This is a genomic window from Streptomyces sp. NPDC088554 (assembly GCF_044752945.1).
Lineage (GTDB): Bacteria > Actinomycetota > Actinomycetes > Streptomycetales > Streptomycetaceae > Streptomyces.
Genome location: NZ_JBIVMF010000009.1, coordinates 57,149 through 169,506 on the forward strand (window position 1 = coordinate 57,149; position 112,358 = coordinate 169,506).

96 protein-coding genes and 4 pseudogenes (2 of these 100 running past the window's edge) are annotated in these 112,358 nt (G+C 71.3%); 47 read left to right on the plus strand and 53 right to left on the minus strand.

The features are described 5' to 3' along the window. Window positions 1-372, minus strand: the 5' end (the start) of a protein-coding gene (locus ACIP8W_RS13005; RefSeq protein WP_402202946.1) for an N-6 DNA methylase. 1,749 nt of this gene lie to the left of the window's left edge; 372 of the gene's 2,121 nt are visible here — the first part of the coding sequence; its start codon is at window positions 370-372; its stop codon lies off the left edge, out of view. A gap of 194 nt (window positions 373-566) precedes the next feature. On the opposite strand from ACIP8W_RS13005, the gene ACIP8W_RS13010 reads away from it, so the two are divergent. The 4 genes from ACIP8W_RS13010 to ACIP8W_RS13025 all read left to right on the plus strand — a co-directional run bounded on the left by ACIP8W_RS13010 (window position 567) and on the right by ACIP8W_RS13025 (window position 5,943). Continuing rightward, on the plus strand, window positions 567-2,261 hold the full coding sequence (locus ACIP8W_RS13010; RefSeq protein ID WP_402202948.1) for a TIGR04141 family sporadically distributed protein: 1,695 nt from the start codon (window positions 567-569) through the stop codon (window positions 2,259-2,261). A gap of 352 nt (window positions 2,262-2,613) precedes the next feature. Continuing rightward, window positions 2,614-3,000 carry a hypothetical protein gene (locus ACIP8W_RS13015; RefSeq protein WP_401954449.1) on the plus strand — a complete coding sequence of 129 codons (387 nt, stop codon included), beginning with the start codon at window positions 2,614-2,616 and terminating at the stop codon, window positions 2,998-3,000. A gap of 554 nt (window positions 3,001-3,554) precedes the next feature. Next, the gene (locus ACIP8W_RS13020) at window positions 3,555-4,826 is read left to right on the plus strand and encodes a ricin-type beta-trefoil lectin domain protein (protein ID WP_402202950.1); all 1,272 of its coding nucleotides are present in this window, start codon (window positions 3,555-3,557) and stop codon (window positions 4,824-4,826) included. Between the two features lie 193 nt (window positions 4,827-5,019). Then, window positions 5,020-5,943 (plus strand): oxidoreductase, encoded by a 924-nt coding sequence (locus ACIP8W_RS13025; protein WP_402202951.1) that lies wholly within the window; start codon window positions 5,020-5,022, stop codon window positions 5,941-5,943. A gap of 93 nt (window positions 5,944-6,036) precedes the next feature. Here ACIP8W_RS13025 and ACIP8W_RS13030 read toward each other — a convergent pair whose 3' ends face one another. Together ACIP8W_RS13030 and ACIP8W_RS13035 are read right to left on the minus strand one after the other, a co-directional pair. Next, complete coding sequence (locus ACIP8W_RS13030) at window positions 6,037-7,968, minus strand: cellulase family glycosylhydrolase (protein ID WP_402202953.1); 1,932 nt, start codon at window positions 7,966-7,968, stop codon at window positions 6,037-6,039. Between the two features lie 149 nt (window positions 7,969-8,117). Beyond that, entirely contained in the window at window positions 8,118-9,149 is a 1,032-nt protein-coding gene (locus ACIP8W_RS13035) for a LacI family DNA-binding transcriptional regulator (RefSeq protein WP_401954437.1), read from the minus strand. Between the two features lie 410 nt (window positions 9,150-9,559). On the opposite strand from ACIP8W_RS13035, the gene ACIP8W_RS13040 reads away from it, so the two are divergent. The 4 genes from ACIP8W_RS13040 to ACIP8W_RS13055 all read left to right on the plus strand — a co-directional run bounded on the left by ACIP8W_RS13040 (window position 9,560) and on the right by ACIP8W_RS13055 (window position 13,497). Continuing rightward, window positions 9,560-10,888, plus strand: coding sequence for an ABC transporter substrate-binding protein (locus tag ACIP8W_RS13040; RefSeq protein WP_402202955.1), 1,329 nt, complete (start codon window positions 9,560-9,562; stop codon window positions 10,886-10,888). Continuing rightward, a complete protein-coding gene (locus tag ACIP8W_RS13045) occupies window positions 10,888-11,850 on the plus strand; it encodes a carbohydrate ABC transporter permease (protein WP_401954431.1) in 963 nt (320 codons plus the stop codon). Before ACIP8W_RS13040 ends, ACIP8W_RS13045 begins: the two co-directional genes overlap by 1 nt. Beyond that, window positions 11,802-12,743: a carbohydrate ABC transporter permease gene (locus tag ACIP8W_RS13050; protein WP_402202957.1), complete on the plus strand. Its 942-nt coding sequence runs from the start codon at window positions 11,802-11,804 to the stop codon at window positions 12,741-12,743. Before ACIP8W_RS13045 ends, ACIP8W_RS13050 begins: the two co-directional genes overlap by 49 nt. 61 nt (window positions 12,744-12,804) lie before the next feature. Beyond that, window positions 12,805-13,497 carry a class I SAM-dependent DNA methyltransferase gene (locus ACIP8W_RS13055; protein ID WP_402202959.1) on the plus strand — a complete coding sequence of 231 codons (693 nt, stop codon included), beginning with the start codon at window positions 12,805-12,807 and terminating at the stop codon, window positions 13,495-13,497. 46 nt (window positions 13,498-13,543) lie between these two features. Here ACIP8W_RS13055 and ACIP8W_RS13060 read toward each other — a convergent pair whose 3' ends face one another. Further along, window positions 13,544-14,323: an SDR family oxidoreductase gene (locus ACIP8W_RS13060; protein WP_402202961.1), complete on the minus strand. Its 780-nt coding sequence runs from the start codon at window positions 14,321-14,323 to the stop codon at window positions 13,544-13,546. Between the two features lie 169 nt (window positions 14,324-14,492). Here ACIP8W_RS13060 and ACIP8W_RS13065 point away from each other — a divergent pair, with 169 nt between their 5' ends. Continuing rightward, window positions 14,493-16,127, plus strand: coding sequence for an alkaline phosphatase D family protein (locus tag ACIP8W_RS13065; protein WP_401954419.1), 1,635 nt, complete (start codon window positions 14,493-14,495; stop codon window positions 16,125-16,127). A gap of 39 nt (window positions 16,128-16,166) precedes the next feature. Here the strand turns inward: ACIP8W_RS13065 and ACIP8W_RS13070 are convergent, their stop codons facing one another. Then, window positions 16,167-17,162 (minus strand): Gfo/Idh/MocA family protein, encoded by a 996-nt coding sequence (locus ACIP8W_RS13070; RefSeq protein WP_401954416.1) that lies wholly within the window; start codon window positions 17,160-17,162, stop codon window positions 16,167-16,169. Window positions 17,163-17,249: 87 nt separating this feature from the next. On the opposite strand from ACIP8W_RS13070, the gene ACIP8W_RS13075 reads away from it, so the two are divergent. Then, window positions 17,250-18,593 (plus strand): multidrug effflux MFS transporter, encoded by a 1,344-nt coding sequence (locus ACIP8W_RS13075; RefSeq protein WP_402202964.1) that lies wholly within the window; start codon window positions 17,250-17,252, stop codon window positions 18,591-18,593. Window positions 18,594-18,861: 268 nt separating this feature from the next. Further along, window positions 18,862-19,911 (plus strand): small ribosomal subunit Rsm22 family protein, encoded by a 1,050-nt coding sequence (locus ACIP8W_RS13080; RefSeq protein WP_401954587.1) that lies wholly within the window; start codon window positions 18,862-18,864, stop codon window positions 19,909-19,911. Here the strand turns inward: ACIP8W_RS13080 and ddaH are convergent. Then, on the minus strand, window positions 19,891-20,715 hold the full coding sequence (gene ddaH, locus ACIP8W_RS13085) for a dimethylargininase (protein WP_402202966.1): 825 nt from the start codon (window positions 20,713-20,715) through the stop codon (window positions 19,891-19,893). The two genes, ACIP8W_RS13080 and ddaH, sit on opposite strands and share 21 nt — an antisense overlap. 167 nt (window positions 20,716-20,882) lie before the next feature. Here ddaH and ACIP8W_RS13090 point away from each other — a divergent pair, with 167 nt between their 5' ends. Both ACIP8W_RS13090 and ACIP8W_RS13095 read left to right on the plus strand, forming a co-directional pair. Further along, the gene (locus tag ACIP8W_RS13090) at window positions 20,883-21,584 is read left to right on the plus strand and encodes a TetR/AcrR family transcriptional regulator (RefSeq protein WP_402202968.1); all 702 of its coding nucleotides are present in this window, start codon (window positions 20,883-20,885) and stop codon (window positions 21,582-21,584) included. 298 nt (window positions 21,585-21,882) lie between these two features. Further along, window positions 21,883-22,638 carry a bifunctional DNA primase/polymerase gene (locus tag ACIP8W_RS13095; RefSeq protein ID WP_401954404.1) on the plus strand — a complete coding sequence of 252 codons (756 nt, stop codon included), beginning with the start codon at window positions 21,883-21,885 and terminating at the stop codon, window positions 22,636-22,638. A gap of 160 nt (window positions 22,639-22,798) precedes the next feature. On the opposite strand, the gene ACIP8W_RS13100 is transcribed toward ACIP8W_RS13095, so the two are convergent. From ACIP8W_RS13100 to ACIP8W_RS13120, 5 genes and pseudogenes are all read right to left on the minus strand, one after another. After that, window positions 22,799-23,719 (minus strand): hypothetical protein, encoded by a 921-nt coding sequence (locus tag ACIP8W_RS13100; RefSeq protein ID WP_401954401.1) that lies wholly within the window; start codon window positions 23,717-23,719, stop codon window positions 22,799-22,801. Beyond that, entirely contained in the window at window positions 23,664-24,638 is a 975-nt protein-coding gene (gene efeU / locus ACIP8W_RS13105) for an iron uptake transporter permease EfeU (protein WP_401954398.1), read from the minus strand. Before efeU ends, ACIP8W_RS13100 begins: the two co-directional genes overlap by 56 nt. 70 nt (window positions 24,639-24,708) lie before the next feature. Further along, on the minus strand, window positions 24,709-25,971 hold the full coding sequence (gene efeB / locus ACIP8W_RS13110; protein ID WP_402202970.1) for an iron uptake transporter deferrochelatase/peroxidase subunit: 1,263 nt from the start codon (window positions 25,969-25,971) through the stop codon (window positions 24,709-24,711). Window positions 25,972-26,048: 77 nt separating this feature from the next. After that, window positions 26,049-27,188: an iron uptake system protein EfeO gene (gene efeO / locus ACIP8W_RS13115; RefSeq protein ID WP_401954392.1), complete on the minus strand. Its 1,140-nt coding sequence runs from the start codon at window positions 27,186-27,188 to the stop codon at window positions 26,049-26,051. A 288-nt stretch (window positions 27,189-27,476) separates the two neighbouring features. After that, window positions 27,477-27,650, minus strand: a pseudogene (locus ACIP8W_RS13120) (hemin ABC transporter ATP-binding protein); the annotation flags it as partial. A gap of 110 nt (window positions 27,651-27,760) precedes the next feature. On the opposite strand from ACIP8W_RS13120, the gene ACIP8W_RS13125 reads away from it, so the two are divergent. Further along, window positions 27,761-27,886 carry a hypothetical protein gene (locus ACIP8W_RS13125; protein WP_401954389.1) on the plus strand — a complete coding sequence of 42 codons (126 nt, stop codon included), beginning with the start codon at window positions 27,761-27,763 and terminating at the stop codon, window positions 27,884-27,886. 8 nt (window positions 27,887-27,894) lie between these two features. Then, window positions 27,895-28,554, plus strand: coding sequence for a PhzF family phenazine biosynthesis protein (locus ACIP8W_RS13130; protein WP_401954386.1), 660 nt, complete (start codon window positions 27,895-27,897; stop codon window positions 28,552-28,554). Between the two features lie 115 nt (window positions 28,555-28,669). Here the strand turns inward: ACIP8W_RS13130 and ACIP8W_RS13135 are convergent, their stop codons facing one another. Together ACIP8W_RS13135 and map are read right to left on the minus strand one after the other, a co-directional pair. Further along, window positions 28,670-29,341 carry a heme oxygenase (biliverdin-producing) gene (locus ACIP8W_RS13135; RefSeq protein WP_401954584.1) on the minus strand — a complete coding sequence of 224 codons (672 nt, stop codon included), beginning with the start codon at window positions 29,339-29,341 and terminating at the stop codon, window positions 28,670-28,672. A gap of 265 nt (window positions 29,342-29,606) precedes the next feature. Beyond that, window positions 29,607-30,464, minus strand: a complete 858-nt coding sequence (gene map, locus ACIP8W_RS13140; protein ID WP_401954383.1) for a type I methionyl aminopeptidase — start codon at window positions 30,462-30,464, stop codon at window positions 29,607-29,609. A 58-nt stretch (window positions 30,465-30,522) separates the two neighbouring features. Here map and ACIP8W_RS13145 point away from each other — a divergent pair, with 58 nt between their 5' ends. Next, window positions 30,523-30,759: a hypothetical protein gene (locus ACIP8W_RS13145; RefSeq protein ID WP_401954380.1), complete on the plus strand. Its 237-nt coding sequence runs from the start codon at window positions 30,523-30,525 to the stop codon at window positions 30,757-30,759. Window positions 30,760-30,820: 61 nt separating this feature from the next. Here ACIP8W_RS13145 and ACIP8W_RS13150 read toward each other — a convergent pair whose 3' ends face one another. Together ACIP8W_RS13150 and ACIP8W_RS13155 are read right to left on the minus strand one after the other, a co-directional pair. Beyond that, window positions 30,821-32,209 (minus strand): MFS transporter, encoded by a 1,389-nt coding sequence (locus ACIP8W_RS13150; protein ID WP_401954377.1) that lies wholly within the window; start codon window positions 32,207-32,209, stop codon window positions 30,821-30,823. Between the two features lie 199 nt (window positions 32,210-32,408). After that, window positions 32,409-33,020, minus strand: coding sequence for a hypothetical protein (locus tag ACIP8W_RS13155; RefSeq protein WP_401954375.1), 612 nt, complete (start codon window positions 33,018-33,020; stop codon window positions 32,409-32,411). A 93-nt stretch (window positions 33,021-33,113) separates the two neighbouring features. Between ACIP8W_RS13155 and npdG the strand changes: the two genes are divergently transcribed. Next, window positions 33,114-33,836, plus strand: a complete 723-nt coding sequence (npdG, locus tag ACIP8W_RS13160; protein ID WP_401954373.1) for an NADPH-dependent F420 reductase — start codon at window positions 33,114-33,116, stop codon at window positions 33,834-33,836. An 82-nt stretch (window positions 33,837-33,918) separates the two neighbouring features. Here npdG and ACIP8W_RS13165 read toward each other — a convergent pair whose 3' ends face one another. After that, window positions 33,919-35,355, minus strand: coding sequence for a hydrolase (locus tag ACIP8W_RS13165; RefSeq protein WP_402202974.1), 1,437 nt, complete (start codon window positions 35,353-35,355; stop codon window positions 33,919-33,921). A 173-nt stretch (window positions 35,356-35,528) separates the two neighbouring features. On the opposite strand from ACIP8W_RS13165, the gene ACIP8W_RS13170 reads away from it, so the two are divergent. Continuing rightward, window positions 35,529-35,705 (plus strand): hypothetical protein, encoded by a 177-nt coding sequence (locus ACIP8W_RS13170; RefSeq protein WP_401954368.1) that lies wholly within the window; start codon window positions 35,529-35,531, stop codon window positions 35,703-35,705. Window positions 35,706-35,724: 19 nt separating this feature from the next. On the opposite strand, the gene ACIP8W_RS13175 is transcribed toward ACIP8W_RS13170, so the two are convergent. After that, window positions 35,725-36,531: a site-2 protease family protein gene (locus tag ACIP8W_RS13175; protein ID WP_401954366.1), complete on the minus strand. Its 807-nt coding sequence runs from the start codon at window positions 36,529-36,531 to the stop codon at window positions 35,725-35,727. Between the two features lie 247 nt (window positions 36,532-36,778). Here ACIP8W_RS13175 and ACIP8W_RS13180 point away from each other — a divergent pair, with 247 nt between their 5' ends. Continuing rightward, a complete protein-coding gene (locus ACIP8W_RS13180; protein ID WP_402202977.1) occupies window positions 36,779-40,318 on the plus strand; it encodes an AfsR/SARP family transcriptional regulator in 3,540 nt (1,179 codons plus the stop codon). Here ACIP8W_RS13180 and ACIP8W_RS13185 read toward each other — a convergent pair. The 3 genes from ACIP8W_RS13185 to panB form a co-directional block, all read right to left on the minus strand. After that, complete coding sequence (locus ACIP8W_RS13185; RefSeq protein ID WP_401954361.1) at window positions 40,313-41,173, minus strand: ABC transporter permease; 861 nt, start codon at window positions 41,171-41,173, stop codon at window positions 40,313-40,315. The genes ACIP8W_RS13180 and ACIP8W_RS13185 overlap by 6 nt on opposite strands. Next, window positions 41,170-42,189: an ATP-binding cassette domain-containing protein gene (locus tag ACIP8W_RS13190; RefSeq protein WP_401954358.1), complete on the minus strand. Its 1,020-nt coding sequence runs from the start codon at window positions 42,187-42,189 to the stop codon at window positions 41,170-41,172. Before ACIP8W_RS13190 ends, ACIP8W_RS13185 begins: the two co-directional genes overlap by 4 nt. A gap of 222 nt (window positions 42,190-42,411) precedes the next feature. Further along, entirely contained in the window at window positions 42,412-43,302 is an 891-nt protein-coding gene (panB, locus tag ACIP8W_RS13195) for a 3-methyl-2-oxobutanoate hydroxymethyltransferase (protein WP_401954356.1), read from the minus strand. A 383-nt stretch (window positions 43,303-43,685) separates the two neighbouring features. On the opposite strand from panB, the pseudogene ACIP8W_RS13200 reads away from it, so the two are divergent. From ACIP8W_RS13200 to ACIP8W_RS13210, 3 genes and pseudogenes are all read left to right on the plus strand, one after another. Then, window positions 43,686-43,884 (plus strand): annotated as a pseudogene (locus ACIP8W_RS13200) (MFS transporter); the annotation flags it as partial. A 582-nt stretch (window positions 43,885-44,466) separates the two neighbouring features. After that, window positions 44,467-45,498 carry an endonuclease/exonuclease/phosphatase family protein gene (locus ACIP8W_RS13205; protein ID WP_402150072.1) on the plus strand — a complete coding sequence of 344 codons (1,032 nt, stop codon included), beginning with the start codon at window positions 44,467-44,469 and terminating at the stop codon, window positions 45,496-45,498. Window positions 45,499-45,636: 138 nt separating this feature from the next. Continuing rightward, window positions 45,637-46,848 carry an MFS transporter gene (locus ACIP8W_RS13210; RefSeq protein ID WP_401954351.1) on the plus strand — a complete coding sequence of 404 codons (1,212 nt, stop codon included), beginning with the start codon at window positions 45,637-45,639 and terminating at the stop codon, window positions 46,846-46,848. Here the strand turns inward: ACIP8W_RS13210 and ACIP8W_RS13215 are convergent. From ACIP8W_RS13215 to ACIP8W_RS13230, 4 genes are all read right to left on the minus strand, one after another. Then, window positions 46,845-48,593 carry an NAD+ synthase gene (locus ACIP8W_RS13215; protein WP_401954349.1) on the minus strand — a complete coding sequence of 583 codons (1,749 nt, stop codon included), beginning with the start codon at window positions 48,591-48,593 and terminating at the stop codon, window positions 46,845-46,847. The genes ACIP8W_RS13210 and ACIP8W_RS13215 overlap by 4 nt on opposite strands. 474 nt (window positions 48,594-49,067) lie before the next feature. Further along, a complete protein-coding gene (locus ACIP8W_RS13220) occupies window positions 49,068-49,733 on the minus strand; it encodes a DUF305 domain-containing protein (RefSeq protein ID WP_402202980.1) in 666 nt (221 codons plus the stop codon). Next, complete coding sequence (locus ACIP8W_RS13225) at window positions 49,730-50,380, minus strand: DUF3105 domain-containing protein (protein ID WP_401954345.1); 651 nt, start codon at window positions 50,378-50,380, stop codon at window positions 49,730-49,732. Before ACIP8W_RS13225 ends, ACIP8W_RS13220 begins: the two co-directional genes overlap by 4 nt. Before the next feature lie 64 nt (window positions 50,381-50,444). Next, entirely contained in the window at window positions 50,445-50,846 is a 402-nt protein-coding gene (locus tag ACIP8W_RS13230) for a hypothetical protein (RefSeq protein WP_401954343.1), read from the minus strand. A gap of 134 nt (window positions 50,847-50,980) precedes the next feature. Between ACIP8W_RS13230 and ACIP8W_RS13235 the strand changes: the two genes are divergently transcribed. The 3 genes from ACIP8W_RS13235 to ACIP8W_RS13245 all read left to right on the plus strand — a co-directional run bounded on the left by ACIP8W_RS13235 (window position 50,981) and on the right by ACIP8W_RS13245 (window position 56,514). Then, window positions 50,981-51,622, plus strand: a complete 642-nt coding sequence (locus tag ACIP8W_RS13235) for a MarR family winged helix-turn-helix transcriptional regulator (RefSeq protein ID WP_402202982.1) — start codon at window positions 50,981-50,983, stop codon at window positions 51,620-51,622. A gap of 211 nt (window positions 51,623-51,833) precedes the next feature. Then, window positions 51,834-53,195 carry a glutamine synthetase family protein gene (locus ACIP8W_RS13240; RefSeq protein ID WP_401954338.1) on the plus strand — a complete coding sequence of 454 codons (1,362 nt, stop codon included), beginning with the start codon at window positions 51,834-51,836 and terminating at the stop codon, window positions 53,193-53,195. Window positions 53,196-53,481: 286 nt separating this feature from the next. Beyond that, entirely contained in the window at window positions 53,482-56,514 is a 3,033-nt protein-coding gene (locus tag ACIP8W_RS13245) for a bifunctional [glutamine synthetase] adenylyltransferase/[glutamine synthetase]-adenylyl-L-tyrosine phosphorylase (protein ID WP_401954336.1), read from the plus strand. A gap of 4 nt (window positions 56,515-56,518) precedes the next feature. Here ACIP8W_RS13245 and ACIP8W_RS13250 read toward each other — a convergent pair whose 3' ends face one another. After that, entirely contained in the window at window positions 56,519-57,433 is a 915-nt protein-coding gene (locus ACIP8W_RS13250) for a phosphatase PAP2 family protein (RefSeq protein ID WP_401954334.1), read from the minus strand. Between the two features lie 85 nt (window positions 57,434-57,518). After that, on the minus strand, window positions 57,519-58,574 hold the full coding sequence (locus tag ACIP8W_RS13255; RefSeq protein ID WP_401954332.1) for a LacI family DNA-binding transcriptional regulator: 1,056 nt from the start codon (window positions 58,572-58,574) through the stop codon (window positions 57,519-57,521). Between the two features lie 325 nt (window positions 58,575-58,899). Between ACIP8W_RS13255 and ACIP8W_RS13260 the strand changes: the two genes are divergently transcribed. The 8 genes and pseudogenes from ACIP8W_RS13260 to ACIP8W_RS13295 all read left to right on the plus strand — a co-directional run bounded on the left by ACIP8W_RS13260 (window position 58,900) and on the right by ACIP8W_RS13295 (window position 69,444). Further along, window positions 58,900-60,180, plus strand: a complete 1,281-nt coding sequence (locus ACIP8W_RS13260) for an extracellular solute-binding protein (protein ID WP_402202985.1) — start codon at window positions 58,900-58,902, stop codon at window positions 60,178-60,180. A gap of 5 nt (window positions 60,181-60,185) precedes the next feature. After that, window positions 60,186-61,214: a carbohydrate ABC transporter permease gene (locus ACIP8W_RS13265; protein WP_401954327.1), complete on the plus strand. Its 1,029-nt coding sequence runs from the start codon at window positions 60,186-60,188 to the stop codon at window positions 61,212-61,214. Next, on the plus strand, window positions 61,208-62,065 hold the full coding sequence (locus ACIP8W_RS13270) for a sugar ABC transporter permease (protein WP_402203059.1): 858 nt from the start codon (window positions 61,208-61,210) through the stop codon (window positions 62,063-62,065). Before ACIP8W_RS13265 ends, ACIP8W_RS13270 begins: the two co-directional genes overlap by 7 nt. 104 nt (window positions 62,066-62,169) lie before the next feature. Continuing rightward, window positions 62,170-63,852, plus strand: coding sequence for a glycoside hydrolase family 13 protein (locus tag ACIP8W_RS13275; protein WP_402202987.1), 1,683 nt, complete (start codon window positions 62,170-62,172; stop codon window positions 63,850-63,852). After that, a pseudogene (locus tag ACIP8W_RS13280) lies at window positions 63,837-64,921 on the plus strand (LacI family DNA-binding transcriptional regulator). Before ACIP8W_RS13275 ends, ACIP8W_RS13280 begins: the two are co-directional and overlap by 16 nt. A gap of 49 nt (window positions 64,922-64,970) precedes the next feature. Next, entirely contained in the window at window positions 64,971-66,680 is a 1,710-nt protein-coding gene (locus tag ACIP8W_RS13285) for a carbohydrate-binding module family 20 domain-containing protein (protein ID WP_402202988.1), read from the plus strand. Between the two features lie 244 nt (window positions 66,681-66,924). Then, complete coding sequence (locus ACIP8W_RS13290) at window positions 66,925-69,063, plus strand: ATP-binding protein (RefSeq protein WP_401954578.1); 2,139 nt, start codon at window positions 66,925-66,927, stop codon at window positions 69,061-69,063. Between the two features lie 108 nt (window positions 69,064-69,171). Continuing rightward, the gene (locus tag ACIP8W_RS13295) at window positions 69,172-69,444 is read left to right on the plus strand and encodes a DUF4230 domain-containing protein (protein ID WP_401954320.1); all 273 of its coding nucleotides are present in this window, start codon (window positions 69,172-69,174) and stop codon (window positions 69,442-69,444) included. Here the strand turns inward: ACIP8W_RS13295 and ACIP8W_RS13300 are convergent. Continuing rightward, window positions 69,435-70,169, minus strand: coding sequence for a TetR/AcrR family transcriptional regulator (locus ACIP8W_RS13300; protein WP_401954317.1), 735 nt, complete (start codon window positions 70,167-70,169; stop codon window positions 69,435-69,437). The two genes, ACIP8W_RS13295 and ACIP8W_RS13300, sit on opposite strands and share 10 nt — an antisense overlap. Window positions 70,170-70,279: 110 nt before the next feature. Here ACIP8W_RS13300 and ACIP8W_RS13305 point away from each other — a divergent pair, with 110 nt between their 5' ends. Continuing rightward, entirely contained in the window at window positions 70,280-70,759 is a 480-nt protein-coding gene (locus ACIP8W_RS13305) for a hypothetical protein (protein WP_401954314.1), read from the plus strand. A 156-nt stretch (window positions 70,760-70,915) separates the two neighbouring features. Here ACIP8W_RS13305 and ACIP8W_RS13310 read toward each other — a convergent pair whose 3' ends face one another. Next, the gene (locus ACIP8W_RS13310) at window positions 70,916-72,511 is read right to left on the minus strand and encodes a DUF1996 domain-containing protein (RefSeq protein ID WP_402202989.1); all 1,596 of its coding nucleotides are present in this window, start codon (window positions 72,509-72,511) and stop codon (window positions 70,916-70,918) included. A 661-nt stretch (window positions 72,512-73,172) separates the two neighbouring features. On the opposite strand from ACIP8W_RS13310, the gene ACIP8W_RS13315 reads away from it, so the two are divergent. Both ACIP8W_RS13315 and ACIP8W_RS13320 read left to right on the plus strand, forming a co-directional pair. Next, window positions 73,173-73,838 (plus strand): hypothetical protein, encoded by a 666-nt coding sequence (locus ACIP8W_RS13315; protein ID WP_401954309.1) that lies wholly within the window; start codon window positions 73,173-73,175, stop codon window positions 73,836-73,838. Between the two features lie 57 nt (window positions 73,839-73,895). Beyond that, a complete protein-coding gene (locus ACIP8W_RS13320; protein ID WP_402202990.1) occupies window positions 73,896-75,407 on the plus strand; it encodes a PepSY-associated TM helix domain-containing protein in 1,512 nt (503 codons plus the stop codon). 90 nt (window positions 75,408-75,497) lie between these two features. Here the strand turns inward: ACIP8W_RS13320 and ACIP8W_RS13325 are convergent, their stop codons facing one another. Then, on the minus strand, window positions 75,498-76,133 hold the full coding sequence (locus ACIP8W_RS13325) for a winged helix-turn-helix domain-containing protein (protein WP_402202991.1): 636 nt from the start codon (window positions 76,131-76,133) through the stop codon (window positions 75,498-75,500). A 465-nt stretch (window positions 76,134-76,598) separates the two neighbouring features. Further along, window positions 76,599-77,618 (minus strand): glutamine synthetase, encoded by a 1,020-nt coding sequence (glnII, locus tag ACIP8W_RS13330; RefSeq protein WP_401954302.1) that lies wholly within the window; start codon window positions 77,616-77,618, stop codon window positions 76,599-76,601. Between the two features lie 172 nt (window positions 77,619-77,790). On the opposite strand from glnII, the gene ACIP8W_RS13335 reads away from it, so the two are divergent. Then, window positions 77,791-78,726, plus strand: coding sequence for a Gfo/Idh/MocA family protein (locus ACIP8W_RS13335; RefSeq protein WP_402202992.1), 936 nt, complete (start codon window positions 77,791-77,793; stop codon window positions 78,724-78,726). A 73-nt stretch (window positions 78,727-78,799) separates the two neighbouring features. Here ACIP8W_RS13335 and ACIP8W_RS13340 read toward each other — a convergent pair whose 3' ends face one another. Further along, window positions 78,800-79,186 carry a hypothetical protein gene (locus ACIP8W_RS13340; protein WP_402202993.1) on the minus strand — a complete coding sequence of 129 codons (387 nt, stop codon included), beginning with the start codon at window positions 79,184-79,186 and terminating at the stop codon, window positions 78,800-78,802. A gap of 124 nt (window positions 79,187-79,310) precedes the next feature. Between ACIP8W_RS13340 and ACIP8W_RS13345 the strand changes: the two are divergent. After that, window positions 79,311-79,661: pseudogene (locus tag ACIP8W_RS13345) on the plus strand (carboxymuconolactone decarboxylase family protein); the annotation flags it as partial. 150 nt (window positions 79,662-79,811) lie between these two features. On the opposite strand, the gene ACIP8W_RS13350 reads toward ACIP8W_RS13345, so the two are convergent. Continuing rightward, window positions 79,812-80,186, minus strand: a complete 375-nt coding sequence (locus ACIP8W_RS13350) for an arsenate reductase family protein (protein ID WP_401954294.1) — start codon at window positions 80,184-80,186, stop codon at window positions 79,812-79,814. A gap of 130 nt (window positions 80,187-80,316) precedes the next feature. Between ACIP8W_RS13350 and ACIP8W_RS13355 the strand changes: the two genes are divergently transcribed. Next, window positions 80,317-80,661, plus strand: coding sequence for a hypothetical protein (locus ACIP8W_RS13355; protein WP_401954291.1), 345 nt, complete (start codon window positions 80,317-80,319; stop codon window positions 80,659-80,661). 73 nt (window positions 80,662-80,734) lie between these two features. Here the strand turns inward: ACIP8W_RS13355 and ACIP8W_RS13360 are convergent, their stop codons facing one another. Then, a complete protein-coding gene (locus ACIP8W_RS13360) occupies window positions 80,735-81,280 on the minus strand; it encodes a GNAT family N-acetyltransferase (protein WP_402202994.1) in 546 nt (181 codons plus the stop codon). After that, a complete protein-coding gene (locus tag ACIP8W_RS13365) occupies window positions 81,277-81,501 on the minus strand; it encodes a hypothetical protein (protein WP_401954286.1) in 225 nt (74 codons plus the stop codon). Before ACIP8W_RS13365 ends, ACIP8W_RS13360 begins: the two co-directional genes overlap by 4 nt. A 232-nt stretch (window positions 81,502-81,733) precedes the next feature. On the opposite strand from ACIP8W_RS13365, the gene ACIP8W_RS13370 reads away from it, so the two are divergent. The 3 genes from ACIP8W_RS13370 to crcB are packed head-to-tail and all read left to right on the plus strand — an operon-like array spanning window position 81,734 to window position 82,895. Further along, window positions 81,734-82,162, plus strand: a complete 429-nt coding sequence (locus tag ACIP8W_RS13370; RefSeq protein WP_401954284.1) for a fluoride efflux transporter FluC — start codon at window positions 81,734-81,736, stop codon at window positions 82,160-82,162. Further along, a complete protein-coding gene (locus ACIP8W_RS13375) occupies window positions 82,159-82,524 on the plus strand; it encodes a DUF190 domain-containing protein (protein WP_401954281.1) in 366 nt (121 codons plus the stop codon). Before ACIP8W_RS13370 ends, ACIP8W_RS13375 begins: the two co-directional genes overlap by 4 nt. Beyond that, on the plus strand, window positions 82,521-82,895 hold the full coding sequence (gene crcB / locus ACIP8W_RS13380) for a fluoride efflux transporter CrcB (RefSeq protein WP_402151263.1): 375 nt from the start codon (window positions 82,521-82,523) through the stop codon (window positions 82,893-82,895). Before ACIP8W_RS13375 ends, crcB begins: the two co-directional genes overlap by 4 nt. A 7-nt stretch (window positions 82,896-82,902) precedes the next feature. Here the strand turns inward: crcB and ACIP8W_RS13385 are convergent, their stop codons facing one another. Then, window positions 82,903-84,183, minus strand: a complete 1,281-nt coding sequence (locus ACIP8W_RS13385; RefSeq protein WP_402202995.1) for a phosphopyruvate hydratase — start codon at window positions 84,181-84,183, stop codon at window positions 82,903-82,905. 417 nt (window positions 84,184-84,600) lie between these two features. On the opposite strand from ACIP8W_RS13385, the gene ACIP8W_RS13390 reads away from it, so the two are divergent. Further along, window positions 84,601-85,491: a nitroreductase/quinone reductase family protein gene (locus ACIP8W_RS13390; RefSeq protein ID WP_401954273.1), complete on the plus strand. Its 891-nt coding sequence runs from the start codon at window positions 84,601-84,603 to the stop codon at window positions 85,489-85,491. 126 nt (window positions 85,492-85,617) lie between these two features. Here the strand turns inward: ACIP8W_RS13390 and glnA are convergent, their stop codons facing one another. Next, on the minus strand, window positions 85,618-87,027 hold the full coding sequence (gene glnA, locus ACIP8W_RS13395) for a type I glutamate--ammonia ligase (RefSeq protein WP_401954270.1): 1,410 nt from the start codon (window positions 87,025-87,027) through the stop codon (window positions 85,618-85,620). A 221-nt stretch (window positions 87,028-87,248) separates the two neighbouring features. Here glnA and ACIP8W_RS13400 point away from each other — a divergent pair, with 221 nt between their 5' ends. Next, the gene (locus ACIP8W_RS13400; RefSeq protein ID WP_401954268.1) at window positions 87,249-87,716 is read left to right on the plus strand and encodes an RDD family protein; all 468 of its coding nucleotides are present in this window, start codon (window positions 87,249-87,251) and stop codon (window positions 87,714-87,716) included. A 116-nt stretch (window positions 87,717-87,832) separates the two neighbouring features. Here ACIP8W_RS13400 and ACIP8W_RS13405 read toward each other — a convergent pair whose 3' ends face one another. The 4 genes from ACIP8W_RS13405 to lipB form a co-directional block, all read right to left on the minus strand. After that, window positions 87,833-88,531 carry a DUF4191 domain-containing protein gene (locus ACIP8W_RS13405; protein ID WP_401954266.1) on the minus strand — a complete coding sequence of 233 codons (699 nt, stop codon included), beginning with the start codon at window positions 88,529-88,531 and terminating at the stop codon, window positions 87,833-87,835. A 10-nt stretch (window positions 88,532-88,541) separates the two neighbouring features. Continuing rightward, a complete protein-coding gene (locus ACIP8W_RS13410) occupies window positions 88,542-88,766 on the minus strand; it encodes a hypothetical protein (RefSeq protein ID WP_401954575.1) in 225 nt (74 codons plus the stop codon). Window positions 88,767-89,070: 304 nt separating this feature from the next. Then, on the minus strand, window positions 89,071-90,033 hold the full coding sequence (locus ACIP8W_RS13415; protein WP_401954263.1) for a lipoyl synthase: 963 nt from the start codon (window positions 90,031-90,033) through the stop codon (window positions 89,071-89,073). A 142-nt stretch (window positions 90,034-90,175) separates the two neighbouring features. After that, window positions 90,176-91,024: a lipoyl(octanoyl) transferase LipB gene (gene lipB, locus ACIP8W_RS13420; protein WP_401954261.1), complete on the minus strand. Its 849-nt coding sequence runs from the start codon at window positions 91,022-91,024 to the stop codon at window positions 90,176-90,178. A 250-nt stretch (window positions 91,025-91,274) separates the two neighbouring features. On the opposite strand from lipB, the gene ACIP8W_RS13425 reads away from it, so the two are divergent. After that, entirely contained in the window at window positions 91,275-92,771 is a 1,497-nt protein-coding gene (locus ACIP8W_RS13425) for a regulator (protein WP_401954258.1), read from the plus strand. A gap of 76 nt (window positions 92,772-92,847) precedes the next feature. On the opposite strand, the gene ACIP8W_RS13430 is transcribed toward ACIP8W_RS13425, so the two are convergent. The 4 genes from ACIP8W_RS13430 to ACIP8W_RS13445 all read right to left on the minus strand — a co-directional run bounded on the left by ACIP8W_RS13430 (window position 92,848) and on the right by ACIP8W_RS13445 (window position 97,150). Then, window positions 92,848-94,188: an NAD(P)/FAD-dependent oxidoreductase gene (locus tag ACIP8W_RS13430; RefSeq protein WP_401954572.1), complete on the minus strand. Its 1,341-nt coding sequence runs from the start codon at window positions 94,186-94,188 to the stop codon at window positions 92,848-92,850. 367 nt (window positions 94,189-94,555) lie between these two features. Further along, the gene (locus tag ACIP8W_RS13435) at window positions 94,556-95,935 is read right to left on the minus strand and encodes an alpha/beta hydrolase family protein (RefSeq protein WP_402152639.1); all 1,380 of its coding nucleotides are present in this window, start codon (window positions 95,933-95,935) and stop codon (window positions 94,556-94,558) included. After that, window positions 95,932-96,102 carry a hypothetical protein gene (locus ACIP8W_RS13440; protein WP_401954253.1) on the minus strand — a complete coding sequence of 57 codons (171 nt, stop codon included), beginning with the start codon at window positions 96,100-96,102 and terminating at the stop codon, window positions 95,932-95,934. The genes ACIP8W_RS13435 and ACIP8W_RS13440 overlap by 4 nt, the downstream gene beginning before the upstream one ends. A gap of 136 nt (window positions 96,103-96,238) precedes the next feature. After that, window positions 96,239-97,150: a TIGR01777 family oxidoreductase gene (locus ACIP8W_RS13445; protein ID WP_401954250.1), complete on the minus strand. Its 912-nt coding sequence runs from the start codon at window positions 97,148-97,150 to the stop codon at window positions 96,239-96,241. A 43-nt stretch (window positions 97,151-97,193) separates the two neighbouring features. Here ACIP8W_RS13445 and ACIP8W_RS13450 point away from each other — a divergent pair, with 43 nt between their 5' ends. Then, entirely contained in the window at window positions 97,194-97,718 is a 525-nt protein-coding gene (locus ACIP8W_RS13450) for a GNAT family N-acetyltransferase (RefSeq protein ID WP_402202999.1), read from the plus strand. Between the two features lie 164 nt (window positions 97,719-97,882). Here the strand turns inward: ACIP8W_RS13450 and ACIP8W_RS13455 are convergent, their stop codons facing one another. The 8 genes from ACIP8W_RS13455 to ACIP8W_RS13490 all read right to left on the minus strand — a co-directional run bounded on the left by ACIP8W_RS13455 (window position 97,883) and on the right by ACIP8W_RS13490 (window position 109,539). After that, window positions 97,883-98,404 (minus strand): DUF4240 domain-containing protein, encoded by a 522-nt coding sequence (locus ACIP8W_RS13455; RefSeq protein WP_401954569.1) that lies wholly within the window; start codon window positions 98,402-98,404, stop codon window positions 97,883-97,885. A 293-nt stretch (window positions 98,405-98,697) separates the two neighbouring features. Next, window positions 98,698-99,663 (minus strand): helix-turn-helix transcriptional regulator, encoded by a 966-nt coding sequence (locus ACIP8W_RS13460; RefSeq protein WP_401954245.1) that lies wholly within the window; start codon window positions 99,661-99,663, stop codon window positions 98,698-98,700. A gap of 250 nt (window positions 99,664-99,913) precedes the next feature. Beyond that, window positions 99,914-102,583 carry a pyruvate dehydrogenase (acetyl-transferring), homodimeric type gene (aceE, locus tag ACIP8W_RS13465; RefSeq protein ID WP_401954243.1) on the minus strand — a complete coding sequence of 890 codons (2,670 nt, stop codon included), beginning with the start codon at window positions 102,581-102,583 and terminating at the stop codon, window positions 99,914-99,916. Window positions 102,584-102,804: 221 nt separating this feature from the next. Then, window positions 102,805-103,428: a GntR family transcriptional regulator gene (locus tag ACIP8W_RS13470; protein WP_401954240.1), complete on the minus strand. Its 624-nt coding sequence runs from the start codon at window positions 103,426-103,428 to the stop codon at window positions 102,805-102,807. A gap of 107 nt (window positions 103,429-103,535) precedes the next feature. Continuing rightward, window positions 103,536-105,302 (minus strand): 2-oxoglutarate dehydrogenase, E2 component, dihydrolipoamide succinyltransferase, encoded by a 1,767-nt coding sequence (gene sucB / locus ACIP8W_RS13475; RefSeq protein WP_402203002.1) that lies wholly within the window; start codon window positions 105,300-105,302, stop codon window positions 103,536-103,538. A 96-nt stretch (window positions 105,303-105,398) separates the two neighbouring features. Beyond that, window positions 105,399-106,787, minus strand: a complete 1,389-nt coding sequence (gene lpdA, locus ACIP8W_RS13480; RefSeq protein ID WP_401954235.1) for a dihydrolipoyl dehydrogenase — start codon at window positions 106,785-106,787, stop codon at window positions 105,399-105,401. A 201-nt stretch (window positions 106,788-106,988) separates the two neighbouring features. After that, window positions 106,989-108,509, minus strand: coding sequence for a leucyl aminopeptidase (locus ACIP8W_RS13485; protein ID WP_401954233.1), 1,521 nt, complete (start codon window positions 108,507-108,509; stop codon window positions 106,989-106,991). A 193-nt stretch (window positions 108,510-108,702) separates the two neighbouring features. Then, window positions 108,703-109,539: an adenosylcobinamide-GDP ribazoletransferase gene (locus ACIP8W_RS13490; protein ID WP_401954230.1), complete on the minus strand. Its 837-nt coding sequence runs from the start codon at window positions 109,537-109,539 to the stop codon at window positions 108,703-108,705. A gap of 95 nt (window positions 109,540-109,634) precedes the next feature. Here ACIP8W_RS13490 and ACIP8W_RS13495 point away from each other — a divergent pair, with 95 nt between their 5' ends. Then, entirely contained in the window at window positions 109,635-110,372 is a 738-nt protein-coding gene (locus ACIP8W_RS13495; protein ID WP_401954228.1) for a hypothetical protein, read from the plus strand. Window positions 110,373-111,168: 796 nt separating this feature from the next. Here ACIP8W_RS13495 and ACIP8W_RS13500 read toward each other — a convergent pair. Next, window positions 111,169-112,358: the 3' portion of a phosphatidylglycerol lysyltransferase domain-containing protein gene (locus ACIP8W_RS13500; protein WP_401954225.1), read on the minus strand. The gene runs 595 nt beyond the window's last position; the window shows 1,190 of its 1,785 coding nt (coding positions 596-1,785); its start codon lies beyond the right edge, outside the window — the gene reads right to left on this strand; the stop codon is at window positions 111,169-111,171.

Sequence of the window (112,358 nt, forward strand, 5' to 3'; positions counted from 1 at the left end):
GTCCGCAGCCGACCGGACCCAGCGCAGCAGCGCGTCGTCACGCAGTCCGGGAAGGGCTTCGCGTTTTCTCCGGTCCAGCCGGGCAGCCGCGAGCACCACAGGGAGCAGGTGCAGGGCCGGTTCGCCGCCGCCGGGGTAGGTGCGCAGCGCGGTGCGAAGCCGGTCCGCCGCTGTGTCCTCGGGGAGTTGGCCACGGGCGGAGAGCCAGGCGCGTACGGCGTCGAGGTCGTAGGTGGGGCTGGTGTCCGTGCCTCCCGCAGGGGCCGGAAAGTCCGGATGCCGACGACGCCAGTTGCTCACCGTGGCGCGGGTGACCCCGGCCAGCCGGGAGACGTCGGCGGCGGTCACGAGGGCACTGGCCTGCTGCTTCATGGGCTCCTGCCGGGTGACGCGGGGGCGGGCGTACGGGACGGCTTCACTCTATACCGACACTCAATCGATGTGAACTGTTTGACAGTGCTTTCAGTTGCCGCTCTACTGGTTGTGCTTTCACTCGGCTCCCGGCTTCCCCAGGTCTCCCGGGTTCCCCCCTGCCCCCAACACATCGATTCGAATGGAGCGGCACCATGGCCACCAGCACTTCCGGCACGTCCAAGCGCACCCTGTACCGGCTCACCGGTGTCGCCCCCACGGTCGACGCGATGTTCGACGTCCTCGACCCGGCTCGGCTCGAAGTCGGCGACGCGGAACTGCACTTCCCGGAGGAGCGGTTGGGCGTTCCGGCGCTGTTGGTCACCGGCAGCTTCGAGCAGCCGGTCGCGAGCTGGTGCGACGAGATCCATCGCACGACCGGATGCGAGGTGTCGCGGCCGGTGAACCGCTCGGCCGGGCTGCTGATGCTCGTGGTCGACGGCGAGGTGTACGCCATCGGCTACGACCAGGGCTTCCGCTTGGTGCCCGACCGGGTCAAGGACCGGCGGTTCGGGCTGCGTTTCGTGATCCGCAGGGTGGACCCCGCCCAGATCCGGGACATGGTCTCCCATACGCCGGGCGGCGGCCGGACCGACATCACCCTCGTGCCCGGCGGCGCTCCGGTCTGGAGCCTGGGTGTCCAGGAGCACGCGCAGATCGTGCGGAGGCTGGGCGGCCGGCTGGACGGGATCCAGCTGACGATCGCTCAGGACGACCGTACGAAGATCTCCAGTGTCGAGGGCGGTACCGGGCTGCGGATGCGCCTCGGTATCGACGCCGCGGACCTGGTCGCGGACATCCGGGCCATCGCCCGTGTCCTTCGGGACGAGGCCCCGGCTCCGGAACTGGAGTTCGTCGAGCACATCGTCCCGGTCAAGGACGCCGACCTCGTCACGCGGCTGGAGGAGCGGCTCGATGACATGCTGGGCGAGGTACCGGACGGACGTATCGCGGTCGCCGTCCCGCCCGATCACTGGGACGACTACGGCGCAGCCCAGGCGTTCGCCACCAAGGTGCACAGTCTGGAGGCGCGCCTCACCGACGACTTCAGCCTGGAGTACGTCCTCGACCGGGCCCGCGTGCAGAGGGCGGGAACGCGCTTCGCCGCGCTCCGGGACGGCACCGTCACCCTCTACACGCGTACCCGTGCGGAGAAGGGCGACGTTGTCTGGACGTCGAGTGTGCTGCGGTGGATCGAGGCGGAGGTGGGGCTCGGTGCCCGCCGGTTCTTCCTGCTGGACGGGCAGTGGTACGAGATCGGCGAGGCGTACCTGGAGACGATCCGTTCGCAGGTGGAGCGGCTCATCACCGGCACGCCCTCGGTCGACCTTCCGGCCTGGGTGCTCGGGGACAAGGAGCGTGACTACAACGAGTCCGTGCCCGACCTGCGACCCGGGTACGTCTGCTTCGACCGTGACAACGTCCGGACCGTGCTGCACCGGGGCAACGGCGTGGAGATCTGCGACCTGCTGAGCCCGGACGACGTCCTGGTCATGGTGAAGCGGGCCAAGGGATCCGGCGCGCTGAGCCATCTGTTCGCTCAGGCCGTGGTCGCCGTGCAGACCCTGCTGCACTCGCCGGAGGCCATGGACGGATTCGCCCGGAAGGTGGCTACGGCCCGGCCTGGCAGGGAGTTGCCGGAAGGTTTCCGGCCTTCGAAGGTTGCTTTCGCGATCCTGCTGAAGAACGGAACCGGCCTCACCGCCGACACGCTCTTCCCGTTTTCGCAGGTCACCCTCGTGCAGACGGCCAAGATCCTTGAGGCATGGGGCGTCGCGGTCGAGGTCGCCGGGATCCAGGCCGCGACGGTGACTCCGGGCCGGGCGGGAATCCGCCACCTGGCCTCGTAGCGCGCCCGTCTACACGTCCATGGGCAACTACGGTAATCATCCGTACCAATTGCGGACCGACAGGTTCCCCTGCGCGAGGACATACCCCCACTCGCACGAGTCACTTGTCCCCCTGGGAACCACCTCGTGTTCATGCTCCTGCCGAGGCTCTGCTCCGTCCAGCCGTTTCGACTCCACCCGGTCCAGGGCTTCGGGCTGTCCTTGAACGGTCCTCGGATGCGGCCGAGTAGCGCATGGAAAGGGGCGGTCCGTGGCACTGCCCGAGGTGCGATCGGGATTTGATTAAATATGATCTTGCGATGGCCTGATCGGAATGGGCCTCGCTTCCTCCCCCCCACGCACAGGAGTTGTCATGGCAACACCGCAGATCACCACAAGCACCAACCGCCCCCGTCGACGCGCCACCCGACTCGCCGTCGCGGCAGGCACGGCGTTCGCCGCTGCGGCCACCGTCCTGGCCGCATCGCCCAACGCGTCGGCGGCTACCACCTGGACGACCACCGGGGTCGGGCAGGGGCAGGCGAGGGCGGTGTTCGTCACCTCCCCGAGCGCCAACGGCGTCTGTGCCACCGCCAACAACCGCTTCAGCGACCAGGCGGGCGCCACCATCCGTACGATCGTCTTCGCCGGCGACGTCAACTGCAGCGCGGGAGCCGGCCAGTCCTGCACCACGACCGTTCCCCCGGAGAGCCAGGCGGTGCGGGTCTTCGACGTCCGTACGTGCCGCTGGGTCGGCTGATCCGTTCGGCGAGATCTTCGGATCCGGCCTGTGCCGTGTTCGCGGCCGGCTCGGCAGGCCACGTGACCATCGGTCCGGGCCGTCGGCAGGAGGGCGTTGGCGGAGTTGCTGTCCCCGCCAACGCCCAGGCCCGCCGCGAGGCCGTCTGCGTCCCGGGTGTCGTAACCGCCTGTGTACGTCGTGCCGTTCAGGTGGGCGGCGCGCTTTTCCCGATGGGTGACACGGGGGCGGGGTGCGGCCCCGCACGCGGCGCGCGACAGGGGGCGCCGGGAGTGGTTCGAGCGGGTAGGCGCGTGTGAGGAAGGGCTGTGGGGGCGGTGTCGGTGTAAGCAGTGGATATGCGAGATATTCACTGCTTGCGCGCAGGTGGGACGGGGCAGCTTCGCCGGGTGCGGGCAATCGTTTCGGTGCTGGTCCTCTGTGCCGTACTCGGCTCTTCGTGTTCCCCCGCCGAGTCGCCTGTCGGCTCCTCTGCCGAGTTGCCTGACGTCGCCTCGCACCATACGGGGCGGGGGGCGGCGGGGAAAAGTGTGTGCCGGCGCACTCTGGTGGGGGTGGCGCATCCGGATGACGATCTCCTGTTCGTCAACCCGGAGATCTACGACACCATTCGGGCCGGGTGCTCCCTCAGCACGGTGTATTTCACCGCCGGGGACGCCGGTGAGAGAGATCTGCGTAAATCACGGAACTATGTGGAGAACAGAGAGAACGGGGTGCGCAGGGCGTATGCCGAGATGGCCGGGGTCGCGGACCGCTGGAATTCCGACGATGTGTATGCGGCGGAACGCAGGATCCGGTCCTTCACGCTCTCCGGGAAGCTCCCCGGGCGGAAGAAGGGGCAGGAGGTGCGTCTCGTCTTCCTGGGGCTCCGTGACGGTATGCCGCACGGTTCGCGGAAGGGCAGTCTGCTCAGGCTCTTCGACGGGAACGAGAAGGAGATCGCCCCGCTGCGGGGAGGCCGGGGATACGACGAGGAGCGGCTGCTGAAAACGCTGACCGTGCTGGTCGGTATCGCGGGCGCGGAAAGGATTCTCACCCTGGACCATGACAACGCGTCCTTCGCCTATGGGGAGCACGGGCGTGTGGACCACAGCGATCACGGTATGACGGCCCGGTACGTCAGGAAGGCCGCCTACCTGGCCGGAGTCCCGCTGGAGTCGTACCTCGGGTACACCATGACGCCGCTGGAGGAGAATCTGACCCCGGCCGGGAAAGGCCATAAGGAAAGAATCTTCAGGTGGTACGCCACCCAGCGGCTGTGCCCTCGCGTGAGAGTCTGCGAGGACACCCACCTCTACAAGGGGAAGCTCCCGGAGATCTATGCTCAATGGATTCTCCGACAGTACCCCCAGAAATATCGGATTCCCGGCCCCGGTGAGATCATGGGGGACATCGGGAGAACGACGTTCTTCGGCGACAGGAATCCGGAGCAGTGCCTCGGGGTGGAGGGCTCCGCTTCGGGGGCGGGCGCGGTCGGCATCTTCGGGTGCGACGGGTCGGACGCCCAGCGGTGGGATGCCGGGAAGGACGGGACGATCAGGAACCGGCTGGACGGAGAACACTGCCTCGCCGCAGCGGGCGACCGTGTCGAGATCCAGGAGTGTCGGGGTGCGCGGGCCGAGCAGAAGTGGCACCGGATGCCCTGGCGCAATGGCACCTGGAAGCGTGCGGCCTGGAAAATCGCGGGGCATCGGAGCAAGTGTCTGTATCAGCACGACCGGACGTTCCCTCGCTGGAAGAGAGACGAAAGAAAACACCCTCGGCTGGGTCTCGTGAGGTGTGACCGGCCGGACCAGCCCGAGCTGTACTGGCAGTGGAATTTCTGAGCGGTGGAATTTCCGAGCGGTGGAATTTCTGGGGCGGTGGAAACCTGGGAGGTGGAAACCTGGACGGTGGAAACCTGGACGGGAATTTCCCGCCACCCCTGTCTCGTTCCGGGTTGGTTGACAGAGTTGATCTACCACGTCAGGTTGGTCGCGTTGGGCGAGACGGCGTGACATGACAGCGGAGGAGTCAACCATGGGGAAATGGACGTTCGGCGATATACCCGATCAGAGCGGTCGCACCGCGATCGTCACCGGGGCCAATTCGGGCATCGGTTTCGACACGGCGCGGATGCTGGCGCTCAAGGGGGCGCGGACGGTGCTGGCGTGCCGGAACCCGGAGAAGGGGGAGGCCGCGGCGGAGCGGATCCGGGCGGCGGGGGCGCGGGGCGAGGTGGCGTTCGTACCGTTGGATCTGTCGGACCTGGAGTCGGTGGCCGCGTTCGCCGACCGGTTCGGGGAGGAGTACGGGCGGCTGGACCTCCTGGTGAACAACGCGGGGGTGATGGTGCCGCCGCTGACGCGTACCAGGCAGGGGTTCGAGCTGCAGATGGGGACGAACCACTTCGGCCACTTCGCCCTCACCGGACGGCTGCTCCCGCTGCTGGAGCGTACGGAGGGTGCGCGGGTCGTCTCGGTGGCGAGCCTGGCGCAGTACTACGGCTGGATCGGCATCGACGACCTCAACTGGGAGCGCCGTTCGTACCGGCCGTGGCTGGCGTACGGGCAGAGCAAGCTGGCGAACATGCTGTTCATTCTGGAGTTGCAGCGGCGGCTCACGGCGGCCGGTTCCGGGGTGCGGGCGACCATCGCCCATCCCGGGGTCACCACGACGGAACTGATCCGGACGGCGAAGGCGCTGGAGCCCTTCATCTCCCGGTTCGGGATGAAGGCCGCGGACGGCGCGCTGCCCACCCTGCGCGCCGCGACCGACCCCGCCGCCGCGGGCGGCACCTACTGGGGGCCCGGGGGACTCTTCGGGACGAGCGGCCCGCCCGTACCGGCCCGTACATCCGGCCGGGCGAAGGACGCCGGGGTCGCGCGGCGACTCTGGGAGGAGAGCGAGAAGCTCACCGGGGTGACCTTCGCCTTCGGCGGTGAAGCCACGGGGAAAGCGTGAACGCGTGAACAGGGGCCGGGCGGACGCGAATTGATGTCCGCGCGGTCCCGAGTGGTGCTCCTGCCGCGGGCGGTTCCGCTGCTCGACGCGGGCTCAGACCACCGTCAGACACAACACCTGAACCCCGTACGGTTCCAGTGCGACCGCGTCGGCGGGGGCGCCGTCCAGTGTGGTCAGCGCGAGCCCGGTCCCGACGGTGGGTTTGACCAGGAGTTCCTCGGCGCTCTGGCTGACCAGCCAGACATAGCGGCGGCCCGAGTCGTGCTCCAGCAGATCCACCGCGACCCGGCGGTCCTCGACCGTGACCGGGCGGCGCACACCCGCGTGGGCGGCCAGGGCGTCGTACAGCAGGACGGTGTCCTCGGGGTTGACCCGGGGGGTGACGGAGGCCATGTGCTCCAGCGGATAGGTGCACAGGACGACACCGCCCGCTCCGGTACGGCGCAGCAGCAGCGCGGGTCGGCCGTGGGCGTCGGTGGCGAGGACCTCGGCGCCGTCCGCCTCGACCGGGAGGAAGACCCGGCTGCTGTCCGTACCGGCCGTACGGAAACGGAGTGTGTCGCCCTCGTCCAGTGTGCCGAAGGCGCGGGTGAAGGTGAGTGTGACCTCCGCGTCCTCGATGGGGTTGACGAGCCCGTACTCCAGCTGGTGGCGCACCCCGAAGAGCCGGTCCAGATGCGCGTACCAGGGGCCGCGCTGCTCGTCGTGGGCGCCGGGGGAGTACGAGACGTAGACCGTGGCCCCGCCGCGCGCCAGCTCCTCCAGCCGGTACCAACTCGCCGACAGCAACTGCTTGGTGGAGGGCAGCAGATAGAGCCGGTGGCCCTCGGAGATGTCGTCGCTCTCCCGTACGACCGTCGCGGGCGCGTCCGCGAGACGGGCGGCGATCCAGGACTGGCGGCCGGTGCGCTCCACGTACGAACGGTCCTCGGCCCGGGTGAACGGGTAGATCGTGTCCAGATACGAGGAGACCACCAGCGCGGTGCCGGTGTCCGGCCGGACACAACGCGCGAAGTCGACCCGCTCCAGCACCTCGGCGAAGCGCCGGATCTCGCGCAGCTGGGGTTTGGGGACGCCCGCGCTGTCGGTGAGCCCGAAGTGCATCTCGAACGCGTGGTGCGAGTACGGGGGCTGGTCGATCAGTGTGTCGTAGTCGCTGTTGTTCCAGGCGATCCAGCCGGTCGCCCCGGCGAGCAGACTGTTGTGCAGCGCCTGGCGGTAGTAGCGGGCGGCGTGCGGGCCCGAGGCGAAGTCGGAGGTGAGGCCGAACTCCTCCAGCACCACCGGGCGTTGGAAGCTGCCCGTCAGCTCGCACACCCACGCGGCGGCGTAGTGCTGACGGACCGGGTCGTCCTCCATGCGGTAGACATGCGGGCCCAGCCAGTCGGTGAGGGCCGCGCAGTCCCGCAGCCGGAAGCCGTTGTCATGGCCGGAGTTCTCCAGCCCCCAGGCGCCGTCCCCCAGGGACACCGGCTGCGGCGCGCCGGAGGCCCGTACCGCGTCCACGACGAGCTGCGCCCAGGCGGCGACCTCCTCACGGGGGGCGTCGCGGCGGCCGTAGATCGGCATCTCGTTGGAGACCAGCCAGCCCGCGACCGCCGGATGGCCCTTGAAGCGGCCCGCCATCTCCTTGGCGAACCACGCCTGCCGGGACACCATCCACACATCGCTGTACAGATCGCGCCCGCCGCGCCAGGACGGGTCCCAGTTCTCGCCGGACATATGGCCGACCAGGAAGGTGGGGACGGTGGTCATGCCGAGGGTGTGGTGCCGGTCGAGGAAGTCGGCGAAGCGCGCGCACAGCTCCTCGTCGACCCGGTCGGGCGCGGGCATGAAGTCGGGCCAGTAGAAGAACGACCGGGTCATGTTGAGCCCGTGGTCGCGCAGGACCCGCAGCTCCTCCGCGACCACCTCGCCGTCGTACGAACGCCACATCAGGGGGCCTCCGGTACGGGACCAGAAATTGGCGCCGATCCAGGTGACGGAGTGATCGCCGACGGAAATCCGGGCAGCGGGACGCGGCATCTTCGTGCTCTCCCTCGGTACGGGCGGACGGGAATCGGATACAGGAAGTGGACGGGGGAAGCAGGCAAACGCACGGGCGGCGCGCGATTTATCCAGTGAAGCGCTGTACCGGTTTAGCGTCAACAGTGCGAACGCGCCCCTATACCGGTTTATGCGGCCCCCGGAGGCGCCGGTTCGGACGGCCCCGGAGGCGGGGGCGCCACGCTGCCGCGCAGGGTGAGGCGCGGCGCCGGATCCTCCAGGTCGCCCACCGCCAGCCCGCCCGCCGCCTCCCGCAGCCGCCGGGCCGCGTGTGCCCCGTACCCCGCGATGTCCCTGCTCAGCGCGGTCAGCGGCGGACGTACCAGCTCGCACAGCGCCGAGTCGTCCCAGGCGACGATGGAGACGTCGGCGGGCACCCGCAGCCCCAGCGACTGGGCGGTGGTCAGGCCGGAGAGCGCCATCACGTCGTTGTCGTACAGGATCGCGGTGGGCGGACCGGCCGCGCCCAGCAGTTCGCGGGTGGCGGCGGCGCCGCGCTCCCCGCTGTAGTCGCCCTCGACGGTGCACCCGGTCAGCCCCCGCTCCCGTACCGCCGCGTCGAAGGCGGCGGCGCGGATCGCCGTGTGGCGCAGCCGGGCGGGGCCGCCGACCCGGGCCAGCCTGCGGTGTCCCAGCCCGGCGAGGTGGCGTACGACGGTGGTGACGGCGGCGGCGTCGTCGCTCCAGACGGCGGGCAGCCCGCCGGTGCCGACCGGCGCCCCGATCACCACGGCCGGCATGCCCAGCTCTTCGAGTACGGGGATCCGGGCGTCCTCGGCCTGGAGGTCGACCAGGAAGACGCCGTCCACCAGCCGTCTGGCCCACCAGGAGCGGTAGAGAGCGATCTCGGCGGCCTGGTCCTCGGCCATGGTGAAGACCAGCGGGGTGGCGTCGGTGATCAGCTCCGACTGGATACCGGAGACCAGCTGCATGAAGAACGGCTCCAGCCCGAGCGTGTGCGCCGGACGGTCGATGACCAGGCCGAACGCCCCCGCCCTGCCGTCGGAGAGCGCGCGCGCCGCGCTGTTGGGCTGCCAGCCCAGCTCCTCGGCGATGGCGAGAACACGCCGTCGGGTGGGCTCGGAGACGCCGGGGCGGTTGTTGAGGGCGAAGGAGACGGCGCCCTTGGTGACGCCCGCGCGACGGGCGATATCGGCCATGGTCGGCCGCTTCGCGGGGGGCTGAGGGGGGTGTTCCGGGCGCTCCGGGGGGTGTTCCAAGGCGGTGCCTCGCATTCGACCGATCTTCGACCGATCTTCGGTTGATCTTCGGTTGATCCTTCGACTGGCGACGTCCGGTGACGTCTTCACTGAACCGGTTCAGCTGAAAATAACCGGATCATAGGCCATCGTTTTTACCAGAGGGTCGAGAAAAGCAATGCACCGCCATTGACACCCGGATTCCCCGGCCCTTAATTTCACGGCGTCGGACGTCGGCACACGCCCCCACGAAGCGCTCTCTCCGAGACCACGCGAGATCACCCGGATCGCCCGGATCGCCCGGGATCACGTGGGACCACCCGAGACCACCCGAGACCACCCGAGACTCACCATCCGAGCAAAGGGCTGTCATGACTTCACACAGACACCGGACGACAGGCGCGGCAGCGCTCCTCGCGGCCGCCGCGCTGCTGGTATCGGGCTGCACCGGAAGCGGGGCCAGCTCCGAGGGCGCGGACGCGAAGGCCGCCGACGACCCGGCGAAGGTCGCCGGATCGATCACGGTCCTCACCCACCGTACGGACTGGGTGCAGGACGGCACGATGAAGAAGTACGCCGAGGAGTTCCGGAAGGTCTACCCCAAGGTGACCGTCAAGTTCGACGGGATCACCGACTACGAGGGGGAGGTCAAGATCCGTATGAACACCAAGAACTACGGCGATGTCCTCATGATCCCCGGCGCGGTCAAGCGGAACGACTACCCGAAGTTCTTCGCCTCCCTGGGCAGTCGCGGCGAACGTGCCGAGAAGTACCGCTTCACCGACTTCACCACGGTCGGCGGCAAGGTCTACGGCCAGACCCCGCTCGGCGGGACCGCCGGCTTCCTCTACAACAAGAAGGTGTGGGCCCAGGCGGGGATCACCGACTGGGCCACCACCCCGGCCGAGTTCATCGAGGACCTCAAGGCCATCAGGTCGAAGACGAAGGCGGTGCCCTACTACACCAACTTCAAGGACATGTGGCCGCTCACCGCGTGGACGAACGCGCTGGGATCGGTCAGTTGTGACACCCAGGCCAACAACAGGCTAGCGAGCGGCGACCCCTGGGCCAAGGGCTCCGAATTACGCACCATCGACACGCTGTTGTACGACATGGTCCACGAGAAGCTGGTCGAGAAGGACCCGTCCACCACCAACTGGGAAGGTTCCAAGCCGCAGTTCGCCAAGGGTGAGATCGCCACCATGTGGCTGGGATCCTGGGCGATCTCCCAGTTCCGGGCGGCGGCCGAGAAGGTGGGCACCGACCCCGCCGACATCGGCTTCATGCCGTTCCCCGCGCAGGTGGACGGCAGGTTCTGCGCGGTGGCCGCGCCCGACTACGCGCAGGCGGTGAACGTCAACTCCCCGCACAAGGAGGCCGCCCGTGCCTGGATCGACTGGTTCACCGACACGTCCGGTTACGCGGCGGACAACCTCTCGCTCTCGCCGCTGAAGGGCGCCCCGCTGCCCGACGTGCTCAAGCCGTACACCGATCAGGGTGTGACGTTCATCGAGCTGAACCAGGACAACGCCGTACAGGTCAACGAGATCGACAACGCGGCCGAGGTCGGGCTCGCCAAGCCGGACTACCGTCAGGACCTCGTCGACGTGGCGCGCGGCGCCACCAAGGGCAGCCTGGACGGAGTCCTCGCGGGCCTCTCCGAGCGCTGGACCGGGGCGGCGCGGGCCGCGGGCTCCTGATGTCGCGGACGGACAGCGAAGCCGTACGGGACAGGGCGCCGCGGCGGCGCCCCGCCCCCGCCGTAGCCACGCCACCCCTCGCCCCCGAGCGGCGCGCGCGGCGGTGGCGGGAGGCGACGCCCTGGCTCTTCATGCTGGTCCCGCTGGCGCTGCTGGTGGTCTTCACGTACGCGCCGGTCATCAACATGGTCGCGTACAGCTTCACCGACTGGGACGGGGTCAGCCCCGAGCTGGAGTTCACCGGCGCGGGCAACTACGCGGAGATCTTCACCCGGCCCGAGCTGTTCCAGGTGTTCTTCGTCAGCGGCTACTACCTGGCGGCCTCGGTGGTGCAGATCGCGGCGGCGCTCTACTTCGCCACGGTGCTGAGCTTCCACACCCGCTTCCGCAACTTCTTCAAGGGGGTGCTGTTCTTCCCGTACCTGATCAACGGGGTCGCGATCGGTTTCGTCTTCCTCTACTTCTTCCAGGACGGCGGCACCCTCGACTCGGTCCTGAGGCTGTTCGGTGTCACCACCGACCATGCCTGGCTGGGGAGTTCGACCTCGGCGAACGTCTCGCTGGCCGGAGTGTCGGTGTGGCGCTACATGGGGCTGAACTTCGTGCTGTTCCTCGGCGCGATCCAGTCCATCCCGGGGGAGCTGTACGAGGCGTCCGAGCTGGACGGGGCGAACCGATGGCAGCAGTTCCGCCACATCATCGCGCCCGGCATCCGGCCGATCATCGGCCTCAGTGTGATCCTGGCGGTCTCGGGCTCGCTGTCGGTCTTCGAGATCCCGTACATCATGACGGGCGGCGCCACCGGTACCGAGACCTTCGTCATCCAGACCGTGAAGCTCGCGTTCCAGTTCAACAAGACGGGGCTGGCCTCGGCGGCGGCCGTGGTGCTGCTGCTGATCATCCTGGTGGTGACATGGGTGCAGCGCCGTCTCGTCCCGGACGACAAGGTGGACCTGGTGTGACCACGAGTTCTGTGACCACGCGTTCTGTGACCACGCGTTCCGGTGTGGGCGCCACACGGACACGGGTGCGGGGACGGATCGCCGATGGCCTCAAGTACCTCTCCCTGGTGGTGGGTTCGGTCGTGGTGCTGCTGCCGCTGGCGGTGGTGGCGCTGACCTCGCTGAAGACCGGGAAGGAGATGGCGGACGGCGGCGGCGCGCTCTCCCTGCCGGGAAACCCACTGAACTTCGACAACTATGTGACGGCCTTCAGCGACGGCCGGATGCTCAGCGCCTTCGGGAACACGGGGTTCATCCTGCTCTTCGCCATCACCGGTACGGTCGTCATCGGCTCGATGACGGCGTACGCCATCGACCGGTTCGACTTCCGCTTCCGCAAGCTGGTGGTGGCGCTGTTCCTGATCGCGACGCTGGTGCCCGGGGTGACCACGCAGGTGGCGACCTTCCAGATCGTCAACAGCTTCGGGCTCTTCGACAGCGTCTGGGCGCCGATCGTGCTCTACATGGGCACGGACATCGTCTCGGTCTACATCTTCCTCCAGTTCATCCGGGGGATCCCGGTCTCCCTGGACGAGTCGGCGCGGCTCGACGGCGCCAACGCGTTCACCATCTACCGGAAAATCATCTTCCCGCTGCTCAAACCGGCCATCGCCACGGTGGTCATCATCAAGGGCATCACCGTCTACAACGACTTCTACATCCCGTTCCTCTACCTGCCCTCCGAGGAGCTGGGCACCATCTCCACCTCGCTCTTCCGCTTCAAGGGGCCCTTCGGGGCACACTGGGAGAACATCTCGGCGGGCGCGGTGCTGGTGATCGTACCCACACTGATCGCCTTCCTCTTCCTCCAGCGCTACATCTACAACGGGTTCACCCGGGGGGCCATGAAGTAGCGTCCGGGCGGAGCGGAATCCCGGGCGGAGCGGGAGCCCCGGCGAAGTAGAGTCCGGGGCCATGACGGAACACGCCGCCGCGCATGAGTCCCCGGCCCACCTGCACACCACCCGCACCTTCTACGACACCATCGCCGCCGACTACGCCGAGCACTTCCGCGCCGAGCCCGCCCACCCGCTGGCCCGCGCGGTGCTCGGCGCCTTCGCGGAGCTGGTACGGGCGGACGGCGGCGCCCAGGTCGCGGAACTCGGCTGCGGTCCTGGCACGGTGACGGCACACCTGCACGGACTCGGGCTGGACATCTTCGGCGTCGACCTGTCGCCGAAGATGGTCGAGCTGGCCCGCGAGGCCCACCCGGAGCTGCGGTTCGAGGTGGGCACGATGACGGCTCTGGAGCTGCCCGACGCCACCCTGGGCGCAGTGGTCTCCTGGTACTCCCTGATCCACACCCCGCCCGAGCAACTGCCCTCTGTACTGGCCGAGTTCCATCGGGTGCTGGCCCCGGGCGGCCGGCTGCTGGCCGCCTTCCAGACCGGCGAAGAACCCCTGCGACTGGAACGCCCCTTCGGCCACGACGTATCCCTGGACTACCGCCGCCTCTCCCCGGACCGCACCGCCGCCCTGCTGACCGAAGCGGGCTTCACCGTGGACGCCCGGCTCCTGCGCGAACGCGAAGCGGCAGCGAACGAGACGGCGCCCCAGGCGTATCTGCTGGCCCGCAGGGCGGCGCCGGCCCGCGAGCCGGCGGGGTGAACACCGCCGCCCGCTCGCCGGCGCCGAGGCCACCGCTGACGCGTGCTCAGCCCCGGCCCACGTACGGCATCGTCGTCGCCAGGACCGTCGCGAACTGGATGTTCGCCTCCAGGGGCAGCTGGGCCATGTGGAGGACGGTCGCTGCCACGTCGGCGACGTCCATCACCGGTTCCACCGCCAGCTCGCCGTTGGCCTGGGGCACGCCTCGGGTCATGCGTTCGGTCATGTCGGTCGACGCGTTGCCGATGTCGATCTGACCGCAGGCGATGCGGTACGGACGGCCGTCCAGGGAGAGGGACTTGGTCAGGCCGGTGATGCCGTGTTTGGTGGTGGTGTACGCGACGGAGTCGGGGCGCGGAGTGTGTGCGGAGATGGAGCCGTTGTTGATGATCCGGCCGCCGCGCGGGTCCTGGGCCTTCATCCGGCGGAACGCGGCCTGCGCGCAGAGGAACGAGCCGGTGAGATTGGTGTGCAGGACCTTCTGCCAGGCGGAGTAGGGCAGTTCGTCCAGCGGCACCCCGCCGGGTCCGGTGGTGCCCGCGTTGTTGAAGAGCAGGTCCAGCCGGCCGTACCGCTCGTGTACGGCGTCGAACAGCGCGTCCACCTCCTGAGGGTCCGACACATCGGTCCGTACGACCAGGGTGTCGCCCGGCAGCGCCGCCGCCGTCTCCTCCAGGGCCCCGGTGCGCCGGCCCGCCAGGGCCACCGACCAGCCCGCGTCGCTCAGGGCCCGGGCGACCGCGCGGCCGATGCCCGAGCCGGCCCCGGTGACCACGGCGATGGCGGAACGGTCAGGGTCGGCGTCGGTCTTCCGCATGGCGTTCATGGTCACGCAGGGTACGTGAGGTAGAACTTGGCGCGGTGAACGGATCCCGGCGGCGGCACGCGGTTCTCATTCGTTCGCCATATCCATGTTGCGTACGCGACAACAGGGCGCCGCCGCCCCCCGCTGCACTGCAAAAGGACGCAGTCAACCGCCTTCAGGGGAAGGGCACATGACCCCAGCACACCGTCACGCACCCGAACTCAGAGCCGCCGCCCGGCGCCTCGGCCGCCGCCGGTTCCTGATGACCGGCACCGGGGCCGCCGCCGCGCTGGCCTTCAGCGTCGGCCTGCCCGTCGCGGGCGTCGCGGGCGCCGCCGAACTGGACGCCCGGCGGATCGCCACGGACCCGTTCACCCTGGGCGTCGCCTCCGGCGACCCGCGCCCGGACGGTGTGCTGCTCTGGACCCGGCTGGCGCCCAGCCCGTACCAGGCCGACAGCGGACTCCCGGCGAGCCGGGTCTCCGTACAGTGGGAGCTGGCCCACGACGCGGCCTTCACCCGGCTCGCCGCGAGCGGACAGACCGACGCGCACCCCGAGTTCCACCACAGTGTGCGCGTCGATGTCCCCGGCCTGGAACCCGGCCGCGTCTACCACTACCGCTTCCGCGCCGGTACGTGGATCAGCCCCGTCGGCCGCACCCGCACCGCCCCCGCGCCCGGCGCCGAGGTCGGCAGGATGAAGCTGGCCGCCGTGTCCTGCCAGGCGTACCACGACGGGTACTTCACCGCGTACGGCCATCTCGCGCGGGAGGACGTCGATGTCGTCCTCCACCTCGGCGACTACCTGTACGAGTACGCCGTGACCGCCACCGGCGGCGCCCGCGCCTACACCGACCGCACACTGCCCGCGCACTACAACCGCGAGACGGTCACACTGGAGGACTACCGGCTGCGGTACGGCCTCTACAAGACCGACCCCGACCTCGCCCGCGCCCACGCCGCCCACCCCTTCGTCGTCACCTGGGACGACCACGAGACCGAGAACAACTACGCCGGCGACATCCCCGAGAACGACGTACCGCCCGAGGAATTCCTGCTCCGCAGGGCCTCCGCCTACCGTGCCTACTGGGAGAACCAGCCACTGCGCACACCCCAGCGCCCCACCGGCCCCGACATGCGGCTCTACCGGCGCCTCGACTTCGGACGGCTCGCGCGGTTCGACATCCTCGACACCCGGCAGTACCGCTCCGACCAGGCGTACGGCGACGGCTGGCAGCTCCCGGGACCCGAGTCCGAGGACCCGGCGCGCACCATGACCGGCGCGACGCAGGAGCGCTGGCTGCTGGACGGCTGGCGCGCCTCCACCGCGACCTGGAACGTCGTACCGCAACAGGTGACCTTCGCCCGGCGCCGCGACCGTGCCACCGCCGGGTACCAGGTGTCGATGGACGCCTGGGACGGCTATCCGGCATCCCGGCGGCGGCTCCTGGACGGGGCGGGCGCGGCCGGGATCCGGAACCTCATGGTGCTGACCGGCGATGTGCACACCGCGTACGCCTACGACCTCAAGCAGGACTGGGACGACCCGGACTCGCGCACCCTCGGCACCGAGATCGTGGCCACGTCCATCTCCAGCGGCAAGGACGGCACACCCCGGCCCGCCAACTGGGCCACCCTCCTGGGCGCCAACCCGCACATGCGGTTCTACCAGGGACAGCGCGGTTACGTGACGGTGGAACTGTCCGCAGAGCAGGCGCGCGCCGACTTCCGGGCGGTCGCCGCCGTCACCACCCCGGGCGCCCCGGTCACGACGGTGGGTTCCTTCGTGACCGAGGCGGGCAACCCGGGGCTCAGGCCGGTCTAGGGGTTCGGGCCGGTCCAGCGCTCGGGCACCGCCCAGGGCTCAGCCGGCATCCACCGGGTAGCGGACGCCGATGCGCTCCCGTACCGCGTCGAGCGTCCGCATCACCGCCAGCGTGCCGTCCAGCGGGACGAGCGGGGACTCGCCCTCGCCCGCCCGCAGACAGCGCATCGCCTCGGCCGCCTCGTGCTGGAGGCCGTGCAGACCGCTCTCCGCCGTGAACTCCTCGGGCTCGGCGCCCGACCGGTGCAGCACGAAACGCTCCGTGGCGAAGAAACCGGCGGGCACCTCGATACGGCCCGCCGTGCCCGTCACCGCCGCCGTCGACGGCGTACCCGCCGTGACCGAACACGCCAGCAGCGCCGTCGCCCCCGCATCCCAGCCCAGCAGCATCCCGGTGTTCAGATCGACCCCCTCGGGCGAGATCAGCGCATCCGCCTGTACGCGGTCGGGCTCGCCCAGCAGCAGATGCGCGAACGACACCGGATACACCCCGAGGTCCAGCACCGCCCCGCCGCCCAGCGCCGGATCGCGCAGCCGGTGGTCCGGGGCGAACGGCCCCTGGAGGCCGAAGTCGGCCTGCACCGTACGGACTTCGCCGATCGCGCCGTCCCGTACCAGCTCGGCCAGCCGGCGGATCACCGGATTGCAGTACATCCACATGGCCTCCATCAGGAACAGGCCGCGCTCCCGGGCGAGCGAGACCAGCTCCCCGGCCTCCCGGGCATCGAGGGTGAACGCCTTCTCGCAGAGCACCGGCCTGCCCGCCGACAGCGCCCGCCCGGCGGCGGCCCGGTGCGCGGAGTGCGGAGACGCGACGTACACGATGTCCACCTCCTCGTCCGCGAACAGCGACGCCTGGTCGCCGTAGGCCCGGGGGATCCCGAACCGTCCCGCGAACTCCTGCGCCGCGTCCCCGCTCCGTGACGCCACCGCGACGATCTCGGCATCCGGCAGCTCCCCCACCTCGGTGACGAAACGTTCGGCGATCCCCCCGGTCGCCACCACTCCCCAGCGCACCACAGACTCCGTGGCCATTACGTGCCCCCCTACGCTTCGACGACTCCGGAAAACGTTTCGACGACTCCGGATGAGCTGAGAGCATAGGTGCGCAATCGACTACCCATGGAGACCCGGATGCCGGACGGCGGCCGCACCACCGAGGGACGAGACACCCGAGAAGCCCATATAACGCCAGGACAGAGCCGTCCGGCGCGCCTCACCACCCCCGACAACCACCCCGGCGCCGCGCGCCGTGCCGGGCTGCTGTTCACCCTGATACTCGGCGGGCTGACGGCCGTGCCGCCGCTCTCCATGGACATGTACCTCCCGGCGCTGCCGGAGGTCAGCGGCTCCCTCGGCGCGAGCGCCGCCACCGCGCAGGTCACCCTCACCGCCTGTCTGCTCGGCATGGCGCTCGGCCAGATCATCGTCGGCCCGATGAGCGACCGGTGGGGACGGCGCAGGCCGCTGCTGCTCGGCATGTTCGTCTATATCTTCGCCACCGCCTTCTGCGCCCTCGCCCCCACCGTCCCCCTCCTCATCGGCTTCCGGCTGCTCCAGGGGCTGGCGGGCGCGGCGGGCATCGTCATCGCCCGCGCGGTGGTGCGCGATCTGTACGACGGCCTTGAGATGGCCCGGTTCTTCTCCACCCTGATGCTGATCTCCGGCGTCGCTCCGATCATCGCGCCCGTGATCGGTGGCCAGGTGCTGCGCGTCACCGACTGGCGCGGCATCTTCGTCGTGCTCACCGTGATCGGCGTCCTGCTCACCTTCGTCGTCTGGAAGTGGCTGTACGAGACGCTGCCGCCGGAGAAGCGGCACAGCGGCGGGGTCGGCTCCGCGCTGCGCACCATGCGCGGCCTGCTCGCCGACCGGATCTTCACCGGCTACATGCTGGCGGGCGGGCTGGCCTTCGCCGCGCTGTTCGCGTACGTCGCGGCCTCCCCGTTCGTCGTCCAGGAGATCTACGGTGCCTCGCCGCAGACCTTCAGCCTGCTCTTCGGCATCAACTCCGTCGGCCTGATCGCCGCCGGCCAGATCAACGGCAAGATCCTCGTCGGCCGGGTCGCCCTGGACCGGGTGCTGGGCTTCGGACTGGTCGTCATCGCCCTCGCCTCGCTGGCGCTGCTGCTGATGACCAGCGGTGTGTTCGGCCAGGTGGGGCTGATCCCGATCGCGGTGGCGCTGTTCGTCCTGATGTCGGCGATGGGGCTCGCGCTGCCCAACACCAACGCCTCCGCGCTGATACGCACCCCGCACGCGGCGGGCTCGGCCTCGGCGCTCATCGGCACGGCGTCGTTCCTGATCGGTGCCGTCGCCTCACCGCTCGTCGGGATCGCGGGCGAGCGGACGGCAGTGCCCATGGCCGTCGTCCAGCTGGTGGCCTCGCTCGCCTCGCTCGGCTGCTTCGTGGGGCTCGTACGGCCGTGGCAGCACCGGACGCCGATGGAGCGCCCGGCCGCCTGACCGTTCGCGTACGTCGCCGCCCGACGGTCCGGTCCCCGCCGCAGGTGGCGAGCGTGAGCAGCAGCGCGAGTACGATCACCCAGGCCACCGGGGCCACCCGTACGACCCGCTGTCTCATTGGTTCCCCCGGGAAAGCCCGGCCCGACAAGGGCCGTAGCGTAGCAACTGCTCCCGATGGCGGAGCGGTTCGGTGCCGCATCGGTTCCGCGCCCGGACGGCGTACGCGCCGGCCCCGCCGCGCGTCTACGATTTGCCGGTGAACTCGCCGGTGAACGACACCCTCCCCACCTCGGAAGTCCTGCGGGCCGCGCTCGCCGGACTGCTCGAAGGACTGCCGCAGAAGCAGGCCGCGCAAGCCGTCGAACGGCTGATCGCCCACTACCGGGGCACCATCCCGACCGACGCGCCCGTCCTGCGCGACCGCTCGGACGTGGCCGCGTACGCCGCGTACCGGATGCCCGCGACCTTCGAGGCGGTACGGGCCGCGCTGGCGGGGCTGGCGGACGCGGCGCCCGGCTGGGCCCCCGGCAGCCATGTCGACGTGGGCGGCGGGACGGGGGCCGCGGTGTGGGCGGCGGACGCGGTGTGGGGCGGTGGTACGGGGTCCTCCCGTACCGGCGAGGGAGCCCCCCGTACCACCGCCGTCCTCGACTGGGCCGAGCCCGCGCTCGCGCTCGGCCGCGAGCTGGCGGCCTCCGGGGCGCCCGCGCTGCGCGCCGCCGCGTGGCGCCGGGAGCGGATCGGGGCCGCGCTGAAGCTGCCGGAGAGCGACCTCGTGACGGTCTCGTACGTACTGAACGAACTCACCGCCCCCGACAGGACCGCCCTCGTCGACGAGGCGGCGCGGGCCGCGCGGGCCGTGGTGATCGTGGAACCCGGCACCCCGGACGGCTATCTGCGGATCATCGAGGCCCGCGACCGGCTGATCGCGGCGGGCCTGCGGATCGCCGCGCCCTGCCCGCACAGCGGCGCCTGCCCGATCGAGGCGGGCACGGACTGGTGCCACTTCGCGGCGCGGGTCAGCAGGTCCTCGCTGCACCGCCAGATCAAGGGCGGCTCGCTGGCGTACGAGGACGAGAAGTTCGGCTACGTCGCGGCGGTACGGTTCGAGGCGCGTCCGGTACGGGCCCGGGTGACCCGTAAACCGCAGATCCGCAAGGGGCAGGTGCTGCTCGACCTGTGCACCGAGGGCGACGGGCTGACGCGCGGCACGGTCACCAAGCGGCACGGCCCGCTCTACCGGGCGGCCCGGGACACGGCGTGGGGCGACGCGTGGCCGCCCCACGACGACGGGGATTCAGCGGCTGCCGGGGCGTAGCTCCTGCGTACAGCACTTCACACTGCCGCCGCCCTTGAGCAGCTCGCCCAGGTCCATGCCGAGCGGTTCGTACCCCCGCGCGCGCAGGGGCGCGAAGAGCCCGGTGGCGGAGTGCGGCAGCAGGACATGACGGCCGTCGCCGACCGCGTTCAGCCCGAACGCCGCCGCGTCCGCCGCGTCGGCGATCAGGGCGTCGGGGAAGAGCCGGGCCAGGACGGCGCGGCTGCCGGGGGAGAAGGCGTCGGGGTAGTACATGATCTCGTCGGCCCTGTCGTCCAGGACGCACAGGGCCGTGTCCAGGTGGTAGTAGCGCGGGTCGACGAGGTCCAGGCCGATCACCGGACGCCCGAAGAACTCCTGCGCCTCCGCGTGCGCGTGCGGGCTCGCCCGGAAGCCGCGCCCGGCCAGCAGCCAGGAGGCGGTGACGGCGAAGTCGCCCTCGCCCTCGTTGATGTGCACGGGCTCCCGGATGTCCGCGTACCCGTGCGTACGGAACCACTCCAAATGCGCGGCCGCCTCGCCGTGGCGCTCCGGGTGGCGGAAGCGCGCGCCGAGGACCAGGCCGTCGATGACCGTGGCGCCGTTGGCGGCGAACACCATGTCGGGCAGGCCCGGCACGGGGTCCAGCAGCGAGACGGTGTGCCCGAGGGCGAGATGGCGGTCGCGCAGGTCCTCCCACTGGGCGAGGGCCAGCGCGGGGTCGACGGGCTTCTCCGGGTTCATCCAGGGGTTGATCGAGTACGTCACGTCGAAGTGGCGCGGCGGGCACATGAGATAGCTGCGGGGCGAGGCGTCACGGGGCAACGGGGGCTCCTCACGGAGGGGGTCGGCGCACTATGCGCCGATGTGGGAGCAATGGTCCGCCCGCCGGGGCTCGCGCGCTGTGCACCGTTCGGGTGGTTCGTCCGTACACCGGGCCGGGGGAGGGGCTTCGGGAGGGGGCTTTCGCCGCACGCCCTGGATTGAGCGCCATGGCTGAACGCGCTTCGAACAAGGCGCCGGACGAAGCGTCCGGCAGGGCTCCGGGCCCGGACGGGGCATCCACCGGTGGGTCCGGCCGGGCCCCCGGGTCCACCCGGCGGCGCAGCGAGCGCTCGCGCCGCGCGATCTACGACGCGGCGCTCGCGCTCGTCGGCGAGGTCGGTTACGCCAGGACCACCATCGAGGGCATCGCGGCCCGCGCCGGGGTCGGCAAGCAGACGATCTACCGCTGGTGGCCCTCCAGGGCGGCCGTACTGCTGGAGGCGTTCCTCGACCGCGCCGAACAGGCGGCCGGGGAGGCCGACGGCGGGGCGGGCATCGACGAGATCCCCGACACCGGTGACCTGGAGGCCGACCTCAAACTCGTCCTGCGCGCCACGGTCGACGAGATGAACAACCCCAAGTACGAGGTGCCCTCCCGCGCGCTCGCCGCCGAGGGCATCGTCGACGCCGAGCTGGGCGCCGAAATGGCCAGGAAGATGCTGGAACCACAGCTCCGGCTGTACATGGGGCGGCTGGCCGCGGCCCGGCCGGTGGAGGGCGTACTCCGGGGGCTCGATCTGCGGATCGCGCTGGAGCTGCTGGTCGGCCCCCTCGCCCACCGCTGGCTGCTGCGGACGGCGCCGTTGACACACGAGTACGCGGACACGGTCGTCGAATACGCGCTGTACGGCCTGGCCCCGCGCGGCTGATTCCCGGAGGGTGGCCCGGGGTGGCCGGGGGGCCGGCTGGAGGGCCGGGCGGGGGGCGCGCGGGGGCGCGTAGGTGCATGGGGGGCGGGCATGGGGGGCGGGCGCGGGGCGGATGTGTCGAACGACACCGGTTTTCGCGCCCCGATCCCGGGCTTGATATCGGCACATAAGCCGCAATAAGGCCCGTGGTGTGGCATGGCCCCCCGTACCCCGGTTGGGGCTCTCGGCCATGTGAGGAGCAGGATGGTGCGACCATGAGGAGAGTCCGCAGGGACGAGCACGAGGTGTGAGGGGATAGATGGGCGACGATTTCGGCCGCTACCGCGGCACGGAGAGCAGGATTCCCCAGTGGCTGCGCAGGCGCCCCAAGAAGAGCGCCGGTGACGCCGCGTTCGACCAGGGAGACGCGGCGGGTCGTGAGGCGCTGCTCCTCGCCGTCGCCGACGCCGGTATGCCCGTCTCACCCGCGGCCCACCCGGTCGGCTACCGATGTTCCTGCGACCGCATCGGCTGTCCCACCCCCGCCAGGCACCCTCTCTCCTTCGCCTGGCAGACCCAGTCGACGACCGACCGGCCGCAGATCGAGCGCTGGGCGCGCAATCAGCCCGAGGCCAACTTCATCACCGCGACCGGCATGATCCACGACGTGCTCGACGTCCCCCTCGAAGCGGGCGGACGCGCGCTGGAGCGCCTGCTGGAGCGGGGCATCGACGTCGGCCCGGTGGCCGACTCCGGCGGCGACCGGATGCTCTTCTTCACGGCGACCCGGGGCACCCCCGAGGACGAGGACGAGTGGTGGCCCTGCGAGCTGGACTGCCACCCCGAGACCATGGACGAGCACCCGGGCCTGCGCTGGCACTGCCGGGGCAGCTACGTACTCGTCCCCCCGGCCCGGCTCCCCGGTGAGCTGTCCGTACGGTGGCTGCGCGGCCCGGAACACCCGCTGCCGGACCCGCTGACCCTGCTGGAGACCCTCACGGACGCGTGCGCGCGCTACGCGGGCGAGAACGGCGAGCTGGACCCGCACGCGGTGGCCTGGCCGCTGGGCCGCTAAAGGGGTCACCTCCCGGCCTGACCTGCCCAGGCACAACCTTCTGCAGCACGCCCCAGCACCAATCTGCTGTACGACCCCGGGGCCGGACTCCCGCCGCCCCGGGGAGACGGGCTCTCCACGGGCTCTGCGGCCCGCGCGACCTCCACGGCCCGCGCGACCTCTACGAGCCCTTCGCCGACACCACGCCCTGGAGCCGGCCCAGCACCCGCACCGTGGGGGTGGCCGCCGTCGCGCGCGGGACCAGGACCGACTGGCTGGAGATCCACTCCTTCGTCAACGACGTGGTCACCTCGCCCGTCATCAGCGCCTTGACGTCCGCGCTCACCTTCGGACGTACGCCCTTCGCGCCCGTCTGGCGCTCGAAGTAGCGCGTCGCGAAGAAGACCAGCGCCCCGCCGTCCTGTGTCGCCAGCCCCAGCGGGGCGAAGTCGCCCTCGGTCAGTGGCTGGTCGACGTACTGCGTGGCTATCCCGGGCAGCCGCGCGTTCTTCCTGCGCAGCTCCCGCCACTTGTCCGTGTGCGCGCCGCTCGCGAAGAGCGGCGGGGTGCCGTCGGTCAGGTACGTCGCGTAGTCCGCGCTCAGCGCCGCCGGCGGGGCCGCCAGCACCGTGCTGTCCGGTGCCACCGCCTCGCCCCAGCCGTCCGCGTCCTTCTTGAACGCGGGCACACCATGGGCGGGGAGGATGGTCAGATACGGGACCTTCCACCGGTCGTCGGGCCCGTTCCGTACGAAGACCAGGACCCAGCGGGTGTCCTGCGCCCCGCGGTCGTCCTTGTCGCGGTTGCTGTCGGTGTCCGCGACGAACCAGCGCGGCCAGCCCGCCTTCTTCGGGATCGTGAATCTGGCGTCGGCCAGCGCCAGCGGCTGGTGCGCCGGGTTCCCGTTCGGGTTGGTGACCGAACGGGCCTTCAGCCCGGCCTGGTTGATCGCGCCCAGCGCGCCGGAGACCCGGTCCGCGTCGAGCTTCGGATCGTACGCACTGTCCGCCGCGTTGTACGCGTCGGTGAAGTCCTTCAGCGCCTGTTCAGCCTCGGTCGCGTTCGCCGCCGGAACGACCGCCAGCTCCCCGTGCACCGTCATGCATCCGCTCGCCGTCAGCGACAGAACCGTCACCGTCGCGATCCCCGCCGCTACCCGAATCGGCTTTCTCGGCCTGCTCATCGGTCGCCTTCTGCTCCGTGGCCCTCACTGACCGTCCGAACCCTACCGGGGCGAGGAACAGCGCGAGCGTCGGGACCAGATACAGACACCACACGATCGCCTGGAGGACCGTCGGGTCGGGCTGGAAGTTGAAGACGCCCTTGAGGAGCGTGCCGTACCAGCTGTCCGGCGGGATCGTCGAGCTGATGTCGAAGGCCCTGTCCGACAACCCGCCCAGGAAACGCGCCTCCTGGAGGTCGTGCACCCCGTACGCGAGCACCCCCGCCGCGACGACCACCAGCATCCCGCCGGTCCAGGTGAAGAACTTCGACAGGTTGATCCGCAGCGCGCCCCGGTAGAACAGCCAGCCCAGCACCACCGCCGTACCGATGCCCAACAGCACCCCGATCAGCGGCGCGTACGTACCGTCCGAGGAGGCACGCACCGACGCCCAGACGAACAGCGCCGTCTCCAGCCCCTCCCGGCCCACGGCGAGGAAAGCCGTCGCGACCAGCGCGCCCGTCCCCATCCGGAGTGCGCTGTCGAGCTTCCCGTGCAGCTCGCTCCGCAGATGCCGGGCCGTCCGCCGCATCCAGAAGACCATCCAGGTCACCAGCGCCACCGCGACGATCGACAGCGAACCGCCGAGCGCCTCCTGCGCCTCGAACGTCAGCTCCTGAGAGCCGAATTCGAGCCCGAAACCGAAGGCGAGCGCGAGGGTGACGGCGACCCCGATACCGATCCAGATCGGCCGCAGCGCGTCACGCCGCTCCGTCTTCACCAGATACGCGATCAGGATGCAGACGACAAGGCAGGCCTCCAGCCCCTCGCGCAGACCGATCAGATAGTTCCCGAACACGCGGTTCCCTCATTCCTGCTTCTGCGGACTGCTGGCGGACTGTTTCGCCGACCTGCTGCTGCGTGTCGCCTCACGAGAACAGCGCCCGGCCCCACCAGTCGCCCTTGTCCCGGACGCCCGGCGGGATCGCGAAGACCGCTGAACCCACATGCTGGATGTACTCGTTGAGCGCGTCGGAACGCGCCAGCGCCTGCTGTACGGGGATGAAGGCGTCCCGTACATCACGCTGGTACGCCAGGAAGAACAGCCCCGCGTCGAGGCGGCCCAGCCCGTCCGTACCGTCCGTGAAGGAGTAACCGCGCCGCAGCATCCGTACCCCGTGGTGGGAGTCCGGGTGGGCGAGCCGCACATGCGCGGTCGGCAGCATCGCCCTGAGATCGGGCTTGTCGTGCTCGCGCGCCTTGCCGACCGCCGCGCCCTCGCCCTTGTCCCGGCCGAAGATGTCCTCCTGCTCCTGGAGGGAGGTGCGGTCCCAGCTCTCGATACGCATCGAGATCCGGCGGGCCACCAGGTAGGAGCCCCCGGTCAGCCAGTCCGCGCCGTCCTTCCCGCCCACCCAGACGTACCTGTCGAGCGCGTCGGTCTCCGTGACCGCGATGTTGTCGGTGCCGTCCTTGAAACCGAAGAGGTTACGAGGGGTCTGGGCATCCGGCGTGGTCGACGACGTCTTCCCGAAGCCGAGCTGCGACCAGCGCACCGCGACCTTCCCGAAGCCGATCCTGGCCAGATTGCGGATCGCGTGCACCGCGACCTGCGGATCGTCCGCACACGCCTGCACACAGAGATCGCCGCCGCCGCGCGCCGGGTCCAGGTTGTCGCCGGGGAACCTCGGCAGGTCCACCAGCGCGGCCGGACGCCGCGCGGCCAGCCCGAACCGGTCCTCGCCGTTCTTCGTGAACAGCCCCGGGCCGAACCCGATCGTCAGGGTCAGCCGGGACGGCCGCAGCCCGAGCGCCTCGCCCGTGTCGTCGGGCGGCGCCTCCGGCAGTCCGCCGTACGCGCCCTCACCGACCGCATGCCCCGCCGTCATCCGCTCGGCGGCCCGCGTCCACTCCTTGAGCAGCTGGACCAGCTCCGCGCGGTCGTCCGTCGTCACATCGAACGCGGCGAAGTGCAGCCGGTCCTGTACGGGGGTGGCGATCCCCGCCTGATGGACCCCGTGGAACGCGACCCCCGCGCCCGTGTCGGAGGCGGGCGCCGTGGCCTCCTTGTCCCGCAGGACCACCGCCGCGCCCCCGGCCGCGGCGGCGCCGAGCGCGAGCCCGGCACCGCCCCAGCCGAGGAGCGCACGGCGGGAGGGCGGCGCGCCCTCCGCGCCCTCCGCGGGCTTCACCGGGGACGTACCCGCGGATGCCTCCGCAGACGTCTCTTCCGGTTCTGAGCTCTTCTCTGATTTCTCGTCGGACATGGCTACTTGACCACGGCCGCGGCGAGCTTGGAGAGCGGCTCGGCCAGCGCGTTCACACCGTCCGACAGCTCCTTGCGCTGCTCCTTGCCGACCTTCTCGTACGAGGTGAACTCGTAGGAGTCCGCGCCGTCGCGGTACTGGTCGAGCAGCTTGTTCAGCGCGGCGAACTGCTTGTCCAGCTCGGTCACCAGCGCCGGGTCGTTCTTCTTCGCGACGGGCTTGAGCAGCTCGTACGACTCCTGCGCGCCCTCGACGTTCGCCTTGAAGTCCACCAGATCGGTGTGGCTGTAGCGCTCCTCCTCGCCGGTCACCTTCCCGGAGGCGACCTCGTCGAGCAGCTCCTTGGCGCCGTTGGCCATCGAGGTCGGGGTGATCTCCGCCCTGCCGACGCGCTTCTGCCAGTCGAGGAGGTCCTTGTCGAGCGTGTCGGCGAGCACGGTGGCGTCCTTGCCGAGCTTCTTGTCCTGCCAGAGTTCCTTCTCCAGCCGGTGCCAGCCGGTCCACTTCTGGCCGGGCTCCAGACCGTCGGCGCGCACATCGACCTTCGGGTCGATGTCACCGAACGACTCGGCCACCGGCTCGGTCCGCTCCCAGCCGATCCGCGAGGGCGCGTACGCCTTCTTCGCGGCCTCGATGTTCCCCGCGCGCACGGCGTCGGTGAAGACCTTCACCTTCGGCAGCGTCTCGTCCGCCTGCTCCTGCACGTACTTGCGGTACGCGGCGACCGCGGCGTCCATCTCCGGGCTGCGCGTGGCCGTCCTGCCGCCGGTGACGGTGACCTTCTGGCGGATGCCGTCGCCCTTCATCCCGGGCTTGCAGGCGATCTCGTACGTACCGGCCTTGACCTCGGCGGTGACCTTGGCCTTGGTGCCGGGGCCGATGTTCTCGCGCTCGGTGACGATCCGGTCGTCGGGGAAGAGGAGGTAGACCTCGGTGACCTTGGAGCCCTTGTTCTCGATGGCCAGCTCGACATGGCCGGCCGGGAACTCCTTCTTGGAGACCTCGCAGGAGGTGTCCTTCGCGATGACCTGGACGGCGCCGTCGCCGGCCTTGGTGTCGCTCTTCTCGGCGCAGCCCGTGACGACGGTCAGGGCGGCCACCGCGGCGGTGGCGGTGACAACGGAGAGGCGGGCGGGTCGCATACGGGCTCCACGATGGAAGGAGATGGAAGGAATGGACGTGGCCGGAAGGTGGGGGTCGCATTGACCGGAAGCAACAGAACCAGCGCGGCTTAACTTAACCGAGGCTTACCTTAGTAATGTTGTTTCGTCCAGTGATTCAGCTCTCATTGGCGTCTGTGGGCTTATGTCGGATACGGACGGGTCACGGAGGTCCCCGGACTGCGCCATGGGGCGGTCAAAAATGGGTCAAGGGCGTTTCGGGTCGGCGTGCTTTGGATCGAGACCGTCTCGCGATGACCGCGTTTTGGATCAAGTGCGTTTGGGGACCACCACGGGCGCGCCCGTGCGCGGATGCGGGAAGACCTCGACGGGCTGCCGGTAGACCCGGCTGAGCAGCTCGTCGCCGAAGACCTCGGCGGGCGGGCCCTCGGCCGCGATCCGCCCGTCGTGCAGGACGGCGACCCGGTCCGCGTGGGAGCAGGCCGACGAACGAGATGATCCCGGCCACCGCGACCGCCGCCGCCCCGCCCCGAACGCCCCCACCACGTAACGAACCCCCGTCCCCCGGCTGTTTACCCCGAGGGCGCGCGCCGGTGAGGCGGCTCGAAGCGGTGGCGGTCGCCGTGGGGGCCGTGGTCGTGATCCTCGCCGTGGCCGTGGCGACGGCCGGCAGGGGTGAGGCCGTGCCGGGGTCGGGGGAGGCCGCCGGTGGTGTTTGAATGCTCCGGTGACTGACATCGACGTACTCAGTGTCTTCTGCGGGGCCGACGGCCGGCACGGCAATACGCTCGGCGTCGTCCGCGAGGGCCGGCGCCACCCCGACCGGGCGGCCCGGCAGGCCATCGCCGCCCGGCTCGGCTACAGCGAGACCGTGTTCGTCGACGACCCGGACCGGGGCGTGGTCGACATCTACAGCCCGGGGCTGCGGCTCCCCTTCGCCGGGCATCCGCTCGTCGGTACGGCCTGGCTGCTCGACCTGGAGTTCGTGAACCCGCCCGCCGGGGAGGTCTGGGCGCGCCAGGACGGCGAGTTCACCTGGATCACGGCCCGCCCCGAGTGGGCGCCGCCGCGCATCCTCCAGCAGTACGGGTCCGCCGCCGAGGTCGACGCGCTGCCCGCCCCGCCGCCCGGGGAGGGCTGGCTGTACGCCTGGGCCTGGGAGGACGAGGCGGCGGGCCGGGTCAGGGCCCGCGCCTTCCCGCGCCGGGACGACGGCATCGTCGAGGACGAGGCGACCGGCGCGGCGGCCCTGCTCCTCACGGAGCAGCTCGGCCGCGCGCTGAACATCATGCAGGGCCGGGGATCGCAGCTCATCACCGCACCCGGCCCCGACGGGTGGATCGAGATCGGCGGCCGGGTGCGGTTGCTCTCCGCGGATCCGCGATAAGCCGACCCGCGACAAGCCAGCCGCCGACAAGCCGGCCGTCGACAAGCCGATCCGCGACAAGCCGACCCGCGACAAACCGGCCGGACGGTCTACGCGCTCGCCGCGCTTACCGCGCTCACGCGCTCAGCGGGAAACTCGCCCCCAGCTCGCGGAAGACCGCCCCGTTGAAGGCGAACGCGCGCTTGCACTCGTCGATGATCCGCTGCTTCTCCAGGTCGTCCGCCGCGACAGCGTCCAGCAGCTCGCGGTAACCCCGCTTGAACGCGGCCGGGTTGGGGATCTCCTCGAAGACGTAGAACCGCACACCGTCGCCCTTGCGCTCGAAGCCCCAGGTCTTCTCCGCGGTGTCGCGGATGATCTGGCCGCCGGAAAGGTCTCCGAGGTAGCGGGTGTAGTGGTGCGCCACGAAGCCGCCGGGCCAGGTCCGCGCGCACTCCTCGACGCGCGCGGCGTACGCGGCGGTCGCGGGCAGCGGTTCGAGGTCCGCGCGCCAGCCGGCGCCGCGCAGATGGGTCAGGTCGCGTTCCAGCTGGGGGGTGCGCGCCAGCTCGGGCTGTATGAAGGGGCCGGCGACCGGGTCGTTCCGCAGGGCCTCGGAGGCGCCTTCCAGGGCGCGGTAGACGTACCACAGCTGCTCGGTGTAGCGGGTGTACGCCTCCACCCCGAGGCGGCCGCCGAGCATGTCGCTCATGAACGTCGAGGTCTCGGCCGCGGTGTGCTGTTCGTGCGAGGCGACCCGGATGAGCGTGGAGAACGGGGTGGGCGTGGCGGCGGCTGTTGCGTCCAGCGTTGCGTCCAAGGCGGGCCTCCGGAGACCTGAGGGGGAGACGGGAAGCGGGCGAGTGCCGGCCGGTGGTGCTGTACGTGGCGGCACGGGCGGCCCGCCATGACCGATACTCTTACTTAGGCTTACCTAAGTCAACTGCTTCCCGACGTCCTGTCGGTAAAAAACCTACTCCTCGTGTCGCGAGGGGCAACCCGTCGGGACATAAGGGGACGAAGGGATGAAGGGGCCAAGAGATGAAGGGACGGGCGGTGTGTGCGGATACAGGTCAGGGCAGCGTGAGGATTTCCGTGCCCGTCTCCGTCACCACCAGCGTGTGCTCGAACTGCGCGGTGCGCTTGCGGTCCTTCGTCACCACGGTCCAGCCGTCCGCCCACATGTCGTGCTCGTAGGTACCGAGGGTGAGCATCGGCTCGATCGTGAACGTCATCCCCGGCTTGATCACCGTGGTCGCGTGCGGGCTGTCGTAGTGCGGGACGATCAGCCCGGAGTGGAAGGACGTGTTGATCCCGTGCCCGGTGAAGTCCCTGACGACGCCGTACCCGAACCGCTTGGCGTACGACTCGATGACCCGCCCGATGATGTTGATCTGGCGGCCGGGCACCACGGCCTTGATGGCCCGGTTCAGTGACTCGCGGGTCCGCTCGACCAGCAGCTTCGACTCCTCGTCGACATCGCCGCACAGATACGTGGCGTTGTTGTCGCCGTGCACACCGTTGATGTACGCGGTGACGTCCAGGTTGACGATGTCACCGTCCCGGAGCACCGTGGTGTCCGGGATGCCGTGGCAGATGACCTCGTTGACCGAGGTGCACAGGGATTTGGGGAAGCCGCGGTAGCCGAGCGTCGAGGGGTAGGCCCCGTGGTCGCACATGTACTCGTGCGCGACCCGGTCCAGCTCGTCCGTGGTCACCCCCGGTGCGATGTGCTTCGCGGCCTCTTCCATCGCCCGCGCGGCGATACCCCCGGCGATCCGCATCAGCTCGATCGTTTCGGCGGTCTGTACTTCCGGCCCGGTGTACGGGGTGGGGCCGGGCTTCCCGACGTACTCGGGGCGCCGGATCTTTCCGGGGACGGAACGGACGGGAGAGATCTCCCCTGGTACGAGGAGCGACTGACCAGACATGCCGACGAGTCTATCGAGCGGAAGTGGGGCAGCATGGCGAGGGAGAAAGGTGGGGACGATGGCCCTGTTCAAGAAGCGCACGGTGGGTAAGCCCGGTGAGTGGTACTACTGCCTGAAGCACCAGAAGGTCGAGGAGGGCCCCGAGTGTCCCGCCAAGGACCGCTTCGGCCCGTACACCACCCCGCAGGAGGCGGAACGCGCGATGAGCACCGCGCGCGAACGCAACCTGGAGTGGGAGACCGACCCCAAGTGGCACGACCCGAAGCGGAGCGACGGGAGCGACGAGCCGGAGTGACCCCGGCCGGGGACGCCGCCGCCTGAGCGGTCGAGCCATGGCAGCCCGACCGCTCGGGCGCTCAGCCGGCCGCCGCCTCCGCTGCTTCCGCCTCCGCCGCCTCCGCCGCTTTCTGGGCGCGGCGGCGCTGCGCGTCCTCGTCCGTGTCGGCGTCGTACGTCAGCAGCTTCGGCAGTACGGCGGCGAGCAGCCCCACCGCCGCCACGCACGCCAGCCCGCCGCTCCAGATCGCCGGGCGGGTGCCGGTCCAGCCCGCCACCGCGCCCGCGCGGACCTGGCCGAGCTGGGGGCCGCAGCTGTACGACAGCACCTCGATGCCCGCGAGCCTGCCCCGGAACTCCTCCGGGATGGTCTGGTTCCAGAGCGTCATACGGGCCAGCCCGCTGATCTGGTCGCCGCCGCCCGCCACCACCAGACAGAGCAGGACCAGCCAGATATCGGCCGTCAGCCCGGTCGCCGCCATCGCCAGCCCCCACCCGGCCGCGCCCAGCACCACCATCAGCCCGTGCCTGCGGACCCGGGAGGCCCAGCCGCTGGTGAGGCTCACCAGAATCGAGCCGAGCGGGATCGCCCCGTACATCAGCCCCAGTGCCCAGTCCGCGTCGAGGTCCTGCGCCAGGAACGGGAAGATCGCCAGCGGGAAGGCGAAGAACATCGCGGCCAGGTCGATCACGTACGTCCCCAGCAGGACCGGCTTGCTCCACGCGTACCGCGCGCCCTCCACGATCGCGCGCAGCGACGGGCTCCGGGCCTCGTGCGAGGGCGGCGCGGGCGACAGCCGCAGACACAGCAGTACGGAGACGGCGAACCCGGCGACGGTGACGGCGTACGCCGGGGGCATGCCCGCGTACGCCACGACGACGCCCGCCAGCGCCGGGCCCGCGATGGCCCCGAACTGCCAGCGCAGCGCGTTGAGCGCGGCGGCGGCGGTCAGCTGGTCGTGCGGCACGATCCGCGCGATCAGCGAGTCCAGGGCCGGGCGCTGGATGCCCGCCAGCGCGGACACCCCGGCGGCGACCACGTACAGCGGCCAGAGCGCGGGGCCCGGGAGCAGCGCGTTCGCCAGGAGTACGACGGCCAGCACGCCGAGCCCGGCCTCGGACAGGAGGATCAGCCTGCGCCGGTCGACGGCGTCGGCCAGGGCGCCGCCGTACAGCCCGAAGACGATCAGTGGGAGCAGCTCGACGGCGCCCATCGCGCCCACCGCGAGCGGCGAGTCGGTGAGGTGCTTGATCTGGAGGGGCAGCGCGACCATGGCCATGGCGCTGGCGAAGTACGTCACCAGGCCCTGGACCCAGAGCAGCCGGAAGTCCCGGGAGGAGCGGAAGGGGGCGAAGTCCGGGAGGACCGCACGGAGTTTCCCGGGACCTGACGGCTCGATGGATTCTCCCGAAGGGGGTTCGGTACCGGGTGTTTCCGTGCCGGGTGTTTTCGTGCCGGGTGTTTTCATACGGGGTGGTTCGGGCCTGGACGATTCGGGCCCGGGCTTCTCGGGGCAGGGCGATTCCGTACCGGGCGGCTCGGTACCGGGCTCTCCTGCCGCGGGCTTTTCGGCCGGCTTCTCCGGGGCGGGGTTCTCGGTCACGAGACGCCATGCTCTGCGCTCACCGTCACCCGGGCAAGCCAATAAGAACGGTGGTCGACACCGGTCACCAGCGGGCGGGCGGTGGCGCCGTGAGCTGGTCGGCCAGTCGGGAGAGCCGGTCCCGCAGCCGTCGCCGGCCGCGTGGGGACGGCAGGCTGTTCTCCCCGGTCGCCGCGGCCACCAGGTGCTGCACGGTGTCCAGGTCCACCCCCTGCGCCGCGTCCGGTCCGGTGACCGTCAGCGCGTCGTGGGCCAGGGAGCGCATCTCCGCGTCGCCGCCGTCCAGGGACAGCACGGTCGCCCCGGCCCGCCGGGCGTCGTACACCCGCTCCAGCAGCCCGCCGTCCGGCCGTTCCGGGGCCACGACGAGCAGCGTCTCGCCCCGGCCCGCCGCCTCCAGCCTGCCCAGCCCGACGGCCAGATGGGCCGGGTCGCCGGGGCGCACCCGGTGCCGTACCAGCGTCGGATTCAGCTCGGGCTGCCCGGACCACGCGGCCTCGTCGACCAGATGGGCGGCCAGGTGCCAGGGCTCGTACTCCTCGGTCCCGACCAGCAGCAGCCCGCCACCCGCCGGTACGACGGAGGAGCGCAGCGCCCCCGCGAACCGGCGGGTCGCGGCGGGCCAGGCGGTCCCGGCGAGCACTTCACGGAGCAGGGCGACGCGTACGGCATCCATGGGCCCGCATCCTGCCGCAGCATCGGGTGCGGCGTGGCGGCTCGTGACCGCGGTCACCCGAACGGGCGCCCACCGGCACGTATCGTCGGCTCCATGACTTCAACGGACAGTGGCAGTACGCCTCCGACCCCCGCCAAGGCCCCGGCCAGGGACCCCTGGGACCTCCCCGATGTCTCGGGCCTCGTCGTCGGTGTCCTCGGCGGCACCGGCCCGCAGGGACGCGGCCTCGCCTACCGGCTGGCTCTCGCCGGACAGAAAGTGATCATCGGTTCCCGGGCCGCCGAGCGCGCCGAGGAGGCCGCCGCCGAGCTGGGCAACGGCATCGAGGGCGCCGACAACTCCGCCTGCGCGAGCCGCAGTGACGTGGTCATCGTGGCCGTACCGTGGGACGGGCACGCCAAGACCCTGGAGTCCCTCCGGGAGGAGCTGGCGGGCAAGCTCGTCATCGACTGCGTCAACCCGCTCGGCTTCGACAAGAAGGGCGCCTACGCGCTCAAGCCCGAGGAGGGCAGCGCCGCCGAGCAGGCCGCCGCCCTGCTGCCGGACTCGCGGGTGACCGCCGCGTTCCACCACCTGTCGGCGGTGACCCTCCAGGACCCGGCGGTCGAGCGCGTCGACACCGATGTGATGGTCCTCGGCGAGGTGCGCGCGGACACCGACCTCGTCCAGGCGCTGGCGGGCCGGATCCCGGGCATGCGCGGGGTCTTCGCCGGACGGCTGCGGAACGCCCACCAGGTGGAGTCGCTGGTGGCCAACCTGATCTCGGTGAACCGCCGTTACAAGGCGCACGCCGGGCTGCGCGTGACGGACATCTGACGTCCGGTACCTGTGTCTGATGTGGCGGTGGGGGGTACGGGCAAGCGCCCGTACCCCCCACCGCCAACCACCGCACGGCTTGTCACACAGTGAACTTGACCGCTTCGATCCACTTCTGACGGCTCACGTCCCCGCCGAAGATCCAGCGGATGTCACCCTCCGATGTGGAGCACGACATGTTGTACCACCCGTTGTCCTGGAGGCGCGGGGTGACGCAGACACTGCCCTCGCCGACCCCGACCCCGATCCCGGACAGATCCAGTTCCTTGTCGCCGACCGTCCCGATGTAGAGGTCGACGCCGTCGGCGGCGCTCTTCCAGTCCTTCTCCCAGTCCGTCTTGCGGATCAGGCCGTTGGCGCTGACGCCCTTGACCCCGGCCACCGCGATATTGACGCCCTCGACGACCTTGCCCTGGCCCTCCGTGCCGGACACAACGCCGTCGCAGACGGGGTCCTGCCAGCCGAGGTCGCGCAGATAGGTCCGGTAGCAGATGTGCCGGCCGGGCTCGGACGCCTGGAGCTTCTGGACGGCGATGGCCGCGGTGTTCTCGGGTGGCGCGGCCGGCTTCTCCTCCTCGGGCTCGGCGGGGGCCTTCGCGCCGCCGCCGTCACCGCCGCCGCTGTCGCTCTCCTTCTCCTCGACGGGAGGCGCGGGCTCCACTACCGGGGCCTGGGGCTCGGGCGGCGAGACGGTGGGCGGCTGCTCGGTCGGCAGCGGGGGCGCCGGGGCGGGCAGCGCGCTCGCGGCGACCGACTGGGACTGCGGCTGGGCGAGGGTGGCGACCTTCGGTTTGTACGCGAACCAGAGGCCGACGAAGGCGATCGCCAGCGTCAGGAGCACCCCCAGGAAGGTGGCGAGCCAGCGCGGCAGGACGCCCCGCTGCACGTACATGCCCTCCACGTCGAGCCGGGTGGTCCCGGACCGCTGCACGCCCAGCTGGTACGGCCGCTCCTCCTTCGGGCCGAACCAGGTGATCGCCTTCGGCTTGAGCAGCGCGTCCACGAAGACCGCGCGCCCCGGCTCGATCTGCACGTTGGCGGGGTGGATCTCGTACGAGAGCTGGTCGCCGTTGTCGGAGCCGCTGAGCGACACGGTCAGCTTGGTGTTGCCGAGGTTGTCGATGGCGAGCTTGGGCCGCCCCCGGAACCGTCCCTTCACGGTGGGCGGGACCAGCTCCGTCCGTATCTCCGTGAACGGGGTGATCGTCAGATTCCCCTCCGGCACGGTGACCGCCTCGGGATGCTCCGTCGGCACGATCCGCACGCCGTACGGGTTCGGCCCGGCGGTCGCGTCCGGGGTGCGCGGCGGCGCGAAGGTGAGCCGGACGGTCCCGGTCGTGCCGGGGAAGAGCCGGATCGAGGCGGGTTCGACGGTGATGTACGGGGCGATTTCCCCCACCGGGGTGAAGTGGTACTCGTCGACGACGTCACCGGTGTTGCGCAGCCGCAGTCGCACGGTGGTCGTGGAGCCGGGGTCCACGGAGGTCGACGCGGGCTCAAGAGAAGTCCATAGGCTCACGCGCCGACGTTAGTGGGGCATCAGGTCGTCGGTCAGGAAGCCGGGGGGCGCACTGTTCTGCCCGAAGGACCGAAGAATCTGCCCTTCCGCCCTTCCCCGTAAACTTGCGCGAGCCCCAGCCGTCCGGAGCCCGGCCCCGGACCCCCGGACACCCCCGACAGGAGCCGCCGCCCATGCCCCGCCTCGCTCTGTACGCCCTCCTCATGTGTGCCCTCACGGTCGCCGCGGCCGTGGTCTCCTTCGTCCAGGGCAGTCTGCTCGGGATCGTCTGGGTGCTGCTGGCCGGGCTCTCGTCGAACATGGCCTGGTACTACCTCCGCAGGGCGAAGATGGAGCGGGCGGCGCGTTGATCCGTACCACTTTCATCGGCTACTGGCTGATCGGGCCGCAGACGAATTCATTGCGGTCCGTCCAGAAGCTGAACAGATTCCTCCCGCAGTAGCTCTCCAGCTCCGAGACGCCGAGCCCGCGCAGAATCGCGTCGATCGCGTCGAAGAAGGCCCCGTTCACCTCGGGGATGAACAGGATGCCGAAGACGGCCAGCAGCCCGAACGGGGCGAACGGCTCGACCTGACGGCGGAACTTGTACGACAGCCAGGGCTCGACCATGCCGTAGCCGTCCAGCCCCGGGACCGGCAGGGAGTTCAGGATCGCCGCCGTGACCTGGAGCAGCGCGAGGAAGCCCAGCGCGTAACGGAAGGCGAGCGGCACACCGGCCAGGGCGTCGAGCCAGAACGGGGCGGTGCAGACGATCGCGAACAGGACGTTCGTCAGGGGGCCGGCGGCGGAGATCAGGCTGTGCTTCCAGCGACCCTGGATGCGGTGGCGCTCGATGAAGACGGCGCCGCCCGGCAGGCCGATACCGCCCATGATCACGAAGATCACCGGGAGCACGATGCTCAGCAGCGCGTGCGTGTACTTGAGCGGGTTGAGCGTCAGATAGCCCTTCGCCCCGATCGAGATATCGCCGCTGTGCAGGGCGGTGCGGGCGTGCGCGTACTCGTGCAGACAGAGCGAGGTGATCCAGGCCCCCGTCACGAACAGGAAGACCCCGATCCCGGCGTTCGCGGAGAAACCCGTCCACACCGCCCAGCCCGCGACCGCGGTGACGGCGACGATACCCAGGAAGACGGGGGAGATCCGCCGGTCGTGGTTCCGGACGCTGGTGATGGTCATGGCGGGTCTCCCGGGACGGTGCTGCCGGTGGTGGTCGGGCCTGCCCGACCGTACAGAAAGAAGGTGACGGGTCGAGAACGACCGACGAGCCGAAATCGTCTCGACCGTCGTTTCGGCCGTCGCCCCGGCCGTCACCCCGGCCGTCACCCCGGCCGTCACCCCGGCCGTCACCCCGGCCGTCGCCCCGGCTGTCGTTCGATGTCTCGTGGGGGCGAGAGGGCCGAGCGCCATCACGGACAATGGGCACATGCGTTACCGCGTCCTCGGCACCACCCGGGCACTGACCGCGGACGGCACCCCCGTCCCTCTCGGCGGAACGCGGCTGCGCGCGCTGCTGACCGTGCTCGCGCTGCGCCCCGGCCGTACCGTCCCGGTCGGGGCGCTCATCGACGAGGTCTGGGGCGGGGAGCCGCCCGCCGACCCGGTCGGGGCGCTCCAGGCGCTGATCGGGCGGCTGCGCCGGGCGCTCGGGCCCGCCGCCGTGGCGTCGGAGAACGGCGGGTACCGGCTGTGCGCCACCGAGGAGGACATCGACCTGCACCGCTTCGGCGGGCTCGCGGGCGAGGGCGCGCGGGCCCTCGCGGGCGGCGATCCGGACCGGGCGGCGAGCCTGCTCGACGAGGCGCTCGCGCTCTGGACCGGACCCGCGCTGGCCGACCTGCCCGACCGTACGGCCGAGGCGGCCCGCTGGGAGACCCGGCGGCTCGACGCCCGCAGGGCCAGGCTGACCGCCCTGCTCGCGCTCGGCCGGGCCGAGGAGGCCCTGCCCGAACTGGCCGCGCTCTGCGGTGAGTTCCCGTTCGACGAACCGCTCCAGGCGCTCCGTATCCGCGCGCTGCGCGACGCCGCCCGCCCGGCGGAGGCTCTGGCGGCGTACGGAGAGGTACGGCACGCCCTGGCGACGCGGCTCGGCACGGCACCGGGCTCCGAGCTGCGGTCGCTGCACAAGGAACTGCTGCACGCGGACGAGCCCGGCAGCGGGTACGGCGGACCGCCCCGCGTCCCGTCCGCGCCCGCGTCCGCAGGCCGGGCGCGGACGTCCCCCGCGCGGCCCGGGAACCTCCGTGCCCGGCTGACCAGCTTCGTCGGCCGCGAGAGCGATATCGAGGCCATCGGGTACGACCTCGGGAGGGCCGGACTCGTCACCCTGCTGGGGCCCGGCGGGGCCGGGAAGACCCGGCTCTCGCAGGAGGCGGCCGAGCGGATGGACGGGGTGTGGCCGGACGGGGTGTGGCTCGCGGAGCTGGCGCCCGTCAACGACCCGGCGACCGTGGCCGAGGCCGTACTGACCGCGCTCGGCGCGCGCGAGACCGTCCTGCGCGGCGCCGGGGCCGAGGAGCTGCGCGCCACCGACCGGCACGGCGGCGATCCGCTCGCCCGGCTGGCCGAGCACTGCGGCCGTCGCCGCATGCTGCTGCTCCTCGACAACTGCGAGCACGTGATCGGGGCAGCCGCCGCCCTGGCCGACGAACTGCTCTCCCAATGCCCCGAGTTGACGATTCTGGCCACCAGCCGGGAGCCGCTCGGGGTGCCCGGCGAGGTCGTACGCCCCGTGGGGCCGTTGCCGCGCGATCCGGCGGTGCGGCTGTTCGGGGAGCGGGCGCGGGCGGTGCGGCCGGGGTTCGGGCCCGAGGAGGATCCGGAGGCGGTGGCGGAGATCTGCCGGCGGCTGGACGGGCTGCCGCTGGCGATCGAGCTGGCGGCGGCGCGGTTGCGGATGCTGACGCCGCGGCAGATCGCGGACCGGCTGGACGACCGGTTCCGGCTGCTGACGAGCGGGAGCCGGACCGTACTGCCGCGTCAGCAGACCCTGCGGGCGGTCGTCGACTGGTCCTGGGACCTGCTGGACGAGCCGGAACGCGCCGTGCTGCGGCGGCTGTCCGTCTTCGCGGGCGGCTGCGGGCTGACAGCGGCGGAAGTGGTCTGCGCGGACGACCCGGACTCGGCCCGCCCCGTCCCGGACACGGGCACCGGCCCCCGCCCCGTCCCCGTCCCCGTCCCCGGAGAAAGCGCGACCCCCGTCGTCGGGTCCCGCGATGTCGCCGTGCTGCTCGGCTCCCTCATCGACAAGTCCCTGGTCGTCGCCGCCCCCGTACCGGACGGCGGGGACATGCGCTACCGGCTGCTGGAGACCGTCGCCGAGTACACCGCGGAGCGGCTCGACGAGGCGGGGGAGCGGGGCGCGGCCGAGCGGCGCCATCTGGTCCACCACCGGGAGCTGGCCCGCACCACCGATCCGCTGCTGCGCGGGCCGGGCCAGCGCGCCGCGATCGGCCTGCTCCAGCTGGAGTACGAGAACCTGCGCACCGCGCTGCGCCGGGCCGTCGCGGCGGGGGAGGAACAGGAGGCCCTGTGTCTCGTACTCTCCCTGGCCTGGTTCTGGCAGATGCTCGATCTGCGGGCCGACGCACGGCAGTGGGCGGGGGCCGCCTCGGGGCTCGGCCCCGATCCGTTCGCCGGGGCCGCCCGCCAGGCGCCGCCGATCACGGAGCGCTGCACGGACGCGCCGCCGCCGATGGCACCCGGCCTCCTCCAGGAGGCCCGTCGTCAGGTGCGGCTGATCGAGGTGGCCGGCATGGACCACGACATGCAGGGCTGGACGACGCCCGAGCGGCAGACCTGGCTGGCCACGGTGGTCCGGGTCTACCGGCCGGGGTTGCCGCAGACCTGCCGCTTCCCCGGCACCATGTGGGTCATCGCGGTCATGATCACCGGGGAACAGGAGCTGCTGCGGGAGATCGTGGACGGGACCGTCCGGGCCTGCGAGGAGCTCGGCTACGAATGGGAGCTGGCCGGGGCGCTCCAGACCCGGGCCAATGTGCTGGCCAACCGGGGCGAGTCGGTCGACGCGGCGACCCGGGACGCCGATCGCAGTCTGGAGATCTACACCCGGCTCGGTGACGCCTGGGGCGCGGCGGAGGCACTCTCGGCCCGGGGCGAGGCCCGGGAGAAGGCGGGGCATTACGCGCTCGCCGCCGAGGACTACACGGCGGCCATCGGCTACGCGGAGGGGCTCGGCGCCCGCGCCCAGGTCGCTGTGTTGCGGTGCCGGCTGGCGGCGACCATGTGCGAGACGGGGCAGGGCGAGGAGGGTGAGCGGATCCTCCGCGAACTGCTGGAGGAGAGCGGGGAGACGTCCCTCGAAGCGCGGCCCGCCGCCCGGCTCGTCCTCGCGCTGTGGCTGGGCCGCACCGGCCGCCGGGACGAGGCCCGACTCCAGCTGGACCTGCTGCTGGAGGTGTTCCGCTCCGAGACGCTGGCCATCTTCGACGGCTTCGTCCAGGGCGTCCGCGCCTGGCTCGACTGCGAGGACGGCCGGTACGCGGAGGCGCTCGGCGCGGCCCGCCGGGCCCAGGAGCTGTCCCTGTCGGCGCTGTCGCAGATGGTCGCCCCGGAGATGACCGCCTTCCATCTGCTGAACACCGCCTGGGCGCTGGCCGGTCTGGCCGCCGAGAACGCGAAGTCCGAGAACGCGAAGTCCGAGAACGCGAAGTCCGAGAACGCGAAGTCCGAGAACGCGAAGTCCGAGAACAAGGAATCCGAGAAGAAGGAATCCGAGAACGCGAAGTCCGAGCGGATCCGGGACGCCGCCCGGCTCGTCGGCGCGTACGAGGCGCGGCTGCCCACCGCCCACTTCCGCACCGCCGTGGAGCAGACCATCCGGACGAGGACCTGGGAGCTGATCGGGTCCCTCCTCGGCGACGACGCGTTCGCGGCGGGGCGCGCCGAGGGCGCCGGCCTCTCGCTGGAGGAGGCCGCCGCTCTCAGCGCCCCTCGGGCCTCATGACTTCTTGCGGAACTTGGCCACCGCCAGCGGGGCCGTCACCAGGGTGATCCCCGCCGACCAGGCCAGGGTCATCCACACCGAGTGCGCGAGCGGGCCGCCGTTTATCAGCGACCGCGCCGCGTCCGCGAGGTGGGAGAGCGGGTTGTAGTCGGTGAACGCCTGGAGCCAGCCGGGCATCGTCGCCGGCGGGGCGAAGATCGACGAACCGAACTGGAGAGGCATCAGGACGAGCATGGCCACCCCCTGGACGGCCTGTGCCGTCTTCATGGTGAGTCCCAGCAGGATGAAGATCCACATCAGTGACGCGCCGAACAGCGTGGAGAGACCGACCGCGGCGAGCAGGTCGACCACCGAGGTCTTGATCTCCATGCCCAGCAGGAAGCCCATGCCGAGCAGGATGACGGTGGCGACGAGCATCCGGCCGATCTCGACGACGATCTTGGCGATCAGTACGGAGGAACGGGCGATCGGCATCGTACGGAACCGGTCCATGACCCCTTTGCGGAAGTCGTCGTTGATCCCCGTGCCCACGGCCATCGCGACGTTCAGGCCCATCATGGCCATCAGCCCGGGGACCACGTAGTTCACATAGTCGCCGCGGCTCCCGCCGAGGCTCGCGCCCACCGAGCCGCCGAAGACGTACACGAACAGCAGCGTGAAGACGATCGGCGTCAGCAGGACGTCGAACATCGACTCCGGATCGGCCTTGATCTGGAGGGCGTTGCGGCGGACCAGCGCGCCGATGTGGCGGAGGTTGGCGCGCACTCCGATACGGGTGTCGATGTCCGTGCGGACCGGGAGGGCGCGGGCCGTCGTGGGCTCGGCCGGGGGCAGTGCCGTCGTGCTCGTACTCATGCGGCGATGTCCTCACGTGCGGTCGCGGACCCGACGCCGGTCTTCTGGCCGGTGATGGCCAGGAACACCTCGTCCAGGCTGGGCAGATGGGTGCCGATGTGGGCGAGGGAGAAGCCGCGCTCACCGAGCAGGGAGACGACGGCGGTCAGCTGCTGGTCGCTCAGGATCGGGACGTACAACAGGCCCTCGTCGGGGACGGCCTGGGCGCCGGACAGTCCGTCGAGGCCGGTCTCGGCGATGGCCCGTGCCATCGCGGGCAGCTGGGCTGGGTCCGTGGGCCTGATCCGGAGGGTGCGGCCGCCGACCTTCGCCTTCAGCTCGTCCACCCCGCCACCGGCGATGATCCGGCCCCGGTCGATGACCGTCAGCTCGGTCGCCAGCTGTTCGGCCTCTTCCATGTACTGGGTGGTGAGCAGGACGGTGGCCCCCTCGGCGACCATCCGCCGCACCTCGTCCCAGACCTCGTTACGGGTACGGGGATCGAGCCCGGTCGTCGGCTCGTCCAGATACAGCACGGCCGGGCGGCCGATCATCGAGGCGGCCAGATCGAGCCGGCGCCGCATGCCGCCGGAGTACTGCGCGGCGGGCTTGCGCGCGGCCTCGGTGAGCGAGAAGCGCTCCAGCAGCTCGTCGGAGCGGGCGCGGGCGTCCTTGCGGGGCAGGTCGAGCAGCCGCCCGATCATGTACAGGTTCTCCCAGCCGGAGAGCTTCTCGTCGACCGAGGCGTACTGCCCGGTGAGGCCGATGGCGCGGCGCAGCCGCCGGGGCTGGCGCAGCACATCGAACCCGGCGACCACGGCGGTGCCCGCGTCGGGCTGGACGAGGGTGGAGAGGATACGGACGAGGGTGGTCTTGCCCGCGCCGTTGGGCCCGAGGACACCGAGCACGGTGCCCTCGCGGACATCGAGGTCCACGCCGTCCAGGGCCTGGGTGTCGCCGTACCGCTTGACCAGCCCCCGTACCTCGATGGCGTTGCCGGTGCGACCGCCCGTCGGGTTCTTGTCGATTCGCGTCATGCCCACAGTGGACCAGCCACCACCGACAACGCACCGACAATCCACCGACAGACACCGACAGCCTGTGGACAACTCTGTCGGCGCGACTCCGCGCATCTGTCGGCGGCCGCGCGACAGCCCGCCGACGGGGGAAGATCGGCGGGCTGTCGTTCATGCGGCAGTGGTGTGCGGTTCCCGGCGCGCGCCGGGAAGGAGTCGCAGGTCAGAGCTGGTGGGGACCCGTCAGTGGAAGGTGTGCTCCTCCTGCGGGAACGTTCCTCCCACGACCTCGTCGGCGAACGCCTTCGCCGCGTCGCCCAGGGCCGCGCGGAGGTTCGCGTACTGCTTGGTGAAGCGCGGCACCCGGCCCGCGGTCAGCCCGGCCATGTCGGTGTACACGAGCACCTGCGCGTCCGTTTCGACGCCCGCGCCGATGCCGATGGTCGGGATGTGGAGCACCCGGGTGACCTCGGCGGCCAGCTCCGCCGGGACGAGTTCGAGCACGACCGCGAAGGCGCCCGCGTCCTGCACCGCCTTCGCGTCCCTCAGAAGCTGCTGCGCGGCCTCCTCGCCGCGGCCCTGAACCCGGTAGCCGAGGGTGTTGACGGACTGCGGGGTGAGGCCGATGTGCCCCATCACCGGGATGCCGGCGCTCACCAGCAGCTCGATCTGGCCGTGCGAGCGCTCGCCGCCCTCCAGCTTCACCGCGCCGACCCCGGCGTCCTTCACCAGCCGGGTGGCGCTGCGCAGGGCCTGGACGGGCCCTTCCTGGTACGAGCCGAACGGGAGGTCGCCGACGACCAGGGCGCGCTTCGTACCGCGTACGACAGCGGCGGAGAGCATGGTCATCTCGTCCAGCGTGACGGGCACGGTGGTCTCGTACCCCAGATGACAGTTGCCCATCGAGTCACCGACGAGCAGCACCGGGATACCGGCGTCGTCGAAGACGGAGGCGGTCAGCGCGTCGTACGCGGTGAGCATGGGCCACCTCTCGCCGCGCTCCTTGGAGGCGACGAGGTCGTGGACGGAGATACGGCGGGTGCGCGCGCCGCCGTACAGCGCCTTCGGGTTGCCGGTGGCGCCGGCTGGGGAGTGTCCTGCGGGCTGCTGCGCAGCCGCTGCTTGAACAGTCATGGCCATAGGCCCTTTCGTCATCTCGAGGCACCCTGACGGCGTCCCCGGACCTCTTCCATGGTGGCATCCCAAGACGGCCCACGGAAGTAGGGTCGCCCCGGAGCTGCTGGGGAGACACCCCTGAAAGTTGGAAGCACCCCTACGAAGCTCCCGTACGAAGCGCCCGCGAGGCCATGCCGACCCCGCGCGCCGACCCCGCGCGCCGACCCCGCGCGCCGACCCCGCGCGCCGACCCCGCGCGCCGACCCCGCGCGCCGACCCCGCGCGCCGACCCTGCGCGCCGACGCCGCGCGGCCCCCGCGTGAAGACTTTCCCATATAAAAGGTTTTGTATGGGAATAGGTATGCGTCGGTTGGAATAGGTCTACGTCGACGGTCAGGACGATCGCCGCCCCCGCGCCCACCGGGCTCGGAGCCACCCGGAGCCGGCGGACTCCTCGGCGACCGGATGGGACGCAAGAAGGTGTTGCCCTTCGGCGTCACCGTCTTCGCGATCGGCTCGGGGCTCGCCGCGATGTCGGATTCACCCGCCGAACTGATCGGCTACCGCGTCCTGATGGGGTTCGGCGCCGTCTTCGTCCTGCGCGAGAAGCGCGGCAGCCATCCCTGTTGTCCTGCGCGAAGCGCGGCAGCCATCCCTGTTCGTCCTGCGCGAGAAGCGCGGCAGTCATCCTGTTCGTCCTGCGCGAAGCGCGGCAGCCATCCGGCGCTCGACCTCTCGTACTTCAGCGCGCCCGGCTCCGATCCGCTGATCCTGCCGTCGGCCGCCGCCCAGCCGGTGTTCGCGGTCATGCAGGGGCTGCCCCGCGAGGTCGCGCTCCTCCTGCCGGGCCGCGCGCGAACCGCTGGAGGGCGATCTCGCCGGGGGGATCATCGACGCGGTGCTCCGGGGAGTCGGTCCCGCGACCGGCGCGGCATCCGAAACGCCCGGCCCGTGAATCCGATCACACCGGCGCCGTCATACGTGTTCGCCGTCCCGCTGGAAGCGGTTTCCGTCCCGCTCGTTCTGTCACAGCTGCCGGTCATTCGTCCTTGATCGGAACCCGCCGCTACGCGCTCTTCGTCTCCGAGTCGGTACGGCCGTCCCCGGACGGCGGAGAAAGCGGCCGCGTATCCCCTAGGGTCATGGGCGGGCGTGCACGGCAAGGCAGTGAGGGCAGCGGACATGACGCAGGAGTACACGGCGCAGTCGGTGACGGCGGGCGAGGAGCGGCACCGCCCGGAATCACGTGTCAGAGTCCTGTTCGACCGCTGGCGCAGAGACCCCGGAATCTGGCGGCGCGGCATCATCACCGCGGTATTCGCCGTCGCCACAGCGTTTCTGATGATGTTTCACGCACAGATCCCCAACACGATCGGCAACTTGGGCAGTCTCACCGAGACGTTCCTCGCCTGGGTGGGGCTGATGGTGCCGCTGCTGCTGCTCGTGGCTCTCGTACGGAGGTCCGCCACCGCGCTGATCGCCGTGCTGCTGCCCGCGATCGTGTGGCTCAACCAGTTCGGTGGGCTGCTCACCGACAAGTCGACCGGCGGCGGCGACTTCATGGTCGCCACCCACAACGTCAACGCGGACAACCCCGATCCGGAGGGCACGGCGGCCAAGCTGACCGAGTCCGGGGCGGATGTCATCGCGCTGGAGGAGCTGAAGGAGGACGACGTACCGGTGTACGAGAAGGCCCTCGCCGGTACGTACAAGTACCACTCCGTGCAGGGCACGGTCGGGCTGTGGAGCAAGTATCCGCTCAGCGCCACCAGGCCCGTCGACATCAAGCTCGGCTGGGTCCGTGCGATGCGCTCCACCGTGACCACCCCGGAGGGGCCGGTCGCCTTCTACGTGGCCCATCTGCCCTCCGTACGCGTCAAACTGCACGCGGGCTTCACCGCCAACCAGCGCGACAAGAGCGCGGACGCGCTGGGCGAGGCCATCTTCGACGAGAAGCTCGACCGGGTGATACTGCTCGGCGACCTCAACGGCACGGTCAACGACCGGTCCCTGAAGGCCGTCACCTCCCAGATGCGCTCGACCCAGGGCGCGGCCGGGTACGGGTACGGGTTCAGCTGGCCGGCGTCGTTCCCGATGGCCCGGATCGACCAGATCATGGTCAGGGGCGTCGAGCCGACCTCGTCATGGAGCCTGCCGAGGACGGACAGCGACCATCTGCCGATCGCGGCGCGGGTGGACCTTACCCAGTCGTAACATCGCACCCCGTCGCTCCGCCGAGTGATGTGTTCCACGCAATCCGGAGTTCATCTGTTGGAACAAATGATCTGAGACACTTTGTTCCGTGGGGGTACTAACCCCCGAATCCCCTCTTCCGGAACGGAGCACTCCCTCATGCCCCTGGCTCTGCTCGCCCTGGCGGTGAGCGCCTTCGGCATCGGCACCACCGAGTTCGTGATGATGGGTCTGCTGCCCAACGTCGCGGACGACCTGGGCACCTCCGTGCCCACCGCCGGTCATCTCGTCTCGGCCTACGCGATCGGCGTCGTCATCGGCGCCCCGCTGCTGACCGCCTTCGGCTCACGGATCCCGCGCAAGCGGATGCTCCTGCTGCTGATGGGGGTCTTCGTCATCGGCAACCTCGCCTCCGCGCTCGCCCCCGGCTTCGGCTGGCTGCTCGCGGGCCGCTTCCTCGCCGGGCTGCCGCACGGCGCGTTCTTCGGCGTCGGCGCGGTCGTCGCCACCCGGCTGGTACGCGAGGGGCGGCAGGCGCGGGCCGTGGCGACCATGTTCCTCGGCCTGACCGTCGCCAACATCGTCGGCGTCCCCGCCGCCACCCTGCTCGGCCAGCACCTGGGCTGGCGCGCCACCTTCCTCGTCGTCACCGCGATCGGCCTGGTCGCGCTCGCCGCGCTGGGCAGGCTCGTCCCGGAGATGCCCGTCGACGCGCACCAGAGCGTCATGCGCGAGCTGCGGGCGTTGCGCGACCGGCAGGTGGTGCTCGGGCTCGCCACCGCGGTCTTCGGCTTCGCCGGGGTCTTCGCGGTCTACGCGTACCTCGCCTCGATGACCACCGAGGTCATGGGGTTCGGCGAGTCCTCCGTCACCCTCGTCCTCGCCCTCTTCGGCATCGGCATGACCCTCGGCGCGCTCGCCGCGGGACCGCTGACCGACCGGGCGCTGCGGCCCACCCTCTACATCTCGCTCGCCACGCTCGCCGTGGTGCTGTTCGCCTTCCGCTTCACCGCGCACGTCCAGTGGGCGGCGCTGGTGACCGTCGTGATCCTGGGCGCGGTCGGCTTCCTCACGACCACCCCGCTCCAGATGCTCGTCATGCAGAAGGCCAAGCACGCCCCGACCATCGCCTCCGCCTCCAACCACTCGGCCTTCAACCTGGCCAACGCGGGCGGCGCCTGGCTCGGCGGCTGGGCCATCGCGTCCGGCTGGGGCTGGATGTCCCCGACCCTCGTCGGTGCCGTCCTGGCCGTCGTGGGCCTGGCCATCGCGGTCACCGCGGGAGTGCTCGACCGGGGTACGGGGACGTCCCGCCTCGTCGCCTCGGGCAGTGCGAGCACCGAGGCGACGAGGAGCGGGGTCAGCGCCTAACCGGGCCAGCGGTTCGTGATCGGCAGCCGCCGGTCCTTGCCGAAGCCCTTCGCCGAGATCTTGGTGCCCGGCGGGTACTGGCGCCGCTTGTACTCCGCCGTGTCCACCATCCGCAGCGTCCTCGTCACCAGCTCGGCGTCGAAGCCCGCCGCGACGATCGCGTCCTTGCCCTGGTCGCGGTCGACGTACAGCTCCAGGATCCGGTCCAGGACGTCGTAGTCCGGCAGCGAGTCCGCGTCCACCTGGCCGGGGCGCAGCTCGGCGCTGGGCGGCTTGGTGATGGACGCCTCCGGGATCGGCGGGGTCTGGCCGCGCTCCTCGGCGGCGCGGTTGCGCCACTGGGCGAGCCGGAACACCGAGGTCTTGTAGACGTCCTTGATGGGCCCGTACGCGCCGACGGAGTCGCCGTACAGCGTCGAATACCCCACCGCCAGCTCGGACTTGTTGCCCGGCGCGAGCACGATGTGCCCCTCCTGGTTGGAGATCGCCATCAGCATCGTGCCGCGCAGCCGAGCCTGGAGGTTCTCCTCCGCGAGCCCGGACAGCCCGAGCGACTCCATGTACGCGTCGAACATCGGCTCGATCGGGTGCGTACGGAAGTTGAGCCCCGTACGCCGCGCCAGCTCGGCCGCGTCGCCCTTGGAGTGGTCCGAGGAGTACTTCGACGGCATCGACACGCCGTACACGTTCCGCGCGCCCACCGCGTCGCACGCGATGGCCGCGACCAGCGCCGAGTCGATCCCGCCCGACAGTCCTATCAGCACCGACCGGAAGCCGTTCTTGGCGGCGTACGCGCGCAGCCCCACGACCAGCGCCGAGTACACCTCCTCGTCGTCGTCCAGCCGCTCGGCGTAGCCGCCGGTCAGCTCGGCCCCGTACGCCGGGAGCGGTTCCTCGGACAGGACGACCCGGTCGATCCGCAGCCCGTCGTCCACCACACCGGTGGGCGGCTCGGCGGAGGCCGCCGGCAGCTCCAGGTCCAGTACGACACACCCCTCGGCGAACTGCGGGGCGCGCGCGATGACCTCGCCGTCCTTGTCCACGACGATCGAGTCACCGTCGAAGACCAACTCGTCCTGGCCGCCGATCATCGCGAGATACGCCGTCGTGCACCCGGCCTCCTGTGCGCGCTTGCGCACCAGGTCGAGCCGGGTGTCGTCCTTCTCCCGCTCGTACGGCGACGCGTTGACCGAGATCAGCAGCCCGGCCCCGGCCGACCGCGCGGCGGGCACCCGCCCGCCGTCCTGCCACAGGTCCTCACAGATCGCGAGCGCCACATCGACGCCGTGCACCCGCACGACGGGCATGGTGTCGCCCGGCACGAAGTACCGGAACTCGTCGAAGACGCCGTAGTTCGGCAGATGGTGCTTGGCGAAGTTCAGCACGACCGCACCGCGGTGCAGTACCGCAGCCGCGTTGCGCGGGGCGCCGACGGGCTGACCGAACTTCGGCTGCGCCGACTCGGAACGGTCGAGATACCCGACGATCACCGGCAGCTCCCCGAACCCCTCCTCGTCGAGCCGCACCGCGAGCGCGCGCACCGCGGCCCGGGACGCCTCCACGAAGGACGAGCGCAGGGCGAGGTCCTCGACGGGATAGCCGGTCAGCACCATCTCGGGGAACGCGACGAGATGCGCCCCCTGCTCGGCGGAGTGACGGGTCCAGTGCACGATCGCCTCGGCGTTCGCGGCGAGATCGCCGACGGTCGAGTCGATCTGATTCAGAGCGAGACGTAGTTGAGGCACGGGCCCAGTGTAATCGTCTCCCTGACGCGATGGCTCCTCCCGGAGGGGCCCTGGTCCTGAGGCGCGGGTATGGGCGGAGGCGCTCCCGGGGCGTTCGGTCGGGGCCGGTCTCCGTGTGCGGGTTGTCGCCGGGGCCCCTCCGGTGGCACATTCGGGACGGCACGATGTACGGCGCGTGGCGGGTCGCCGGAAGGCGTACCCCGCCTATGCGCCACACATCGCGCTTTGTTGTCCCGAACGCACCCCCTGCGGCGCCCCTCCGCCCCGGTGTTCCGTGACCCACCACCGGAGCGAGGGGGCGGGGGCGCGGGAGGCGATGCGTCCGGACGCCGAAGCGCGATGTGGGGCGCCGTACCCGGGGCCGCCCCACGTCTGACGGGGCACGCGCCGTACATCGTGCCGTCCGGACACACGCCTCCTCCAGGGCCCGGCGCCCGTACCGGCGAATGGCGCCCGCACGGGCACCGAACACCGCTACCGGGCCGCCGCGCCCCTCTCCTTCAGGAGGTCCGCCATCAGCTTCATCTCGGACTCCTGGGCCGCGACCATCCCCTCGGCGAGGGACTTCTCCGCACCGACCGTGCACAGCCGCACGCAGCCCTGTGCCATCGAGACGCCACCCTTGTGGTGGTCGGTCATCAGCTGGAGGTACAGGATCTCCGCCTTCTCGCCGCGGGCCTCGCGGAGCTGCTTCAGCTCGGTCTTGGTGGCCATGCCGGGCATGAGGGAGCCGTCGTGCGCCTCGTAGCCGTGGTCCATGCCCTCCATGGGCACCGACATCATCCAGGCCATCGGCTCCTTCGCGGCCTCGGCCTTCGGCAGCCCCCACAGGTCCAGCCAGCCCAGCAGCATCCCGCGCTGGTTGGCCTGGGTGTTGGCGATGTCGTACGCCAGCCGGCGCACGTCCTCGTCGTCCGTGCTGTCCCGGACGATGAACGACATCTCGACGGCCTGCTGGTGGTGGACGGCCATGTCACGGGCGAAGCCCGCGTCCGGGGAGTCGGCCGAGGGGGTACGGGACTGCCCGGAGCCCCCGTCGCGGGAGACGGAGGAGGCCACCGCCGCCGTACCGGCGAAGAGCAGGGCGAGGACGACGGCGGCGATCGAGACCCACTGGGTGCGGGTCATGGCGCGGGTCACGCCGAGCCGTCCAGTCCGCCCGTGCAGGCCGCGCCGGGCTCGGGGGTCTGCGAGCCCTGTACGTACTTCGTGAAGAACTGGTCGACCCGCGCGTCCGACGCGCTGTCCACCGTGACCTGCTTGCCCCACGCGCTCAGCATGATCGCGCCGGCCTGGTTCTTCACCGGGCTCATGAGCGTGTAGGTGGTCTTCCCGACCTTCTTGGCGAGTGCCTCGATGTCGGCCTCGTCGGCCTTGTCGTTGTACGTGACCCAGACCGCGCCGTGCTCCAGGGAGTGGACCGCGTTGGTCTCCGGGATCGGGTCCTTGTAGACGTCCCCGTCGCAGTTCATCCAGACCTGCGAGTGGTCGCCGCCGACCGGCGGTGTCATCGGGTACGTGACGGCCTCGGCGACATGGTTGCGGCCGAGCTTCTTCGCGTCCCAGGACTTCTCGGCCTTGACGGGCGCCGCCGCGAGCGCCTCTTCCTTCTCCTTCTTCTCGGATTCCTTGTTGAGCAGGAAGGCGCCGCCCGCGACCAGGGCGGCGACCACGACGGCGCTGGTCGAGATGGTGAGGACGCGGTTGCGCCGCTCACGGGCCCGCTCGGCGCGGCGCATCTCTTCTATTCGGGCCTTGCGCTCGGCGGACTGGGACTTGGAAGCCATGATGTGTGTCCTTCTGCGATGGCGATGGCAATGACTGCGGAACGTGGTGCGGGTGCGGGCCCGGTTACGTCCGCAGTACTTGAAGGACGTGAAGGTCCGGCGCGCGGGCGGGCGCGGCGGAGCGGGACACCTGGCCGGTGGGGGGCGGCGGGGCGAGGTATGTGGGCTGGACGGCGTCGGCGAGCGGGGCGACCGGCGGCGGTGCGGTGAGCACGGCCGGGTTCAGGTGCGGGAAGAACCCGCAGGCGCCCTTGTCGTACGGGCAGGAGTACCGCGCCTCGGCCGGTTCGGGTTCTGGGGCCGCCACGCTCATGACGGTGGCGGTGGCGGGCTCCTCGTGGTGCGTGCCGTCCGCGCCGGGACCGCCGCCCAGGCAGACGAGGAGCGCGACGAACAGCGTCGCCACGGCGCTCACCAGTGCCGTGGGACGCGTACCGCGTATGTGGCCGCGCCGCGATCCCCCCATGGGCGCAGATCGTAGTGCGTACGGCGGGGGTCGCAGCAGTGAGGAGTCGGTTCCGCGGTCGAATTCGGCCCTCGTATCGCCTGGATCGGCGCCGATAGAGGTACGAAACGGTCATCCGCGCGGTACAAAGAGTCATGCCCGAGCACGCAGCGCCGCCCCCGGGGGACCCGCCCGACGCGAACGCGCCTGATGCCGACCCGCCCGGTATCGACGCGCCCGACGCGAACGCGCCTGATGCCGACCCGCCCGGTACGAACGCGCCCGACGTCGACGCGGTGACCCACGCGGTGCTGGCCGCGTCACGGCTGCTGGTGGCCGTCTCCGTACGTTCCCTCGCCTCCGTGGGGCAGCCGGTCACCCTGCCGCAGCTGCGGCTGCTGGTGGTCCTCGCGACGCACGGCGACGCCAAGCTGGTCGCGGTCGCCGAGCGGCTCGGGGTGAACCCCTCGACCGCCATGCGCATGCTGGACCGGCTGATCGGCGCGGGTCTGGCGACCCGGCGGAGCAACCCGGACAGCCGCCGCGAGACCGCGCTGCGGCTCACCCCGGCCGGTCGCGCCCTGGTCGAACAGGTCACGGCGGCGCGCCACCGGGAGATCTCCGCGATCGTGGAGCGGATGGCCCCCGAGCGGCGATCGGCGCTGGTGAGCGCGTTGACGGCGTTCACGGAGGCAGGTGGGGAGCCCTCCGTCCCGGGGGACGAGGCGGAGCCGTACCCACTCGGCTGGTCGGATACGCACGCGAACCATAACGTGGCTGACAGTCGCCAAAATTGATCTTGAGCGGTACGGATCGCTCTCGCCGGTTCCATGGGCGCCGCACGGACAGGCACTATGGGGTCGGAGTCCGACACGTGCACGATGCGAAGCGTTGGACAGGGGTTCGCAACGCGACTGAAATCGTGTGGTGGGATGCTCGTGTGCCTCAACGTGCCCCTAGGCATGGGAGCAGGTGGCCTGACCAGCAAAGATGGGTAGGACAGCTAATATGGACAAGCAGCAGGAATTCGTGCTCCGTACGCTGGAGGAGCGCGATGTGCGCTTCGTGCGCCTCTGGTTCACCGACGTGCTCGGCTTCCTGAAGTCGGTCGCCGTCGCCCCCGCGGAGCTGGAGCAGGCCTTCGACGAGGGCATCGGCTTCGACGGCTCGGCGATCGAGGGCTTCGCCCGGGTGTACGAGTCCGACATGATCGCCAAGCCCGACCCGGGCACCTTCCAGATCCTGCCCTGGCGCGCGGAGGCCCCCGGCACCGCCCGCATGTTCTGCGACATCCTGATGCCGGACGGCTCGCCGTCCTTCGCGGACCCGCGCTATGTCCTCAAGCGGATGCTCGCCAAGACCTCGGATCTGGGCTTCACCTTCTACACCCACCCCGAGATCGAGTTCTTCCTGCTGAAGAACAAGCCCGTCGACGGCACCCCGCCCACCCCCGCCGACAGCTCGGGCTACTTCGACCACACCCCGCAGAACGTGGGGATGGACTTCCGCCGCCAGGCGATCACGATGCTCGAATCCATGGGCATCTCGGTCGAGTTCAGCCACCACGAGGGCGCCCCCGGCCAGCAGGAGATCGATCTGCGGTACGCGGACGCGCTGTCCACCGCCGACAACATCATGACGTTCCGGCTGATCATGAAGCAGGTCGCGCTGGAGCAGGGCGTACAGGCGACGTTCATGCCGAAGCCGTTCTCGGAGTACCCCGGCTCGGGCATGCACACCCACCTCTCCCTCTTCGAGGGGGACCGCAACGCGTTCTACGAGTCCGGTGCCGAGTACCAGCTGTCGAAGGTGGGGCGCTCCTTCATCGCGGGGCTGCTCAAGCACGCGGCGGAGATCTCGGCCATCACCAACCAGTGGGTCAACTCGTACAAGCGCATCTGGGGCGGCTCCACCCGCATCGCGGGCTCGGGCGGCGAGGCCCCCTCGTACATCTGCTGGGGCCACAACAACCGCTCCGCGCTGATCCGCGTTCCGATGTACAAGCCCGGCAAGACCGGCTCCGCGCGCGTCGAGGTCCGCTCCATCGACTCGGGCGCCAACCCCTACCTGGCCTACGCGGTGCTGCTCGCCGCGGGCCTCAAGGGCATCGAGGAGGGGTACGAACTCCCGCCCGGCGCCGACGACGACGTCTGGGCGCTCTCCGACGCGGAACGCCGCGCGATGGGCATCGAGCCGCTCCCGCAGAACCTCGGCGAGGCGATCGCGCTGATGGAGCGCAGCGAGCTGGTCGCGGAGACGCTCGGCGAGCACGTCTTCGACTTCTTCCTGCGCAACAAGAAGCAGGAGTGGGAGGAGTACCGCTCCGAGGTCACGGCCTTCGAGCTGAAGAAGAACCTGCCGGTGCTGTAGCCGGTACGACGCCGTTGCCGGTACGCCGGTACGCCGGACGGTGGCCGGTGGCCGGGCCGACGGGGGTGAACCCGTCGGCCCGGTCGTGCGTGCGGGTGGCCCGCGGCGTCGGCGATACCCCCGTAACCCCCGTAGCCGCCGCTGCCGCCGGCACCGGGGGCCATCCTGGGGCAGCGCAGGACCTCTCCGCCAGACCTTTTCCGCCGGTACGCGGCGGTGCGTTGTCAGTGGGTGCGGATAAGGTCGGATCCGTGGCTTGACGGTCCGTGGACGGGAGACGGCGAATATGGCACTGCCGGGGCGCAGAAGCAGTACGTTCACCCGCCTGCTGCGGCACGGCTTCACGGATCCCTCCGCCGCCGAGCGGCTGCTCGATCTTCCCGAGATGGGTCCCGTGCGGTCCGATCCGATGCTGCTGGACGCGCTCGGGGGGACCGCCGACCCCGATCTCGCGCTGCGCGGGCTCGTCCGGCTGGCGGAGGCGCAGCTGCCCGACGAGCGGCGGATCATGCTGGACACCGTCGTCACGGCCAAGCCCCTGCGGGACCGGCTGCTGGGGGTGCTCGGCGCGTCCGAGGCGCTCGGCGACCATCTGGCCAGGCATCCGGAGGACTGGCAGGTCCTGGTCACTTATGAGCTGGCGGACCTGCACCCCGGGGTGGCGGAGTTCGAGCGGGGCCTCACGGAGGCGAAGGACCCGGTGTCGCTGCGGATCGCCTACCGCCGCTGTCTGCTCGCCATAGCGGCCAGGGACGTCTGCGGTACGACGGATGTCGCCGAGGCCGCCGCCGAGCTGGCCGACCTCGCCACCGCGACCCTGCGCGCCGCCCTCGCCATCGCCAGGGCCGCCGCGCCCGAGGACGCCGCCGCGTGCCGGCTCGCGGTCATCGCGATGGGCAAGTGCGGCGGCCACGAGCTGAACTATGTCTCCGATGTGGATGTGATCTTCGTCGGGGAGCCGCCCGAGGCAGCGGGGGAGGGCGCAGACGAGGGCCGGGCGATCCAGGCGGCGACCCGGCTGGCCTCGCATCTGATGCGGATCTGCTCCGAGTCGACCATCGAGGGCACCATCTGGCCGGTCGACGCCAATCTGCGCCCCGAGGGGCGCAACGGGCCGCTGGTGCGGACCCTGAGCAGCCATCTCGCGTACTACCAGCGCTGGGCCAAGACCTGGGAGTTCCAGGCGCTGCTCAAGGCCCGCGCGGTGGCCGGGGACCCGGCGCTCGGCGCGCAGTACATCGAGGCGGTGTCGCCGCTGGTGTGGCAGGCCGCCGAGCGCGAGCACTTCGTGCCGGACGTGCAGAAGATGCGCCGCCGGGTCGTCGACAACATCCCGCCCGGACAGGTGGACCGCGAGCTGAAGCTGGGCCCCGGCGGGCTGCGGGACGTCGAATTCGCCGTACAGCTGCTCCAGTTGGTGCACGGACGCAGCGACGCCTCGTTGCGCGGCGGGTCGACGCTCGGGGCGCTGGCCGCGCTGGCGGCGGGCGGTTACGTGGGGCGGGCGGACGCGGCGCAGCTCGACGAGGCGTACCGCTTCCTGCGCGCCATGGAGCACCGCATCCAGCTCTACCGGCTGCGCCGGACCCATCTGGTTCCGGAGGGCGAGGCGGATCTGCGTAGGCTCGGCCGCTCGCTCGGGCTGCGCGGCGAGCCGGTCGTCGAGCTGAACCGGGCGTGGAAGCGGCACGCGGCGGTGGTGCGCAGACTGCACGAGAAGATCTTCTACCGGCCGCTGCTCGACGCGGTCGCGCAGCTCGCGCCCGGCGAGATCCGGCTCTCCCCGAAGGCGGCGCGCCAGCGGCTGGAGGCGCTCGGCTACGGGGACCCGGCGGCGGCCCTGCGCCATCTGGAGGCGCTGTCGTCCGGGGTGTCCCGCAAGGCGGCGATCCAGCGGACGCTGCTGCCGGTGCTGCTGGGCTGGTTCGCCGACTCGGCCGATCCGGACGCCGGGCTGCTGGGCTTCCGCAAGGTCTCGGACGCGCTCGGCAAGACGCCCTGGTATCTGCGGCTGCTGCGGGACGAGGGCGCCGCCGCGGAGAATCTCGCGCGCGTGCTGTCGGCCGGGCGGCTCGCCCCCGATCTGCTGCTGCGGGCCCCCGAGGCAGTGGCGATCCTCGGCGATCCGAACGGGCTGACCCCGCGCGGCCGGGACCATCTGGAGCAGGAGGTCCTCGCGGCGGTCGGGCGCGCCGACACGGCGGAGGTGGCGGTCGCGGCGGCGCGCGGGGTGCGCAGACGGGAGCTGTTCCGTACGACGGCCGCGGACATCATCGGTTCGTACGGTACGGAGGAGAGCCCCGCCGAGAAGGACCCCGGCGCCCTGGTCGACCGGGTGGGCGACGCGCTCACGGACCTCAACGCGGCGACGCTCGCGGGCGCCCTGCGGGCCGTGGTGCGCACCCAGTGGGGCGACACGCTGCCGACCCGGTTCGCGGTCATCGGCATGGGCCGCTTCGGCGGGCACGAGATGGGGTACGGCTCGGACGCGGATGTGCTGTTCGTGCACGAGCCGCGCGAGGGCGTCGACGAGCAGGAGGCGGCGCGCGCCGCGACCACCGTGGTCACCGAGATGCGGCGGCTGCTCCAAGTGCCCTCGTCCGAGCCGCCGTTGATGATCGACGCGGATCTGCGCCCGGAGGGCAAGAGCGGCCCGATGGTGCGTACGCTCGCCTCCTACGCGGCGTACTACCGGCGCTGGTCGCTCGGCTGGGAGAGCCAGGCGCTGCTGCGGGCGGAGCCGATGGCGGGCGACGCGGAGCTGGGCCGGCGCTTCATCGAGCTGATCGATCCGCTGCGGTATCCGGTGGACGGTCTCGGCGAGGACGGCGCCCGGGAGATCCGCCGGCTCAAGGCGCGGATGGAGACGGAGCGGCTGCCGCGCGGCGCCGATCCGACGCTCCACACCAAGCTGGGCCGGGGCGGGCTCTCGGACGTCGAGTGGACGGTCCAGCTCCTCCAGATGCGGCACGGCAGGTCGGTGCCCGGCCTGCGGACCACCCGCACCCGCGTGGCCCTCGCCGCCGCCCGTGAGGCGGGCCTCCTCAGCGAGGAGGACGCGACGGTCCTGGACGACGCCTGGGTCCTGGCCACCCGGGTCCGTAACGGCGCGATGCTGGTACGGGGCCGCCCCGGCGACACCTTCCCGTCGGACCGCCGCGAGCTGGGCGCGATGGGCCGCTACCTGGGGTACGCGCCGGGTCCCGTGCGTGGCCGGCCGGCCACGGCGGCGTACAGCGGCGACATGCTCGACGACTACCGCCGGACGACCCGCCGGGCCCGGGTGGTGGTGGACCGGCTGTTCTACGGGGCCGAGTGAGCGGTCAGGCCGCTTCCCGGGTCTCTTTCCGGGAGGAGGCGGGCTCGGTGGGTTCCGAGGGCTCGCGCGGCTTCTCCCGGTCCGTGGCCACGCGGCGCGGCAGGCGGTACGGCAGCGTGCCGTACCAGAGGCAGGAGACCGCGTAGCCGAACGCCAGGCAGATCATGCCGCCCACCGCGTCCAGCCAGAAGTGGTTGGCGGTGGCGACGATCACGACCAGGGTGGCCGTCGGATAGAGCAGGCCGAGGATCTTCGCCCAGGGGGCTCCGGCGAGCGCGAAGATGGTCAGTCCGCACCACAGCGACCAGCCGATATGCATCGAGGGCATGGCCGCGTACTGGTTCGACATGTGTTTGAGGTTGCCCGAGGCCATCGATCCCCAGGTCCCGTGGTGCGCGACCGTGTCGATGAAGTGCTGCCCGTTCATCAGCCGTGGCGGTGCCAGTGGATACAGGTAGTAACCGAGCAGGGCGACCAGCGTGGTGGCGAAGAGCACCAGCCGGGTCGCGGCGTAACGGCCGGGATGGCGGCGGAAGAGCCAGATCAGCACCCCGATGGTGACGATGAAATGCAGTGTCGCGTAGTAGTAGTTCATGGCCACGATCAGCCACGTCACCGAATTCACCGCGTGGTTGACGGACTGCTCCACCGCGATGCCGAGGGTCTGTTCCGTGCGCCAGATCCAGTCCGCGTTGCGCAGGGCCTGGGCGCGCTGCTCGGGGACCGCGTTGCGGATGAGTGAGTATGTCCAGTAACTCACCGCGATCAGCAGGATTTCGAACCGGATGCGCGGGCGACGGGGCGACCGGAGGCGTTGGAGCCTCGTACGGCCGTCGGTCGCCCTCCATGCCGACACGTCGGCGAGGCGTGACGGGGTGGCCGTCCGGACTTCCTGTGCGTTCACGGTGGATTCACCCATGTCGGGAAAGTCTGCCAGATTCACGCCCCTGACCGATCATCCCCCGGACTGGTTCCGATCGCACGCGCTACTACTTGGGAACGAGTCAGGAAAGAGTACGGGATCCGGGTATTCCCCGAGGACCGGGGGCGGGTACGGAGGCGGTCGATCCGCGCACCACCAGCTCGGGCATGAAGACGAACTCGCTGTGCGGCGCGGGCGTACCGCCGATCTCCTCCAGGAGGGTACGGACCGCGGCCTGGCCCATCGACGGCACCGGCTTGCGGACCGTCGTCAGCGGGGGATCGGTGAACGCTATGAGCGGAGAGTCGTCGAAGCCGACCACCGACAGCTCGCGCGGTACGTCGAGACCGAGCCGGCGCGCGGCCCTGACGGCGCCCAGCGCCATCATGTCGCTGGCGCACACCACCGCCGTACAGCCGCGCTCGATCAGCGCGGAGGCCGCGGCCTGGCCGCCCTCCAGGGTGAACAGCGACTGCTGGATCAGCCCGTCCGTCTCCTCGTCGGAGAGGCCCAGCAGCTCCTGGACCGTGGCGCGGAAGCCCTCGATCTTGCGGAGTACGGGGACGAACCGCTTGGGGCCGACCGCCAGCCCGATCCGCTGGTGGCCGAGCGAGACGAGATGGGTCACCGCGAGCCGCATCGCCGCGCGGTCGTCGGGGGAGATGAACGGCGCCTGCACCTTCGGCGAGAAGCCGTCGACGAGGACGAACGGGACGCCCTGGGTGCGGAGTTTCTCGTACCGCCGCATGTCGGCGGAGGTGTCGGCGTGCAGTCCTGAGACGAAGATGATCCCGGAGACATCGCGCTCGACGAGCATCTCCGTCAGCTCGTCCTCGGTCGATCCGCCGGGGGTCTGGGTCGCCAGTACGGGCGTGTAGCCCTGCCGGGTCAGGGCCTGGCCGATGACCTGGGCCAGGGCGGGGAAGATCGGATTCTCCAGCTCCGGGGTGATCAGGCCGACCAGTCCGGCGCTGCGGCGGCGCAGGCGTACGGGGCGTTCGTATCCGAGGACATCGAGCGCGGCGAGTACGGACTCACGGGTGGTCGCCGCAACCCCGGGTTTGCCGTTCAGAACGCGGCTGACCGTCGCTTCGCTGACCCCCGCCTGAGTTGCGATATCGGCAAGCCGTGCGGTCATGTCAGTGGACTGTACCGGGCCTCTGTCGGATTGCCCACCGCACAACCGGGCGGCCTCTGATCGCAAGCTTCTGCAAGTTCTTGCGAAACCTTCCTGCTGGTTGCTTGCTCGGGCTGTCGCCGCGCCGGGCCCGGCTGTCCCGTGGTGACCGCTCGAACAGGCTGGCGTCGAGGCTCCGGCCCGCAACCGCCAGGACACATGCTGGTAACGATCGCCGCTTCTTGCAGAAATCTTCCGCAAAGTCTTTCGGCGTTCTTGCATCGCTGTTACTTTCCAGTCCAACCCGGCGCCGCGACGGAGCGGTACGGCAGTTGAAGGAGTTCGGATGCGACGTGGCATAACGGCCACCGCCCTGGCCGCGACCCTGGCCCTCGCGGCGACCGCCTGCGGCAGCGACGGCGGCGCGGGCGGCGACAGTTCGGGCGGCTCGGGAGGCGAGCTGTCGGGGACCGTCACCTGGTGGGACACCTCGACCGTCGGCAGCGAGGACAAGGTCTTCGAGAAGCTGGCGGAGGGCTTTACGAAGAAGCACCCCAAGGTCAAGGTCGAGTACGTCAACGTGCCCTTCGGCGACGCCCAGAACAAGTTCAAGAACGCCGCCCAGGCAGGCTCCGGCGCCCCCGACGTGATCCGCTCCGAGGTCGCCTGGACACCCGAGTTCGCCGATCTCGGCTATCTCGCGCCCCTGGACGGCACCCCGGCGCTCAAGGACGGCGGCGACTTCCTCCCGCAGGCCGCCGCCTCCACGAAGTACCACGACAAGACCTACGCGGTACCGCAGGTCATCGACTCCATGGGCATCTTCTACAACAAGAAGATCCTCAAGGAGGCGGGCGTCGAGGTACCCGGGACCGTCGACGAGCTGAAGGCCGTATCGAAGAAGATCAAGGAGAAGACCGGCAGGACCGGTCTGTATCTGCGCGGCGACGACGCCTACTGGTTCCTGCCGTTCCTGTACGGCGAGGGCGGCAATCTGGTCGACGCCACGTCGAAGAAGGTCACCGTCGACGACGCGGCCGGGGTGAGGGCCATGACCGTCGTCAAGGACCTCGTGGACTCCGGAGCCGCCAAGACGGACGCCACCGACGGCTGGGAGAACATGCAGGCGGCGTTCAAGGACGGCAGGGTCGCGATGATGATCAACGGCCCGTGGGCGGTCGCCGACACCTACGGCGGCGCGCAGTTCAAGGACCGGGCCAACCTCGGCGTCGCCCCCGTGCCCGCCGGATCCGCCGGGCAGGGCGCCCCGCAGGGCGGCCACAACCTCGCCGTCTACGCCGGGTCGAAGAACCTCGCCGCGTCCTACGCGTTCACCGCGTACATGACGTCCGCCGAGAGCCAGGCCCGGGTCACCGAGGAACTCGGCCTGCTCCCCACCCGTACCTCCGTCTACGCCCGACCGGACGTCGCGAAGAACGAGATCGTCGACTTCTTCAAGCCGGTCGTCGACAAGGCCGTCGAGCGCCCCTGGATCCCCGAGACCGGCAGCCTGTTCGCGCCGCTGGTCGTCGAGTACACCAAGGTCCTCACCGGCCAGACCACCCCGGAGAAGGGCGCCAGGGCCACCGGGGACTCGTACCGCAAGCTGCTCAAGGGCTGGAAGTAACACTGATGGCTGTCCACACCAGCCCGTCGGCGGCGCCGGCCGCGGACGGCGCGTCCGACCGCGACCGGGCCCCCGGCTCCGGCAGGAAGACCGGCACCCGCCGGACCCCCGGCGCGCTCCGACGGGGCGTCTCGACCCACTGGTACGCCTGGACCATGGTCGCCCCGGTGGTCCTCGTCCTCGGCGTGATCATCGGATACCCGCTGCTGCGCGGCGTCTATCTGTCACTCACCGACGCCAACGAACGCAACGTCGAACGCAACATCGGCGTCAACCATCTGCCCGCCACCTACGAGTTCGTCGGCCTCGACAACTACGCCGACGTGCTGACGGGCGGCCAGTTCCTCACCACCCTCGGCTGGACACTGGTGTGGACGGTCTCCTGCGTCGGCATCACCTTCGGGCTCGGCCTGGCGCTCGCGAACATCCTCAACCGGCGCATCGCGGGCCGCTCCGTCTACCGGATGCTGCTGATCCTGCCCTGGGCCGTACCGGGCTTCGTCTCCGTCTTCGCCTGGCGCTTCCTCTACAACGAGGACCGGGGCTTCCTCAACAAGGTGCTGACGGGCGGCGGCATCGACGCGGTGCCCTGGCTCAACGACCCCACCTGGGCGAAGTTCTCGGTCATCGCCGTCAACGTCTGGCTCGGCGTGCCCTTCATGATGGTCGCGCTGCTCGGCGGACTCCAGTCCATCCCCGGCGAGATGTACGAGGCCGCCGAGATGGACGGCGCGAGCGCCTGGCAGCGGTTCCGCCACATCACCATGCCGGGGCTGCGCCCGGTCAGCACCACGGTGATCCTGCTCTCCACCATCTGGACCTTCAACATGTTCCCGGTGATCTTCCTGCTGACCCGGGGCGGACCCGGCGAGGCGACCCAGATCCTGGTCACCCAGGCGTACAAGTTCTCCTTCGAGATCAGCCCGCGCGACTACGCGCAGTCCTCCACCTGGGGCGTGCTGATCCTCGTCCTCCTGATGCTCTTCGCCGTGGTCTACCGGCGCGTCCTCCGCAAGCAGGGAGATACCTGGTGACCTCCACCGTGACCAACTCGCCGCGCCGAGGGCGCCGTTCACCGCTCGCCTCCGCCGCTCTGCACACCACCCTGGTCGTGACGTCCGTGATCGCCGTGTTCCCGGTGCTGTGGGTCTTCCTGACCTCGCTCAAGCCCGCGAGCCAGGCCACCACCACGGACTTCTTCGAGGACACCACCTTCGAGAACTACGCCGGCCTGCTGCGCGACACCCCGTTCCTCACCTGGTTCGGCAACTCACTGCTCATCGCGGGCCTCACCACGGTCCTCGGTGTGTTCGTGGCCGCCACCACCGGCTACGCGGTCAGCCGCTTCCGCTTCCCCGGCAAGCGCGGACTGATGTGGACCCTGCTGATCACCCAGATGTTCCCGGTCGCCGTCCTCATCGTGCCGATCTACAACATCATGGTGAGCGTCGGACTGCTCAACAACCCGGCCGGACTGGTGATCACCTACCTCACCATCGCCGTGCCGTTCTGCGCCTGGATGATGAAGGGCTTCTTCGACAGCGTCCCCTGGGAGATCGACGAGTCCGGCATGGTCGACGGACTGACCCCCTTCGGCACCTTCTTCCGGCTGGTCCTGCCGCTCGCCAGGCCGGGGCTCGCGGTCACCGCGTTCTACTCCTTCATCACCGCCTGGGGCGAAGTGGCCTACGCCTCGGCCTTCATGGTCGGCGACGAGAACCTCACACTCGCCGGCGGCCTCCAGAAGTTCGTCAACCAGTACGGCGCCCAGTGGGGCCCGATGACCGCCGCGTCCGTACTGATCGTGATCCCCGCCGCGCTCGTCTTCCTCTTCGCGCAGCGGCACCTCGTCACCGGCATGTCGGCCGGTGCCGTCAAGGGCTGACCAGCCCTGTCCGTACCCGTACACCCGATTCCGTACGACGACGGCGGCGACCGGAGCCCACCGGATCCGGCGCCGCTCCCCACCCCCAGACACTCAGGGACGACATGACCCAGCACCTCGCTGCCCCTCCCACCGGCACGTCCGACGATGCCCCGGGCCACCGCCGCGGCTGGTGGCAGGACGCGGTGATCTACCAGGTCTATCCACGCAGCTTCGCCGACGGCGACGGCGACGGAATGGGCGATCTCGAGGGGGTACGCCGCCGGCTTCCGCACCTCCGGGCGCTGGGTGTCGACGCCGTGTGGCTCAGCCCCTTCTACGCCTCGCCGCAGGCCGACGCGGGCTACGACGTGGCCGACTACCGTGCCATCGACCCGATGTTCGGCACCCTGCACGACGCCGACGCGCTGATCCGCGACGCCCACGGGCTGGGCCTGCGGATCATCGTCGACCTCGTGCCCAACCACTCGTCCAGCGAACACGACTGGTTCAAGCGCGCCCTGCGCGAGGGCCCCGGATCCGCGCTGCGCGAGCGCTACCACTTCCGGCCCGGAAAGGGCGTGGACGGCGAACTCCCGCCCAACGACTGGGAGTCCATCTTCGGCGGCCCCGCCTGGACCAGGACCACCGACCCCGACGGCACCCCCGGCGACTGGTATCTGCACCTCTTCGCGCCCGAACAGCCCGACTTCAACTGGGAACACCCCGCCGTCGCAGACGAGTTCCGCTCCATCCTGCGCTTCTGGCTGGACATGGGCGTCGACGGCTTCCGCGTCGATGTCGCCCACGGCCTCGTCAAGGCCGAGGGACTGCCCGACATCGGCGGCGCCGGACAGCTCCGGCTGCTCGACAGCAGCGATGGCGGCACCCCCTTCTTCGACCAGGACGGTGTGCACGAGATCTACCGGCAGTGGCGCGTCATCCTCGACGAGTACCCCGGCGACCGGATCGCCGTCGCCGAGGCATGGACCCCCACCGTCGAGCGCACCGCCAACTACGTACGCCCCGACGAACTGCACCAGGCATTCAACTTCCAGTACCTGACCACCTCGTGGGAGGCCGAGGCGCTGCGCGAGGTCATCGACGTGTCGCTCGCCGCGATGCGCCCCGTCGGAGCCCCCGCCACCTGGGTGCTCTCCAACCACGATGTGACCCGGCACGCCACCCGCTTCGCCGGCCCGCCCGGCGGCCCCACCCAGACCAGGGAGCCCGGCGACCGTACGCTCGGGCTGCGCCGGGCCCGCGCGGCGACCCTGCTGATGCTGGCCCTGCCCGGCTCCGCCTATCTCTACCAGGGCGAGGAACTGGGCCTGCCCGATGTCACCGACCTCCCCGACGAGGTCAGGCAGGACCCGTCGTTCTTCCGCGCGGACGGCCAGGACGGCTTCCGCGACGGCTGCCGGGTGCCCATCCCCTGGACGCGCGAGGGGAGTTCGTACGGCTTCGGCGACGGCGGCAGCTGGCTGCCGCAGCCCGACTGCTGGGGCGCCCTCTCCGTCGAGGCGCAGACCGGCGACCCCGGCTCCACACTGGAGCTGTACCGGTCGGCGCTGACCGTACGCCGGGAACACCCCGGCCTGGGCGCGGGCACCGCCGTCCAGTGGCGGGACGCGCCGCGCGGTGTGCTGGTCTTCGCCCGCCCCGGCTTCGTCTGCACGGTCAACACCACGGACACGGCGGTACGGTTCGAGGTGCCCGGCACACTGCTGCTGGCCAGCGCCCCCGTACCCACCGAGGACGGCCACACCGAGCTGGGCCCCGACACCACGGCGTGGTGGACGGTGTGACCGGTCCCCTGCCACAGGGCACACCCCGGCTCGCGGACCGAGCGGGCCGGGCGGCGGTCGGCGAAGCGGCCGTCGGCCGTGTCCTGAACGGCAGGCCGGGTGTCGCGGACCCCACCCGCGGACGGGTACTCGCGGCGCTCGACATCCTGGGCGGGGAGCGCCCGGGACGGCTGCGGCAGCGCGGCGCGGGACTGATCGGGCTGGTGACCCCCGAACTCACCAACCCGGTCTTCCCCGCCTTCGCCCAGGCCGTCGAGCAGGTCCTGGCCGGGCACGGCCGCACCCCCGTTCCCCGCACCCAGCTGCCGGGCGGCGCGACCGAGGACGAGCTGGTCGAGCAGCTCGTGGAGCGCGACGTCAGCGGCATCGTGTGCCTGTCCGGGCTGCACGCCGACACCTCCGCCGGCCCGAGGCACTACGCCCAACTCACCGCGCGCGGCGTGCCGTTCGTCCGCATCAACGGCTACAACGAGCGCGTCGGCGCGCCCTTCGTCTCCGCCGGCGACCACGCGGCGGTACGGATGGCGGTGGCCCACCTCGCCGAGCCGGGCCACCGCCGGGCAGGGCCGGCGACCGGACCGCGGCGCTATGTCCCTCCCGGCGCAAGCGCGAGGGCTTCCTCGACGCGGCCGTCGGTGTGCTGGGGCTGTCGTGGCGGGAGGCCGAGGAGCTGGTGTGTTCCACGCTGTACGGGGTCGAGGGCGGCCAGGTCGCGGCGGGCGTGCTGCTGGGGCGCGGCCGCACCGGCGTCGCCCGCGGCAGCGACCTGATGGCGCTCGGTGTGGTGCGGGCGGCCCGGGAACGCGGCCTCGGGGTGCCGCGTGACCTCTCCGTCGTCGGGTTCGACGACTCGCGGCTGATCGCCTTCACCGACCCGCCGCTCACCACGGTCCGCCAGCCGGTCCGGGCGATGGCGGTGGCGGCGGTGGCCGCGCTGCTGGAGGAGATCGGCGGCAGCCCCGTACAGCGCACCGAGTACGTCTTCCAGCCCGAGCTGGTGGTACGCGGCTCCACCGCCGGAGCGCGCGAACACCGGCCCCGCACACCAGAGCCCACACCGCACCACTGATCACCGATCGATGTATCGCCCCTTCCCCACCAGCGCTGTTGGAGGAAAAATGGTTCGCAGATCCCTGGCCGCCGCACTCGCGCTCACGGCGGGTGCCGCACTCGCCCTGACGGTGCCCGCCGGGACCGCGCAGGCGGCGCCGCCCGGCGGCAAGGAGGTCACCGCGGTACTGTTCGAGTGGAAGTTCGACTCCATAGCCAAGGCGTGTACGGACACCCTCGGGCCGGCCGGTTACGGCTATGTGCAGGTCTCACCGCCCCAGGAGCACATCCAGGGCGGCCAGTGGTGGACCTCGTACCAGCCCGTCAGCTACCGGATCGCCGGGCGCCTCGGGGACCGTGCCGCCTTCTCGGACATGATCCGTACGTGTCACGGAGCAGGCGTCAAGGTCATCGCCGACGCCGTCATCAACCACATGGCGGCCGGGGACGGCACCGGCACCGGCGGCTCCTCGTACACCAAGTACGACTACCCCGGGATCTACTCCGGTTCGGACCTGGACGACTGCCGGTCCACGATCAGCGACTACACCGACCGCGCCGACGTCCAGAACTGTGAACTGGTCGGTCTCGCCGACCTGGACACCGGTGAGGAGTACGTACGCGGCCGGATCGCCGCGTATCTGAACGACCTGGCCTCGCTCGGTGTCGACGGCTTCCGGATCGACGCGGCCAAGCACATGCCCGCCGCCGACCTCGCCGACATCAAGAGCAGGCTGAGCGATCCGGGCGTCTACTGGAAGCAGGAGGCCATCCACGGCGCGGGCGAGGCCGTCTCGCCGTCCGAGTACCTCGGCAGCGGAGACGTCCAGGAGTTCCGGTACGCCCGTGACCTCGAGCGGGTCTTCAACAACGAGAACCTCGCCAACCTGAAGAACTTCGGCGAGAGCTGGGGCTACATGGAGTCGGGCAGGTCCGCCGTCTTCGTCGACAACCACGACACCGAGCGCGGCGGTGACACCCTCAGCTACAAGGACGGCGCCACCTACACCCTCGCCAATGTCTTCATGCTGGCCTGGCCGTACGGCTCGCCCGATGTGCACTCCGGGTACGAGTTCACCGACCGGGACGCGGGCCCGCCCAACGGCGGTACGATCAGCGCCTGTTACAGCGACGGCTGGAAGTGTCAGCACGCCTGGCGCGAGGTCGCGTCCATGGTCGGCTTCCGCAACGCGACCCGTGGCCAGCCGGTCACCAACTGGTGGGACAACGGTGGCGACCGGATCGCCTTCGGCCGGGGTACGGCGGGCTACACGGCCATCAACCACGAGGGCTCCCCGCTCACCCGCACCTTCCAGACCTCGCTGGCGAGCGGCGCCTACTGCGATGTGCAGAGCGGTACCACGGTGACGGTCAACGGATCCGGCCGGTTCACCGCCACCCTCGGCGCCCACACCGCCCTCGCCCTGCACACGGGCGCCCGCACCTGCGCGGGCGGCGGTGGCGGCACCGATCCGCAGCCGGGCACCTCCGGTGCGTCCTTCGGTGTCAACGCGACCACCGCGACCGGCCAGAACATCTATGTCACCGGTAACCAGTCCGCGCTGAGCAACTGGAACACCGGCAGCGCGCTGAAGCTGGACCCGGCCGCCTACCCGGTGTGGAAGCTCGACGTGGAGCTGCCCGCCGGAACGTCCTTCGCGTACAAGTACCTCCGCAAGGACGCGGCGGGCACCGTGACATGGGAGAGCGGTGCCAACCGTACGGCCACGGTGCCGGCCTCCGGCAAGGTCGTCCTGAACGACAGCTGGCGCGACTGACCCTCCCGCATGCGGGCCGCCCGGCGATCACACCGTCTCCCCCGACAGGGGCCGGTGCCGCCGGGCGGCTGTCTTTCCCCCGCTCTCCGTGAGCCCCGTACATCTCGGCACGCCCTGCCGACACCCCGTCCGGTGATTGATTGACAGGTTTAACTGACAAAATAGAGGCAACTCTTGGTCGTTTATGACCGTTCTTACTCGGGGTGTCGGTCCTGGGCCATGACTGGTCCACACTGTCCCCGTGGTGGGGAACATTCCCGAAGAGACGACCAGCTTCGTGGGGCGCAGGGCCGAACTGGCCCTCCTGGAACGCGCGCTCGAAGATCACCGGCTGATCACGCTGACCGGCAGCGGAGGAGTGGGCAAGAGCCGGCTCGCGCTGCGCGCGGCCGAGCACGCGGGCGGCCGCACCGGGGACCGCGCGCCCGAATGGGTGGGCGGACCGGGCGGCGCGCCCGGCCACGCCGCCGAGCAGACGGGCGTCAGGAGCGGCAGCGGCGCGTACCCCGACGGGGTCTGGTGGGCGGACCTGGCGCCGCTCTACGACGACCGCACCCTGCTCATCACCGTCTCGGACGCCGTCGGACTCTCCGACCACTCCCTGCGTACGCCCATCGAGGCGCTCTGCGAATGGCTGGCGGACCGCAGGATGCTGCTCGTCCTCGACTCGTGCGAGCGCGTGGTGGACGCCTGCCGCCATCTGGTCGGCGAACTGCTCACCGCGGCCCCGGGGCTCACCGTCCTCACCACCAGCAGACAGCCCCTCGACGCCAGGGGCGAGCACCGCATCGACGTACCGCCGCTGCCGCTGGAGGGCGACGAGGAGATCCTCCAGCTCTTCCGCGACCGGGCGGCCACCGCCGCGCCCCGGCTCCGCCTGGACGACCCGGGCACGGCCGCCGCCGCCGTACAGATCTGCCGCGACCTCGAAGGCATCCCGCTCGCCGTCGAACTCGCCTGCGCCCGGCTCGACGAGAACTCCGTCGAGTACGTCGCCGAACTGCTGACCTCCCGGATCACCTCCCGGCTCGACACACTGACCCAGCACACCGGCTGGCCCCAGCGCCACCGCGCCCTGCGCACCGCCATCGGCTGGAGCCACGAGCTGTGCGCCCCGCTGGAACGGCTGCTGTGGGCCAGACTCGCCGTCTTCCGGGGCGACATCGACGCCGAGGACGCGCGGGAGGTCTGCGCGGGCGGCCCCCTCACCGCCGACGGCGTCACCCTGGCGCTGGCCGGACTCGTCTGCAAATCCGTGCTGCGCAAGACCGGCGACCGCTACCGGATGCTCGACACCATCCGGGAGTACGGCGCCATGTGGCTCGGCGAACTCGGCGAGGAGAAGCTGGTCGCCGACCGGCACGCCGCCCACTTCACCGAGGTGTGCCGACAGGCGCACGCGGGCTGGACGGGACCCCGGCAGGTCGCCTGGTACCGCAGGATCACCGACACCCACCCCGACCTGTGCGCCGCGCTCAACCACCTGCTCGCCCACGACCCGGAGACCGCCGTCGAGATGGTGGGCCGCGTCGCGTTCTTCTGGAGCTGCTGTGGCCATCTCCACGAGGCCAGGCTCTATCTGGAACGCGCCCTCGCCGGACACCGGACCCGAAGCCCGCACCGCACCCGCGCCCTCTGGGCCCTCGGCATCACCACCATGCTCCAGGGCGACCACGAGGGCGCCTACCGGCTCGGGGAGCGCTGCACCACGGCCGCCTGGCGGGACAAGGACCCCGAATCCATGCTCTCCGCGGCCTATCTCCTCAGCCTCACCTGTCTGATGATGGGCCGCGCCCAGGCCGGCTTCACCGTCTCCGACCGAGCCCTGCGCTCCCGGCCCGCCGACTTCTTCGACTCCCCGTCCCAGCTGCGCTGCCGACTGGTACGGATCTTCTCCCTCACCGCCCTCGGCCGGCTCGACGAATCCCGCGAGGAGGCCATGGAGCTGCGCCGGGCCTGTCTGGACCGGGGCGAGTGCTGGACCCGCGCCTACGCCGACTACCAGCTCGCGCTGATCCACCTACTCCAGGGCAAGCCGTACGAGGCGGAGGCACACGCCCGCTCGATGGTCAGCGGCAAGGAGGAGCTGGGCGACAGCTTCGGCATCGCGCTCGGCCTCGACCTGCTGGCGGCGGCGGTCGCCGCGCAGGGCGACGGCGAACGGGCCGCGCACGCGTACGGCACCAGCCAGGCATTCTGGCGCATGGTGGGCCACCCCCAGCGCGGCACCCCGGAGCTGGCCGCCGTCCGTGAGGAGTGTGAACGCCGGGCCCGCGAGGCGGCGGGGAACCCGGAGTACGAGGAGGCGTTCCACCGGGGGCTGGTCGACGACGGCGGGAGCGGCCTGGCCCGCGCCCTGCGCGGACACTTCCCCGAGCGGTGAACGCGTCGACGGGCCGGGCGGGTTGGGACAGAACCGGTTCCCTGTGACCGTGTGAACGCCGCCCTGCGGGACATCCGGTAGGTATGACGTCCACCGACGCGACATCGGATGACACCACACCGGACACGTCACCGGCCGGCACACCGGCCCGACCCTTCGGCCCGCCACCGCGCGCCCACCGGCCCGGCCGGTGGACCAGGATCCCCCTCGTCCTCCAACCCGGCCGACGAACGCGCCGTCCAGCGGCTCGCCGCCCGGCACATCGGCGAGGCCGCCGAGGAGAGCGAACTGATCACACGCGCCGAGAAGAACACCACCGCCATGCTCCGGGGCCTGCTCGGCTCCCTGGGCTTCACCCGGGTCGAGGTGGTCTACGCCTGACGCGGCGGGTGATCGCGCTGGACCGGAACGCCCGCGCCCAGCAGGGCGAGCCGGCCGAGCAGATCCCCGAACGCGCCGTCGGCCGGCTCGTCCGCGATGATCCGCAGCAGGATCGCGGCCATCTCCTCGTCGTACGCCGCGCTCACCGCCGCCAGCGCGGCGAAGTCGTGCACCAGCTGCAACTCCAGCTCACCGCGCGGGATTTCGCGCCCGTCCAGCCAGAGCAGCGCCGTAGTCTCGGCCAGCGACACCCAGGAGCGCACGACCAGCGCGAGGCGCGCGGGAGCGGCCTCGTCCCGGATCCCGAGGTGGGCGAGTATCTGCTCGTACGCGGCCTGCCGTACGTCGTCGATCATCGCGTCGGCCGTCGAGGAACCGGCGGCCGGGCCCCCGCGCATCAGCGCGAAGAACCCCGTCCCGTGCTCGTCCACGAAGTCGAAGAACCGCTCCATGACCCGCAGCAGCCGCGCCCCGAGCGGCCCCTCGTGGGGCTCCTGGAAGCGGGCGGCCAGCTCGTCGGCGGCCCGCCGCAGCGCCGCCTCGTACAGGCTCTGCTTGCCGGGGAAGTAGTGGTAGACGAGCGGGCGGGAGATGCCGGCGGCGGCCGCGATGTCGTCGATCGAGACATCGTCGGGGGAACGGTGGCCGAACAGCTCCAGGGCCACCCCGATCAGCTGCTGTCTCCGCTCCTCGACGCCCATCCTGCGGCGTACCCCGGTCGTCATGCGAACAGCCTAACGGGGCCGTTCCGCTTCCCGGCGGGGCCGTTCCGCTTCTTCCTTTTCTTGACCTTGTTCAGGCACACGACGGCGTGTGGAGGGGGGACGATGGTGTCATGCGTACGGAACGATCCCTAGTGGTAATTGCAGCCCTGAGCATGGCCCTCATCACGGGCTGTGGCGCGAACGAGGAAAAGGCCCCCGAGGTGCCGAAGACGGCGACCGGGAGCCTTGAGAAGATCGCGAAGCAGGCGAAGTGCGATGCGCATGTCAGCATCGAAGCGGAAGACCTCCGGCAGGGCAACTGCACGACGGACGAAGGCAAATGGGTCCTGGCGACCTTCGCCACCGACCGCGGTCTGCGCGAGTGGATCAACGAGGCCAAGGACTACGGCGGTTCGTATCTCGTCGGCCGGAAGTGGGTCGCGGTCGGCGACGAGAAGCTCATACAGACGCTGCGCGGCCGCCTCGGCGGGACCGTGGAGACCGGTACGTCCCACCACTCCTCGGGGGAGGGCTCCTCGGAGGGAAGCTCCTCGGGAGGCAGTGGCGATATGGGGAAGGACGGGGGTCACTCGGGTCACGACATGGGCTGACCGCGCAGCGTGGGTGGGGGAGAGGGGCTCCCACCCACGCGAGGCGGGTGGGAGTTGGGGGCCCCTCTGTTGTGCTGTGTCGCTGTTGTGCTGTGCTGTTACGCGATTCCGCTACGGGACCCGGTTACGAGTGTGTTCCCGTGACGGGGCGGAGCGTCAGGCGTTGTTGTTGCACTTACGGCCCTCGTTGATGCAGCTGACCAGGCCGTTCATCAGGTTCTCGTCGAAGACGTTGATGAAGTCACCGTGGTCGGTGACCGGCTTGTGCAGCTGCTCCGGGAAGGAGTCCACCGCGAAGCCCGGGCCCGGGGGCACGTTGTAGACGACGCGCTGCTGGAGCTGCGGAATGGCCTGGAAGCCGTTGGCGCAGTTGCCCTGAGCGTCGGCGAACGCCACGTGCGTACGGTGGTTGGCGCTGTCGATGTTCTGACCGTCCCAGCAGCTCTGGAACTTGAAGGTACGGACGACCTGGCTGCCCTGCGGGCAGATCGGGTACTTGTCCTTCAGCTGACGGTTCTCGAACCCGGTGCAGCTCCACGACGCGTTGGCGTTGGCGTTGCCGTTGACGAACGCCTTGGCGTCACCCGTGATGATGCGCAGCAGTCGCGGCATGGCCGTGACCTTCGACTTCGGGTTGCCCACGAAGGTGTTGGTCACCTGGGTCGGCGTCTGGATCTTGCCGACGTTGCCCTCGATGCCACCGCCGGGCTTGTTGGCGTCGGCCTCGGCCCCAGCGTTCTGGAGGCGGAGGACCGGCCAGAAGTACGAGGACTTGTCGCCCTGGTTCTGGCAGCTGGTCTGACCGGCGGCGAGGCTCTCGTCAGTGGCGAAGGCGTCGTTGTTCTGGTTGCCGATGTAGTCGTGGAAGTGGTGCGCGCCATTGCTCACACCGGCGGCCACGATCACATTGTCCGGGTTGAAGATCCCGTTTTCATTGACACCGCAGTCGCTGCTGAAGCTGCCCCTCGAGCCGTTACGGCCGTTGCGGACCTTCTGGACGTTGGGCTGGACGGTCGTGATGTCGACGAAGTCGGAGGCATCGGGGCCGTTACCGCCCTGAACGCCGCCCTGACCGCCACCCTGGCCACCATTCTGACCCTGGTTCTGGCCGCCGTTCTGACCGTTGCCGTTGTTGTTGCCGTTGCCCTGGCCGCCGTTGTTGCCCTGGTTCTGGCCGCCATTGTTGTTCTGACCGTTGCCCTGGCCATTGCCCTGGCCCTGGCCCTGGCCCTGACCGTTGCCCTGGCCCTGGCCGCCGTTGTTGCCCTGGCCCGCGGTGGGGCTGTTGTCGGCCTTCAGGGTGCAGGCGGCCAAGGACTCCAGGCCCTGCGGACGGGCGCCGGTCCGGCCGACCGCGATGGCGATCCGGTCGATCGTGGCGACCCGCTTGTCCTTCAGCGGGTTGATGATCGCGTTGTTGGCGAACCCGGCGTCACGCTCGATCGCGGACTTCGAGTCGGCGAACCGCTTGTACGCCTCCGTGATCTGGTTGTCCAGCAGGGCGAGGTTACGGTCGACCTCGGGGCGCGCCGCCTCCGGGACGTTGGCCAACTGCGCAGCGTTGGCCACATCCGGGCAGCTGATCGTCGACAGTGACTGCACGACGGCCTTGGTCTGCGGCGAGTTCTTCGCCTCACCCGCAGACGCGTAGACGTTCGCAGCCACCAACCCGCCCCCGCCCAGGAGCAAGGCAGCCCCGGCGGCGATCGCCCGGTTTGCCGTTGTGGAGCGTTTTCTCGATGTACGTGCCATGGAACTAACTCCTCAAGCTTCGTTGCCGGTTACAGGAAAATCGCGGCAGGGGGAGAAGCGAAGCGCTCCGTCCCATACGGGGTTGGCCCATGGGGTGTTCAGTGCCTTCGAGAATTCATAGAAATCTACATCCGCAAACCGGTCGTATACGCCCCAAGCGGCCTGTGTCGACGCGCTGTTCGCGGTCGGGCCGTCGGGTCGTCGGGCGGTCCGGGAGTCGCTCGGGCGGTCCGGGAGTCGCTCGGGGTCTCTCGGGGTGGTCGGGGATCGCTCGGGGGCCGATGGAGAGGCGCCGCCTCCGCGGCCGGCCGCCCCGCCGACTCCGTACCGTTCGGAATGCCGGATGCCGGATGCCGGATGCCGGATGCCGGATGCCGGATGCGGGATGCGGGATGCCGGATGCCGAATGCCGGATGCCGAATGCCGTCGGAGCGTCGGAAGCCTCATGGCGGGGAACGCGCCCCGCCCGCTCCGTACCGCCCGGAAGGTCGGCGGGGGCCGGAATCCGCTGCCGGGGGAGTGTCGGAGGGAGGCCCGGGAGAACTCCCGGGTGCCGGGGAGCTGCCGTACACCCGTCCGGGATGGCAGCATGTGCAGAACCATGACAGACGCCCGGTCACCCATACGCGCCCTGCGCGCTGCCGTCTTTGCGGCGATATGTGTGACTTTGGCCGCGCTCGGGCACGCGTTCACGACCCGGGGGACCACCGGGCCTCTCGCCTTCGTCCCCACCGGGCACGAGATCCCGCCCGGGGCGCTGTGGACGGCGTTCGCGGTCACCGCGGGCGCCGCCTGGCTGGTGTGCGGACGCCGCAGGGGCGCCCGCTCCATCGGCGCGGGAGTGCTCGCCGCCCAGGGCGGGCTGCATCTGCTCTTCTCCGGTGCGCTGCCCCTGCCGTACGGACTGTCGTCGCCCATGGCCCCGCACGCGGGCATGGACATGGACCCGGCGCCCATGGACGCCGCAGAGGCGATGGGTGGCACGGCGGACCCCGCCGCGCTGGCCGCCGCCCTCGACCTCTCGGCCGGGATGGTCGCCGCCCACCTCGTCGTCGCCGCCGTCTGCGCGCTCTGGCTGGCCCGGGGCGAAGCGGCGCTCTTCCGGCTCGCGCACGCGGCGCTGGCCCTGGCCTTCGCCCCGCTCCGGTTGCTCCTGGCCACAGCCCGGCCGCCCGCCGCGCCCCGGCTGATCCGGGCCGCCCCCGGCGCCCGCGCGGCCCACCGCTGCCACGGCGTCGTCCTCGCGCACGCCCTGCTCCGCCGCGGGCCGCCCGCGCTCCGTGTCCCTCGCGCCACAGCCCCGGGAGCCGCCGCCACGACCGTCTGAACCGGCCGCAGGCCCTGGGGCCCTCTCCCCATGCCGAACGCCGAACCGAGGACAGCCATGGCCATTGACGACCCCCTGCAGGGGACCGGCGGAGATTCCACAGCGGACGCCGCCGAAACCACGGGCAGCGAATCCGGCAGCGCGCCGGCGGGCAGCGAATCCGGCGGCGCGCCCGCGCCCGCCCCCTCCCTCGGGAGCGCCCTGCGCCCCCTCCTCCTGCGGCTCCACTTCTACGCCGGGCTGCTGATAGCCCCGCTCCTGCTGGTGGCCGCCGCCAGCGGGTTTCTCTACGCCCTCTCGTACCAGGCGGAGAACGTCCTCTACCGCCACGAGCTGCGCGCCCCCGTCGGCGACCGGGTGCTCCCGCTCTCCGACCAGCTCGGGGCGGCCCGCGAGGCCCACCCCGAGTCCACCATCACCTCCGTACGCCTCCCCGACGAGGAAGGCGCCACCACCCGCGTCCTGATGAGCGCCCCCGGCCTGGGCGAGTCCAAGTCCCTGGCCGTCTTCGTCGACCCGTACACGGCGGAGGTACGGGGCGACCTGGTCAGCTACGGAAGCTCGGGCGCGCTGCCGCTGCGCACCTGGCTCTCCGAGTTCCACCGCAATCTCCAGCTGGGCGAGCCCGGCCGTATCTACAGCGAGCTCGCCGCCAGCTGGCTCTGGGTGGTCGCCCTCGGCGGGCTGCTGCTCTGGACCGGGCGCAGGCGCGCTTCCCGGCGCGCGCTGTTCGTGCCCGAGCGGGGTGCCACCGGCCGCCGCCGGACGCTCTCCCTGCACGGCTCCCTGGGGCTGTGGGCGGTCACCGGGCTCGTCCTGCTCTCCGCGACCGGTCTGACCTGGTCGAAGTACGCGGGCGAGAACATCACCTCCATCAAGGACCAGCTCGGCAGCGCGACCCCCACGGTGTCCGCCGCACTGGAACCCGGCACCGACACCGGTGGATCCGGCGGCCACGAGGAGCACACCGGCGGTTCCGGCGGGCATGACATGAACCACATGGAGGGCATGAAGGGCATGGACGTCGGCGTCGACCTGGCCGTGGTCGCCGCCCGGCAGGCCGGTCTCGACGGGCCGATCGCGGTGACCCTCCCGACCGAGGGCAGCGGCTATGTCATCGCGCAGACCGACAAGCAGTTCCCGGTACGTCTCGACGCGGTCGCCGTCGACCCCGCCACCGGCAAGGTCATCGACGAACTGCGCTTCGCCGACCACCCCGTGCTCGCCCAGCTCACCCGGATCGGCATCGACGCCCACTCCGGGCTCTTCCTCGGGCTCTTCAACCAGCTCGCGCTCGCGCTGCTCGCCCTCTCCCTGATCCTGCTCATCGTCTGGGGCTACCGGATGTGGTGGCTGCGCCGTCCCACCAAGGAGCGGCGGATGAGCGCGGGCCGGCCGATGCCGCGCGGCGCCTGGCGGAAGGTGCCGCTGCCCTGGCTGCTGCCGCTGGCGGCGGTCACGGCGCTGGTCGGCTGGTTCCTGCCGCTGCTGGGCATCAGCCTGCTGGCGTTCCTGCTCCTGGACGGGGCGCTGGGGCTGCTGGCGCGGGTGAAGGCCGCGCGCGCCTGACCCCCGCATCCATGCGCATATCCGCACAACACGGTCCCGCGCCGCGGCTGTTGACAGCCGGGGCGCGGGACCGTGGGTCAACCGGGCTGCTCAGGGGGTGTACTTGTACCCGACCCGCCGCACGGTCTGGATCGTCTGGCGGTGCTGCTTCCCCAACTTCCGGCGCAGTCGCGCCACATGGACGTCGACGGTCCGGCCGTCGCCCACATGTCCGTAGCCCCAGACCGTGGTCACCAGCTGGTCGCGGGTGTGCACCCGGTGTGGATGGGCCACCAGATGGGCGAGCAGCTCGAATTCGAGGTACGTGAGATCCAGCTGCCGCCCGTCCACGACGGCGGTCCGCTGGACATTGTCGACCAACACCGCGCCACCGCCCGTCTCCTGACGGTCCGTCGGATCGGGGTGGGGATTCTGGTGCGGATTCGAGTTCGGGTCCGGACTCTGATACGGCGTGGACGCGGCCAGCACAGCGGCGTGCTGGTCGGCCGGTACGAGCACCAAGTAGCCGACCATCGGCGGCTGTCCCGGCAGAGAGGGCAGGGTGTGCTGGGGCGCGGGCAGCCACGTCGCGCCCGGCCAGGGGAAGTCGACGACCTGTCCGATGGCGAAACCGGCCGGGCCGGCGGCCGGAGCCGTCTCGTCACGGTCGACGGCACGGAGCCGGTGACGGCCGGGGGAGGGGGAGGCGCCGGCGGTGGGTGCGGAGAGGGAAAGGGAGTTCGCCATGGGGGGTCAGCTCTTTCGCGCGAAGGAGTCGTCGAGAGTCGTCGAGTCGGCAGAACGGGACGGACGTACTTCTGCGCGGCGGCCGAAGGCCTGAAGAAGGCTTTAGAGGGCCGACGCGTTCCTCGCGCGGCAACACACCCGGTCGAAGTCGTGATGCTGCCGGGACGGCCAGAACGGCTCCAGGTCGCTGGGACCTGTCGCGGTGTGCTGGAAGCTGGCCATGGACTCATTGAAGCAGATGGGGCGGTGATGTAGTACGGCTCTTTCACCAGTCGATACGAATGGCCGGTACGGACCCCCGTACGCGGAGGGGGCCGACCGTACGCGAAGGGTTCTGTACGCGGAGCCGTACGCGGAAGGCCGTACGCGAAAGAGGGCGACCGCTGTGACGCGGGCGCCCTCTGCGCGTACCCCTGCCGGCCGGACCGGTGTCCGGCCAGGCTCTGCCCTGTGGATCCGAGCGGATCAGACCTGTCCGGCCTTCTCCAGCGCCGTGCAGCAGGTGTCGACGATGAGCCGTGTCACCACGTACGGGTCGACGTTGGCGTTCGGGCGGCGGTCCTCGATGTAGCCCTTGCCGTCCTGCTCGACCTGCCACGGGATACGGACCGAGGCGCCGCGGTTCGAGACGCCGTAGCTGTACTCGTTCCAGGGGGCGGTCTCGTGCAGCCCGGTCAGCCGGTCGTCGATGCCCGCGCCGTAGTTCTTGACGTGGTCGAGCGGCTTCGAGCCCTCGCCCAGCGACTCGCAGGCGGTGATGATCGCGTCGTACCCCTCGCGCATCGCCTTGGTCGAGAAGTTGGTGTGCGCGCCCGCGCCGTTCCAGTCGCCCTTCACCGGCTTCGGGTCCAGCGTCGCGGAGACGCCGAAGTCCTCGGCGGTGCGGTAGAGCAGCCAGCGGGCGATCCACAGCTGGTCGGCGACGACCAGCGGGGAGAGCGGGCCGACCTGGAACTCCCACTGGCCCGGCATGACCTCGGCGTTGATGCCGGAGATGCCGAGACCGGCCTTGAGGCAGTTGTCGAGGTGCGCCTCGACGACATCACGGCCGAAGATCTCGTCCGCGCCGACACCGCAGTAGTAGCCGCCCTGCGCGGCCGGGAAGCCGCCCTCGGGGAAGCCGAGCGGACGGGCGCCCTTGAAGAAGGTGTACTCCTGCTCGATGCCGAAGATCGGCTCCTGCGCCGTGAACCTCTCCGCCACCTCGGTCAGCAGCGCACGGGTGTTGGACTCGTGCGGCGTCAGGTCGATGTTCAGGACCTCGCACAGGACGAGGATGTCGTCCCCGCCACGGATCGGGTCGGGACAGGAGAAGACCGGCTTCAGCACCCGGTCGGAGGCGTGACCCTCGGCCTGGTTGGTGCTCGACCCGTCGAAGCCCCAGATCGGCAGCGCGGCGCCGTCTTCAAGGATCTTGGTCTTCGAGCGCAGCTTCGCGGTCGGCTCGGTACCGTCGATCCAGATGTACTCAGCCTTGAAGGTCACGGGGCCTCATCCTTTGCGGGTGCAGCAGGTTTGGCCCGTAGCCTCGCAATATGTGATTTCCCGGCCGTTGCCCCTCTGTGAACCACGTGTTACCCGGGTTGGCCGGAAAACTACTTTTTCCCGTGCTCCCGAGCTATCCCGCACACGGCCCCGACCCGGCACACTGGCCGTCATGAGCAAGACACGTATCGCACTCCTCGGCACCGGTCCCTGGGCGGAACACACCCACGCCCCGGCCATCGCCGCCCATTCCGGCATCGAGTTCAGCGGTATCTGGGGACGGCGGCCCGAGCCGGCCGCCGCGCTCGCCGCCGCTCACGGCACCACCGCGTACGCGGGCGAGGCGGATCTCGACGCGCTCTTCGCCGTGAGCGACGCCGTCGCGTTCGCGCTGCCGCCCGATATCCAGGCTCCGTTGGCGGTCCGCGCGGCGGCTGCGGGCTGCCATCTGATCATGGACAAACCGGTCGCGACGACCGTGGCCGACGCCCGCGCGGTGGCGGACGCGGCGGCTGCGGCCGGGGTCGCGTCGGTGGTCTTCTGCACGCTCAGGTTCGCGGCGGACACCGCGGTCTGGATCGACGAACAGGCCGCGAAGGGTGGCTGGTTCACGGCGCACGCGTACTGGCTGGGTGGCCTGTTCGCCCCCGGGCGGACCAGCCCGTTCGCGGATTCCCCCTGGCGCCGGGAGAAGGGTGGACTGTGGGACGTCGGCCCCCACGCCCTGTCCGCGCTCATCCCGCTGCTCGGCGATGTGACGGAGGTGACGGCCGTACGGAGCGAGCCCGACCTCACCCATCTCGTGCTGCGACACGTGTCCGGGGCGGCCAGCACCGCGGCCCTGAGTCTGAGCGCGCCGCACGCGAGCGCGGGCACCGGCCTCGAACTGCGCGGCGAACACGGCACGGCCCAGCTCCCGGAGGGCTGGGGCGACCCGGTCGCGTCGTTCGGCACGGCGATCGACGCGCTGCTGGAATCCGTACGTACGGGAGAGCCGCACCCCTGCGACGTACGGTTCGGGCTGCGGCTGACGGAGATCCTCGCGGAGGCGGAGGCGGAGGCGGAGGCGGAGGCCCGGACGGCGCCGCGGCCGAAGCCGGCGGGGTAGGGCAGGGCGAGGCCGGGGTGGCGCGGGGAGATCCGGGGGCCCGGTTGGCGCCCGGGGGAGGTCCCGGCGGACGTCAGCGGACGCGCTGGACCAGTCCGTTCCGCTCCACCGCCCCGGCCCGATCGGGCTGCTCGATCCGGCTGGTCCGGCCCGCCCGGTCGGCCCGCTCGATGACGTCGCCGCGGTCGGCCGCGGCGGTGGCCGTCACCGTGGTCACCGTGCCGGCACCGGCCACCACGAGCGTGGTCCCGTGGACACTCCCGGTGCCGGTGCCGGTGCCGGTGCCGGTGCCGGAGATCGTGGCGGGGGCGGTGGATCCGGCGGCCGGTCCCGGCCCGTCGTGGACCGTGACCGCCTGTCCGGTGCCGGCCGTCGCCATCGCCGTACCACCGGTCAGCGCGGCGGCGCCGATGAGCAGGGCGAGTTTCTTCAGACTGCCGAGGGATGTGCCGCGGGACATGGGGGGCTCCTGTTCCCGGCCGTGAAGGGGGGCGGCCGGTGGGGGCATGCGCCGTTACATACGTGTGACCAAGCCGTCCGACTCAACCGCCCCGGTGCCAGCCGGGCGGCAGCGCCCGGCACCGCTGGTGGAGCTGGTCCAGATCCCGGTCCTCGCAGCTCAACCACTGCGCCTACTGCCTGCACCCGCACACCTCCGGCGCGCGGCGGCGGCCGAGAGCGAGGAACGCCTCCGCATGACGGCCACCCGGCGGGAGGCGCGGCGCTTCTTCACGGAGAAGGAACAGACGGCCCTCGCGCGGACGGAAGCCGTCACGCTCATCGCCGACGGCGGAGTCCCCGACGAGGTGTTCGGCCGGGCCGCTGCCCACTTCGGCGAGGAGGAACTGGCCCGGCTGCTGGGGCTGATCCTCGCGATCGACACCTGGAACGCATCGCCGCCGGCCACCGGCAAGATCGCGGGCGCGGACGAACGCCGCTGGCGGCCGGGGCGCGGGCGCGGACGAACGCCGCTGGCGGCCGGGGCGCGGGCGCGGACGAACGCCGCTGGCGGCCGGGGCGCGGGCGCGGACGAACGCTGCTGACGGTCGGGGCGGGGGCGCGGACGAACGCCGCTGGGACCGGGCTCAGGTGGCGGAGGGTGACCGGCCGAGGGCGTCGCGTACCGCCTCGTCGGTGCGCGCCACCACGGCCGTGCCGTCGTCCGCCGTGATGATCGGCCGCTGGATCAGCCTCGGATGCGCCGCGAGCACGGCGATCCAGCGGTCCCGCGCCCCGGCGTCCCGGGCCCACGCCCCGACCCCCAGTTCCTTCGCGGCGGGCTCCTGGGTCCGGGTGATGTCCCAGGGCTCAAGTCCGAGCCTGCCCAGCACGGCCCGGATCTCGTCCTCGGAGGGCACATCCTCCAGATAGCGGCGAACGGTGTACGAGGCCCCCTCCTCGTCGAGCAGCGTCAACGCGCCACGGCACTTGGAACACGCGGGATTGATCCAGATCTCCATCCCCCGACCGTACCTCCGGACACTCGCCGAACCCCCGGTAAATGGGCTCTGGCCAGGGGCGATTGTCAGTGGTGGGCAGTAAAATAGAGGGAGTTAGTGAGGGTCCAACCACCGTGCCGGGAGGTCGCCGATGGCCGTTGCCACCATCACAACGAAGTCCGTGAAATCCGCGTCCGTGAAATCCACGAAAACCATCAAGACAGTCAGAACAGCCAAGACAGTCCACCCCGCCGAGCGGGTGCGGGCAGTGTCGCCGCTCAAGCGCCGGCCGCTCCCGCCGGGCCTGCCCCGCGAGTGGTACGAGACGCACAACCGCCGCCTGAAGGCGATGCGTCTGGCCATCGCCCTGCTGGACGCGGGTGTGTATCTGCCGGAGAAGGCGAGCAACCGGAGGATACGGAGCACGGCGGCCCGGATCGGGATCCACCCGCCGTCCAACACCACCTGCCGCATGGTGCGCGCCCTGATCGGCTAGCCCGGACAGGACAGGACAGGCAGGACGGTCGGCCCCGGTCCCCGTGGAGGGACCGGGGCCGACCGGCATGGCATCAGGTCTGCCGGTGCCACCGCACCTCGCCGTCGTGCCACTCCTCCGTGGGCTCCAGCCCGAGGGACCTGGCGACGGCGGCCGAGGCCCGATGGTCCGGGTGGATATGGGCGCGCAGGGCCCGTATCCCCCGGCCCTCCAGCCACCCCACCAGCCCCCACGCGGCCTCCTTGGCGATCCCGCGCCCCTGCCACTCGGTCCCCACCACCCAGGCGACCTCGGCGACGAGCCGGCCGTCGCCCCTCCTCGGGGCGATCGTCGCCTGGACATAACCGACGAGGCGCGGTCTCCGCTCCGGTCTCCGCCCCGGATTCCGCCGCGGATCCTCCTCCCGGAGGGCGATCACCCAGTTGCACCAGGAGATGGCCGGGACGGTCGAGCCCGCGACCATCCGGGCGTACCGGGACCGCAGCTCCTCCACCGTCGAGGGCTTCCCGCCGATGAAGGTGTGCGGCCCGGGATCGGCCAGGACGGCCGCCATCTCCTCGGCGTGGTCGACCCGGAGCGGCACCAGCGTCAGCCGTTCGGTGACCAGCGGCTCGGTCACCGGGGCTCTCCGCCGGGGCCGGTCGCGACGGCGTGCAGCCGCCCCCGCTCGACCGCGAAGCGCGGCAGCGGTATCCCGAGCCGCTCCTCCACCAGCGCACGGACCCGCTCCTCCCCGGCGGCGGGGGAGCCGAGCCACTCCCGCGGCCCCCGCGCGTCGGGGGAGCAGGACCGGTCCGCGCTCCATGGCTCAAGGAACGGACGCCAGTCGCAGGTCTTCATGCGGTCATGGTGCCAGCGACCACTGACAACGGGTCTCCGCCGACCGCCCCACCAGCGGCTCCACCGGTTGGCCGACCCGGCGGACCCGGGGCTAACCTGTTCGTACGGCGGCCCGCGCGGGCGGCCGTACGGCGGTGGGGCCCGCCGTACCCGAACCGCGGCATCCGCCGCCAACGGTCCCTACTTGCGAGGAAGCGCGCCCCGAGCCGGGCGCCCTGCGAGTAGGAGAGAGATGCCCGAGCAAGCGAGGCGAACCGGCCGGACCGACCAGTGGCGTGTTCTCGCCGTGGTCGCCCTCGGCGGCGCGATCGGCGCGAGCGCCCGTTACGGCGCCGCCCTCCTGTGGCCCACCGCGGACGGCGGCTTCCCCTGGACGACGCTGGGCGTGAACGCGGTCGGATGCGCGGTGATCGGCGTGTTCATGGTGGTCCTCACCGACCTGTGGCGGGCGCATCCCCTGGTGCGGCCGTTCTTCGGCACGGGGGTCCTCGGCGGGTTCACCACGTTCTCGTCGTACGCGCTGGACATCCAGCGACTGGTGACCGGCGGCCGGGTCCGTACGGGACTGGCCTATCTGGGACTGACCCTGATCGCGGCCCTCGCCGCGGTAGGGAGTGCGGTGTGGCTGACACGCCGCGTACTGGCGTGGAGGCAGGCATGACCAGGCTGACGGGTACCGCGTTGCGCGTGACGATCTTCGTCGGGGAGACCGATCTGTGGCACCACAGACCCGTCTACACGGAGATCGTGCACCGCGCCCACCGGGCCGGCCTCGCGGGCGCGAGCGTCTTCCGGGGGATCGAGGGCTTCGGCGCGTCGTCACTGATCCACACCCAGCGGCTGCTGTCGCTGAGCGAGGACCTGCCGGTGGCGGTCGTGATCGTGGACACCGAGGAGCAGGTACGGGCGTTCCTGCCGCAGCTCGACGAACTGGTCACCGAGGGGCTGGTGATCCTGGACGGCTGCGAGGTGATCCGGTACGTGGGACGTGGTGCCGAGGGCGGCCGGGGGGAGGCGGGATGAACTGGCTGCTGGTGATCCTCGGCGCGTCGGTCGGCGCCCCGCTGCGCTATCTCACCGACCGGTCGGTCCAGCGCAGGCACGACTCCGTCTTCCCCTGGGGGACGTTCACCGTCAACGTGGTGGGCTGTCTGATCCTGGGGCTGCTCACCGGCGCGATCTCGGCGGGCGCGGCGGGCTCGGGGGCGCGGCTGCTGCTGGGGACGGGGCTGTGCGGCGCGTTGACGACGTACTCCACCTTCAGTTACGAGACGCTGCGGCTGGCCGAGGACGGCGCGAAGCTCTACGCGGTGGTCAACGTGGTCGCGAGCGTGGCGGCGGGGTTGGGGGCGGTCTTCCTGGGGGTGACGCTGGCGGGCGTCCTGTGGACGTGACCGCTCGTCAAGAGGTGGGTACCGCCAGGCCGAAGGGCAGTTCGGGGCGGCCGTCGGCGATTTCGAGGAGCCGGTTGTACTTGGCGACATGCTCACCGCGGGCCGGTGCGCCCGACTTGAGCCGGCCGCAGCCCGCGCCGACGACGAGGTCGGCGATGAACGTGTCGTCGGTCTCGCCCGCGTGGCAGGAGACCATCTGGGTGTAACCGGCGCCCCGGCAGACCCCGATGGCGGCCAGGGTCTCCGTGACGGTGCCGATCCGGTTCACCTTGATCAGCGCGGAGTTCCCGACGCCCCGCCCGATCGCCTCCGCGATGGTCGCCGGACGGGTGGCGAACAGGTCGTCGCCCACGAGCTGGACGCGGTCGCCCAGCCGTGCGGTCAGCCGCTCCCAGCCCGCCCAGTCGTCCTCGCCGAGAGCGTCCTCGATGGACCGCACGGGGAAGCGGCCGATGATCTCCTCGTACCGGTCGATGAGCTGGTCGGTGGTCAGTTCCTCGCCCGCGACGCGATACCGGTCGTCCGGCGTACGGAAGCCGTTCGCGGCGGGGGCCAGCGCGAGCGCCACACCGTCGAGGCCGGGGGTGTATCCGGTGTCCGTGATGGCGGCCATCAGCTCCCGCAGCACCTCCTCGGGGCGGTCGGCGGCGGGCGCGAAACCGCCCTCGTCGCCCAGCCCGGTGCTGCGCCCGGCCGCGGCGAGCCGGGCCGCCAGCCGCTCGTGGATCTCGGCGCCCGCGCGCACGGCGTCCGACAGACCGGGGGCGCCGACGGGGGCGACCATGAACTCCCGGAAACCGGGACCGGGTCCCCCGGGTTCCGTACCGCCTCCCAGAACGGTGAAGTGCGGCACCGGCAGCAGCGGGTCCGCGCCGACCATGGCGGCGATGTGCTGCCACGGCTCCCGGTCGTACTGCGCGGCCTCCGTACGGGCCGCGGCGAGCGAGACCCCGATGATCGCGTTCGCGCCCAGCCGGGACTTGTCGGGCGTGCCGTCCATATCGATCAGGGCGCCGTCCAGCTCTTCGAGCGAGGAGAAGCGCTGCCCGGTCAGGGTCTGCGCGATCCGGCCGTTGACATGGGCGACGGCCCGCCGCACCCCCTGCCCGCCGTAACGCTCCTCGTCCCCGTCGCGCAGCTCGACGGCCTCGCCCGCCCCACCGGCCGTTCCGGACGGTACGTCGACCCGTACCCGCAGCCCGCTGTCGGCCTCCAGGGTGACGGCGAGGGTCGGCCGGGCCCGGGAATCGAGGATCTCGAAGGCGTGCAGGCGCGCGATGGACAGCATGGCGGCCTCCTTCACACGATGGACCGATCCGACCATGTACGCGGCCCGGCCGCAGCCCGTGAGGCCATTCGGGCGTACCGGGGCCGGTCGGCCGCTCTCGTTGACAGAGCGGAGTGGGGTCGGCTGTAATGGGCCCGTGTACGTGGTACCGGCCACAGAGCAGTGGGCAGGCCGGTGACCGGGCGGCACCTTTTATCCGAGGGACGATGCCATGAGTTCATACTCCGCACCTCGCGTCTGACGCACCCGACGTAAGCGCCGCAGCCCGCGCACGTCGCCCCTCGCGCACCTCTCGTACGTCCCCGACGGCGCCCCGCGCCACAGCTCTGCGGACGGCTGGGTGTCCCCTCCCCGACGAGTCCCGACGAGGGCTCGTGCGCGCTCGGCACCACCCTTTATCCGGAGATTTCACACCGTATGCCCATGTCTTTCAACCAGTCCGTCATCGAGGAGTTCCGGGCCAACGGCGGAAAGGTCGGCGGCCCCTTCGAGGGTGGCGACCTCCTGCTGCTGACCTCCACCGGAGCGAAATCGGGAGCGGAGCACACCGTCCCGCTCGGTTACGTCCGCGCCGACGGCCACCTCCTGACCGTGGCGTCGGCGGGCGGCTCGCCGCACCACCCCGCCTGGTACCACAATGTGCTCGCCCACCCCATGGTGCGCGTCGAGATCGGCACCGACACCTTCGGCGCCATCGCCGTCCCCGCCGAGGGCGCCCGCCGCGACCAGCTCTTCGAGCGGGTCGTACGGGTCGCGCCCGGGTACGCCGACTACCAGACGCGGACCACCCGCACCCTGCCCGTCGTGGTCCTGGAGCGCTCCGGACCCGAGGACACCCCGGAGAACCGCCGCGAGGTCACCACCCTCGCCGGCAAACTCGTCGAGGTCCACACCTGGCTCCGCGCCCAGCTCGGCCACGTCCGCGCCGAGACCGACGCCCACCTCGCCGCCGCGACCCCCGGCACACCGCCCGCCCTCGGCCTCCAGATCCGCCAGCACTGCCTGGCCTTCTGCGACTCCCTGACCTTCCACCACACCGGCGAGGACGCCCACGTCTTCCCGTCCCTGGCCGCCCACCACCCCCACCTCCGCGACGCGCTGACCCGCCTGGCCGAGGAACACCGCACCGTCGCGCGCCTCAAGGGAGACCTCCTGGCGCTCCTGGACGCCCTTCCCACCACCGATCCCGATCACTTCCGTACCGAACTCGCCCGCCTCTCCACAGCGCTGACGGCCCACCTCGACTACGAGGAGGAAACCCTCATCCCGGCCCTGTCCGAAATCCCCTACCCCCCGCCGCGCCCGTAGCCGAGAGCGCCCCGGACATCCGCTGGTCGTAAGGACACCGGAAACGCGCGAGTCCCCGCCCTCGTTGCCGGGGGCGGGGACTCGCGATGCCGGAGAGTCCAGGGCGACGGGCGCCCTGCGCACTTCCTAGATGTCGAAGTACAGCTCGAACTCGTGCGGGTGCGGGCGCAGCTGGATGGGGGCGATTTCCTTGGTGCGCTTGTAGTCGATCCAGGTCTCGATCAGGTCGGACGTGAAGACGCCGCCGACCTGGAGGTACTCGTTGTCCTCCTCCAGCGCGGTCAGGACCGCCGGGAGGGAGGTCGGGACCTGGGGGACGCTCGCGTGCTCCTCGGGGGCCAGCTCGTAGAGGTCCTTGTCGATGGGCTCGGCCGGCTCGATCTTGTTCTTGATGCCGTCGAGGCCCGCGAGGAGGAGCGCGGAGAAGGCGAGGTACGGGTTCGAGGACGGGTCCGGGGCGCGGAACTCGACGCGCTTGGCCTTCGGGTTGGAGCCCGTGATCGGGATGCGCATCGCGGCGGAGCGGTTGCGCTGGGAGTAGACCATGTTGACCGGGGCCTCGAAGCCGGGGACCAGGCGGTGGTACGAGTTCACCGTCGGGTTGGTGAAGGCCAGCAGCGACGGGGCGTGCTTGAGGATGCCGCCGATGTAGTAGCGGGCGGTGTCCGAGAGGCCCGCGTAGCCCTGCTCGTCGTAGAAGAGCGGGACGCCGCCCTGCCACAGCGACTGGTGGACGTGCATACCGGAGCCGTTGTCACCGAAGATCGGCTTGGGCATGAAGGTCGCGGTCTTGCCGTTGCGCCAGGCGACGTTCTTCACGATGTACTTGAAGAGCATCAGGTCGTCGGCCGCGGCGAGCAGCGTGTTGAACTTGTAGTTGATCTCGGCCTGGCCGGCGGTGCCGACCTCGTGGTGCTGGCGCTCGACCTGGAGGCCGGAAGCCTCCAGCTCCAGGGAGATCTCGGCGCGCAGGTCCGCGAAGTGGTCGACCGGCGGGGTCGGGAAGTACCCGCCCTTGTAACGGACCTTGTAGCCGCGGTTGTCCTCGGTGGAGCCCGTGTTCCAGGCGCCGGCCTCGGAGTCGATGTGGTAGAAGCCCTCGTTGGCGGCGGTGTTGAAACGCACGCTGTCGAAGACGTAGAACTCGGCCTCGGGGCCGAAGTACGCGGTGTCCGCGATGCCGGTGGAGGCGAGGTACGCCTCGGCCTTCTTGGCGATGTTGCGCGGGTCGCGGCTGTACTGCTCGCCCGTGATCGGGTCGTGGATGAAGAAGTTGATGTTCACGGTCTTGTCGCGGCGGAAGGGGTCGACCCTGGCGGTCGAGAGGTCCGCGCGCAGCGCCATGTCCGACTCGTGGATGGCCTGGAAACCACGGATGGACGAGCCGTCGAAGGCCAGCTCCTCGTCCGGGTCGAACGCCTTCGCCGGGATTGTGAAGTGCTGCATCACGCCCGGAAGGTCACAGAAGCGGACGTCGACGAACTTCACGTCCTCATCCGCGATGTACTTCTTGACGTCGTCGGCGTTCTGGAACATCCAGCTCCTCCTCCTCCCGTCCCGGGCAGGGGCGGGGGTTATCGGTCGTGCGGCCAGTGCGGTGGCACACGCTGGACCCGACCATAGGTTTCCGGGATTTCTCCAGCATGACCCATTTGTTTCGTTGAAGTTAACCAGCCATGGCCCGCCCCGGCGCCCCGTGGGACTCTCCCGTACCCCCCGTTCCCGGCGGCCGGGAGGGCGCGCAGTACCGTGGACGGGTGGATAACAGGCAAGCAATCGGATCCTGGCTCTCCGGGCCGCGCGCGGCCGCCGAGCAGATGGGTGTCGACTTCGGCTACCGGGGTGAACGGCTGGGTCTGCCGGAGCACGGACCCGGCTCCGTCGCCCCGCTCGGACGGCGTTTCGGGGCTCTGTTCACCGACTGGGCGCTCTGCATGCTGATCGCATACGGACTGCTGGCGCAGGGTGACCGGCAGGCTTCGGGCAACTGGGCGCTCGGCGTTCTGTTCGTCCTGAGCGTACTCACCGTCGGTACGGTCGGCTTCACCCCCGGCAAGCGACTGTTCGGCCTGCGGGTCATCGCCGAGAGCGGCGCGCGGATCGGTCCGGGCCGTGCCCTCGTCCGCAGCGCGCTGCTCTGCCTGGCCATCCCGGCCCTGGTCTGGGACCGCGACGGACGTGGACTCCACGACCGGCTGGCCCGCGCCGTACAGGTGCGGATCTGAGGAACGTATCTCCAGGGCGTCGGTACGTCGGTAAGTCGCCGGTACGTAGAGAGGGCGGTCCGGAACTTCGCGTTCCGGACCGCCCTCTTCGCGTATATGTCGCCGATACGAAAGCGTCAGCGCATCTTTCCGCCGCGCGGCATCCGCATCCCCTTGGGCATGGGCCCCTTGGGCAGTGGCATATTGCTCATCAGGTCCCCCATCGCCCGCAGCCGGTCGTTGGCGGCCGTCACCTGCGGGCCCGCCAGCACCCTGGGGAGCTTCAGCATGGTCGTGCGGACCTTCTTCAGCGGGACCTGGCCCTCGCCGTCGCCGACGATGATGTCGTGCACCGGCACATCCACGACGATGCGCGCCATCCGCTTCTTCTCCGCCGCGAGCAGGCCCTTCACCCGGTTCGGGTTGCCCTCGCCGACCAGCACGATGCCCGCCTTGCCGACGGCCCGGTGGACGACGTCCTGGCTGCGGTTCATCGCCACCGCGGGGGTGGTGGTCCAGCCTCGGCCCACGTTCTCCAGGACGGCCGCGGCAGCGCCGGGCCGGCCCTCCATCTGCCCGAACGCGGCACGCTCGGCGCGGCGGCCGAAAACGATCGCCATCGCGAGGAACGCCAGGATGAATCCCAGAATGCCCAGATAGATCGGGTGGTTGATCAAGAAACCGATCGCGAGGAAGACACCGAAGGTGACGATTCCCACGCCCGCGAGGACAAGACCGACCTTTGAGTCGGCTTTCCGGGTCATCTTGTAGGTAAGGGCGATCTGCTTCAGTCGCCCCGGGTTCGCAGCAGTGTCTGCGTTTTCCTTCCTCGCCATACCCAGAAGTTTACGTGGCGTGGGAAGTGGCGTTCGACACCGCCTCCAGTACGTGCTGCGCCTCGACCCGGTCCTTGGCCCGGCGGCGGTCCTCCAGGACGGCCGTCCAGGCGTTGCGGCGGGCCGTGCGCTGGCCGCTGCCGAGGAGCAGGAGCTCCATGGCGCGCAGCGCGTCGGAAAGGGACGGCAGGGTGGGCGTGGACGGGGCTACGGGTCGTACCGGCGCGACCTGCATGGTGGCGGTCCCCTCGGAGAGGTGATGGCGTGAGCGCGTGTGCGCGGTGCGTGAATCCAGGGTCACTCCCCGGTGTTACCAGCGCGTGACCGACCGGTCAAACGTGAATGAAGCCCTGGCGCGGACCCGGAAAAGCCCCCGAGAACGCCGCGGCGGCCCGTACGTCCGCCCCGACCTGGGGAGACCGCAGGGGCCGCCGTGCGCGATGTTGTTACTTGTGGGTAGTAGCTTGTGTCCGGGTTCACATGCCATCCGCGCCCGGATGTACACGGACCCCGCGTGTGTCACCCGGCGCGTGTCACCGCTACGCCGAAGGGGTCGCCACCGCCCCGCGTCGCTCGCTCGCCTGCTGGAACAGCCGGCCCGCGCGGTACGAGGAGCGCACCAGCGGCCCCGACATCACACCGGAGTAGCCGATCTGCTCGGCCTCCTCCTGGAGCTCCACGAACTCGTGCGGCTTCACCCAGCGCTCGACCGGGTGGTGGCGCGGCGACGGCCGCAGGTACTGCGTGATCGTGATCAGCTCGCACCCGGCGTCGTGCAGCTGCCGCAGTGCGTCACTGACCTCCGCGCGCTCCTCGCCCATGCCGAGGATGAGGTTGGACTTGGTGATGAGACCCGCCTCGCGGGCGCGCGTGATCACTTCGAGGGAGCGCTCGAACCGGAAGCCGGGGCGGATCCGCTTGAAGATGCGCGGCACCGTCTCGACGTTGTGCGCCAGCACCTCGGGCCGGGACGAGAAGACCTCGGCCAGCTGCTCGGGCACCGCGTTGAAGTCGGGGATCAGCAGCTCGACCTTGGTGTGGCCGCTCTCCCGGGCCGCCGTCAGGGCGTGGATCTGGCGCACGGTCTCCGCGTACAGCCAGGCGCCGCCGTCCTCCAGGTCGTCGCGGGCGACCCCGGTGATCGTGGCGTAGTTCAGGTCCATCGTGACGACGGACTCGCCCACCCGGCGCGGCTCGTCGCGGTCCAGCGCCTCGGGCTTGCCCGTGTCGATCAGACAGAAGTCACAGCGCCGGGTGCACTGCTCACCGCCGATGAGGAAGGTCGCCTCGCGGTCCTCCCAGCACTCGAAGATGTTGGGACAGCCGGCCTCCTGGCAGACCGTGTGCAGTCCCTCGCCCTTCACGAGTTTCTGCAGCTTCTGGTACTCGGGGCCCATTTTCGCCCGGGTCTTGATCCACTCGGGCTTGCGCTCGATGGGGGTCTGGCTGTTCCGGACCTCCAGACGCAGCATCTTGCGTCCGTCGGGTGCGACAGCGGACACGTCCGGCACCTCTCTTTGGTGGCGAGGCATTCGATTCTTCGGCGAACACCAGATTACGCCCGTTATTTGCGTGGCATTACGTCTGGCCAACCCATGGCCAGAGGGGCGCATTCCTTCGAACGGCCCATTCCTCCGGCCGTCCCTAGGCGATGGCGCGCTCGATTCCGCGCGGCGCGGGCTCCGACTCCGCCAGTACGTCCCGCAGATGCCGCTCCAGTACGGGAAGGACCTCGGCGACCGTCACCCGGCGCCCCAGCTCGTACGAGAGCGAGGTGACGCCCGCGTCCCGGATCCCGCACGGCACGATCCGGTCGAACCAAGTGGTGTCCGGGTCGCAGTTCAGCGCGAAGCCGTGCATGGTCACGCCCTTGGCGACCCGGATGCCCATGGCGGCGATCTTCCGGTCCTCGCGGCGCTGGCCCGCGTTGGACGGGGCGTACTCGGGGCCGTTCATCCGGGGGTCGAACTCCTCGTCCGTCCGGGGATCGAACGCCTCGTCCCGGAGCCTCGGGTCGAAGTCCGGCGAGAGCCCGCCGCCGGGTTCCGGCGAGAGCCCGCCGCCGGGGCGCGGGCGCTGCTCCACGGGGTCGCCGAGCACCCACACCCCCGCCCGGCCCTCGACCCGGCTGACCGGGACGCCGAAGTCGGCGCAGACCCGGATCAGAGCCTCCTCCAGCCGGCGCAGATGCGCGATGACGTCCACGGGGCGCGGCAGCTTGAGGATCGGGTAGCCGACGAGCTGCCCGGGGCCGTGCCAGGTGATCTTCCCGCCGCGGTCCACATCGACGACCGGGGTGCCGTCCAGGGGGCGCTCGCTGTCCTGCGTACGCCGTCCGGCCGTGTAGACCGGCGGGTGCTCCAGCAGCAGGCAGGTGTCGGGGATCTCGTCGGCGAAGCGTGCCGCGTGGACCCGGCGCTGCTCCTGCCATGCCTCCCGGTACTCGACGGCCTCCGCGCCGAAACCCAGATGGACGTACCGCAGCTCACCCACGCCAGTGCCTCCCTCGAACTCTCACCCGGCACCCGAAGCGCCCCAGCCACTGTACGGCGGCGGGGCACGGGGCGGCCGGGCAGGTGTTCCCGGTGCCCTCCGGTCGTACAGCCGTCAGCAACGCCTTCGATCCTCACACGATCGGATGAATGTGGGGCGAAGGTGGCGATGAAGGCGGCCGGGGCTACTAAATTCGCGCCGTTCGATGAGGGCTGCTTCCGGGCCCGGAAGGCAGGAGACCGTACAGCTGATGTCGGAACGACCTCCGCAGCGCATCCCCAACCGCCAGCTCGCCGCGCTCATCGCAGAAGCCGGATTCTCCCACGCAGGTCTCGCCCGCCGGGTGGATCAGCTCGGCCTGGAGCACGGCCTCGATCTGCGGTACGACAAAACGTCGGTGACCCGCTGGCTCCGTGGCCAGCAGCCGCGCGGCACCACGCCCGCACTGATCGCGGAGGTCTTCACGCGCCGGCTCGGCCGTCGGCTCTCCGCGCAGGATCTGGGACTCGACGCCTGCGCGCCGGTCTACGCGGGTCTCGAATTCGCGGCCACCCCCGAGGAGGCCGTCGATATCGTCAGCGGTCTGTGGCGCAAGGACTCCGGCAGCCACAACGAGCTGCGGAAGATCGCGTTCACCCCGGCGGGGCTGGTCGTCCCGAGCAGGGACTGGCTGATCGGGCGTCCCGACGAGCGCGTCGGCCACCCCCGTCCCGCCGTCCCCGGCCCCCCGGGGCCGCTCCCGGCCGGCCGCGTGCCCGCCCAGGGCGGGGCCACCGCCCTCGCCGTCCCCCGGCAGCGCACCGACCACCCCGAACGTACCGAGAGCACCGAGCGGGCCGTCGGCCAGAAGGTCACTCCGGGCGATGTCGACGCGCTGCGCTCCGTCGGCGACCTCTTCCGCACCCTCGACCACGCCTACGGCGGCGGCCATGCCCGCCAGGCCCTCGTCCGCTACCTCGAACACGAGGCCGAGCCGATGCTGCGCGGCAGGTACGGGGAGGCCACCGGCCGCCGTCTCTTCGCGGCCGCCGCCGATCTGACCCGGCTGGCGGGCTGGACCTCGTACGACATCGCGGCCCACGGCCTCGCCCAGCGCTACTTCGTCCAGGCGCTGCGGCTCTCCCAGGCCGCCGGGGACCGGGCGTACGGCTCGTACGTGCTGACCACCATGAGCAGGCAGGCCGTCTACCTCGGCCACGGCCGGGAGGCGGTCCAGCTCGCGCGCGTCGCCCAGCAGGGCATCGGGGCGTCCGCGCCACCGGCCGTCCAGGCGCTGCTGCACTCCGCCGAGGCCCGGGGCCACGGCGTGCTCGCCGACGCGCGGGCGTGCGCCTCCTCGCTGGTACGGGCCGAACGCGCTCTGGAGGCCGCCAGACCCGGTGACGAGGTGCCGCACTGGGTGCGGTCCTTCGACGAGGCACAGCTCGCGGACGAGTTCGCGCACTGCTACCGCGACCTCCAGCAGCACCGCGCCTCCGTCCAGCACGCCGAACGCTCGCTCCAGCAGCGGTCGCCCGTGTACGCGCGCAGCCGGCTCTTCTGTCGGGTCGTGCTCGCCTGCGGCCGGCTGGGCCTCGGCGAGCTGGACCAGGCGTGTCTGCTGGGGGCGGAGGCCGCGCAGCAGGCCACGCAGATGCGGTCGGCGCGCGCCGTCGACTACGTACGGGACTTCGAGCGGCGGCTCGAGCCCTACCGGGACGCGGTGGCCGTACGGAACTACCGCGAGCGGGTCGCCGCGCTCGGCTGAGCGCCGCCGTGGTTGAGCCGGTCCCGTCCGGGGGAGGTCGACACCCGGACGGGACCGGAGCTGCGGGTCGCGGTGGCTACGCCACGGCGGACAGCGGCATCGGTTCGTACGCCGGTCGTACGCCCAGATCGCGCAGGATCGCGTGGGCGGCGCGGCGGCCCGAGAACAGCGCCCCCTGGACCGTGTTGGTGTCCCGGTGGTCGCCGCACACGTACAGCCCGGAGAGCAGCCGGACCGGGCGACGCAGGTCGTACGGCGGGGCCATGGCGGGCACCGCCTCCGGGTCGTGGTGGACGGCCAGCAGCTCCCACTCGTCGGTGGGCGTCCCGTACAGCCGCGCGAGATGCGCGCGTACCTCGGTGTCCAGCTCACCGGCCGGGGGCGGGGTCCCGAGCACCGTCGACGTGATCAGTACGCGGCCGTCCGGCGCGCGCGAGGGGTCGACCAGGCTCATCACCGCCGTGTGCGCGACCGGGCCGCCGCGGTCCGCGTCCAGCAGCAGCGCGGGATCGGCGAGCGGGGGAGCGGGCGCGGTGTGGTGCAGGACGGTCACCGGGTGGAACCCCGGTACGCGTAACCCCGGCAGTAACTCGGCGGCGGCCCGCGCCCCGGTCGCCAGCACCAGCGAGCGGCAGCCGATCTCGCCGTGCTCCTTGGTGGTGACGCTGTTGATCGACGCGTCGGTGACCCACACGTCCGTCACCACGGTGCCCGCCGGCAGCGTCGCCGCCAGCAGCTCCGGCAGCGTCGAGGCGCCGCCCGCCGTGACGCACAGCCGCCCCCGGGCGAACGCCCGCAGCGCCAGATCCGCGCACCGGCTGGAGGTGGTGAGATCCGGGTCGCAGAGCAGCGCGGACAGCAGCGGCCGGACGAAGCCGCTGACGGTACGGGCGGGCAGCCCCCGGCCCGCGAGGGCCTCCCGGGCGCTCCGTTCCGGCCTGGCCAGCAGCCGGGTGGTCGGCGTCGCCGCGAGACGGCCCAGTGCCGCGCTCAGCCGGGCCTGGTCGACCGCCCCGCCGAGCGGTGGCCGGGGGGCGCTCGCCAGGGCGCGCGCAACCGTGAGTGCGCTCCGCGCGCTCCCCACGGCGCCGGTCCGGTAGTTCCGGCCGTCGCTGTGCACGAGCACCCCCGGCGAGAACATCCGGAAGGCGGCGCCTTCGAGCCCCGGCGTACGGAGCAACTCGGGGTACGACGTGGTGAGCAGCCGGCCACCACGGTCCAGCCGGAAGCCGTCGACCTCGTCGGTGGCCATGCGCCCGCCGATCCGGGGGGCGGCCTCCAGGACGCTGACGGAGACGCCCGCGCTGGTCAGGTGGTGGGCGGCGGACAGCCCCGCTATCCCCGCCCCGACGATGACGACATCCGCGTCCCGCGTGGCCGCGTGGTGTCCGATGTGGTGACCGGCGCTGCCGGTGATGGCGCTGGCGGTGGTGCTGGCGGTGCTGGGCACGTGCCCCTCCCCGAGGTCGGCGCGGCTGGTGGGGCCTGACAGGGGCCTATGCCCCTGGCATGCCCTCGGAATGCCCGAGTCCAGGCCGAGACTAGGGAGTCGGGGGGCCGGCTGCGGACGCGCGCGGGCGGGGGCACCGATGCATGGGGGGTGCGCGGTCCCCCGGTGGCGGGGGGACCCGGGGCCGCCGGGAGGCGTGGGGGCGCGGCGCCGTCGGACGGGGGCGCGGGGCGCACACGCGCGTCCCCCCGGTGCCGGTGCGGAGAAGGCCGGTGCCGGTACGGGGACGGTGCGCCGCCTCCGTACCGGCACCGGCCTCAAGGCCGTGGCCGGATCACCGGCCGTCGGCGGGGTGGGCGAGGTCGTACGGGCGGAGGTACGGGGTGGGCCGGTGGCCGACGTAGCGGGCGGCCGTCGTCGGATCGGCCGCGGTGGCGCGGGAGTTGAGCGACCGGGGGTCCGTTCCCCGCCAGCGGCCGGTGGTGAGGCGGTCCTCCAGGGTGTGCAGCGCGGCGAGCTGCTCGGCGGCGCTGAAGGTGCAGTGGCCCGCGTTGTCGACGTACGCCTGACGCAGCAGGGGCGAGGATCCGGCGGCGGTGACGGCCCGGCGCAGGGCGCTCTCGGTCTGCGCCGGGACGAGGGCGTCGCCGATGGTGTGGACCGAGAGCTGGGGCTTGACCAGCTTCCCGGTGAAGGAGCTGGTGCGGCTCATCCACGCGACGGCGTCCGGATCGGGGCTGATCCGGGGGGCGCGGTTCAGGGCGGCGAGGTCGGTCTGCAGGGACAGCCCGGCCTTCCGGTACAGCGCGGCGACCTCCTTACGGGTGGAGGAGCGGCCGAGCAGCCGCGCGTAGTCGACGCCGGTGTTCCAGGACATGTTGCCACCGGCCCGGCTCTCGGCCTCCTGGCGCCGGTCGAAGGCGGCGATCTTCAGCAGGCCCTTGACGGCGACGTACTGGTTGACCTGGTGTGCCTCCCAGTCGGCCGGGGCGGGCCGGGGCTGCGCGGGCTGGTTCCAGACCGGGATGTTGTGCAGGGCGGCGGCGAGGGCGGTACGGGCCCGTCCGGCGGGCGTCGTCTGCGCCGCGTCGACCACGGCCGTCAGGGCGTTCGCCGCGTCGGTGGCGGCTGTCCGGTCCGCGAGGTTCACCAGCGGGATGCCGGAGTCGGGCGCGAGGAGTGTCCTGGTGGCGAAGGCGAGGTCGAGGGTGTTGTTCCAGTTGGCGACGCCGCCCTGGACCAGGCCGCACAGGGAGACGGAACCGTCGATCCGCTCCGGGTGGCGCTCGGCGAGGACGGTGGTGACCAGCCCGCCGTACGACCGGCCCCAGGCGATGGTGCGGGCGGCCGGCCCGAAGCGGTCGGTGAAGGCGGTCAGGGTGGCGAGCTGGTCGGGCACGGCGTCGGTCACGGCCCAGCCGGTGGTCGCGTACGAGGAGCCGATGAGCGCGTAACCGCCGTCGAGGAGGAGGGGCTTGGTGGCGGCGTCGGGGGTGTTCTCGGCGGGGTTGGCCGGGCCGGGCGCGTATCCGTGGCTGTAGAGCAGGACGGTGCCGTTCCAGGCGGCGGGCACGTCCATCTCGTACGTGGCGCCCGAGGGCAGCCGCCCTTCCACATGGACCGGGTCCGGGGTGGCCGCCACGGCCGGGGTGGTGAGGGTGGTGAGCGCGGCGAGGGCGAGCAGGGGCGCCACGGTGCGGGGGCTGGTCGTCATGCCGCGATCTCCTCCGTACGGGGGGTGCCGGGACGTTCGGCGGTATCGGTATCGGTATCGGCGAGGGAGGTCCGGTCGGTCTCGCCGGAGGCCGCGACCGGGCGCGGCTGCCGGGCGCGGTCCCGGCCGGTGGGCGGGGGCGGTAAGGAGTCGGGGGACGGGGGCACAGCGTTCTCCCTTGATCGGGGAAGGGCAACGCGAACCTAGGCGCCTGTCTGACGCATCGTCAATAAAACGCGCAACACGGCCGCGCGGGGCCGCCCCCGTCCCGCCGGGCCAGGACGGCGGGACTTTCGCGGTACGTCACGCCCCAGGTGTATTGCCCTGTGCGGCCGCCGCCCGTACCGCCTCGTCGATCGTCGGGAACGCGAAGGTGAACCCCGACTCCAGCAGGCGCTTCGGCAGCACCCGCTGGCTGCCCAGGACATCCGCCGACAGCTCGCCCAGGACGGTGCGCAGCGCCACCGCCGGGACCGGGAAGAGGGTCGGGCGGTGCAGGACACGGCCCATCGCGGCGGTGACCTCGCGGTTGGTGACAGGGGTCGGGGCCGTGAGGTTGACCGGGCCCTCCAGGGTGTCCGTGTCGATGAGGTGGCGCAGGGCCGCCACCTCGTCGTGGAGGGAGATGAAGCTCCAGTACTGCCGCCCGTCGCCCAGCCGCCCGCCCAGACCCGCGCGGAAGAGCGGGAAGAGGCGCCCCCAGGCACCGCCCTCGCGGGCGACGACCAGACCGGTGCGGGCGAAGACGGTCCGTACCCCGGCCTCCTCGGCGGGCAGGGCCGCCTCCTCCCACTCCACGCAGAGCGACGGCAGGAAGCCGTCACCGGGCGGGGCGCTCTCGTCCACCGTCCGCTCCCCGGTGTAGCCGTAGAACCCGATGGCGGAGCCGCTCACCAGCACCCGGGGAGGGGAGTCGAGCGAGGCGACGGCCTCCGCGAGGGTGGCGGTGCCCAGCAGCCGGCTGTCGCGGATCCGCCGCTTGTACGCCTCCGTCCACCGGTGGTCGCCGATGCCCGCCCCGGCGAGATGGACGACGGCGTCCGAGCCGTTCAGGGCATGGGCGTCAACACGCCGGCGCGTGGGGTCCCACTCGATCTCGTCGGCGGCGCGGGCGGGGTGGCGTACCAGCCGGACCACCTCGTGACCGTCCGCACGCAGGGAGCGCCGGAGCGCCGTACCGATGAGCCCGGTCGAACCGGTGATCGCGATCCTCATGTGTCCATCCTGCACCTGGTGTGTCCGTGGCACAGTGGCTGCCATGACTCTCCCGCGTATCCGCCCGGCGAGCCACTCGGACGACGCCGCCCTGAGCGAACTGGACCTGGCCACCTGGTCGCCGCTGCACGCGGTGTCCCCCCGGCCGCAGCAGCCGCTCGGCCCGTTCTTCGACGACCGCCACCCGCCCGAGGACTTCCTCGTCGCCGAGCCGGCGGTGGCCGGGGCCGAGGACCGGATCGCCGGATACATCCGGATCGCCCGCCCCACCCCGCTCGCCAGCAACGCGCACGTCCGGCAGATACAGGGACTGGCGGTCCACGAATGGGCCAGGCGCGCGGGTGTCGCGCGTGCGCTGCTGCGCGCGGGTGCGCTGCACGCGCGCAACCAGGGGGCGCGCCGGCTGACGCTGCGCGTGCTGGGGCACAACACCCCGGCGCGCAGGCTGTACGAGTCGGAGGGGTACGCCGTCGAAGGGGTCCTGCCCGGGGAGTTCCGTCTCGGGGACGCCTATGTGGACGACGTACTGATGGGGATCGCGCTGGCGGACCGAGCGCGGTCGGGCTGAGAGGCGTCGGACCCGAGCGCGGTCGGGCTGAGAGGCGTCGGACCCGAGCGCCGTCGGGCTGAGAGGCGTCGGACCCGAGCGCGGTCGGGCTGAGAGGCGTCGGACCCGAGCGCCGTCGGGCCGAACGTCACCGGACCGTGCGCCCCCGGTACGCGGGTCTCGTCTCACCCGGGGCCGAACCGCTCCCAGAGCCGGGGGAAGCGTTCCGCCAGCGCCCCGTCGTCCTCGAAGTCCAGCGGGGTCCCCTCGGGCTCGGCGGGCTGCGCCGAGATCCCCAGGGCGGGCGCCACCACCCCCGTCAGCTGCTCGTACGCCTCGTCGGCCGCGTACCCCAGCTCCTCGCCGTCCCCGTCGATCGCCTCGTCGAACTCGTCCAGCAGCTCGGCGAGGCTGTCCGGATCGTGCAGCGCGCCCTCGAAGATCTCGCGCCCCTGCCCGATGAGCCAGCACCGGAAATAGTCGAAGGCGTCGTCGCTCGCCCCGCCGAGCAGCACGGCCGCCGCGCCCCACAGCTCCCAGTGGTACGCGCGGTTGTAGCGCGCCTCGAAGTGCCGCGCGAAGTCCAGCACGGAGTCGGGGTCGAGCCGGACCAGCCGCTCGACCAGCAGATCGGCATGGTCCTCGGGGTCGCCGTCGGCGGCCTCGCGGGTGCTGTCGATGATCTCCCAGAACTCCGTCTCGTCCATCACGGATCCAGCATCCTGCCTGCCGGAGGGCGGCGCACGCGGGGCTCCGGCGCGACCGGCCGCCCCGGACGGCCGGTCGCCCGGGGACAGCGGCCCCGCCACCCGCCCCCGGCGGGCGCCGAACCGCAGCGTGACCTGCCCGAACCCGGCCCGCCCGGCCGTACGCACCCCCGGTCGGCCGCCGAGGAGGCGAACGGATCGCCGCCGCGCGGTTCCAGCACATCGAGTGAGGCGCCGTCCGGGCCGTTCCGCGTCGCGCCGGGACGGTACACGCCGAGGCGGGTGGCGCCGGTTCACTCGTACAGCGCGCCCATGCCCCTCGCGGCCTCGGTGAAACGGGCGCGCAGGGCGGCGGGGGCCAGGATCTCGGCCTCCGGGCCGAGGGCGAGGAGCTGGGCGTACGCCACGTCGTCCGACTCCACCGGCAGCGTCACGGTGATCCGGCCCGCGCCGTCCGGGGGACCGGCCGCCTCGATCGCCTCGACGGCGGCGGCGCGGTCGACCAGGTACGGGAGCAGCCGGGCGGCGTCGGCGGTGAGCCGTACGACGATCTCGGCACGCAGCAGTGAGCGCGCGAACTCGGCGGAGCGCTCCTCCCAGAAACCGGGGAGGTCGAAGGATTCCTCCCGAAAAAAACGTTTCTGCAATGGTTCCACCGCGCGGAACCGGTCGATCCGGTAGACCCGGAAGGTCTCCTGGCACTGGGCGCAGAGGTACCAGACCCCCGCCTTGAGCACGAGACCGTACGGCGCCAGCTCCCGCTCCACCTCGGTGTCCTGGCGCGGATAGCGCGCCGAGACCAGCCGGTCGGACCAGACCGCCTCGGCGATCACGGGCAGCAGCTCGGGCGTCTGCGGCTCCTGGTACCAGCCAGGCGCGTCCAGATGGAAGCGCTGCGCCGCCGTGTCCGACGCGTTGCGCAGGGAGGGCAGCAGCGCGGCCGAGACCTTCAGCCGGGCCGCCGACGAGACATCGGCGAGGCCCATCTCGCGCAGCGCCCCCGGCACCCCCGAGAGGAACAGCGCCTCGGCCTCGCCACGGGCCAGCCCGGTCAGCCGGGTGCGGTAGCCGTCGACCAGCCGGTAGCCGCCGGTCCTGCCCCGGTCGGCGTAGACGGGGACCCCGGCTTCGGAGAGGGCCTGCGCGTCCCGGGTGATGGTCCGTTCGGACACTTCCAGCTCACGGGCCAGTTCGCCCGCGGTCATGGAGGGTCTGGACTGAAGCAGGAGCACCATTTTGATCAGGCGGGCAGCACGCATATATCCATGATGCAGGGGAGCCCCCGCCAGTCATGACAGGGGCTCCCGACAAGCACGCACGGCCGCGTGGACCGTGATATAGGCGGTTCGGCCCGGGGGAAACCCGGGTCCGCCGGACCGCATCGGAGACCGGACCGCATCGGAGACCGGACCGCGCACAGCCTCGACCGCGTACAGCCTCGACCGCGTACAGCCTCGGCCGCGTACAGCCTCGACCGCGCACAGGCCGGACCGTTCAGTGGCCGACCGCTCAGAGGCCGTAGCGCTCCCGGGCCTCCACGACCCGCTCGGCCTTGATCTCGCCGCGGCGGGCCAGCTGCGCCAGCGTCGCCAGCACGATCGACCGGGCGTCGACCCCGAAGTGACGGCGGGCCGCCTCACGGGTGTCGGAGAGGCCGAAACCGTCCGTACCGAGCGAGGTGTAGTCCTGCTCCACCCACTGGCTGATCTGGTCGGGGACCTGACGCATCCAGTCGCTGACCGCGAGCACCGGACCTGGCGCGCCGGACAGCGCCCGGGTCACGTACGGCACCCGGTCCTCGCCGCGCAGCAGCGCCTCGTCCGCCTTCAGCGCGTCCCGGCGCAGCTCGCCCCAGGAGGTGGCGGACCAGACATCGGCGGTGACGCCCCAGTCGGCGGCGAGCAGTTCCTGCGCCTCCAGGGCCCAGTGGATCGCCGTACCGGACGCGATCAGCTGGGTGCGGGGGGCGTCGGGCGCCGCCGGGACACCCTCCTTGAAGCGGTACAGGCCCTTGAGGATGCCCTCCTCGACGCCTTCCGGCATCGCGGGCTGCGGCATGGGCTCGTTGTAGACCGTCAGGTAGTAGAAGACGTTCTCGGCGTCGGGGCCGTACATCCGCCGCAGACCGTCCTTGACGATCACCGCGACCTCGTACGCGAACGCCGGGTCGTAGTTGAGCGAGGCCGGGTTGGTGGACGCGATCAGGTGCGAGTGACCGTCCGCGTGCTGGAGGCCCTCGCCCGTCAGGGTCGTACGGCCCGCCGTGGCGCCGACGATGAAGCCCTTGCCGAGCTGGTCGGCGAGCTGCCACATCTGGTCGCCCGTGCGCTGCCAGCCGAACATCGAGTAGAAGATGTAGAACGGGATCATCGTCTCGCCGTGCGTCGCGTACGACGTCGCGGCGGCGATGAAGTCGGCCATGGAGCCGGCCTCGGTGATCCCCTCGTTGAGGATCTGGCCGTCCTTGGCCTCCTTGTAGTACATGATCTGGTCACGGTCGACCGGCTCGTACGTCTGACCGAGCGGCGAGTAGATGCCGGCGGACGGGAACAGCGCCTCCATACCGAAGGTGCGGGCCTCGTCCGGGACGATCGGGACCCAGCGCTTGCCGGTCTCCTTGTCCCGCATCAGGTCCTTCATCAGCCGTACGAACGCCATGGTGGTCGCCACGGACTGCTTGCCGGAACCCTTGTAGACCGCCTGGAACGGCTTGTCGGACGGCTCGGGCAGCGCCACCGCGTGCACCCGGCGGGCCGGGGCGGGGCCACCGAGCTGCGCCCGGCGTTCCTGGAGGTAGCGCACCTCGGGGGAGTCGGCGCCCGGGTGGCCGTACGGCACCAGGCTGTCGTCCAGCTTCGAGTCCGGGATCGGCAGCTCCAGCAGGTCGCGCATGGCGCGGAACTGCTCACCGGAGAGCTTCTTCATCTGGTGGTTGGCGTTGCGCGACTCGAAACCGGAGCCGAGCGTGTAGCCCTTCACCGTCTGCGCGAGGATCACGGTCGGCGCGCCCTTGTGGGCGATGGCCGCGCGGTACGCCGCGTACACCTTGCGGGCCTCGTGGCCACCGCGCGAGGTGAAGAAACACTCGGCGATCTTCGCGTCGGGCAGCAGCCGCGCCAGCTCGATCAGAGCCGGGTCGACGCCGAAGAAGTGCTCGCGGATGTACGCGACATCGCGGGTGGCGTACGTCTGGAACTGGGCGTCGGGCACCTGGCGCAGCCGGCGTACCAGCGCGCCCGTGGTGTCCAGGGCGAACAGCTCGTCCCAGGCGGAGCCCCACAGCGACTTCACGACGTTCCAGCCGGCGCCGCGGAACTGGGCCTCCAGCTCCTGCACGATCTTGAAGTTGGCGCGGACCGGGCCGTCGAGGCGCTGGAGGTTGCAGTTGATGACGAAGGTCAGGTTGTCCAGCTGCTCACGGGAGGCGAGCGCGAGGGCGGCCGTCGACTCGGGCTCGTCCATCTCGCCGTCACCGAGGAACGCCCAGACGTGCGAGGCGGAGGTGTCCTTGATGGAGCGGTTGGTCAGATAGCGGTTGAAGCGCGCCTGATAGATCGCGGAGAGCGGGCCGAGCCCCATCGAGACGGTGGGGAACTCCCAGAGCCAGGGCAGCCGGCGCGGGTGCGGATACGAGGGCAGGCCCTTGCCGCCCGCCTCCTGGCGGAAGTGGTCGAGGTCGGTCTCGGTCAGCCGGCCGTCGAGGAAGGCGCGGGCGTAGATGCCGGGGGAGGCGTGGCCCTGGATGTAGAGCTGGTCACCGGAGCCGTCCCCCTCTTTGCCCTTGAAGAAGTGGTTGAAGCCCGTCTCGTACAGCCAGGCCGCCGAGGCGAAGGTCGCGATGTGGCCGCCGACGCCGAAGCGGGCGCCACGGGTGACCATCGCGGCCGCGTTCCAGCGGTTCCAGGCGGTGATCCGGGACTCCATCTCCAGGTCGCCGTCGAACTCGGGCTCGGCGGCGGTCGGGATGGTGTTGACGTAATCGGTCTCCAGCAGCGCCGGTACGGGGACCCCGGCCGTTCCCGCGTGCTGGAGGGTGCGCCGCATCAGATACGCGGCGCGGTGCGGTCCCGCGTGTTCGGTGACGGCGTCGAGCGAGGCTGCCCATTCGGCGGTCTCCTCGGCGTCACGGTCCGGGAGCTGGTCGAGCTCGCTCGGGAGTTTGCCTACGGGGTCGGGCATGGTCGCCGCCTTCCGGACAGGAGGGGGGTGGGGAAGAAAGGGCCTTGTCTGGCAGGACAGGGCGGCGGGCTGGGTGCAGCCCGCCTTTGACTGTAAGGCGTTGATCGATGATCGATCAAAGGGTTGAAGGAAAAAACTTCTCGATATCAAGGAATTGGCATCCCGTGCCGTGTATAAGGGCACCGGGTGACGTTCGGGGATTCATGGCAGAACGGCACGAATCAGGCGCGCGGCGCACATCCGAGCACATGATCCTTCACCAGTGCGCCGATGCCCGGGTCCCGCCGTCTGAACGCCTCGACCAGCTCCTGGTGCTCCTCCGCGTACGACTTCTGTACGGTTCCCAGCCAGCGGATCGACAGCGCGGTGAAGACTTCGATGCCCAGCCCCTCCCAGGTGTGCAGCAGCACCCCGTTCCCGGCCGCCCGCACCAGCTCCCTGTGGAAGCCCACGGTGTGTCTGACCTGGGCCGTTCCATCGGCCGTCCGGTCCGCTCCGTACAGCGCCGTCACATGCGGCTCCAGCGCCGAGCAGTCCAGCGCGAGCCGCTCGGCGGCCAGCTCCGCCGCGATCTGTTCGAGCCCGGCCCGTACGGGATAGCTCTCCTCCAGATCGGCGGCGGTCAGATTCCGTACCCGTACGCCCTTGTTCGGCGCCGACTCGATCAGCCGCAGCGACTCCAGCTCCCGCAGGGCCTCGCGGACCGGGGTCTGGCTGACCTCCAGCTCGGTCGCGATCCGCCGCTCGACGATCCGCTCGCCGGGCTTCCAGCGGCCGCTGACGATCCCCTCCACGATGTGCTCGCGGATCTGTTCGCGCAGCGAGTGGACGACGGGCGCGGTCATGAAGGTGCTCCTAGGGGGCGGGGCCGATGGATAGACGATACGGCGAAGCCCCCGCCGGAGGGGATGCTCCGGCGGGGGCCGCTGTGTTTCAAGCCCGGTTCTGGTCGCTACAGACCGAGCTCGACCTCGAACTCGCCCGCTTCGAGGATCCCCTTGACCGCTGTCAGGTAGCGGGCGGCGTCGGCGCCGTCCACCAGGCGGTGGTCGTAGGAGAGCGCGACGTACGTCATGTCGCGCACCGCGATGGTCTCGCCGAGGTCCGGGTGGTTGATGACCACCGGGCGCTTGACGGTGGCGCCGATGCCCAGGATGGCGACCTGGTTCGGCGGCACGATGATCGTGTCGAAGAGCGCGCCACGCGAACCGGTGTTGCTGATGGTGAAGGTCGCACCGGCCAGATCGTCCGGCGTGATCTTGCTGGCGCGGACCGCGGCGGCCAGCTCCGCGGTCTTCTTGGAGATACCGGCGATGTTCAGGTCGCCCGCGCCCTTGATGACCGGCGTCATCAGACCCTTCTCGGAGTCCACGGCGATGCCGATGTTCTCCGAGTCGAAGTACGTGATGGTGCCCTCGTCCTCGTTGATCCGGGCGTTGATGACCGGGTGGGCCTTCAGCGCCTGGGCCGCCGCCTTGACGAAGAACGGCATCGGGGACAGCTTGACGCCCTCACGGGCGGCGAAGGAGTCCTTGGCCTGCGCGCGCAGCCGCATCAGCTTGGTGATGTCCACCTCGACCACGGAGGTCAGCTGGGCCTGCGTGTGCAGCGCCCTCATCATGTTGTCGCCGATGACCTTGCGCATCCGGGTCATCTTGACGGTCTGCCCGCGCAGCGGGGACGTCTCCAGCTTTGGCGCCTTCGGCGCGGCGGCGGGAGCGGCGGGGGCCGGGGCCTGCGCCCTGGTGGCGGCGGCCTTGATGGCCTCCGCCGCGGAGATGACGTCCTGCTTACGGATACGGCCGCCGACGCCGGTGCCCTTGAGGGAGCCCAGGTCGACCGCGTTCTCCGAGGCGAGCTTGCGGACCAGCGGCGTGACGTACGCGCCGTCGTCCCCGGCGGCCGGGGCGGGGGCCGCCACGGGAGCGGCCGGGGCGGCGGGCGCGGCCGGCGCGGGCGCCGCGACGGCGGGCGCGGCCTGGACCGACGCGGGGGCCGGAGCAGGAGCGGCCGGGGCGACCGGAGCGGGCGCCGCGACCGGGGCCGGGGCGGCCACCGGAGCGGGCGCGGCCGGGGCGGCGGGAGCCGCCGGGGCGGCACCCGGAGCGCCGATGACGGCGAGCCTGGCGCCGACCTCGGCGGTCTCGTCCTCGGCGACCACGATCTCCAGCAGCACACCGGAGACCGGGGCGGGGATCTCGGTGTCGACCTTGTCGGTGGAGACCTCCAGCAGCGGCTCGTCGGCCTCGACCGAGTCGCCGACCTCCTTCAGCCAGCGGGTGACGGTGCCCTCGGTGACCGACTCGCCCAGTGCGGGCAGCGTGACATCGGTACCGGTGGCGCCGCCCGCCGGGGCGGCCTCGGCGGCCGGCGCCGGGGCGGGCGCGGCCGGAGCCTCGGCCACCGGGGCCGGGGCGGGTGCGGCCACCGGCTCGGCGACCGGGGCGGGGGCGGCCTCGGCGGCGGGCGCCGGGGTCCCCGTACCGTCGTCGATGATGGCCAGCTCGGCGCCGACCTCGACGGTCTCGTCCTCGGCGACCTTGATGGAGGCCAGCACACCGGAGACCGGGGCCGGGATCTCGGTGTCGACCTTGTCGGTGGAGACCTCGAGCAGCGGCTCGTCGGCCTCGACGCGCTCGCCCTCGGCCTTCAGCCAACGGGTGACAGTGCCCTCGGTGACGCTCTCGCCGAGCGCCGGCAGGGTTACGGAAACCGCCATGGTTTCAGTTGCTCCTAACGGTGTGGTCTCCCCGGCTCGCGCGGAGCGCCGAGCGAGGGGACGTGCGGTAGTGGTCGTCGCGCCCGGACTGAAGCATCAGTCGTGGGAGTGGAGCGGCTTGCCGGCCAGGGCCAGGTGGGCCTCGCCGAGCGCCTCGCTCTGGGTCGGGTGGGCGTGGATGAGCTGCGCGACCTCGGCCGGCAGAGCCTCCCAGTTGTAGATCAGCTGCGCTTCGCCGACCTGCTCGCCCATACGGTCACCGACCATGTGGACGCCGACCACGGCACCGTCCTTGACCTGGACGAGCTTGATCTCGCCCGCGGTCTTGAGGATCTTGCTCTTGCCGTTGCCCGCGAGGTTGTACTTGAGGGCGACGACCTTGTCCGCGCCGTAGATCTCCTTGGCCTTCGCCTCGGTGATACCGACGGAGGCGACCTCGGGGTGCGAGTACGTCACCCGGGGCACGCCGTCGTAGTCGATCGGTACGGTCTTCAGACCGGCCAGCCGCTCCGCGACCAGGATGCCCTCGGCGAAGCCGACGTGCGCGAGCTGGAGGGTCGGGACGAGGTCGCCGACCGCGGAGATCGTCTCCACGTTCGTCCGCATGTACTCGTCGACGACGACATAGCCGCGGTCGAGGGCGACGCCCTGCTCCTCGTACCCGAGCCCCTGCGAGACCGGGCCGCGGCCGATCGCGACCAGCAGCACCTCCGCCTCGAAGGTCTTGCCGTCGGCCAGCGTGACGCGTACACCCGTCTCGGTGTACTCGGCCTGCTGGAAGAAGGTGCCGAGGTTGAACTTGATGCCGCGCTTGCGGAACGCGCGCTCCAGCAGCTTGGAGCTGTTCTCGTCCTCCAGCGGGGCCAGGTGCTTGAGGCCCTCGATGATGGTGACCTCGGTACCGAAGGACGTCCACGCCGAGGCGAACTCGACGCCGATGACGCCGCCGCCCAGGATGATCGCCGACTTGGGCACCCGGTCCAGCGTCAGCGCGTGGTCCGAGGAGATGATCCGGTTGCCGTCGATCTCCAGCCCCGGCAGCGACTTCGGTACGGAACCGGTCGCCAGCAGCACGTGACGGCCCCGGACCTGCTCGCCGTTGACCTCCACGGACGTGGGGGAGGACAGCCGGCCCTCACCCTCGATGTAGGTCACCTTGCGGGAGGCGACGAGACCCTGGAGGCCCTTGTACAGGCCCGCGATCACATCGTCCTTGTACTTGTGGACACCCGCGATGTCGATGCCCTCGAAGGTGGCCTTGACGCCGAACTGCTCGCTCTCGCGGGCCTGGTCGGCGACCTCGCCCGCGTGCAGCAGGGCCTTCGTGGGGATACAGCCGTTGTGCAGGCAGGTGCCGCCCAGCTTGTTCTTCTCGATCAGTGCGACGTCCAGGCCCAGCTGCGCTCCGCGCAGTGCCGCGGCGTAACCGCCGCTACCGCCGCCGAGGATCACTAGGTCGAAAACGGTGCTGGCGTCGTTCGCCACGTCACGTCCTCCATGCATGTGCGCCGGGCGCGGTCCGATGACCGGGCGGCGGCTGGTCTTCGGCCGCTGTCTCAATCGGCCCTGTGGTGGGGGCCCTGTCCTGCCGGTTACCCATCTTCGCACGGTGCGCCGCCCGGCGGGGTCCGGGGTGCGGTGGCCGCCACCACACCCCGGACCCCGCAGGACGCCGGGCCGGGAAGATCAGCCCAGGTCGCCCGAGGCGGTGCGCTCCGCCAGCTTCACCAGGGTCCGGACGGAGGATCCCGTACCGCCCTTGGGGGTGTAGCCGTACGGCGCGCCCTCGTGGAAGGCCGGGCCCGCGATGTCCAGGTGGGCCCAGGCGATGCCCTCGCCGACGAACTCCTTCAGGAAGAGACCGGCGACCAGACCGCCGCCCATCCGCTCACCCATGTTGGCGAGGTCGGCAGTCGGGGAGTCCATGCCCTTGCGCAGGTACGAGGGGAGCGGCATCGGCCAGGCCGCCTCGCCGACCTCCTCGGCGATCTCGTACACGGAGGTACGGAACGCGTCGTCGTTCGACATGATGCCGAAGGTACGGTTCCCCAGCGCCAGCATCATCGCGCCGGTCAGGGTCGCCACGTCGACGATCGCGTCCGGGTTCTCCTCCGAGGCGCGGGTCAGCGCGTCGGCCAGCACGAGCCGGCCCTCGGCGTCGGTGTTGAGGACCTCGACGGTCTTGCCGCTGTACATGCGCAGGACGTCGCCGGGGCGGGTGGCGGTGCCGGACGGCATGTTCTCCGCCAGGGCCAGCCAGCCGGTGACGTTCACGGCGACGCCGAGGCGCGCGACGGTCACGACGGCCGCGAACACGGCGGCGGCGCCGCTCATGTCGCACTTCATGGTCTCGTTGTGACCGGCGGGCTTCAGCGAGATGCCGCCCGAGTCGTAGGTGATGCCCTTGCCGACGAGGGCGAGGGTCTTCGTGGCCTCGGGGTGCGTGTAGGTGAGCTTGACCAGCCGCGGCGGGTTGGCCGAGCCCTGGCCGACGCCGAGGATGCCGCCGTAGCCGCCCTTGGCGAGCGCCTTCTCGTCGAGGACCTGCACCTTGATGCCGTTCTCCTTGCCGGCGGCGGTGGCCACGGCGGCGAAGGCTTCGGGCGTCAGGTCGTTCGGCGGGGTGTTGACCAGGTCGCGGGCGCGGTTGATCTCCTCGGTCAGCGCGACGGCACGGTCGGCGGCGGCCTTGTGGGCCTTGTCGCGCGGCTTCGCTCCGACGATCGTGACCTCGGCGAGCGGCCGCTTCGGGCCGCTCTCGCCCTTCGCGGCGCCCTGGTAGGCGGTGAAGGCGTACGCGCCGAGCAGGGCGCCCTCCGCGATGGCCTCGATGTCCTCGGACGCCTCGACGGGCAGCGCGAACACGGCCTTCCTGACGCCGGTCAGCGCGCGCGCCGCGGTACCGGCCGCCCGGCGCAGCGTCTCGGGGTCGTACGTCCCGTTCTTGTCCGGTACGGGGCCGAGCCCGACCGCCAGGACCACCGGGGCCTTCAGCCCGGCCGGGGAGGGCAGCTTCGTCACCTCGCCCTCACCACCCGAGGCGCCGAGTGTCTCCAGTACGGCGGCGAGCCTGCCGTCGAACGCCTGGTCCACGGCCTCGGCGCCCTGCGCCGCTACCGGTCCGCCGGAGCCCTTCGCGACGCCGACGACGATCACGTCGGCGCGCGGCGTCGCCGCGCCAGAAGGCTTGAGAGTGAGAGCAGTCACGGTGGTGAAATCTCGCTTCCGTTGAGTTCGTTGCCGGTCGAGGGGTGGGCCGACCTGGCCCGTCGCACCGTACGGACCAGGCGTGAACCGGCCCCGGGTGCGGCGGGAACGAGCCTACGCTCGGTGATGTACGACGCGGACAGTGCCGCCGATTTCGCGCTCCGGCCGGTCCCGGCCCGGCGCTCCGGGAGGCTCAGCCCAGCGCCAGCGCGATCAGCGCCGCCGTCCCGGCCGTCTCGGCGAGCGCGCCGAAGACATCGCCGGTGACTCCGCCGAACCGGCGTACACAGTGGCGCAGAAGGAGCTGGGCGGCCGTCAGGGCCGCGAGGACGGCGAGCGCGTGGTGCACGGCGGCGACCGGGCCGAACAGGGCGCCGGCCGCCGCACCCGCCAGGGTCACCGGAGCCGCCACGGCCAGCGCGGACCGGGTCGTCACGGCCCCCGCGACCACGGCGCCCAGCCCCTCGGGGCGGGCCGGCGGGACGCCCGTACGGCAGGCGAGGGTGAGGGCGAGCCGGGCGGCGACCGCGCCGAGGACGACGGCCGCCGCGCCCCGGGCCGGGTCCTCGCCGTACAGCTCGCTCACGGCCGCGAACTGCGCGAGCAGGGTCAGCAGCAGCGTGATGACGCCGAACGGGCCGATGTCGGACCGCTTCATGATGCGCAGCGCGTCCTCGGCGGGCTTGGCGCTGCCGAGCCCGTCCGCGGTGTCGGCGAGCCCGTCGAGGTGCAGGCCGCGGGTGAGGACCGCGGGGACGGCGACGGCGGCCACGGCGGCGAGCGGCGGCGCCGCGCCCGCGAGCAGGAGCAGCGCGCCGAGGCCCGCCGCGCAGCCGCCCACCGCCAGTCCGGCGAGGGGCGCGCAGAGCATCCCGGCGCGCGCGGCGGCGCGGTCCCAGCGCGCCACCCGGACCGGGAACGCGGTGAGGGTGCCGAAGGCGAACCGCGCGCCCTCGGCCACCGAGGCGCGTCCGGCGTGCCCGGCGTGTCCGGTGCGCCGATCGAGATCGGCCGGGTCCATGGGGGTCATCGCGCGAGGGTAGCCCGGGGCCCGGTCCGGGACATCCGGCGAACAGCGCTAAATTGCGCATAACTGACCGTACGTAACCGTCGGAAGCGGGTGGCATGGGTCACTGGTTCCACCAGAACATCGTCGAGCCGGGCAAGCTCCCCACGCTCCTCGCCCTCACCTCGTTCGTCCTCACCTTCGCCCTGACCCGTACGGTCACCCGGCTGATCCGGGCCGGGAAGGGGCCGTTCCGCGACATCACGCCCGGCGGGGTCCACATCCACCATGTGGTGCCCGGGGTGATTCTGACCGTGGTCGGCGGCTTCGGCGCGGTCGGCAGCGGGCGGCACGGCTTCGGCGCCTCGGCCTGCGCGGTCGTCTTCGGCGTCGGGGTGGGGCTGGTGCTCGACGAGTTCGCGCTGATCCTGCACCTCCAGGACGTCTACTGGAGCGAGCAGGGCCGTCGGAGCGTCGAGGTGGTGATCCTGGCCGCCGCGCTGGCGCTGCTGGTGCTCAGCGGGTTCTCGCCGCTGGGCGTCGACTCGCTGTCGCCGGACGAGCGCCAGGGCCGCGCCTCGGCCGCGCTCACCCTGCTGGGCAACTTCGCGTTCGTGCTGGTCACGCTCTACAAGGGCAAGCCGCGGATGGCGCTGATCGGCGTCCTGGTGCCCTTCGTCGCGCTGATCGGCTCGCTCCGGCTGGCCGGGCCGCGCTCCCCGTACGCCCGGCGCTTCTACCGGCGCCGCCCGCGCGCCCGCGCCAAGGCCGATCTGCGCGCGCGCCGGCGCGAGGCGCGCTGGGCGGGGCCCCGCCGCCGGATCGAGGACTGGATCGGCGGCACGCCCGACCGCTGAGCGGTGCCGGCCCACTTCCCCGACAGGGCCGCGCAGGCCACCCCGACCGCAGCCAGCGCCGCCAGATGCTCCCGGCCCGCCAGATTGTCCTTGACGACGCACTCGGCGATCAGCGCGGCGACCAGCACCGCGCCCGTCCACCGCGCGCGGTAGCGCCAGCACAGGAAGAGCCCCAGCCCCACCACGGCCGCCGAGGGCCCGGTGTCGACGATCCGAGCGTCCGACGCGGGCAGCCCGAGGAACGCGTCCGGGCCCAGCGCGATCCCGACGCGCGCGTACAGCGTCCCGGCCAGCGTCGCCATGTACGCGATCAGCAGCGTCCGCCGCCGCCCCAGACAGATCTCCGCCAGCCCGAACACCACCAGGATCTGCGCCAGCGCGCCCCACACCGGAAGGTCCAGCGCCGGTACGAACAGGGACAGCGGGGTACGCAGCAGGGCCGCCCAGAGCGGATCCTCGGCCCGCACCGCGCCGATGGCCGTCACCGGGCCGTACCCCCAGCTCTGGTTCTGTACGAGGTGGAGCAGCGCGGTCAGGGCCACGGCGGCCAGGGTCAGGGGCGCCGCCGTCCACCCGCGCGCCGCCAGCCCCCGCCGTACCGTCGGACACAGCTCCCCCCACTCCCGGCGCGCGAACCGGCGTACGGAACGGCGTATGGACCGGCGTACGGAAGCCCCGCGCGCCCCCACGGCCCCGCGCGCCCCCACGGCCCCGCGCGCCCCCACGGCCCCGCGCGCCCCCACGGCCCTGCGCGCCCCCGAGGATCCGCGCGCCCGTCCGCCCTCGTCCCCACCCGTCACCGGCGGCTCTCCAGTCGTCTCCGGTGCAGCCAGCCCGGCAGCCCGGGGGCCTCCAGGAAGCCTTCCGCGCGGCCCGCCGCCACCCCGATGCGCAGCAGGTCGGCGCTCTTCTCGAAGAGCATGAAGCGCGGCTCCCAGATCGGCCGGTACTTCGCGTTGGCGCGGTACAGCGACTCGATCTGCCACCAGCGCGAGAAGAAGCTGAGCAGCGAACGCCACAGTCGCAGCACCGGCCCCGCGCCCAGCTTCGCGCCGCGCTCGAAGACCGACCGGAACATCGCGAAGTTGAGCGAGACCTGGACGATCCCGACCTCCCCGGCGTGCTGGAGGAGTTCGATGACCATGAACTCCATCAGCCCGTTCTCGCTGTCCCGGTCACGGCGCATCAGATCGAGCGACAGCCCTTCGGGACCCCACGGCACGAAGCTCAGCACCGCCCTCAGGACGCCGTCGCCGTCATGGCATTCGAGCATCACGCAGCGGCCGTCGTCCGGGTCGCCGAGCCGGCCCAGGGCCATCGAGAAGCCGCGTTCGGTCGCGCCGTCGCGCCAGTCGTCGGCCCGGCGCAGCAGCTCGGCCATCTCCTCGGCGGGGATGTCCTCGTGGCGCCGGACCGTGACCCGGTACCCGGCGCGCGCGACCCGGTTGTACGCCTGGCGCACGGTCCGCATCGCGCGCCCCTCCAGGGTGAATTCGGCGGTCTCCACGATCGCCTCGTCGCCCAGCTCCAGCGCGTTCATCCCATGCCGGGCGTAGACCGTGCCCGCCTCCTCGCTCGTGCCCATCACGGCGGGGATCCAGCCGTGCTCCCGGGCCTCGGCGAGCCAGGCGTCGATCGCGCCGGGCCAGGCCTCCGGGTCGCCGATCGGGTCGCCGGACGCGAGCGAGACCCCGCCGACCACGCGGTAGGTGACGGCGGACTTCCCGGACGGCGACCACATGACGCTCTTCTCGCGGCGCAGCGCGAAGTACCCGAGCGAGTCGCGGTCGCCGTACTTGTCCAGCAGCACCCGCAGCCGCGTCTCGTCGTCCTCCGTCAGCGGGTCGACGATCCGGCGCGAGCGGAAGGCCGCGTACACCACGGCGAGGAGCAGCAGCGTCGACAGGACGTTGATCGACACATTGACCCAGCCGGGGGTGGAGATCCCGGGGAAGGCGTCGGTGTCGGTCAGCGAGACCAGCCGCG

What these genes read in the sequence shown, in the direction of transcription:
- ACIP8W_RS13490 (WP_401954230.1), bottom strand. Translation starts at nt 109,539, where the DNA reads ATGACCCCCATGGACCCGGCCGATCTCGATCGGCGCACCGGACACGCC.
- ACIP8W_RS13295 (WP_401954320.1), top strand. Translation starts at nt 69,172, where the DNA reads ATGACACCACACCGGACACGTCACCGGCCGGCACACCGGCCCGACCCT.
- panB (WP_401954356.1), bottom strand. Translation starts at nt 43,302, where the DNA reads ATGACTGTTCAAGCAGCGGCTGCGCAGCAGCCCGCAGGACACTCCCCA.
- ACIP8W_RS13040 (WP_402202955.1), top strand. Translation starts at nt 9,560, where the DNA reads ATGACTTCACACAGACACCGGACGACAGGCGCGGCAGCGCTCCTCGCG.
- ACIP8W_RS13460 (WP_401954245.1), bottom strand. Translation starts at nt 99,663, where the DNA reads ATGCGTGCTGCCCGCCTGATCAAAATGGTGCTCCTGCTTCAGTCCAGA.
- ACIP8W_RS13205 (WP_402150072.1), top strand. Translation starts at nt 44,467, where the DNA reads ATGACGCAGGAGTACACGGCGCAGTCGGTGACGGCGGGCGAGGAGCGG.
- ACIP8W_RS13255 (WP_401954332.1), bottom strand. Translation starts at nt 58,574, where the DNA reads ATGACCGCACGGCTTGCCGATATCGCAACTCAGGCGGGGGTCAGCGAA.
- ACIP8W_RS13190 (WP_401954358.1), bottom strand. Translation starts at nt 42,189, where the DNA reads ATGACGCGAATCGACAAGAACCCGACGGGCGGTCGCACCGGCAACGCC.
- ACIP8W_RS13495 (WP_401954228.1), top strand. Translation starts at nt 109,635, where the DNA reads ATGGGTCACTGGTTCCACCAGAACATCGTCGAGCCGGGCAAGCTCCCC.
- ACIP8W_RS13210 (WP_401954351.1), top strand. Translation starts at nt 45,637, where the DNA reads ATGCCCCTGGCTCTGCTCGCCCTGGCGGTGAGCGCCTTCGGCATCGGC.
- ACIP8W_RS13320 (WP_402202990.1), top strand. Translation starts at nt 73,896, where the DNA reads ATGGCCATTGACGACCCCCTGCAGGGGACCGGCGGAGATTCCACAGCG.
- ACIP8W_RS13275 (WP_402202987.1), top strand. Translation starts at nt 62,170, where the DNA reads ATGACCCAGCACCTCGCTGCCCCTCCCACCGGCACGTCCGACGATGCC.
- sucB (WP_402203002.1), bottom strand. Translation starts at nt 105,302, where the DNA reads ATGGCGGTTTCCGTAACCCTGCCGGCGCTCGGCGAGAGCGTCACCGAG.
- ACIP8W_RS13100 (WP_401954401.1), bottom strand. Translation starts at nt 23,719, where the DNA reads ATGACGGTGCACGGGGAGCTGGCGGTCGTTCCGGCGGCGAACGCGACC.
- ACIP8W_RS13245 (WP_401954336.1), top strand. Translation starts at nt 53,482, where the DNA reads ATGGCACTGCCGGGGCGCAGAAGCAGTACGTTCACCCGCCTGCTGCGG.
- ACIP8W_RS13470 (WP_401954240.1), bottom strand. Translation starts at nt 103,428, where the DNA reads ATGACCGCGCCCGTCGTCCACTCGCTGCGCGAACAGATCCGCGAGCAC.
- ACIP8W_RS13095 (WP_401954404.1), top strand. Translation starts at nt 21,883, where the DNA reads ATGGGCGACGATTTCGGCCGCTACCGCGGCACGGAGAGCAGGATTCCC.
- ACIP8W_RS13050 (WP_402202957.1), top strand. Translation starts at nt 11,802, where the DNA reads ATGGGTGCAGCGCCGTCTCGTCCCGGACGACAAGGTGGACCTGGTGTG.
- ACIP8W_RS13150 (WP_401954377.1), bottom strand. Translation starts at nt 32,209, where the DNA reads ATGAAAACACCCGGCACGAAAACACCCGGCACGGAAACACCCGGTACC.
- ACIP8W_RS13350 (WP_401954294.1), bottom strand. Translation starts at nt 80,186, where the DNA reads ATGGAGATCTGGATCAATCCCGCGTGTTCCAAGTGCCGTGGCGCGTTG.
- ACIP8W_RS13365 (WP_401954286.1), bottom strand. Translation starts at nt 81,501, where the DNA reads ATGAAGACCTGCGACTGGCGTCCGTTCCTTGAGCCATGGAGCGCGGAC.
- ACIP8W_RS13010 (WP_402202948.1), top strand. Translation starts at nt 567, where the DNA reads ATGGCCACCAGCACTTCCGGCACGTCCAAGCGCACCCTGTACCGGCTC.
- glnA (WP_401954270.1), bottom strand. Translation starts at nt 87,027, where the DNA reads ATGTTCCAGAACGCCGACGACGTCAAGAAGTACATCGCGGATGAGGAC.
- ACIP8W_RS13385 (WP_402202995.1), bottom strand. Translation starts at nt 84,183, where the DNA reads ATGCTGTCCATCGCGCGCCTGCACGCCTTCGAGATCCTCGATTCCCGG.
- ACIP8W_RS13025 (WP_402202951.1), top strand. Translation starts at nt 5,020, where the DNA reads ATGGGGAAATGGACGTTCGGCGATATACCCGATCAGAGCGGTCGCACC.
- ACIP8W_RS13455 (WP_401954569.1), bottom strand. Translation starts at nt 98,404, where the DNA reads ATGGACGAGACGGAGTTCTGGGAGATCATCGACAGCACCCGCGAGGCC.
- ACIP8W_RS13445 (WP_401954250.1), bottom strand. Translation starts at nt 97,150, where the DNA reads ATGAGGATCGCGATCACCGGTTCGACCGGGCTCATCGGTACGGCGCTC.
- ACIP8W_RS13340 (WP_402202993.1), bottom strand. Translation starts at nt 79,186, where the DNA reads ATGTCCCGCGGCACATCCCTCGGCAGTCTGAAGAAACTCGCCCTGCTC.
- ACIP8W_RS13045 (WP_401954431.1), top strand. Translation starts at nt 10,888, where the DNA reads ATGTCGCGGACGGACAGCGAAGCCGTACGGGACAGGGCGCCGCGGCGG.
- ACIP8W_RS13030 (WP_402202953.1), bottom strand. Translation starts at nt 7,968, where the DNA reads ATGCCGCGTCCCGCTGCCCGGATTTCCGTCGGCGATCACTCCGTCACC.
- ACIP8W_RS13425 (WP_401954258.1), top strand. Translation starts at nt 91,275, where the DNA reads ATGTCGGAACGACCTCCGCAGCGCATCCCCAACCGCCAGCTCGCCGCG.
- ACIP8W_RS13185 (WP_401954361.1), bottom strand. Translation starts at nt 41,173, where the DNA reads ATGAGTACGAGCACGACGGCACTGCCCCCGGCCGAGCCCACGACGGCC.
- npdG (WP_401954373.1), top strand. Translation starts at nt 33,114, where the DNA reads ATGACTTCAACGGACAGTGGCAGTACGCCTCCGACCCCCGCCAAGGCC.
- ACIP8W_RS13060 (WP_402202961.1), bottom strand. Translation starts at nt 14,323, where the DNA reads ATGAACGCCATGCGGAAGACCGACGCCGACCCTGACCGTTCCGCCATC.
- ACIP8W_RS13180 (WP_402202977.1), top strand. Translation starts at nt 36,779, where the DNA reads ATGCGTTACCGCGTCCTCGGCACCACCCGGGCACTGACCGCGGACGGC.
- ACIP8W_RS13405 (WP_401954266.1), bottom strand. Translation starts at nt 88,531, where the DNA reads ATGGCGAGGAAGGAAAACGCAGACACTGCTGCGAACCCGGGGCGACTG.
- ACIP8W_RS13015 (WP_401954449.1), top strand. Translation starts at nt 2,614, where the DNA reads ATGGCAACACCGCAGATCACCACAAGCACCAACCGCCCCCGTCGACGC.
- ACIP8W_RS13155 (WP_401954375.1), bottom strand. Translation starts at nt 33,020, where the DNA reads ATGGATGCCGTACGCGTCGCCCTGCTCCGTGAAGTGCTCGCCGGGACC.
- ACIP8W_RS13265 (WP_401954327.1), top strand. Translation starts at nt 60,186, where the DNA reads ATGGCTGTCCACACCAGCCCGTCGGCGGCGCCGGCCGCGGACGGCGCG.
- ACIP8W_RS13240 (WP_401954338.1), top strand. Translation starts at nt 51,834, where the DNA reads ATGGACAAGCAGCAGGAATTCGTGCTCCGTACGCTGGAGGAGCGCGAT.
- ACIP8W_RS13285 (WP_402202988.1), top strand. Translation starts at nt 64,971, where the DNA reads ATGGTTCGCAGATCCCTGGCCGCCGCACTCGCGCTCACGGCGGGTGCC.
- ACIP8W_RS13225 (WP_401954345.1), bottom strand. Translation starts at nt 50,380, where the DNA reads ATGGCTTCCAAGTCCCAGTCCGCCGAGCGCAAGGCCCGAATAGAAGAG.
- ACIP8W_RS13300 (WP_401954317.1), bottom strand. Translation starts at nt 70,169, where the DNA reads ATGACGACCGGGGTACGCCGCAGGATGGGCGTCGAGGAGCGGAGACAG.
- ACIP8W_RS13035 (WP_401954437.1), bottom strand. Translation starts at nt 9,149, where the DNA reads ATGGCCGATATCGCCCGTCGCGCGGGCGTCACCAAGGGCGCCGTCTCC.
- ACIP8W_RS13250 (WP_401954334.1), bottom strand. Translation starts at nt 57,433, where the DNA reads ATGGGTGAATCCACCGTGAACGCACAGGAAGTCCGGACGGCCACCCCG.
- aceE (WP_401954243.1), bottom strand. Translation starts at nt 102,583, where the DNA reads ATGCCCGACCCCGTAGGCAAACTCCCGAGCGAGCTCGACCAGCTCCCG.
- ACIP8W_RS13355 (WP_401954291.1), top strand. Translation starts at nt 80,317, where the DNA reads ATGGCCGTTGCCACCATCACAACGAAGTCCGTGAAATCCGCGTCCGTG.
- ACIP8W_RS13170 (WP_401954368.1), top strand. Translation starts at nt 35,529, where the DNA reads ATGCCCCGCCTCGCTCTGTACGCCCTCCTCATGTGTGCCCTCACGGTC.
- ACIP8W_RS13175 (WP_401954366.1), bottom strand. Translation starts at nt 36,531, where the DNA reads ATGACCATCACCAGCGTCCGGAACCACGACCGGCGGATCTCCCCCGTC.
- ACIP8W_RS13370 (WP_401954284.1), top strand. Translation starts at nt 81,734, where the DNA reads ATGCCCGAGCAAGCGAGGCGAACCGGCCGGACCGACCAGTGGCGTGTT.
- ACIP8W_RS13310 (WP_402202989.1), bottom strand. Translation starts at nt 72,511, where the DNA reads ATGGCACGTACATCGAGAAAACGCTCCACAACGGCAAACCGGGCGATC.
- ACIP8W_RS13435 (WP_402152639.1), bottom strand. Translation starts at nt 95,935, where the DNA reads ATGACGACCAGCCCCCGCACCGTGGCGCCCCTGCTCGCCCTCGCCGCG.
- ACIP8W_RS13235 (WP_402202982.1), top strand. Translation starts at nt 50,981, where the DNA reads ATGCCCGAGCACGCAGCGCCGCCCCCGGGGGACCCGCCCGACGCGAAC.
- map (WP_401954383.1), bottom strand. Translation starts at nt 30,464, where the DNA reads ATGTCTGGTCAGTCGCTCCTCGTACCAGGGGAGATCTCTCCCGTCCGT.
- ACIP8W_RS13230 (WP_401954343.1), bottom strand. Translation starts at nt 50,846, where the DNA reads ATGGGGGGATCGCGGCGCGGCCACATACGCGGTACGCGTCCCACGGCA.
- ACIP8W_RS13055 (WP_402202959.1), top strand. Translation starts at nt 12,805, where the DNA reads ATGACGGAACACGCCGCCGCGCATGAGTCCCCGGCCCACCTGCACACC.
- ACIP8W_RS13305 (WP_401954314.1), top strand. Translation starts at nt 70,280, where the DNA reads ATGCGTACGGAACGATCCCTAGTGGTAATTGCAGCCCTGAGCATGGCC.
- ACIP8W_RS13090 (WP_402202968.1), top strand. Translation starts at nt 20,883, where the DNA reads ATGGCTGAACGCGCTTCGAACAAGGCGCCGGACGAAGCGTCCGGCAGG.
- ACIP8W_RS13390 (WP_401954273.1), top strand. Translation starts at nt 84,601, where the DNA reads ATGCCCATGTCTTTCAACCAGTCCGTCATCGAGGAGTTCCGGGCCAAC.
- ACIP8W_RS13145 (WP_401954380.1), top strand. Translation starts at nt 30,523, where the DNA reads ATGGCCCTGTTCAAGAAGCGCACGGTGGGTAAGCCCGGTGAGTGGTAC.
- ACIP8W_RS13070 (WP_401954416.1), bottom strand. Translation starts at nt 17,162, where the DNA reads ATGGCCACGGAGTCTGTGGTGCGCTGGGGAGTGGTGGCGACCGGGGGG.
- ACIP8W_RS13335 (WP_402202992.1), top strand. Translation starts at nt 77,791, where the DNA reads ATGAGCAAGACACGTATCGCACTCCTCGGCACCGGTCCCTGGGCGGAA.
- crcB (WP_402151263.1), top strand. Translation starts at nt 82,521, where the DNA reads ATGAACTGGCTGCTGGTGATCCTCGGCGCGTCGGTCGGCGCCCCGCTG.
- ACIP8W_RS13075 (WP_402202964.1), top strand. Translation starts at nt 17,250, where the DNA reads ATGGAGACCCGGATGCCGGACGGCGGCCGCACCACCGAGGGACGAGAC.
- ACIP8W_RS13375 (WP_401954281.1), top strand. Translation starts at nt 82,159, where the DNA reads ATGACCAGGCTGACGGGTACCGCGTTGCGCGTGACGATCTTCGTCGGG.
- ACIP8W_RS13450 (WP_402202999.1), top strand. Translation starts at nt 97,194, where the DNA reads ATGACTCTCCCGCGTATCCGCCCGGCGAGCCACTCGGACGACGCCGCC.
- ACIP8W_RS13260 (WP_402202985.1), top strand. Translation starts at nt 58,900, where the DNA reads ATGCGACGTGGCATAACGGCCACCGCCCTGGCCGCGACCCTGGCCCTC.
- ACIP8W_RS13325 (WP_402202991.1), bottom strand. Translation starts at nt 76,133, where the DNA reads ATGGCGAACTCCCTTTCCCTCTCCGCACCCACCGCCGGCGCCTCCCCC.
- efeO (WP_401954392.1), bottom strand. Translation starts at nt 27,188, where the DNA reads ATGCGACCCGCCCGCCTCTCCGTTGTCACCGCCACCGCCGCGGTGGCC.
- ACIP8W_RS13410 (WP_401954575.1), bottom strand. Translation starts at nt 88,766, where the DNA reads ATGCAGGTCGCGCCGGTACGACCCGTAGCCCCGTCCACGCCCACCCTG.
- ACIP8W_RS13065 (WP_401954419.1), top strand. Translation starts at nt 14,493, where the DNA reads ATGACCCCAGCACACCGTCACGCACCCGAACTCAGAGCCGCCGCCCGG.